Source organism: Proteus mirabilis HI4320, assembly GCF_000069965.1.
Lineage (GTDB): Bacteria > Pseudomonadota > Gammaproteobacteria > Enterobacterales > Enterobacteriaceae > Proteus > Proteus mirabilis.
The window spans coordinates 3,460,283-3,575,625 of record NC_010554.1; the positions used below are offsets into that span (position 1 = coordinate 3,460,283).

104 protein-coding genes, 2 tRNA genes, 4 rRNA genes, 1 pseudogene and 1 riboswitch (2 of these 112 running past the window's edge) are annotated in these 115,343 nt (G+C 39.8%); of the genes and pseudogenes, 56 read left to right on the top strand and 55 right to left on the bottom strand.

Annotated features, from left to right (window positions below; genetic code table 11):
• The 3 genes in view from PMI_RS15545 to mads1 are tightly spaced (at most 60 nt apart) and all read right to left on the bottom strand, a layout consistent with a single transcriptional unit that may run on beyond the window.
• On the bottom strand, positions 1–52 hold the 5' portion of the coding sequence (locus tag PMI_RS15545; RefSeq protein WP_012368644.1) for a DNA methyltransferase. 1,484 nt of this gene lie to the left of the window's left edge; only the first 52 of its 1,536 coding nucleotides appear in the window; its start codon is at positions 50–52; the stop codon falls past the left edge of the window.
• Complete coding sequence (locus PMI_RS15550; RefSeq protein WP_012368645.1) at positions 49–1,305, bottom strand: DNA adenine methylase; 1,257 nt, start codon at positions 1,303–1,305, stop codon at positions 49–51. Before PMI_RS15550 ends, PMI_RS15545 begins: the two co-directional genes overlap by 4 nt.
• A 60-nt stretch (positions 1,306–1,365) precedes the next feature.
• The gene (gene mads1, locus PMI_RS15555) at positions 1,366–1,548 is read right to left on the bottom strand and encodes a methylation-associated defense system helix-turn-helix domain-containing protein MAD1 (protein ID WP_012368646.1); all 183 of its coding nucleotides are present in this window, start codon (positions 1,546–1,548) and stop codon (positions 1,366–1,368) included.
• A 342-nt stretch (positions 1,549–1,890) separates the two neighbouring features.
• Between mads1 and PMI_RS15560 the strand changes: the two genes are divergently transcribed.
• Positions 1,891–2,895 carry an IS481 family transposase gene (locus PMI_RS15560; RefSeq protein WP_012368648.1) on the top strand — a complete coding sequence of 335 codons (1,005 nt, stop codon included), beginning with the start codon at positions 1,891–1,893 and terminating at the stop codon, positions 2,893–2,895.
• Between the two features lie 45 nt (positions 2,896–2,940).
• Positions 2,941–3,105 (top strand): annotated as a pseudogene (locus PMI_RS19120) (ATP-binding protein); the annotation flags it as partial.
• A 2-nt stretch (positions 3,106–3,107) separates the two neighbouring features.
• Here PMI_RS19120 and PMI_RS19505 read toward each other — a convergent pair.
• Positions 3,108–3,329: a hypothetical protein gene (locus tag PMI_RS19505; protein ID WP_192833048.1), complete on the bottom strand. Its 222-nt coding sequence runs from the start codon at positions 3,327–3,329 to the stop codon at positions 3,108–3,110.
• A 293-nt stretch (positions 3,330–3,622) separates the two neighbouring features.
• Positions 3,623–4,486, bottom strand: coding sequence for a YicC/YloC family endoribonuclease (locus tag PMI_RS15575; protein ID WP_004249947.1), 864 nt, complete (start codon positions 4,484–4,486; stop codon positions 3,623–3,625).
• 126 nt (positions 4,487–4,612) lie between these two features.
• Between PMI_RS15575 and rph the strand changes: the two genes are divergently transcribed.
• The gene (rph, locus tag PMI_RS15580) at positions 4,613–5,329 is read left to right on the top strand and encodes a ribonuclease PH (protein ID WP_004249760.1); all 717 of its coding nucleotides are present in this window, start codon (positions 4,613–4,615) and stop codon (positions 5,327–5,329) included.
• A gap of 81 nt (positions 5,330–5,410) precedes the next feature.
• A complete protein-coding gene (pyrE, locus tag PMI_RS15585) occupies positions 5,411–6,055 on the top strand; it encodes an orotate phosphoribosyltransferase (protein WP_004246493.1) in 645 nt (214 codons plus the stop codon).
• 318 nt (positions 6,056–6,373) lie between these two features.
• Here pyrE and slmA read toward each other — a convergent pair whose 3' ends face one another.
• The 3 genes from slmA to coaBC all read right to left on the bottom strand — a co-directional run bounded on the left by slmA (position 6,374) and on the right by coaBC (position 8,749).
• Positions 6,374–6,979 carry a nucleoid occlusion factor SlmA gene (gene slmA, locus PMI_RS15590; protein ID WP_004246491.1) on the bottom strand — a complete coding sequence of 202 codons (606 nt, stop codon included), beginning with the start codon at positions 6,977–6,979 and terminating at the stop codon, positions 6,374–6,376.
• 119 nt (positions 6,980–7,098) lie between these two features.
• A complete protein-coding gene (gene dut, locus PMI_RS15595; RefSeq protein ID WP_004246490.1) occupies positions 7,099–7,557 on the bottom strand; it encodes a dUTP diphosphatase in 459 nt (152 codons plus the stop codon).
• A complete protein-coding gene (gene coaBC / locus PMI_RS15600; RefSeq protein WP_012368650.1) occupies positions 7,541–8,749 on the bottom strand; it encodes a bifunctional phosphopantothenoylcysteine decarboxylase/phosphopantothenate--cysteine ligase CoaBC in 1,209 nt (402 codons plus the stop codon). Before coaBC ends, dut begins: the two co-directional genes overlap by 17 nt.
• 307 nt (positions 8,750–9,056) lie before the next feature.
• Between coaBC and radC the strand changes: the two genes are divergently transcribed.
• From radC to PMI_RS15635, 7 genes are all read left to right on the top strand, one after another.
• Complete coding sequence (gene radC / locus PMI_RS15605) at positions 9,057–9,728, top strand: RadC family protein (RefSeq protein WP_004249942.1); 672 nt, start codon at positions 9,057–9,059, stop codon at positions 9,726–9,728.
• A gap of 247 nt (positions 9,729–9,975) precedes the next feature.
• Complete coding sequence (rpmB, locus tag PMI_RS15610) at positions 9,976–10,212, top strand: 50S ribosomal protein L28 (RefSeq protein ID WP_004246485.1); 237 nt, start codon at positions 9,976–9,978, stop codon at positions 10,210–10,212.
• A gap of 11 nt (positions 10,213–10,223) precedes the next feature.
• The gene (gene rpmG, locus PMI_RS15615; RefSeq protein ID WP_004246483.1) at positions 10,224–10,391 is read left to right on the top strand and encodes a 50S ribosomal protein L33; all 168 of its coding nucleotides are present in this window, start codon (positions 10,224–10,226) and stop codon (positions 10,389–10,391) included.
• Between the two features lie 149 nt (positions 10,392–10,540).
• Complete coding sequence (locus PMI_RS15620; protein ID WP_012368651.1) at positions 10,541–11,668, top strand: glycosyltransferase family 4 protein; 1,128 nt, start codon at positions 10,541–10,543, stop codon at positions 11,666–11,668.
• 138 nt (positions 11,669–11,806) lie between these two features.
• On the top strand, positions 11,807–12,808 hold the full coding sequence (locus PMI_RS15625; protein ID WP_012368652.1) for a glycosyltransferase family 9 protein: 1,002 nt from the start codon (positions 11,807–11,809) through the stop codon (positions 12,806–12,808).
• A 3-nt stretch (positions 12,809–12,811) separates the two neighbouring features.
• Positions 12,812–13,918, top strand: a complete 1,107-nt coding sequence (locus PMI_RS15630; protein ID WP_004246479.1) for a glycosyltransferase family 4 protein — start codon at positions 12,812–12,814, stop codon at positions 13,916–13,918.
• Positions 13,915–15,093, top strand: coding sequence for a glycosyltransferase family 4 protein (locus tag PMI_RS15635; protein ID WP_041707109.1), 1,179 nt, complete (start codon positions 13,915–13,917; stop codon positions 15,091–15,093). The genes PMI_RS15630 and PMI_RS15635 overlap by 4 nt, the downstream gene beginning before the upstream one ends.
• Here PMI_RS15635 and rfaL read toward each other — a convergent pair.
• A complete protein-coding gene (gene rfaL / locus PMI_RS15640) occupies positions 15,086–16,354 on the bottom strand; it encodes an O-antigen ligase RfaL (protein WP_012368654.1) in 1,269 nt (422 codons plus the stop codon). The two genes, PMI_RS15635 and rfaL, sit on opposite strands and share 8 nt — an antisense overlap.
• A 121-nt stretch (positions 16,355–16,475) precedes the next feature.
• On the opposite strand from rfaL, the gene mutM reads away from it, so the two are divergent.
• The gene (mutM, locus tag PMI_RS15645; RefSeq protein WP_004249937.1) at positions 16,476–17,300 is read left to right on the top strand and encodes a bifunctional DNA-formamidopyrimidine glycosylase/DNA-(apurinic or apyrimidinic site) lyase; all 825 of its coding nucleotides are present in this window, start codon (positions 16,476–16,478) and stop codon (positions 17,298–17,300) included.
• Here the strand turns inward: mutM and coaD are convergent.
• From coaD to waaA, 3 genes are read right to left on the bottom strand one after another with little or no spacing between them, the layout of a single operon-like run.
• The gene (gene coaD / locus PMI_RS15650) at positions 17,297–17,782 is read right to left on the bottom strand and encodes a pantetheine-phosphate adenylyltransferase (RefSeq protein WP_004246474.1); all 486 of its coding nucleotides are present in this window, start codon (positions 17,780–17,782) and stop codon (positions 17,297–17,299) included. The genes mutM and coaD overlap by 4 nt on opposite strands.
• On the bottom strand, positions 17,772–18,551 hold the full coding sequence (locus PMI_RS15655; protein ID WP_004249936.1) for a glycosyltransferase family 2 protein: 780 nt from the start codon (positions 18,549–18,551) through the stop codon (positions 17,772–17,774). Before PMI_RS15655 ends, coaD begins: the two co-directional genes overlap by 11 nt.
• The gene (waaA, locus tag PMI_RS15660) at positions 18,551–19,828 is read right to left on the bottom strand and encodes a lipid IV(A) 3-deoxy-D-manno-octulosonic acid transferase (RefSeq protein ID WP_004249935.1); all 1,278 of its coding nucleotides are present in this window, start codon (positions 19,826–19,828) and stop codon (positions 18,551–18,553) included. Before waaA ends, PMI_RS15655 begins: the two co-directional genes overlap by 1 nt.
• A 217-nt stretch (positions 19,829–20,045) precedes the next feature.
• Between waaA and rfaQ the strand changes: the two genes are divergently transcribed.
• Genes rfaQ through PMI_RS15685 form a run of 5 tightly spaced genes read left to right on the top strand, consistent with a single transcriptional unit; the run spans position 20,046 to position 25,393 of the window.
• Positions 20,046–21,110, top strand: coding sequence for a putative lipopolysaccharide heptosyltransferase III (gene rfaQ / locus PMI_RS15665; protein WP_004249934.1), 1,065 nt, complete (start codon positions 20,046–20,048; stop codon positions 21,108–21,110).
• Positions 21,107–22,237 (top strand): glycosyltransferase family 4 protein, encoded by a 1,131-nt coding sequence (locus PMI_RS15670; protein WP_012368655.1) that lies wholly within the window; start codon positions 21,107–21,109, stop codon positions 22,235–22,237. The genes rfaQ and PMI_RS15670 overlap by 4 nt, the downstream gene beginning before the upstream one ends.
• The gene (locus PMI_RS15675) at positions 22,234–23,331 is read left to right on the top strand and encodes a glycosyltransferase (RefSeq protein WP_004249931.1); all 1,098 of its coding nucleotides are present in this window, start codon (positions 22,234–22,236) and stop codon (positions 23,329–23,331) included. The genes PMI_RS15670 and PMI_RS15675 overlap by 4 nt, the downstream gene beginning before the upstream one ends.
• A gap of 36 nt (positions 23,332–23,367) precedes the next feature.
• Positions 23,368–24,330: a polysaccharide deacetylase family protein gene (locus PMI_RS15680; protein ID WP_012368656.1), complete on the top strand. Its 963-nt coding sequence runs from the start codon at positions 23,368–23,370 to the stop codon at positions 24,328–24,330.
• A 1-nt stretch (position 24,331) separates the two neighbouring features.
• The gene (locus PMI_RS15685; protein WP_012368657.1) at positions 24,332–25,393 is read left to right on the top strand and encodes a glycosyltransferase family 9 protein; all 1,062 of its coding nucleotides are present in this window, start codon (positions 24,332–24,334) and stop codon (positions 25,391–25,393) included.
• A gap of 26 nt (positions 25,394–25,419) precedes the next feature.
• Here PMI_RS15685 and PMI_RS15690 read toward each other — a convergent pair whose 3' ends face one another.
• From PMI_RS15690 to rfaD, 4 genes are all read right to left on the bottom strand, one after another.
• Entirely contained in the window at positions 25,420–26,328 is a 909-nt protein-coding gene (locus PMI_RS15690) for a glycosyltransferase family 2 protein (protein ID WP_012368658.1), read from the bottom strand.
• A gap of 63 nt (positions 26,329–26,391) precedes the next feature.
• The gene (gene rfaC, locus PMI_RS15695; protein ID WP_012368659.1) at positions 26,392–27,354 is read right to left on the bottom strand and encodes a lipopolysaccharide heptosyltransferase RfaC; all 963 of its coding nucleotides are present in this window, start codon (positions 27,352–27,354) and stop codon (positions 26,392–26,394) included.
• Positions 27,351–28,403: an ADP-heptose--LPS heptosyltransferase RfaF gene (gene rfaF, locus PMI_RS15700; RefSeq protein WP_012368660.1), complete on the bottom strand. Its 1,053-nt coding sequence runs from the start codon at positions 28,401–28,403 to the stop codon at positions 27,351–27,353. The genes rfaC and rfaF overlap by 4 nt, the downstream gene beginning before the upstream one ends.
• Before the next feature lie 9 nt (positions 28,404–28,412).
• Positions 28,413–29,351 carry an ADP-glyceromanno-heptose 6-epimerase gene (gene rfaD / locus PMI_RS15705; protein WP_012368661.1) on the bottom strand — a complete coding sequence of 313 codons (939 nt, stop codon included), beginning with the start codon at positions 29,349–29,351 and terminating at the stop codon, positions 28,413–28,415.
• Between the two features lie 267 nt (positions 29,352–29,618).
• On the opposite strand from rfaD, the gene PMI_RS15710 reads away from it, so the two are divergent.
• Positions 29,619–30,818 carry a glycine C-acetyltransferase gene (locus PMI_RS15710; protein ID WP_012368662.1) on the top strand — a complete coding sequence of 400 codons (1,200 nt, stop codon included), beginning with the start codon at positions 29,619–29,621 and terminating at the stop codon, positions 30,816–30,818.
• A gap of 9 nt (positions 30,819–30,827) precedes the next feature.
• Entirely contained in the window at positions 30,828–31,853 is a 1,026-nt protein-coding gene (gene tdh, locus PMI_RS15715; RefSeq protein ID WP_004246460.1) for an L-threonine 3-dehydrogenase, read from the top strand.
• Positions 31,854–32,392: 539 nt separating this feature from the next.
• Here tdh and PMI_RS15720 read toward each other — a convergent pair.
• The 4 genes from PMI_RS15720 to PMI_RS19135 form a co-directional block, all read right to left on the bottom strand.
• The gene (locus tag PMI_RS15720; protein ID WP_004249736.1) at positions 32,393–33,358 is read right to left on the bottom strand and encodes a divergent polysaccharide deacetylase family protein; all 966 of its coding nucleotides are present in this window, start codon (positions 33,356–33,358) and stop codon (positions 32,393–32,395) included.
• A gap of 2 nt (positions 33,359–33,360) precedes the next feature.
• Positions 33,361–34,653, bottom strand: coding sequence for a murein hydrolase activator EnvC (gene envC, locus PMI_RS15725; RefSeq protein ID WP_012368663.1), 1,293 nt, complete (start codon positions 34,651–34,653; stop codon positions 33,361–33,363).
• Positions 34,654–34,872: 219 nt separating this feature from the next.
• Positions 34,873–36,204, bottom strand: a complete 1,332-nt coding sequence (gene rimO, locus PMI_RS15730; protein ID WP_004246457.1) for a 30S ribosomal protein S12 methylthiotransferase RimO — start codon at positions 36,202–36,204, stop codon at positions 34,873–34,875.
• A 65-nt stretch (positions 36,205–36,269) separates the two neighbouring features.
• The gene (locus PMI_RS19135) at positions 36,270–36,557 is read right to left on the bottom strand and encodes a hypothetical protein (protein ID WP_071531011.1); all 288 of its coding nucleotides are present in this window, start codon (positions 36,555–36,557) and stop codon (positions 36,270–36,272) included.
• A gap of 3 nt (positions 36,558–36,560) precedes the next feature.
• Here PMI_RS19135 and PMI_RS15735 point away from each other — a divergent pair, with 3 nt between their 5' ends.
• The 5 genes from PMI_RS15735 (at position 36,561) to PMI_RS15755 (ending at position 40,045) form a co-directional block, all read left to right on the top strand.
• On the top strand, positions 36,561–36,998 hold the full coding sequence (locus tag PMI_RS15735) for a rhodanese-like domain-containing protein (RefSeq protein WP_004246455.1): 438 nt from the start codon (positions 36,561–36,563) through the stop codon (positions 36,996–36,998).
• Positions 36,999–37,068: 70 nt separating this feature from the next.
• Positions 37,069–37,542, top strand: a complete 474-nt coding sequence (gene secB, locus PMI_RS15740) for a protein-export chaperone SecB (protein ID WP_004246454.1) — start codon at positions 37,069–37,071, stop codon at positions 37,540–37,542.
• A complete protein-coding gene (gene gpsA / locus PMI_RS15745; protein WP_004246453.1) occupies positions 37,542–38,555 on the top strand; it encodes an NAD(P)H-dependent glycerol-3-phosphate dehydrogenase in 1,014 nt (337 codons plus the stop codon). The genes secB and gpsA overlap by 1 nt, the downstream gene beginning before the upstream one ends.
• 111 nt (positions 38,556–38,666) lie before the next feature.
• Positions 38,667–39,488, top strand: coding sequence for a serine O-acetyltransferase (cysE, locus tag PMI_RS15750; protein WP_004249733.1), 822 nt, complete (start codon positions 38,667–38,669; stop codon positions 39,486–39,488).
• A 2-nt stretch (positions 39,489–39,490) separates the two neighbouring features.
• Positions 39,491–40,045 carry a serine acetyltransferase gene (locus PMI_RS15755; RefSeq protein ID WP_012368664.1) on the top strand — a complete coding sequence of 185 codons (555 nt, stop codon included), beginning with the start codon at positions 39,491–39,493 and terminating at the stop codon, positions 40,043–40,045.
• A gap of 129 nt (positions 40,046–40,174) precedes the next feature.
• Here the strand turns inward: PMI_RS15755 and trmL are convergent, their stop codons facing one another.
• From trmL to PMI_RS15800, 9 genes are read right to left on the bottom strand one after another with little or no spacing between them, the layout of a single operon-like run.
• Positions 40,175–40,678, bottom strand: a complete 504-nt coding sequence (gene trmL, locus PMI_RS15760) for a tRNA (uridine(34)/cytosine(34)/5-carboxymethylaminomethyluridine(34)-2'-O)-methyltransferase TrmL (RefSeq protein ID WP_004246449.1) — start codon at positions 40,676–40,678, stop codon at positions 40,175–40,177.
• Positions 40,679–40,681: 3 nt separating this feature from the next.
• Complete coding sequence (locus PMI_RS15765) at positions 40,682–41,692, bottom strand: NAD-dependent epimerase (protein WP_012368665.1); 1,011 nt, start codon at positions 41,690–41,692, stop codon at positions 40,682–40,684.
• A gap of 25 nt (positions 41,693–41,717) precedes the next feature.
• Positions 41,718–42,884 carry a nucleotide sugar dehydrogenase gene (locus PMI_RS15770; RefSeq protein ID WP_004249909.1) on the bottom strand — a complete coding sequence of 389 codons (1,167 nt, stop codon included), beginning with the start codon at positions 42,882–42,884 and terminating at the stop codon, positions 41,718–41,720.
• Between the two features lie 14 nt (positions 42,885–42,898).
• Entirely contained in the window at positions 42,899–44,011 is a 1,113-nt protein-coding gene (locus tag PMI_RS15775) for a glycosyltransferase family 4 protein (RefSeq protein ID WP_012368666.1), read from the bottom strand.
• Positions 44,012–44,045: 34 nt separating this feature from the next.
• Entirely contained in the window at positions 44,046–45,215 is a 1,170-nt protein-coding gene (locus tag PMI_RS15780; protein ID WP_012368667.1) for a glycosyltransferase, read from the bottom strand.
• On the bottom strand, positions 45,190–46,380 hold the full coding sequence (locus PMI_RS15785) for an O-antigen polymerase (RefSeq protein WP_012368668.1): 1,191 nt from the start codon (positions 46,378–46,380) through the stop codon (positions 45,190–45,192). The genes PMI_RS15780 and PMI_RS15785 overlap by 26 nt, the downstream gene beginning before the upstream one ends.
• Entirely contained in the window at positions 46,374–47,546 is a 1,173-nt protein-coding gene (locus tag PMI_RS15790; RefSeq protein WP_012368669.1) for a prenyltransferase/squalene oxidase repeat-containing protein, read from the bottom strand. Before PMI_RS15790 ends, PMI_RS15785 begins: the two co-directional genes overlap by 7 nt.
• Complete coding sequence (locus tag PMI_RS15795) at positions 47,516–48,736, bottom strand: oligosaccharide flippase family protein (RefSeq protein ID WP_012368670.1); 1,221 nt, start codon at positions 48,734–48,736, stop codon at positions 47,516–47,518. The genes PMI_RS15790 and PMI_RS15795 overlap by 31 nt, the downstream gene beginning before the upstream one ends.
• A complete protein-coding gene (locus PMI_RS15800) occupies positions 48,736–49,518 on the bottom strand; it encodes a glycosyltransferase family 2 protein (protein ID WP_012368671.1) in 783 nt (260 codons plus the stop codon). The genes PMI_RS15795 and PMI_RS15800 overlap by 1 nt, the downstream gene beginning before the upstream one ends.
• A 639-nt stretch (positions 49,519–50,157) precedes the next feature.
• Here PMI_RS15800 and PMI_RS15805 point away from each other — a divergent pair.
• Positions 50,158–51,117, top strand: a complete 960-nt coding sequence (locus PMI_RS15805) for a glycosyltransferase family 2 protein (protein ID WP_232504896.1) — start codon at positions 50,158–50,160, stop codon at positions 51,115–51,117.
• Between the two features lie 11 nt (positions 51,118–51,128).
• Here PMI_RS15805 and PMI_RS15810 read toward each other — a convergent pair whose 3' ends face one another.
• The 3 genes from PMI_RS15810 to cpxR form a co-directional block, all read right to left on the bottom strand.
• Positions 51,129–51,926, bottom strand: a complete 798-nt coding sequence (locus PMI_RS15810; protein WP_223304294.1) for an ATP-grasp fold amidoligase family protein — start codon at positions 51,924–51,926, stop codon at positions 51,129–51,131.
• A 165-nt stretch (positions 51,927–52,091) separates the two neighbouring features.
• Positions 52,092–53,459: an envelope stress sensor histidine kinase CpxA gene (cpxA, locus tag PMI_RS15815; protein WP_004249903.1), complete on the bottom strand. Its 1,368-nt coding sequence runs from the start codon at positions 53,457–53,459 to the stop codon at positions 52,092–52,094.
• A gap of 12 nt (positions 53,460–53,471) precedes the next feature.
• Positions 53,472–54,170: an envelope stress response regulator transcription factor CpxR gene (gene cpxR, locus PMI_RS15820; RefSeq protein WP_004246432.1), complete on the bottom strand. Its 699-nt coding sequence runs from the start codon at positions 54,168–54,170 to the stop codon at positions 53,472–53,474.
• 183 nt (positions 54,171–54,353) lie between these two features.
• Here cpxR and cpxP point away from each other — a divergent pair, with 183 nt between their 5' ends.
• Both cpxP and PMI_RS15830 read left to right on the top strand, forming a co-directional pair.
• Positions 54,354–54,920, top strand: a complete 567-nt coding sequence (cpxP, locus tag PMI_RS15825) for a cell-envelope stress modulator CpxP (protein WP_004249721.1) — start codon at positions 54,354–54,356, stop codon at positions 54,918–54,920.
• Positions 54,921–55,490: 570 nt separating this feature from the next.
• Positions 55,491–55,802, top strand: a complete 312-nt coding sequence (locus PMI_RS15830) for a helix-turn-helix domain-containing protein (RefSeq protein ID WP_012368673.1) — start codon at positions 55,491–55,493, stop codon at positions 55,800–55,802.
• A 145-nt stretch (positions 55,803–55,947) separates the two neighbouring features.
• Here PMI_RS15830 and fabG read toward each other — a convergent pair whose 3' ends face one another.
• Positions 55,948–56,703 (bottom strand): 3-oxoacyl-ACP reductase FabG, encoded by a 756-nt coding sequence (gene fabG / locus PMI_RS15835; protein WP_012368674.1) that lies wholly within the window; start codon positions 56,701–56,703, stop codon positions 55,948–55,950.
• A 533-nt stretch (positions 56,704–57,236) separates the two neighbouring features.
• On the opposite strand from fabG, the gene pfkA reads away from it, so the two are divergent.
• Both pfkA and PMI_RS15845 read left to right on the top strand, forming a co-directional pair.
• A complete protein-coding gene (pfkA, locus tag PMI_RS15840; RefSeq protein ID WP_004246429.1) occupies positions 57,237–58,214 on the top strand; it encodes a 6-phosphofructokinase in 978 nt (325 codons plus the stop codon).
• Positions 58,215–58,508: 294 nt separating this feature from the next.
• Positions 58,509–59,513 (top strand): sulfate ABC transporter substrate-binding protein, encoded by a 1,005-nt coding sequence (locus tag PMI_RS15845; protein ID WP_012368675.1) that lies wholly within the window; start codon positions 58,509–58,511, stop codon positions 59,511–59,513.
• A gap of 95 nt (positions 59,514–59,608) precedes the next feature.
• On the opposite strand, the gene tpiA is transcribed toward PMI_RS15845, so the two are convergent.
• Positions 59,609–60,379, bottom strand: coding sequence for a triose-phosphate isomerase (gene tpiA, locus PMI_RS15850; protein ID WP_004249716.1), 771 nt, complete (start codon positions 60,377–60,379; stop codon positions 59,609–59,611).
• Positions 60,380–60,485: 106 nt separating this feature from the next.
• Positions 60,486–61,121 carry a DUF1454 family protein gene (locus PMI_RS15855; RefSeq protein ID WP_012368676.1) on the bottom strand — a complete coding sequence of 212 codons (636 nt, stop codon included), beginning with the start codon at positions 61,119–61,121 and terminating at the stop codon, positions 60,486–60,488.
• 111 nt (positions 61,122–61,232) lie between these two features.
• Between PMI_RS15855 and PMI_RS15860 the strand changes: the two genes are divergently transcribed.
• The gene (locus PMI_RS15860; protein WP_012368677.1) at positions 61,233–61,661 is read left to right on the top strand and encodes a DUF805 domain-containing protein; all 429 of its coding nucleotides are present in this window, start codon (positions 61,233–61,235) and stop codon (positions 61,659–61,661) included.
• Between the two features lie 60 nt (positions 61,662–61,721).
• Here the strand turns inward: PMI_RS15860 and fpr are convergent, their stop codons facing one another.
• Positions 61,722–62,468 carry a ferredoxin--NADP(+) reductase gene (gene fpr, locus PMI_RS15865; RefSeq protein WP_004249898.1) on the bottom strand — a complete coding sequence of 249 codons (747 nt, stop codon included), beginning with the start codon at positions 62,466–62,468 and terminating at the stop codon, positions 61,722–61,724.
• A 338-nt stretch (positions 62,469–62,806) separates the two neighbouring features.
• Between fpr and emrD the strand changes: the two genes are divergently transcribed.
• Positions 62,807–63,991 (top strand): multidrug efflux MFS transporter EmrD, encoded by a 1,185-nt coding sequence (gene emrD / locus PMI_RS15870; RefSeq protein WP_004246423.1) that lies wholly within the window; start codon positions 62,807–62,809, stop codon positions 63,989–63,991.
• 109 nt (positions 63,992–64,100) lie between these two features.
• Here the strand turns inward: emrD and glpK are convergent, their stop codons facing one another.
• Together glpK and PMI_RS15880 are read right to left on the bottom strand one after the other, a co-directional pair.
• Positions 64,101–65,633, bottom strand: coding sequence for a glycerol kinase GlpK (glpK, locus tag PMI_RS15875; protein ID WP_012368678.1), 1,533 nt, complete (start codon positions 65,631–65,633; stop codon positions 64,101–64,103).
• Between the two features lie 42 nt (positions 65,634–65,675).
• The gene (locus tag PMI_RS15880) at positions 65,676–66,491 is read right to left on the bottom strand and encodes an MIP/aquaporin family protein (RefSeq protein ID WP_004246421.1); all 816 of its coding nucleotides are present in this window, start codon (positions 66,489–66,491) and stop codon (positions 65,676–65,678) included.
• 296 nt (positions 66,492–66,787) lie between these two features.
• Here PMI_RS15880 and zapB point away from each other — a divergent pair, with 296 nt between their 5' ends.
• Positions 66,788–67,030: a cell division protein ZapB gene (gene zapB, locus PMI_RS15885; protein WP_012368679.1), complete on the top strand. Its 243-nt coding sequence runs from the start codon at positions 66,788–66,790 to the stop codon at positions 67,028–67,030.
• A 93-nt stretch (positions 67,031–67,123) separates the two neighbouring features.
• On the opposite strand, the gene rraA is transcribed toward zapB, so the two are convergent.
• The 7 genes from rraA to priA form a co-directional block, all read right to left on the bottom strand.
• Entirely contained in the window at positions 67,124–67,642 is a 519-nt protein-coding gene (rraA, locus tag PMI_RS15890) for a ribonuclease E activity regulator RraA (protein WP_004246419.1), read from the bottom strand.
• A 108-nt stretch (positions 67,643–67,750) separates the two neighbouring features.
• A complete protein-coding gene (locus tag PMI_RS15895; RefSeq protein ID WP_004249712.1) occupies positions 67,751–68,668 on the bottom strand; it encodes a 1,4-dihydroxy-2-naphthoate polyprenyltransferase in 918 nt (305 codons plus the stop codon).
• A 98-nt stretch (positions 68,669–68,766) separates the two neighbouring features.
• Complete coding sequence (gene hslU / locus PMI_RS15900; protein WP_004246417.1) at positions 68,767–70,107, bottom strand: ATP-dependent protease ATPase subunit HslU; 1,341 nt, start codon at positions 70,105–70,107, stop codon at positions 68,767–68,769.
• Positions 70,108–70,119: 12 nt separating this feature from the next.
• Positions 70,120–70,650 carry an ATP-dependent protease subunit HslV gene (hslV, locus tag PMI_RS15905; protein ID WP_004246416.1) on the bottom strand — a complete coding sequence of 177 codons (531 nt, stop codon included), beginning with the start codon at positions 70,648–70,650 and terminating at the stop codon, positions 70,120–70,122.
• Positions 70,651–70,760: 110 nt separating this feature from the next.
• A complete protein-coding gene (gene ftsN / locus PMI_RS15910) occupies positions 70,761–71,555 on the bottom strand; it encodes a cell division protein FtsN (protein ID WP_004246415.1) in 795 nt (264 codons plus the stop codon).
• A 70-nt stretch (positions 71,556–71,625) separates the two neighbouring features.
• Positions 71,626–72,657, bottom strand: coding sequence for a DNA-binding transcriptional regulator CytR (gene cytR / locus PMI_RS15915; protein ID WP_004249710.1), 1,032 nt, complete (start codon positions 72,655–72,657; stop codon positions 71,626–71,628).
• A gap of 252 nt (positions 72,658–72,909) precedes the next feature.
• Positions 72,910–75,111 (bottom strand): primosomal protein N', encoded by a 2,202-nt coding sequence (priA, locus tag PMI_RS15920; RefSeq protein WP_004249709.1) that lies wholly within the window; start codon positions 75,109–75,111, stop codon positions 72,910–72,912.
• A gap of 203 nt (positions 75,112–75,314) precedes the next feature.
• On the opposite strand from priA, the gene rpmE reads away from it, so the two are divergent.
• Positions 75,315–75,527 carry a 50S ribosomal protein L31 gene (rpmE, locus tag PMI_RS15925; RefSeq protein WP_004246411.1) on the top strand — a complete coding sequence of 71 codons (213 nt, stop codon included), beginning with the start codon at positions 75,315–75,317 and terminating at the stop codon, positions 75,525–75,527.
• A 578-nt stretch (positions 75,528–76,105) separates the two neighbouring features.
• Entirely contained in the window at positions 76,106–76,357 is a 252-nt protein-coding gene (locus tag PMI_RS19700) for a hypothetical protein (RefSeq protein ID WP_036895959.1), read from the top strand.
• Positions 76,358–76,490: 133 nt separating this feature from the next.
• Here the strand turns inward: PMI_RS19700 and metJ are convergent, their stop codons facing one another.
• Positions 76,491–76,808: a met regulon transcriptional regulator MetJ gene (gene metJ / locus PMI_RS15935; RefSeq protein WP_004246409.1), complete on the bottom strand. Its 318-nt coding sequence runs from the start codon at positions 76,806–76,808 to the stop codon at positions 76,491–76,493.
• A 285-nt stretch (positions 76,809–77,093) separates the two neighbouring features.
• On the opposite strand from metJ, the gene metB reads away from it, so the two are divergent.
• The 5 genes from metB to ppc all read left to right on the top strand — a co-directional run bounded on the left by metB (position 77,094) and on the right by ppc (position 84,692).
• Complete coding sequence (gene metB / locus PMI_RS15940; RefSeq protein ID WP_004249706.1) at positions 77,094–78,254, top strand: cystathionine gamma-synthase; 1,161 nt, start codon at positions 77,094–77,096, stop codon at positions 78,252–78,254.
• Between the two features lie 9 nt (positions 78,255–78,263).
• A complete protein-coding gene (locus tag PMI_RS15945; protein WP_004249705.1) occupies positions 78,264–80,702 on the top strand; it encodes a bifunctional aspartate kinase/homoserine dehydrogenase II in 2,439 nt (812 codons plus the stop codon).
• Between the two features lie 122 nt (positions 80,703–80,824).
• Positions 80,825–81,343: a TIGR00645 family protein gene (locus PMI_RS15950; protein WP_004246405.1), complete on the top strand. Its 519-nt coding sequence runs from the start codon at positions 80,825–80,827 to the stop codon at positions 81,341–81,343.
• A gap of 78 nt (positions 81,344–81,421) precedes the next feature.
• Positions 81,422–81,583, top strand: coding sequence for a hypothetical protein (locus tag PMI_RS19335; RefSeq protein WP_004246404.1), 162 nt, complete (start codon positions 81,422–81,424; stop codon positions 81,581–81,583).
• Positions 81,584–82,055: 472 nt separating this feature from the next.
• Positions 82,056–84,692, top strand: a complete 2,637-nt coding sequence (ppc, locus tag PMI_RS15955; RefSeq protein ID WP_004246402.1) for a phosphoenolpyruvate carboxylase — start codon at positions 82,056–82,058, stop codon at positions 84,690–84,692.
• A gap of 56 nt (positions 84,693–84,748) precedes the next feature.
• On the opposite strand, the gene PMI_RS15960 is transcribed toward ppc, so the two are convergent.
• The 3 genes from PMI_RS15960 to proP are packed head-to-tail and all read right to left on the bottom strand — an operon-like array spanning position 84,749 to position 88,715.
• Positions 84,749–85,732 carry a glycosyltransferase gene (locus PMI_RS15960; RefSeq protein ID WP_012368680.1) on the bottom strand — a complete coding sequence of 328 codons (984 nt, stop codon included), beginning with the start codon at positions 85,730–85,732 and terminating at the stop codon, positions 84,749–84,751.
• Between the two features lie 39 nt (positions 85,733–85,771).
• The gene (phrB, locus tag PMI_RS15965; protein ID WP_012368681.1) at positions 85,772–87,202 is read right to left on the bottom strand and encodes a deoxyribodipyrimidine photo-lyase; all 1,431 of its coding nucleotides are present in this window, start codon (positions 87,200–87,202) and stop codon (positions 85,772–85,774) included.
• Between the two features lie 10 nt (positions 87,203–87,212).
• Entirely contained in the window at positions 87,213–88,715 is a 1,503-nt protein-coding gene (proP, locus tag PMI_RS15970; protein WP_004246398.1) for a glycine betaine/L-proline transporter ProP, read from the bottom strand.
• 768 nt (positions 88,716–89,483) lie between these two features.
• On the opposite strand from proP, the gene PMI_RS15975 reads away from it, so the two are divergent.
• A complete protein-coding gene (locus PMI_RS15975; protein ID WP_004246397.1) occupies positions 89,484–90,497 on the top strand; it encodes a LysR substrate-binding domain-containing protein in 1,014 nt (337 codons plus the stop codon).
• 75 nt (positions 90,498–90,572) lie between these two features.
• On the opposite strand, the gene PMI_RS15980 is transcribed toward PMI_RS15975, so the two are convergent.
• From PMI_RS15980 to PMI_RS15990, 3 genes are read right to left on the bottom strand one after another with little or no spacing between them, the layout of a single operon-like run.
• A complete protein-coding gene (locus PMI_RS15980; protein ID WP_004246396.1) occupies positions 90,573–91,754 on the bottom strand; it encodes a M20 metallopeptidase family protein in 1,182 nt (393 codons plus the stop codon).
• A complete protein-coding gene (locus tag PMI_RS15985) occupies positions 91,754–92,203 on the bottom strand; it encodes a hypothetical protein (RefSeq protein WP_004246394.1) in 450 nt (149 codons plus the stop codon). Before PMI_RS15985 ends, PMI_RS15980 begins: the two co-directional genes overlap by 1 nt.
• Entirely contained in the window at positions 92,200–93,021 is an 822-nt protein-coding gene (locus tag PMI_RS15990) for a DUF3100 domain-containing protein (RefSeq protein WP_004246392.1), read from the bottom strand. Before PMI_RS15990 ends, PMI_RS15985 begins: the two co-directional genes overlap by 4 nt.
• Positions 93,022–93,585: 564 nt before the next feature.
• On the opposite strand from PMI_RS15990, the gene poxB reads away from it, so the two are divergent.
• Positions 93,586–95,310: a ubiquinone-dependent pyruvate dehydrogenase gene (poxB, locus tag PMI_RS15995; protein WP_004246391.1), complete on the top strand. Its 1,725-nt coding sequence runs from the start codon at positions 93,586–93,588 to the stop codon at positions 95,308–95,310.
• Between the two features lie 91 nt (positions 95,311–95,401).
• Here poxB and argE read toward each other — a convergent pair whose 3' ends face one another.
• The gene (gene argE / locus PMI_RS16000; RefSeq protein WP_004249893.1) at positions 95,402–96,565 is read right to left on the bottom strand and encodes an acetylornithine deacetylase; all 1,164 of its coding nucleotides are present in this window, start codon (positions 96,563–96,565) and stop codon (positions 95,402–95,404) included.
• A gap of 100 nt (positions 96,566–96,665) precedes the next feature.
• On the opposite strand from argE, the gene argC reads away from it, so the two are divergent.
• The 5 genes from argC (at position 96,666) to oxyR (ending at position 102,367) form a co-directional block, all read left to right on the top strand.
• Complete coding sequence (gene argC, locus PMI_RS16005; RefSeq protein ID WP_012368682.1) at positions 96,666–97,670, top strand: N-acetyl-gamma-glutamyl-phosphate reductase; 1,005 nt, start codon at positions 96,666–96,668, stop codon at positions 97,668–97,670.
• Between the two features lie 20 nt (positions 97,671–97,690).
• Complete coding sequence (argB, locus tag PMI_RS16010) at positions 97,691–98,464, top strand: acetylglutamate kinase (protein WP_012368683.1); 774 nt, start codon at positions 97,691–97,693, stop codon at positions 98,462–98,464.
• A 64-nt stretch (positions 98,465–98,528) separates the two neighbouring features.
• The gene (locus PMI_RS16015) at positions 98,529–99,740 is read left to right on the top strand and encodes an argininosuccinate synthase (protein ID WP_004246387.1); all 1,212 of its coding nucleotides are present in this window, start codon (positions 98,529–98,531) and stop codon (positions 99,738–99,740) included.
• Between the two features lie 92 nt (positions 99,741–99,832).
• Entirely contained in the window at positions 99,833–101,215 is a 1,383-nt protein-coding gene (argH, locus tag PMI_RS16020; RefSeq protein WP_004246386.1) for an argininosuccinate lyase, read from the top strand.
• A 234-nt stretch (positions 101,216–101,449) separates the two neighbouring features.
• Positions 101,450–102,367, top strand: coding sequence for a DNA-binding transcriptional regulator OxyR (gene oxyR, locus PMI_RS16025; protein WP_012368684.1), 918 nt, complete (start codon positions 101,450–101,452; stop codon positions 102,365–102,367).
• Here oxyR and sthA read toward each other — a convergent pair.
• Positions 102,359–103,756 (bottom strand): Si-specific NAD(P)(+) transhydrogenase, encoded by a 1,398-nt coding sequence (gene sthA, locus PMI_RS16030; RefSeq protein ID WP_004246384.1) that lies wholly within the window; start codon positions 103,754–103,756, stop codon positions 102,359–102,361. The genes oxyR and sthA overlap by 9 nt on opposite strands.
• Positions 103,757–103,956: 200 nt before the next feature.
• Here sthA and fabR point away from each other — a divergent pair, with 200 nt between their 5' ends.
• Complete coding sequence (gene fabR, locus PMI_RS16035) at positions 103,957–104,637, top strand: HTH-type transcriptional repressor FabR (protein WP_004246383.1); 681 nt, start codon at positions 103,957–103,959, stop codon at positions 104,635–104,637.
• Positions 104,637–105,038: a YijD family membrane protein gene (locus PMI_RS16040; RefSeq protein WP_004249699.1), complete on the top strand. Its 402-nt coding sequence runs from the start codon at positions 104,637–104,639 to the stop codon at positions 105,036–105,038. The genes fabR and PMI_RS16040 overlap by 1 nt, the downstream gene beginning before the upstream one ends.
• A 121-nt stretch (positions 105,039–105,159) precedes the next feature.
• Here the strand turns inward: PMI_RS16040 and trmA are convergent, their stop codons facing one another.
• On the bottom strand, positions 105,160–106,257 hold the full coding sequence (gene trmA / locus PMI_RS16045) for a tRNA (uridine(54)-C5)-methyltransferase TrmA (protein ID WP_004249698.1): 1,098 nt from the start codon (positions 106,255–106,257) through the stop codon (positions 105,160–105,162).
• Between the two features lie 113 nt (positions 106,258–106,370).
• Positions 106,371–106,573, top strand: a riboswitch (cobalamin riboswitch).
• A gap of 69 nt (positions 106,574–106,642) precedes the next feature.
• On the opposite strand from trmA, the gene btuB reads away from it, so the two are divergent.
• From btuB to rrf (PMI_RS16085), 8 genes are all read left to right on the top strand, one after another.
• Complete coding sequence (btuB, locus tag PMI_RS16050; RefSeq protein ID WP_012368685.1) at positions 106,643–108,496, top strand: TonB-dependent vitamin B12 receptor BtuB; 1,854 nt, start codon at positions 106,643–106,645, stop codon at positions 108,494–108,496.
• Complete coding sequence (gene murI / locus PMI_RS16055; RefSeq protein ID WP_012368686.1) at positions 108,441–109,307, top strand: glutamate racemase; 867 nt, start codon at positions 108,441–108,443, stop codon at positions 109,305–109,307. Before btuB ends, murI begins: the two co-directional genes overlap by 56 nt.
• Positions 109,308–109,704: 397 nt before the next feature.
• Positions 109,705–111,247, top strand: a 16S ribosomal RNA gene (locus tag PMI_RS16060).
• An 84-nt stretch (positions 111,248–111,331) separates the two neighbouring features.
• A tRNA-Glu gene (locus tag PMI_RS16065) sits at positions 111,332–111,407 on the top strand.
• A gap of 361 nt (positions 111,408–111,768) precedes the next feature.
• Positions 111,769–114,845: ribosomal RNA gene (locus PMI_RS16070) — 23S ribosomal RNA — on the top strand.
• Between the two features lie 113 nt (positions 114,846–114,958).
• Positions 114,959–115,074, top strand: a 5S ribosomal RNA gene (gene rrf / locus PMI_RS16075).
• 44 nt (positions 115,075–115,118) lie between these two features.
• Positions 115,119–115,194 (top strand) — tRNA-Thr (locus tag PMI_RS16080).
• Positions 115,195–115,243: 49 nt separating this feature from the next.
• A 5S ribosomal RNA gene (rrf, locus tag PMI_RS16085) occupies positions 115,244–115,343 on the top strand; it runs 16 nt beyond the window's last position.
• Together the 16S, 23S and 5S rRNA genes with 2 tRNA genes alongside form the textbook arrangement of a ribosomal RNA operon.

A 115,343-nucleotide genomic window follows, 5' to 3' on the forward strand; every position in this document is an offset into this window, starting at 1 on the left:
GATTTGGCTTAGTCGCCTTCAGTAAATTTTTTAAATCTTTTAAATCTTTCATTTTGATATTAGGAATAAGTATTCTGTTACGTTTTTATGTCTCGCTTGTCCCTGCCCCGTATGCTGAAGAGAAAACTCTTTAACTTCCATTTGTAACCCCTTCTTTTTTGTATACTCAAAGAAAAACTGACTATCAACAATTGACGAGCAAGCATAGCTAATAGCTAACTTAGCGTTTGCATTCATACAGATATCAATGAGTTTTTCAAAGGCTTTTTTAGCTAGAGCTTTTTTACCAAAATCTGAAGTAATACGATCTTCTCTATAACGACCAACTGTTGTTGAACCTATACGCTTATTAAAGGTCAGCATTGGATAGTCATATAAAACAAAAGTATCTAATACGTGGTAGTATCGAGAATAGTGCTCTTTAAAATATGGTGGATCAGCATATACAATTGTTTCGGAATCAAGAGTAATTTCATCTAGAGCACTCTTAAATTCTTGTTGTAAAACTTTAGCTTCTGTCGTCAATAAACTGGAGTCAAGTGCTATTAACCTTTTAATTGTTTCATTAATTATTGAGATAGAACGTTTTTTTATTAAGTTGATTGCAGACTTATAACTATGTGGTTTAAGAAATTGTGCTAGATGGGTTGTACTCGACACGCAATAAGTCATTGCAGATGTTACACAAGCCAATATGTGTTTTTTGTCTTCGGGAGCACAATTTTCAGCAAACTCTCTCAAGAAATCTATCTCCGCACACTGATAAATTCCAAAGTAAGTATTTCGGTAGTAAGCCAGAAATAATGTCCATTTTTCAGAGTTCTTTAGATTCTCGATTGCTTCGGCATCCCCACCACAAAGTAATGCACTATCTACGAACGTTTTATAAGATTCCCAGTTAAATTGCTCATGTTCGATCTGGTTGTAGAAAGAGAGCTCTGTAAAGTATTCAGGAAGATAATTTTCTCGATCACCCGAAAATAGAGACTTATTAGTTACCTTACTTAATTCACTAATTATTGAAGATAAATTACCACTAGTAGGGTTGAGTAGTGAAGAGAGAAGTGTAGCTGAGTAAGGCTGTATATCATTAGCAGTTACTGCATAGCCTCTATGCTGAGCTTCAAACGCTACGACGCCGGAGCCAGCAAACAGGTCTATGAATTTGTTTTGATTAGGAAAGTACCTAACGATTGTATCAAGAATATTATTGACTATTCTTGATTTTCCACCCAAATATTGCATTGTCAAAGGTCTTTGAGCGACTTGATTATGCAACTTAGGGATGTTTTCTTCGGTTAACATAAGATACCTGTATATAAAAACAGTTATTGAGGTTAAGATACATCAGAGGATAGTAGAAATCTATCGATACCCACTATTTTTTTGTTTGGTTATCCAGCTATCAATGTCACTTTTTCTAAAGCGCCAACTACCTCCGACTTTAAATCCTGGTAATTTACCCTCTGCTGTCAACCTGTATGTAGTCTTTTCAGCTAGCTTGAGATAATCAGCCAGCTCTTTAAGTGTGAGTATTTCATCAGACATAGTAACCCCTCAATTTTCTAGGAAGCGAGAATATGAGAAAATTGAGGAGTTAACAAGAAAATAGTTCATATTAGTTGAAACTGAATAACCGGTATGGTGTAGAAAGCACTGGCTATTGAGATGCTTTTAAATCACGTTGTTAATGATCATGCAAAACTCCACCAAATTAGGAAGGAAAGATCGTGTAAAAATGATCCACCTGATAGCTCTGCTACATTTCTTGTTTTTGCAAGGGATAATTTGGAATGCTTCGTATGGAAACCAACCATCACCAAAGTCTATGAAAGTCTGGACTTCGGCTGACAATTAGTTTTTTCTAGTTGTAGCCGGAGGTCAGATATGATGAATATTAAAGCTAAACGAGATATTGCACATAAAACAAAAATCTTAAATCATGCCCGCGAGAGCAAAAATATTGCTAAAACTTGTCGTCATTTTGGGATCAGTAGAGAAACTTTTTATACTTGGAAAAGAGCTTATGAACGAGATGGCGAAAAAGGATTAATCAACAATAAACCCTGTCCTGAAAATCCAACCAGAAGAGTTGCAAAACATATCGAAGAGCTGGTTATTTATCTGCGTAATCTGCGTAATCTGCGTAATCTGCGTAATCTGCGTAATCTGCGTAATCTGCGTAATCTGCGTAATCTGCGTAATCTGCGTAATCTGCGTAATCTGCGTACGACTTACCATTTTGGCCCCCAGCGCATCGCTTGGTATCTTCTGCGGTTTCATAACATCAAAATATCACGCTCTGGCTGCTACTATGTATTACTAAGAAACAAATTAAACCAACTTCCCCAAAATCAGCGAAGTCGCTCTAAACCACTATTTAAACGTTATCAGAAACAAGTGCCCGGGCACCATGTTCAAGTTGATGTGAAGTTCCTATTTTTTAATACGCCAGATGGTCAACGAATTAAACGTTTTCAATATACGGCGATTGATGATGCGACACGGATCAGAGCACTTAAAATTTATGAAAAGCACAATCAGGCTAATGCCATTGATTTTATTAATTATGTTGTAAATAAATTTCCCTTTAGAATCAAAATGATTAGAACGGATAATGGTCACGAATTCCAATCAAAATTTAATTGGCATATTCATGATCTCGGGATGGAGCATGTTTATATCAAGCCTGCAACCCCCAGATTGAATGGAAAGGTAGAGCGTTCTCATTTAACAGATAAACAAGAGTTTTATCAATTAATCGATTATAAGGATGATGTCGATTTACATGAAAAATTAGCTGAATGGGAGGCTTTTTATAATTGTCATCGCCCTCACTCAGCGCATGCTGGTAAAACACCATATGAAGTGTTAAAAAATAAGCTTGGTCTTTAAGACTAAACGTCAGCCGAGGTTCTGAGTGACACAATCAGCTAACCACATGAACAAATGAGTTTAATCATTACAAAGAAGCTAGAATTCTCAGAATGGGTAAAATTATTTACGTATATAAAGATGACAAACGCCTTATTAGATCGATTAGTCCATCACTGCCACATCCTTGAAACGAGTAACGAATCTTATCGTTTTAAATACCGAGATTAAGATTATTTTTTAGATATTAGGCGGTGGATTTTTTGAAGATCATTGACAGATACATCATCAACAGTACGAAATTGAGGTAATTGATTTCGCTTTTTTTCAGCAATAGGGTCAATACCTTTTCTAATACCAGCTCTTAGTTGTAAGGTTTGTAGTTTTGCATCGCTAAGGGGCCGCCCTTCAGGCACTCTTCCATATCTGCCAAGTGTTAGCTCTTCTCTTTCCATTAATGGTATAGCGAAGAACCCGGAAAGCGCTACCTTTCTTGGTTATTCGAAAGTAAAGACCAGTATCTACTTTATACTTTCCAACCTTTCCTTCTCTCAACTTGTCTTTTAATTGTGCATCATTCATAAGCGTAAAAATGGTGACAGATAAGAAGTAACGTATCATTACTTTGTTCGCCTGCCACCATTTAGATGATATCTTGTCACCGTTCTTGAAATCTTATGCAATTTAATTGCTGATAAACCCTCTTTATAAGCAGTAATTTTGAGTTCTTCTAGTGTCTTGTAGAATGTTACTCAATATTCTGGATCTGCTCTCGCATCTGTTCAATTAATACTTTTAATTCAATAGCGGAATTGGTGACATCCGTATTAATTGATTTGGATGCTAGTGTATTGGATTCACGGTTAAACTCCTGCATCATAAAATCAAGGCGACGGCCGACAGCCTCTTTTTTACTGAGAATTTTGCGTGTTTCTTTAACGTGGGCATCTAATCTATCAAGCTCTTCAGCGACATCTAAGCGTTGCGCTAACATCACTAATTCTTGCTCTAAACGATTATTATCAACTTGAACTTGTGCTTCTTCTAATTTGCTGGTTAAGCGCTCACGTTGCCATTGGAGAATTTCTGGCATCTGTGCTCTTACTTTTACGACCTCAGCACTTACGGCATCTAAACGTTGCTCAATCAGCGTTTTGAGTGCTTGGCCTTCAGCTTCTCGACTTGCAATAAAGGCATCGATAGCTACATCAAGCTCTGCTAATAGTTCGCTACCAATGGCATCTAAATCTTGCTCTTGGGCTGAGATAACCCCAGGCCAACGTAAAATATCAAATGGGCTGATAGTACCTTCATGACTTTGGCTTTTTACCCAGTTAGCAGAAACAATCAGTTGCCTTGCTAAATTTTCATCCAAAGTCAGTTCACCTTGTGAGTGAGCATTGAGTTCAAAACGCAAGTTACATTCTATTTTACCGCGTGTTAAGCGATTACGTAGACGTTCACGAATAACAGGCTCTAAACTACGTAATTGCTCAGGTAAACGGATATATGTTTCAAGGTAACGTTGATTAACGGAACGCAGTTCCCATGCGGCGCTACCCCACTCTTTTTTGATATCTCGACGAGCGAAAGCGGTCATACTACGGATCATAATAGGGTCTCAATATTGTAAATGATGTAACGATTATAACCCTAGGTATCAACACAAGGATAGGCATAAGCCGTTTTAGGTCGTATAATGCGCCCCCAATATGTCAGAGAAAGCGGAGATAACACCATGCGTCCAGCAGACAGACAAGCAGACCAAGTACGTCCGATTACCATTACTCGCCACTATACAAAACATGCTGAAGGTTCTGTATTAGTTGAATTTGGTGATACCAAAGTCTTGTGTAATGCCACTGTAGAAGAGGGTGTACCTCGTTTTCTTAAAGGACAAGGGCAAGGCTGGGTGACTGCAGAATATGGTATGCTTCCTCGCGCCACTAACAGTCGTAATGCTCGTGAAGCCGCTCGCGGTAAACAAACTGGCCGCACAATGGAAATCCAACGTTTAATCGCTCGCTCACTACGCGCCGCAGTGGATTTAAAGGCCTTGGGTGAATTTACTATCACGGTTGATTGTGATGTTATTCAAGCCGATGGGGGGACTCGCACCGCCTCTATTTCTGGTGCTTGTGTCGCGTTAGTGGATGCTTTAAATAAAATGGTTACAGAAGGTAAGCTGAAAAAGAGCCCTCTTAAATCAATGGTAGCCGCTGTTTCTGTGGGTATCGTTGATGGTCAACCATTATGCGATTTGGAATATGTTGAAGATTCCGCAGCCGAAACGGATATGAATGTGGTGATGATCGATGATGGCCGTATGATTGAAGTACAGGGTACGGCAGAAGGTGCACCATTTAGTCATGAAGAGTTACTTGCTTTACTCGCCCTTGCGAAAGGGGGATTAGAAAAGATATTTGAAGCGCAAAAAGAGGCGCTAAAGCAATAGATTCTATTTTTTAAGGCGACTGAAAAGTCGCTTTTTTTATGTCTAAAATCTGTCATTAAGCAATCTTAATAGGAGAAAAAAATGAAAGCCTACCAGCGCCACTTTATCGAACTTGCATTAGCAAAAAATGTATTAAAATTTGGTGAGTTTACGCTGAAATCAGGTCGTGTTAGTCCTTATTTTTTTAATGCAGGTTTATTTAATACTGGGCGTGACTTGGCTTTATTGGGACAGTTTTATGCACAAACATTAATAGATAATCATGTGCCTTGTGATGTGCTGTTTGGACCGGCTTATAAAGGTATTCCCATCGCGACAACGACCGCAGTGGCCTTAGTTGAACATCATGATATGGATGTTCCTTACTGCTTTAATCGTAAAGAAGCTAAAGATCATGGTGAAGGAGGGACATTAGTCGGCAGTCCATTAACAGGGAATGTGGTGATTGTTGATGATGTTATTACCGCTGGAACGGCTATTCGTGAATCGATGGAAATAATCAAACAACATGATGCGACGCTGTCAGGGGTATTGCTTAGTTTAGATAGACAAGAAAAAGGGCGTGGTTCGCTTTCTGCAATACAAGAATTAGAGCGCGATTATCAATGCCAAGTTTATTCAATTATTACTTTGGATGATTTAATTAGCTACTTAACTGAAAGTGAGACATTATCGGCACATTTGCCAGCAGTAAAAGCCTATCGTGAACGTTATGGCATTAATTAAAAAAGCAAAAATACAATAAAATCGCTCAATAGCTGTAAAAAAAAGCCCTCGCCCAATAATGGGCGGGGTGAGTAGTACAATGAATTTTCTGCGATAATTATCACAGATATTGAAAGATAAAAAGGACTTTTACAGTAGGGACAAGGCGCGTTGCCACTGTCACAGATTGGGGATCGCTTAGTGCCATTCCCAGTAAATCTATTTAGATACTCTGATATCAATAGAGCGCATGTTAACACAAATAAGAAAAAAACGGCATATATGTCATTTTCAAATTATTGAGTTAAGTCACGAGTCCACTCTTTCATTGTTACTTGCTCACTGTAATTGTGCCTGAATTAATGGCCAACGTGCTTCAAATTCCTGTGTAGGATGATAACGAAATTCCGTACGTACAAAACGTGCTAGCATACCTTCACAAAACGCAAGCAGTTGTGAAGCGAGTAATGCTTCATCATGTAAAAAGGCACTTCCTTCGCGAATTTTACGCTCTTTAATCACTTGGCGAAGTTGTACTTCAATTCGCTCATACAATTGGTTAATGCGCCCTTGTAATCTATCTTGCTCAAACATTAATGCGTGTCCGGTAAGAATGCGAGATAGCCCAGGGTTTTTCTCTGCAAAGCCAAGGATCAAGATAAGAATAAGGCGAATGCGCGCGATAGTTTCTTTCTCATCTTTTAAAATCAGGTTGATACGCGAAACTAAGCTATCTTCGATAAACTCAATTAGGCTATCAAACATCTTTGTTTTACTGGGGAAATGTCGATAAAGTGCTGCTTCAGATACCCCAACGGTAGCCGCTAATTTGGCTGTAGTAATACGTTGACTACCATCACTAGACTCCAACATTTGAGCGAGCGATTGTAGTATTTCATCCCGTCTATTTCTGCGTTTCTTTTTGGTTTCTTTTTCTTCTGCCATGACTGATAAGGCCCCTGCTAAAAGCAAAACAAATCAGTAAACCTTTGCACTAAATAAAAACGTTAGTGCAAAGGGAGTGATATCGTCATTGATATTAAAATAAATGCAAGACGTCGTGCTTATTGGCGACCAGAGTGTCCAAAACCGCCTGTACCACGCTCTGTTGCCGTAAAATCTTCTACAATATTAAATTCTGCTTGAACAACAGGTACGATAACCATCTGGGCAATACGTTCGCCGGGTTCAATAGTGAACGCTTGTTGACCACGATTCCATACCGATACCATCAGTTGACCTTGATAATCAGAGTCAATTAATCCCACTAAGTTACCGAGTACCACCCCATGTTTATGGCCTAGGCCTGAGCGAGGAAGCACCATTGCCGCTAACCCTTCATCAGCAATATGTACAGCAAGACCTGTAGGTAACAGCTCAGTTTGTCCTGGTGCTAATACCAGTGGAGCATCAAGGCAAGCACGTAAATCTAAACCAGCAGAGCCTGTTGTTGCATACGCAGGGAGTGGATACTCTTGTCCAATTCGTGGATCAAGGATTTTAACGTCAATTTTTTTCATCATAATGTTTGGCTATCTCGTCAAGTAGGCGATGACTCAGTTGCGTTTTACTACTATGTGGTAAACGCGTTTCTCCATTTGCCCAGATAAGGTGTAATGCGTTGTTATCACTATTAAAACCAGCATCTTTTAGTGATACATCATTAGCACAGATTAAATCGAGTTGTTTTTGTTCTCGTTTACGGCGGGCATATTCTTCCACATTCTGGGTTTCGGCTGCAAATCCGACAACAAATGGGCGATGCTCAACCATTTTTCCGACACTGGCAACAATATCGGGGTTTTTTATCATAGTTATCGTTACTTCATCACCTTGTTTTTTAATTTTTTCAGGGGCAACCTGTTTGGCTCGATAATCGGCAACGGCAGCACAACCAATAAAAATATCTTGGGATGGCGCAATATTCATCACTTGTTGATACATCTCTTGGGCACTTTCGACGTCGATACGTTTAACACAAGCAGGTGTCGGCAATGTGACAGGGCCGGCAATGAGTGTCACTTCTGCTCCCCGTTGAGCGGCCGCTTGCGCAATAGCAAAGCCCATTTTTCCTGAGCTATGGTTGCTGATAAAGCGTACTGGATCTAAGGCTTCACGTGTTGGGCCTGCGGTAATGGTAATTTTTTTACCTTTAAAATCGTGTTGAATTGCAAATTGTTGCTCTGCTAATGCCACCAATTCAAGAGGATCTAACATTCTACCGGGTCCAACATCACCACAGGCTTGGCTACCAGAGTCAGGCCCCCAGATAAGACAACCTCGTTGTGCCAAAGCCGTTAAATTTTCTTGTGTAATCGTCGCACGATACATTTGTTGATTCATCGCTGGGGCAATCGCAATAGGTGCTGCACTGGCTAAACAGAGTGTGGTTAACAGATCGTTTGCCATCCCCATGCGTAAACGAGCAATTAAATCTGCGGTAGCAGGGGCTAATAAAATCAGATCAGCCCATTTCCCTAGTTCGATATGTCCCATTGCGGCTTCTGCGGCAGGATCAAGCAAATCATCCGCAACAGGGAAGCCTGATACCGCTTGTAGCGATAACGGGGTGACAAAGGCATGTGCTGCAGGCGTCATAACGACGCGCACAATAGCGCCTTTATCACGTAAACGACGGACTAGCTCAGGCGCTTTATAGGCCGCAATACCACCACTGATACCCAGAATAATCTTTTTGTCGTGAAGTGTAGTCATGATGAAATGCCTAATTGCATAAATAAATGTCCATAATTTTACCACAAGCTAAGCCAGAGTTAGGCATTCTATGTAATACGATGTTTTATAAAATAAATTATTGTGTATTACCTCGCACAAATTTTATCTGTGGCTTTTTCATTCAACTTGTACAGTTTATAGTAAGTTAACTGTATATAAAAACAGTTGTTTTGTGATAAATATTGCATGAAAGATAAAATTAAATAATTGAAAGATAAAATAACAACATAGGCCAATTATAACGTATTGATGTTTAAATGCTTGGCGAAAAGGGAGAGCACAAAGAATGGAAAACGCAACCATAGAGACACTCTTACCGAGAGAAAAACTGCTGTTGCATGGTGTAGAATCGTTAACGGATGCAGAGTTATTGGCCATTTTTTTACGTACAGGCACCTATGAAAAATCGGTATTAGAATTAGCCGACTTTTTACTTAGAAAGTGTGGTTCTCTCTATCATGTGATCAATGCGGATTATGAAACATTAGGCTGTTTTAAGGGGATAGGCGTGGGTAAATTTACCCAATTACAAGCCATTAATGAGATGGCTCAACGCTTTATTAAAACAAAGTTTATGCATAAAAATATCCTCTCCTCATCCGCAGAAACCAAAAGTTATTTGCAAAAACGACTTAATTGGCGTGATAGAGAAGTATTTGTCGTGCTATTTTTAGATAACCAAAACCAAATGATCGATTGTGAGGAAATGTTTAAAGGAACGGTGGATCGTGTTGAAGTTCACCCCAGAGAAATTATTCGCCAGTCGATTAAAAAGAACGCAGCATCGATTATTTTAGCCCATAACCATCCTTCAGGTCTGTCTGAGCCAAGTCTTGCCGATAAGCAGATAACAGAAAAAATTTTTACAGCCTGTCAATTAGTCGGTATAAAAGTGCTTGATCACCTTGTGGTAGGGCATGATAACTGTGTTTCTTTTGCTGAACGGGGTTGGTTATAGCCAATATTTTTTAAAATTATTGACAATCTTTATTGTACGGGTCTTGAGCGTTGAGGCCATTGGGCGTATACTACGCCACCTTTGAGGATCTTGGGTTTGGCGAGAAGAGCCTATCTCAGCAAGTTTTTTCTGAGGTGTTTACACAGTTTTTCAATCGTTAAAAGTTGCTGAGATGGGCTCCAAAGCCTGACGAGGCGGTCAAACCTGATACTAAAGCTCGAGCTGATTAGATTTTTGGAGAATAGACATGTCCCGAGTCTGCCAAGTTACCGGCAAGCGTCCTGTGAGTGGAAACAACCGCTCTCACGCATTAAACGCGACTAAACGCCGTTTTCTGCCAAACCTGCACTCTCACCGTTTCTGGGTTGAGTCTGAGAAACGTTTCGTAACTCTGCGTGTATCTGCTAAAGGTATGCGTGTGATCGATAAGAAAGGCATCGAATCTGTATTAGCAGATTTACGTGCCCGTGGTGAGAAGTACTAAGGAGCTGAAAAATGGCTAAAGGTATTCGCGAGAAAATTAAACTCGTTTCTTCTGCTGGTACAGGTCACTTCTATACCACTACGAAGAACAAACGCACTATGCCAGAAAAACTGGAAATGAAAAAATTCGATCCAGTTGTTCGTCAGCATGTGACTTATAAAGAAGCTAAAATTAAATAATTTTAGTTCTCTGAAAAAAAACCCGACCTTAGCGTCGGGTTTTTTGTTATCTGGCTTGCGCTAAGTATAACAAAGTAAAGCTATTATGATCTTTATTGACTCTTTCGTTATACTAGTGCCCTTTTTATCTATCGAGTGAATAGTTGCAGATGAGTAAATCGGTGTTATCTATCTTACATACAGAGTCGTCTTGTGGTTGGGGTGGTCAAGAAATCCGCATTTTGACAGAATCTCAAGGCATGGTGCAAAGAGGGCACCATGTGACACTGGTTTGCTGTCCAAACTCAAAAATTGCCAAAGCAGCCCCTGACTATGGTATTGAGGTTGTCACATTACCGATTGAAAAAAAACGCGGATCTGCACTGATGGCATTGCGTAATTGGTTAAAAGTCCATCGTCAGCAATTTGATGTGATTAATACCCATAGCTCGACAGATGCTTGGTTAGTTGCGCTATCTTGTGCTTCATTACGCCACTCTCCCGCCATAGTACGTACTCGCCATGTATCTACCGATGTATCACGTTCACTGCCCACGCGTTGGCTCTATCTGTCTTCAAGTGCCCATATTGTCACTACTGGTGAAAAATTACGCCAAACCTTACATCAATATAATCGTTTTCCGCTTAGTCAAATGACCTCAGTTCCTACGGGGATCGATTTAGAAAAATTCTCGCCACAAAATAAACAGCAAGCACGAGAAAAAATAGGTGTGCCTAATAAACCTACATTAGGGATTGTGGCAACAATGCGGGTATGGAAAGGACATAAATACCTAATAGAAGCATGGAAAACATTGCATCTGCAATTTCCTGACTGGCAACTACTTCTCGTCGGAGATGGCCCACAACGTAAAAATTTACAACCAATGGTTAAACTTGCAGGGTTAGAAGAGAGCGTCTTTTTCTTAGGCAACCGCAATGATGTACCGGATTGCTTAAATGCAATGGATTTATTTGCCTTACCCTCTTTTGGTAACGAAGGGGTGCCACAAGGTATTATGCAAGCGATGGCTTGCGGATTACCGGTGGTATCAACCACAGTAGGTGCAATTAGTGAAGCGGTGATTGATGGTAAAACTGGTTTTACATTGGCACCTCAAGTACAAGAAACCCTAATCAATTACCTTGCTAAATTAATGGCCTCTGATGAGTTACGTCAACAAATGGGGCAAGCGTCATTAGCCCATGCCAAAGCTCAGTTTGGTTTAGATAACATGCTAGATAAAATGGAAAAAATATTTATTAACGCCATTAGCCTTAAAGATAAATCACGATAATTGATATCCTATAAAGTCGCTAAGGGCTAATTATCCTGTATCTGATGTTATATTTTCATTCTGTTTATGAATATTTGTAATGCTTTTTAGTGTATAGTCTGGAAAGTAAATGTATCATTTAAACTAAATAAAAAGTGTATGGATCCAAAAAACATATTGGTTATCGCAATTGCGCGTTTTGGTGATACGTTACTGATCACGCCGGTGATCCACGCACTAAAAGAGCGTTGGCCGAATGCCCGTATTCATGTATTGGCGCATAAACGCAGTGCCTGCATCTTGCAGCACAATCCTGATATTTTTAGTGTTAAGCCTTTCTCGAAAAAGCGCGCCCGTTGGCGAGGATGGTTACCCCATAAACCTTATGATTTAGCTTTGGTATATGGAAATGATCATTCATTAGTGCAGTATGCCCGCCGTCAATCACAACATGTAGTGGCTTTTGCTGAAAATAACCAAAAGCAATCAGACATAACATGGGTGGCTTACCCTAAAGAGTTAATGGTGGCACAAAAAGAGCGTGCTTTATTAATTAATGCGTTAGGAATTTACCCAACCAATTGGCAATTACGCTACTCTATTAGTTCAGAAGAAAAGCAATTTGCCCAACAGTTTATAGAGAGTAATGCATTAATTAATAAGCACATTATTGGCTTACAATTACAAAGTTTTCCTGCCAAAGCTTACCGAGATTGGCCTATAGAACACTTTTTGCAGTTAGCCAAACAGATAATGACTCATGACGAGCAGGCCTATTTTCTGTTATTAGGTGGGAAAGAGAGCCAACAAGTCGCCATTGAGCTGGCGAAAAAAATAGGTACTGAGCATTGTTTGGCATTAGCAGGGCAAGTCTCTATGCGCGAAAATGCTGCCATTATGGCGCATTTGTCGCTCTATATCGGGGTTGATACAGGGCCGACGCATTTAGCTGGCGCGTTAGGTATTCCGATGGTAGCTATGTATCACAGTTATCATCCCGGATGTTATTTAGCGCCATTACAACATTCATGTTGTCATATTATCCAACATCCTATTGCGTTAGCCGATGCAAGTCGTGAAGATAGTATGTCTGATATTTCTGTCGCCAATGTTTGGCATGCCGTTAGCGATATTTTAAATGGAATAAAGGTGAAACAGTAACTCATGAAGATTGGCTTAATTGATGTCACAATCACAATGTCTTATGGTGGGATCCAAACCGCAGTATGGGAGCTTGCCAAACAGTTACATGATGCGGGACATGAGGTACATCTTTATGGGGGCAATGGTGATGTCAGGCATGAACTAGCAGGCCGACAAATTCATATTCATACCTATCCTTATACACCAAGAGAGAAAGTTATCGATCTCGGTGGTCGTTTTCGTCGTATTGTTGAACGTTATAGTTTTGCTCGCTATGCTAAACAAGATGTTATTCGACAAAATTTTGATTGGGTTATTTTAACTAAGCCGTTTGATTTCTTTTGGCCTGCAATGATGCCCAAATCTTGCTCGACACGTTTTTGTTATATGAGTGGTGGCACCAGCTTTTTTAAAGGCGATCGTAAACTGGCGAAAAAAATCTCTGCCTGGGTTGCGTGTAGCCATTTTAATGCTTGGCAAATTCAGCAACATTTTAAACAATTTCCTGCGGTTATCTATAATGGTGTTGATATGGCAAAGTTTAAGCCTATGACAACATCTTTGCGCCAACAGCTCGGGGTGAGTGATCCTACGTTTTTATTGGCATTTGCGGGGCGTGTAGTCGGTTGGAAAGGCTTAAGTGTTGCTATTGATGCAATAGCCCAATTGCGAGATGAAGACGTTAAGTTACTGATCATCGGCGCGGGTGATGCGCTGGAACAATTAAAAAATAAAGCGATGGTAAAAGGTGTTGCTGAACAAGTTATTTTTCATCAACCTGTTGAGCATGCAATGTTACCTGAGTTTTATGCCGCTTGTGATGCAGGGGTTTTCCCGAGTATCGGCGATGAAGCATTTGGGATCACCATTGCAGAAGCAATGGCATGCGGAAAACCGGTGATTGCCAGCTATATCGGCGGTATTCCTGAGGTGGTAGGCAATGAGCAAAGTGCAGGATTATTGGTAACCCCAGGTGATGTAACCGCGATGGTGAAAGCCATCAACCATCTTCGGGCATTGCCGGATAGAGGTAAAGCAATGGGTGAAAATGCACGCCAACGCATTGCTTCTCACTATACTTGGCAACATTCAGCACAACGATTACTACAGGCATTAAAAACAGAATGATGAAAATCGCCTATCTTGATCCTTATCCCGTTCCCGATTTGCGTGTGGCTTCATTGCAAATATTGCAAAACGTTGATGCGTTTGCCCGTGCCGGTGCACAAGTGACGCTAGTCACCCCCAAAGGACAGTATCGAGATAGCGATATTCTCGGGCGTGATATTCATAGCAATGCGCAGTTAATTGCGCTAAGAGATATCAGACGTAAATGGTATTTTCCCTTTAATTCGCAAAAGCTATTTTCATTACAAATTGCACGTTGGTTAAAACAACACCCTGTTGATGCACTATTTACGCGTAATTTAAAACTGGCCTGCTATCTGGCTGAGAACCATGCAGATATTCCGCTTTTTTTCGAAAGCCATGAGATTTTTGCGCAATCTTTTGCAGAGTCGCACTCTTTTGAAACGAAAAAAAATCGCCTGAAATACCATAAACTGCTAAAAATGGAGAAGTTGGTATACAGTCGCGCAACGGCAGTATTTGTGCTGACCTCGCTGTTAAGGGACGATATTATTTCGCAATATCAAGTAACCACGCCTATTACTATTGTACCCGATGGGGTGGATTTATATGCCGCAGATAGCAACAAAGATAGCCATAGAGATATAACCGCTACGACCAATAATGTAACAGAGGTACTTTATCTAGGTAGTTTGCATAAATGGAAAGGGATCCCCACCATGATGCGAGCGATGAAATATCTGGATAACGCTAGACTGAATATTGCTGGTGGAACGGCTGAGCAAATTAAAGGGCTACAATTGCTTGCTAAGGAGATGGATGTAAAAGAGAAAGTTAACTTTCTTGGTTTTATCGATCCTAAACAACGCTTTCAGGCGATTGCTCGACATGATATTTGTGTGTTGCCTTTAACCTTAACCAGTATCGGTAGTCGCTACACCTCTCCGTTAAAACTGTTTGAATATATGGCGATGAGAAAACCGGTGGTTATTTCAGATTTTCCATCAATTCGTGATGTGGTGGATGAAAAAGCGGTAAGTTTTGCTGATAGTGGTGATGCGCAGAGTTTTGCCCAACAAATTAAATTACTAAGAGAAGAGCCACAACGTACCAGTGAGAAAATCAATCACGCCCGCTCATTAGTTGAAAATTATTACAACTGGGATAAACGGGCAGAGACGATTTTACATACCATCAATAAACTGATTAGCTAACGGATGTATCTTCTTGGGTCGGTGTTGCTGAGGGCTGATTTAATAATGAATAGCGCAATGCTAACATTAACCCTAATAAAATACCCACTTGATTAATATAGGCATTTTCAAATAATCCACGTAGTACATAAACCCCTAAAAACGACATTAATAACACCAGCGCTGCTTGGCGAGTAATCCCCTGATTTTTGCGGATCAATTGAATACCCTGAGCGATAAAAGACGCGCAAAAATAGAGTAGACTTATTAACCCCAAAATACCGCCGGCAAACCAGAAAGCTAAAAATACATTATGGGGACCAATGGATTTTTTAAATACCCAGTTTTTATGCTGTTTTACTTGCTGATTATAAACATTATGGTAAAGCTGATTACCATAACCATAGCCTTTAATAGGTTGTGCTAAGATCAAATCTAAGGCTGAACCTTGGGTACCACCATCAAATCTTAGTCCGCTATTGGTTTGCGATAGTTTATGTTTAAGTTTGGCGTTAATAAATTGGTTATTAGGTAATTGTGTTACACCGAAAAAGAGCGCAACGCAGATACCCATGCTGAGTAAAGTAAATATCCACTGGCGATTAATGATTAAGATAAGTAATGTACTAATCGCTAATGCGACCCAAGCCCCGCGTGCTAATGTCCCTAAAATTGCAAATAAAAATAATAGGCTAACCACACTTAATAAAAGCCAATTAATTATCGAATGATTTTTTTTCAATGCCCATAAGGCCAATATAATAGGAAAGAAAAATAGTAGTGCATAAGAGATTTCTCTATGCGCTAATTGACTTTTTTTTGTAAAAGGCAAAATATTTTGCTGATATTCCAAATAATACTGCGCCAACTCCTTTGCCATAATCACCAATAACCCCATGGCGAATGACACCATCACCATCTTTGCAATTGCCGTAGGTGTTTCTTTATACAATACAATGGGAAACGCAATGGCAAAGAGCAGTAAGCCATTTAAAATCGGCTTATTAATCTCTTTTAGACTCAGTGCGGGCTCTACGGAAATCACGACTGAATAGCCAATGGCGAGCAATAAGAAAAACAGCGCATAGGCGAGATTATTTTTAAAAATCTGACCAATAGTGCGAAAATCACGCACCAGATACCAAAGTGCCGTTGCACCAATCAACCCCATCACTATATTTTTATAGCGAGTGATATCGGGTAAGTAGATCAATATAATGTAAAGTCCAATAATGGATAAATTCCACAAAGATTTTTTACTATCGTCTTTAAACAACATCATAATAAGCTGCCACTGTCCTTTATGTTATATTGCTCTAGCGGTTTGTGGGGATGAATGGCTCATCATACAATAAAAATGATGTTATCGCTGTATTTCTCAAGTGACAATAATGGAGTGACTTGTGCCAGAATTACCAGAAGTTGAAACCAGTCGCCGAGGTATTGAGCCTCATTTAGTGGGCAATATCTTACACTACGCAATAGTGCGTAACAGTAAATTACGTTGGCCTGTTTCTGAAAAAATCAAAACCTTGCTGGATGAACCGATTTTAAGTGTTAAACGGCGCGCTAAATATCTGTTAATTGAATTAAATCAAGGGTGGATCATTGTTCATTTAGGCATGTCCGGCAGTGTACGTATCTTGCCAGAAGAGCAGCCTGAAGAGAAACACGATCATATTGATTTAGTGTTTCGTGATGGCAAGGTACTACGCTATACCGATCCGCGTCGTTTCGGTGCATGGCTATGGTGTGAAGATCTAGCCACCAGCTCCGTATTAGCCCATTTAGGGCCAGAGCCGCTTTCGGCGCAATTTAACGCGCAATATTTATATCAACAAAGCAAAAATAAAAAAATCGCCATCAAACCATGGCTAATGGATAACAAGCTGGTGGTGGGTGTTGGCAATATTTATGCGAACGAAGCACTCTTTTCATCAGGGATCATGCCAGATAGAAAAGCCAGTAGCTTAACCGAGCAAGAGTGTGACGTATTGGTTAATGCCATTAAAACGGTATTAACTCGCTCGATAGAGCAAGGGGGAACCACCTTAAAAGATTTTCTACAATCTGATGGTAAACCAGGTTATTTTGCCCAAGAGCTATTTGTCTACGGGCGCAAAGATAAAGCGTGCTTAATTTGTGGTCATACTATTGAAAGTATTAAGCAGGGGCAACGTAGCACTTTCTTTTGCCGACATTGCCAACATGGTGAAATAACCGATTAACGCTTACCGAGTTTTTGTAGCATTGCTGTAGCAACCACTTCAGGTAAAAAAGTCGATACATCGCCGTCATGACGCGCCACATCTTTGATCAGTGAAGAAGAAACAAAAGAGAGATTTTGTGAAGGTAACAAAAAGACACTATCGAGATCTGGGGCAAAATGACGGTTCATATTCGCCAGTTGCCACTCATATTCAAAATCAGAAACCGAGCGTACGCCACGGATCAAAATGGTCGCTTGCTGTTTTTTAGCAAAATTCGCCATTAGCTCACAAAAGCCGACAACTTCCACATTCGGCAGGTGTTGGGTGACTTCTTTTGCTAAAGCGACACGCTCTTCTAAACTAAACATAGGGTTTTTACGGGCGCTGGCAGCAATGGCTAATAACACCGTGTCAAACATACCCGCAGCACGAGTGAGAATATCAATATGCCCATAGGTGATGGGATCAAAGGTTCCAGGGTAGATAGCTTTATTTTTCATATTCACGGTTTTTCCGGCTAAGTTCCCATAATGAGGCGTATTTATTAAAGGTATACTGTGCATTAACAAATGCCAATATTAATCCCTGTTTTCCATCTAAAATACCCATTCTCAGTAACCAAGTTTTAAAAAACGCCCCCAGTGTATGGCTAATAATAGCGCTATAACGGGTAGTTTTACCCTGCTGATTGCGCTCTTGTGCCCATGCTTTAGCGTATTTTAGCTGTTTTTGTTGGAACTCGATTAAATCACGACAAGTAAGATGCAGCAGATCCCCTGGTAAAGTTTTAATGGTTGCACCTTGGGTTTCTAATGATTCATGAACCAAATTATCATTATATTGATACTGTTCACGAGCATAAAGGCGGGTTACTTTATCGGGATACCAACCACTATGTTTCATAAAACGGCCCATAAACAGGTTACGGCGAGCACAATTATAAACCACACCCGGTTCAGGTTGTTGTAACACGGCTTGAATACTGGCTTTTAACTCAGGGGTAATACGCTCATCACTATCAATCATAAAAATATAATCGCCTGTGGCGTATTGCTGTGCTAATTGTCGCTGTTTACCAAACCCCGGCCATGGAGTATTGCTAAATACTTTAGCCCCTTTTTCACGGGCCAATTGGCAAGTTGCATCGTCGCTCCCTGAGTCTAAAACAATAATTTCATCAGCCCATTGTACCGAGTCTAAACATGCTTCAATAACATCCGCAACGTTTTTACTGATCATCACGACCGAGAGGCGTTTACTTTCACTCATTAGTGACTCCGTGGTGGCAGATAGGGAGAGAGTAAGGTTAATAAGCGCAATAACGCCCCTTGATTCTCATGAAGTACCTCAACGGCATGGTGTCCATAATAGCGGCGATAATCTTCATCATTGAGTAATGAGGCGATTGCCGTCGCCATAGAGTCACTATCAGTGACGGTAATTAGCCCTTCAGCTTGGTCTAACTTGGCACAGATATTTTTAAAATTAAAAGTATAAGGCCCCATTAAGACCGGAATAGCATGAGCTGCGGCTTCTAATGGGTTATGTCCACCGCGCTCGACTAAACTGCCTCCAACAAAGGCCAGATCAGCAATACCATATAGCAACATTAACTCCCCCATAGTATCGCCTATCACCACTTGGGTTTGTGCATCAGGAATAGCATCGCTACTGCGTAGGGTATATTTAAAGCCGGCCTCTTGGGTAAGTTGCTCTGCTTTTGCAAAACGCTCAGGATGGCGGGGAACTAAAATCAGCAACAGTTGAGGAAATTGTGCCAGTAATTTTTTATGGGTATCTAAGACAATCGCCTCTTCCCCTTCATGGGTACTGGTGGCTATCCAGACAGGGCGATGTGCTGCCCACTGGCGGCGTAATGCCACTGCTTTAGCGGCGAGCTCAGGGGTGACCGAGATATCAAACTTTAAGCTACCGGTAATATGCAGATGTGAGCGTTTTAGCCCTAAAGCAATAAAACGTTCGCCATCTTCCTGATTTTGGGCAGCAATTAAGGTAATTTTTCTCAGCATCGTTTTGACAAAACTACCTAGTTTTTGATAACCCACTGCTGAGCGCTCTGATAAGCGAGCATTAGCAATAATCAATGGGATTTTGCGACGATAAAGCTGTGAGATAAGATTTGGCCACAGCTCTGTTTCCATGATGATCACCAATTTAGGATCAACCGTTGTAAGAAAACGATTAACTGAGCCGGGTAAATCATAAGGAAGGTAGACATGGTACACATCGTCACCAAATGCAGAGCGTACGCGCTCTGAGCCTGTTGGTGTCATGGTGGTGACGGTAATAGGTAAATCGGGATAATGGTGGCGTAATGCACGAACAAGAGGTACAGCGGCAAGTGTTTCACCCACTGAAACGGAGTGCAATAAAATGCCATGAGGCGCGACTTTGTCTCGACAAAAGCCATAGCGCTCACCCCACCGTTTGCGATAGGCGGGTGCTTTGCGGCTGCGTAATAAAAGACGTAGCCAAATCAGAGGTTGAATAAGGTAAAGAAGTACCTGATATAAACGCAACAACATGCTATCAAATTCACTTATCTGGACGAAAGCCTATAGTACCACACTGTGTAGGAGAAAGTGTGTAAAAACAAATGATATGATGATAGACCACGTTATTTATCATTTAACGGCTTTTTGGTGTACTAAAAACAGATTATTCAGATTATTTAAGAAATTAGTGAGGAAATTTTTTATAATCAAATAATAGAACGGATCAATAGGGTGCTTTTGGAGCGTTATGAGTAAAAAAATGACATTAATACAACGGGTTCTAATTATAAAACTACGCCATCATGGTGATACGTTGTTAATTACCCCTGTTATTAATACGCTAAAAGCGAATTATCCAAATGTGGAGGTTGATGTTTTAATTAACAAAGAAACCGCACCCATGATTGAGAATTTCTCTGCTATTGAAAATATTTTTTCCTTAGACAAGGCTTGGAAAAAAGAGGGTAAATTAGCTCGGTTTCGCCATGAGTGGCGGTTAGTTAATCAGTTAAGACATCGACAATATGATGTGGTGATTAATTTAGCTGATCAGTGGAATAGTGCGCTTATTACCCGCTTTACAGGCGCAAAAGTCCGTATCGGCTATGATATTTATAAACGACAAAGTCCTGTTTGGAAAAAGTGTTTTAGTGATTTAATCCCATTAGGCTCAGTTGATAATCGACATATTGTTGAACAAAATTTAGCACTACTACAACCGCTGTCATTGCAACAAATAGATACGCAAGTATCCATGACATACAGCCATCAAGACAAACAGGCTGTGATGGAAAAATTAAAAGCTTATGGTGTATTAACCCCTTATATTGTGATCCAGCCGACGTCTCGGTGGTTCTTTAAATGTTGGGATGAGCATAAATGGTCTGAATTAATAGATACTCTACAACAACAGGGACATCAAATTGTTTTAACATCAGGACCAGACTCCCGAGAAAAAGAGATGGTTGATACCATTATTCAAGGATGTAAGACAAATGATAGCGTCTCTTTATCAGGGCAGTTATCTTTACCGCAACTTGGTGCATTGATTGATAATGCTGAGTTATTCATTGGAGTTGATTCAGTACCAATGCATATGGCTTCAGCACTAAAAACGCCACTGGTGGCACTGTTTGGTCCATCAAAATTATTTCATTGGTCGCCATGGCAACATATTGGCGAAGTTTTATGGGCGGGAAATTATGGAGAACTCCCAGATCCTGATGATGTACATACCAACACGCAAACGCGTTATTTAAGTTTAATTCCTGTTAAAGATGTACTTGAAGCCGTAAGGAGACAATTAAAATGAATACATTCCGCTTGGCGATAGTACGTCAAAAATATCGACCAGACGGTGGCGCTGAGCGTTTTGTTTCTCGCGCACTGGAAGCGTTAGATAATCAATCCGTAGAGTTGAATGTGATTACACGCTCTTGGATTGGCGCGGTGCAACCACAATGGCATATTCATATTGTTAACCCTTTTAAATGGGGACGGATTAGCCGTGAAAAAGGGTTTGCACAAGCAGCAAGACACTGTTGGCAACAAGAAAAGTTTGATTTAGTACAAAGCCATGAACGTATTGCTGGTTGTGATATTTACCGCGCAGGAGATGGTGTACATCGCCGTTGGTTACTGCAACGCTCTCGGGTTTTATCACCCTTACGAAGTAAATTACTGCTAAATAGTTGTTATCATCGTTATGTAATGAACGCAGAAAAAGAGATGTATCAATCTCCTGAGCTAAAACGGGTGATTTGCAATTCAGAAATGGTCAAACGTGAGGTGATGGAAGATTTTGGCGTTGAAAGTGAACGTATTAGTGTGATTTATAATGCGATTGATCATCAGCGTTTTTTCCCTGCCACGGCTCTTTATCGGCAACAATTACGTCAGCAATATCATATTCCGGTTGAGGGTAAGTGTTTTATTTATGTCGGCTCAGGGTTTGAACGTAAAGGGTTAAGAGCTGCTATTGAGGCGATTAGTCATACTAATGCTTACCTGATGGTGATTGGTCAAGACAAAGAGTACAAGAAATACCAACAATTAGCTCATCGATTAAACTGTCATCAAAGGATCTTATTTTTAGGTGTACAGAAAGACACCTTACCTTTCTATCAAATGGCTGATGGACTATTGTTACCCACTCTGTATGATCCTTTTCCTAATGTTATTTTAGAAGCTATGGCATGTGGATTACCGGTGATCACCAGTGATACATGTGGTGGAGCAGAATTTATTGAACAAGGTCTAAATGGATTTGTCACAGATGCATTAGATATACCCGCAATGATCGGTGCAATAGAGAGTATTCCGGCCGATAACTTAGGTAATAAGATGTCTAAGGCTGCACGAAATAAGATACTACCCTATACGCCTGAGAATTTGTCTCAACAACTGATCGAGCTTTACCAAAAGGTTCTTAGCCTATGAAGGAACATATACTTTTTATTATTGATGGATTACCGGGTGGTGGCGCTGAAAATGTCACGATCAGGCTTTGTCATGGCTTAAGTCAACGTGGTTATCAAGTTACATTACTCTCATTAGCAGAAAAATGTGACTATGCCATTCCTGCAGATATTGAACTATTAATTGATGCAGATAGTTACCATGGCTTATTTTATCGACAAACAGAATTAAAACGACGTGCCAACTCGATGGATAAGACCCTTCAGGCATTGTTTGCGCGCAAAGGCATTCCTGCGTTAATTGTCTCTAACTTACATAAGACTGACAGAATTGTTGCACTATCAAAACAACTGGCAGATAAGAATGTATGGTATTGTATTCACGGTATTTTTTCACAGTCTTATTTAGGCAATAAAAAAGGTTTTTCCCGCTGGTTAAAACAGAAGAAAATTCAAAAAGTCTATCAGGGTAAAAATATTATTACGGTATCAAATGCGGCAGGACAAGATTTAATAGAGAACATTAAAATTGTCCCTAATCAATTAAAAACAATTTATAACCCATTTGATATTCAAGAAATCAGAACATTGGCATCAGAAAATAATCCCTACCAAAAGCAGGATTATTTATTGCATATTGGTCGTTTTCATCAAGTAAAGCGCCATGACCGCTTATTAGAAGCGTTTGCTTTAGCCAATCTACCTTGTAAATTATTGATTGCAGGACAGGGATCTTCTGAGGTCACCAGCAATATTAAAAATAAAATTGTTGCACTAAATTTAGAAAATAAAGTGAGCTTAATTGGCTTTTTAGCCAATCCATTCCCTGTGATCAAAGATGCTAAAGCGGTGGTATTAAGCTCTGATAGTGAAGGCTTAGGAAATGTTTTAGTCGAATCACTTATTTGTAATACCCCTATAGTAAGTACTAATTGCCTTGGTGGGATCAGTGAAATTATGGAGGGTGAATTAGCAGATTATAAGTCTGAATTAAATTCAGCATCCTTGGCTGAAAAAATGCGTTTAGCTTACTTTAACCCGCCTAAAATTACGCCTAATATGTATCAAAAATTTGATATTGATGAAGTGATCCGTCAGTATATTTCATTAATTTAGCTATCTTATTCTCAAAGAGGACTTAGGTATTTTTCAATGAAAAAACCAGCATTTATTATCACATTAGATACCGAAGGCGATAATCTTTGGGAAAATGAGCATAATATTACTACGCAAAATACGCATTTTTTACCCCGTTTTCAGCAACTTTGCGAACGTTTTCAATTTAAACCCGTTTGGCTAACCAACTATGAAATGGCAATAGATGAAGCCTATATTGAGTTTGCACAAGATGTGATAGCCCGTAACACTGGGGAAATTGGTATGCACCTTCATGCATGGAATAGTCCCCCAATTGTTGCGTTAACGGACAATGATCTCCATTATCAGCCTTATTTAATTGAATACCCCAAATCGCAGATGCGCGATAAAATTGCCTTTATGACTGACTTACTGGAAAATAAACTACAAACAAAAATGTTAAGTCACCGTGCTGGGCGTTGGGCATTTAATGAAACTTATGCGCAGCTATTGATTGAATTTGGTTATCAAGTCGATTGCTCAGTCACACCAAAAGTCGATTGGCGTTTTACTAAAGGTGATCCGGCACAATCAGGCGGTACAGATTACAGTAATTTCCCAAGCCATGCGTACTTTATGGATGTTAATGATATCAGCAAAGCAGGGAATTCAACGTTACTTGAAGTGCCAATGAGTATTCAATATAAACATTCCCCTTTTATGAATAAAATTAAGCGAGGGTACGATAGGCTAAGAGGTAAACGACGCTCACCTTCAGTTAATTGGTTACGCCCTAAAGGGGGAAATGCCCAACAGATGATTGAAGTGGCACAAAAATCTTTAGCCCAAGGTCACTCTCATATTGAATTTATGTTGCACTCTTCAGAGTTTATGCCTGGTGGAAGCCCTACTTTTAGAACAGAACAAGATATTGATGGCTTATATAATGATTTAGAAACACTATTTAATTTCTTACAAGATAAAGTACAGGGAATGACATTGGCTGAGTATTATCAAAATAAAGTGCAGGCAAAATAAGATGAAGTTAAAGAAATTAAAATGGGTGCACTATTTTCTAAATCTCTATAACCCACTCTTTGGTAAGATGAAAAAAACGGCAACATTTTCATCTGATATCAAATTTAACAGTATTGTTATTTTTTCAACCACAGCGCTGGGGGATTTTATGTTTAATACCCCAGCCATCAGAGCAATTCGTGCACATTATCCTGATGCACATATCACACTGGTTTCTAGTGTAAAAAATAAGTTGTTAGTGGAAAACTATGAGCAAATAGATAGTGTGGTGTATTGGGATAATAAGATCAGAAACTTGTTACCGGTGGCTTTACAAGTTAAAAAGTATAAACCTGAGTTAGCGATTATTTTACATTCCCATCTTCCTTATGACGTATTATTTGCCGTGATGGCAGGTTGCCAATATATTTTACGCAATACTTATGATGTTATTCCAGCCTGGTTTAGAAAGTGGCTTGTGGCCGAATATCAGCCGGGGAAAGGACATATCATTCAAACTAAACTTAATCTTATTTATAATTTAGGAATTGATAGTACTGATACTAGAATGGAGCTCCCTTGTAAAATAGAACCATTAGCTCAAAGTAAAAATAACATTGTTGGTTTTCAGATGGGAGCATCAACACAAGAGCGTAGATGGCCTGTTGGATCTTTTGTGGAATTAGCGAAAAAATTAATTGATAGTGCGCCATTATTACAAATAAAGCTAATAGGTTCATCGAGAGAGCTGGAATTGCCAGAAGAATTTTTTGCTTTGTTACCTGAAAGATATCATCAAAATATAGAAAATTTGGTAGGTAAAACCTCACTACCTGATCTGTTAAGCCAAATAAAAACCATGGCGGTATTAATCACGGGAGATACTGGCCCGCTACATTTGGCAATAGCATTACAAGTACCCACAGTGAGTTTATTTGTGACGGCAGACCCAACATGGACAGGGCCTTATCAGGATAAGCATTTACATACGGTAATTAGTAAAAGAGTAAACCTATTAGAATATATTGATATGCCTATGAAAATTATTACAGTTGATGAAGTTTTTGATAAGATAAAAAGATAAGATATTAATACCTTATCTTTTAGAGTTTATTTTATAAATTTGATTCTTAAGTATCTTTTTTTGATGCTTATTTTTATTGATTTATCAAAGATAAAATTAATTAAGTTAATTTTATTAATTTTATCTTTTAATTTATTTACTGTATCAGAACTAAGTTCTGTTTTATATTTATATAAATGAATTATACAATGCGATATATTTAAATTGATATATTTTTCAGGGAATATCTCTTGCATAGAAAGAATAGCCTTAGCCATTAATTCTATTTTTTCTTTACTTAGGTTATTTGAAAGACTACCTTGATGTTTTATATAGTTATATAAAATATTATCAGAATATAAAAACTTATTGGATAAATTTAGATATTTTGGAAAAAAGAAAGCGTCTTCATAACAAAAAACATCAGGGAATTCAATTTTTAACATTATCTCTCGTAAAAAAAATTTACTGCAAAGGTGAGCCTGAAATTTTTTATGAATTAAAAATTCTGATATAATTTCATCTTTACTTTCTGTTCTATATTCTATTTTTCCTTGTTCTTTTATTATTTGTTTTTCATTAAAAACTTCTTGTATTTTAGTTATAAATAGATCTGGTTCTTCTTTATTAAGAATAGTAAAAATATCTAACATATCAAAATCAGAGAAGAAGTCATCACCATCTATAAATGTAATATAATCACCTTTACATAAAGAAATAGCGTGTTTTCTTGCCTTACCAACATTATTAAAGAATACTTTATTATAATGGAATGAAGGATGATGATTTACATATTTTTTTAAAATATTTTCTGTTCTATCTGTTGAGTTGTCATCTATAAGAAGAACTTCATAGTCATTTGGATCACAATTCCTTAAGCTATAAGAAATGGAGTTAACACATTTTTCTACTAAATCCTCTAGATTTTTTATGTTAACTATAATAGATAAAATCATAATGGATCCTAAAATATACTAAAAAATAGGTAATAGTTGCACAAGTAAAAATATATTTTCTTTTTACACATGAGTGAAAGATTTTAGCACATCTAGTGCCTGAATCTCACCAATATCCCCACCTGCTGCTTTTAACGACCTTTGTGCCTTACCATAACCGCCGATTAATCCCGGATCGGTAGGGCCAAAGAGGGTAATATTCGGCTTATCTAAGGCTGCGGTTAAATGGCTTAATCCGGTATCGACAGAAACGACACTTTGCGCTCCGGCAATCACTTGAGCCACTTCTGCGAGTGACATTTTGGGTAATACATCAACATAGTCAAAACCTTGAGCAAGGCGTATTGCACGCTGATGTTCATGCTCTGCGCCCCAAGGTAGTTTGATACGTAAACCTGAATTCGCCAGTAATGCAATTAACTCTCGCCAATGGGTCTCGGGCCAATGTTTCTCATCACGGGTAGTGGCGTGTAAGAAGACTAAATAAGGGCGTTTATCAATAGCGGGTAATGAGAGAAAATGCTGTGCTATACCATAGTCCCCTTGAGTGGTGGGAAGTGGGTAATTAAGGCTAAGGGCAAATAGCTGGCGGATACGCTCTACCGCATGCATTTTTTTACTGACATTGTGGCGAATATCATAGAAAAAACTCGCTAAAGGCTCTCTAGCACTGTGACGAGAATAGCCGTGTTTAGTGCCTTTCGCATAGCGTGTAACTAAAAAAGCGCTTTTTAGTAAACCTTGGGCATCAATCACCGCATCATAATGATGTGCTTGTATCGCGTGACGAAATTGTGCACGTTCAGCGCGAATAGGCGCACTAAACCAGTTTTTACGCCAACGGCGTATTGCGACAGGAATAACGGTATCAACAGCTGGGTGCCAGCTTGGAATTTGCGCAAAACCTTCTTCAACGGCCCAATCAAAACAGATCTCAGGATATGCTGCTCTTGCATCAGTTAATGCCGGTAGGGTATGCAGTACATCCCCCATGGAAGAGGTTTTAACAATCAGTACCCGCTTCATAGCGATGGCTCCGTAGCGAGTAATTGCTCGAGTTCGCTAAAGACTTGTTCCGGTTGAATGTCGATTAAGCTTTGGTGATAACCTTGTTCAGCATCGCCTTTACGCACTTTGTGATAGCCAGTAATTAAACGAATAACACGAGCTTTATCGGATAACGGGGGGGTAAAGTCGGGACTACTTGGGCCATAAAGGGCAACTAATGGACGCTCTAATGCTGCGGCGACATGCATTAAGCCAGAATCGTTACTGACCACGGCTTTACAAGCGGCAATGAGGTTAACGGCTTGCTCAAGAGAAGTCTCACCGGCCAGATTAATACAAGCAGCTTGGGCATCGGGGGTTAAGGCGTGTTTGATCTCTTCCCCTGCAGGCTTATCTTTTTGTGAACCGAATAAGAAAATCTGATAGCCATATTCGCTAATAAGTTTCTGGGCTAATGTCGCGTAGTGGTAATGAGGCCAGCGTTTAGCAGGACCAAATTCCGCCCCCGGACAAAAACCGATAGCAGGGCGCTGTGTAGATAATGAAAAGTGCTTAAGTGTGGTAGTGATATCTTTGTCAGAGACAGCCAGTTTTGGCCATAATAACGGCTTTGGTAAATCAGCGGCTGAATGTACCTGCTGTTTATCGTAAGCAAGCGCAACATAACGCTCTACCATTAATGGAAATGCGGCTTTATCCAATGGGCGTAAATCATTTAATAATCCATAACGCATTTCTCCTCGCCAGCCAGTACGTTTAGGAATAGCGGCAAAGAACGGCACTAAAGCGGATTTAAATGAGTTAGGTAAAACATAAGCATGAGTATAACCTTTGGCTTTTAGTTGTTTACCTAAGCGGCGACGCTCACCAATTGCTAAGGCACCGTGACCTAAAGGCATAGCAATGGCATTATCGACCTCGGGCATTTTCTCTAATAATGGACGACACCAAGCGGGTGCCATCACATCAATAGTTGCCGCAGGATGTAACGCTTTTAATGTACGATATAGGCTTTGGGACATCATCATATCCCCAACCCAAGAAGGCCCTACCACAAAAATTTTCATAAACCGCGATTACTTATCCTGATTTAACCATTGCATATAAAGAGCAACACCTTCTGCGACCGTTTTAAAAGGGGCGCTGTAGCCTGCTTTGCGTAAATTTGTCAGATCAGCTTGTGTAAAGGCTTGATAACGACCTTTGAGTTTCTCAGGGAATTCAATATGCTCAACAGAGAGATCTTTATCGTTATGATAAGCGATAACTGCATCAGCCACGGCTTGGAACGATTCTGCGCGGCCGGTACCACAATTATAAATACCGGAGACATTGTTGCGCCAGAACCATAAATTAACCGCAGCCACATCCCCCACATAAATAAAGTCACGTTGGAAGGTTTCACTACCTTCAAATAATTTGGGATTTTGCCCGTCATTGACTTGTGTATTTAAATGGAAGGCGACACTGGCCATACTGCCTTTATGCCCTTCACGGGGGCCATACACATTGAAATAACGGAAACCACACACCATAGATTGTGCTTCAGGTAAAATTTGGCGCACATATTCATCAAATAAGAATTTAGAGTAGCCATAGACATTAAGTGGGGCTTCATATTTTCTTTCTTCAATAAAATGATCAGTACGGCCACCATAAGTGGCAGCAGAAGAGGCATATAAGAAAGGAATTTGGCGATCGAGGCAATAATGCAGTAACTCTTTAGAATATTGATAGTTATTATCCATCATATATTTGCCATCCCATTCGGTAGTAGAAGAGCATGCTCCTTCATGGAATACGGCATCAATATCACCAAAATCATCACCGGCTACAATACTGGCAATAAAGTCTTCTTTATCCATATAGTCAGCGATATTAAGATCGACAAGATTCACAAATTTTGTGCCATCTTTTAGGTTATCAACCACTAAAATATCGGTATAACCTTCATCATTTAATGCTTTAACAATATTGCTGCCGATAAAACCTGCACCGCCAGTGACGATAATCATATGGCTACCCCTTTATATAAAATCTAAAAATTAGCTCTGCAACTATAATAACACTGAACAGCGTGAACGGTAGCATTCATCATAGAAGAGTAGACTGAAATTCTTGAAAATCGCAGTGATGATTAGTGATCTTAATTACACAAATAACATTATTTATTTACATTTGTCGTTTTTAATCGAACAAAAGCATAAAATAAGAAACAATAATGATTATATTATAGTCAACTCTAGCTCTTATCTCTTTTCGTCTCTGCCTTAGGAGAAAGCATGTCTACTCACTCTTTCTATCAACAAATTAATCAACAACTCGAACAAACACGTCAAGATGGCTTATTTAAAAATGAGCGGATCATCACTTCTTCGCAAAGTGCCGATATTGCGGTTGCTGATGGTAGTCATGTTATTAACTTTTGTGCCAATAACTACTTAGGTTTAGCTAACCACCCACAACTTATTGCAGCGGCGAAAGCGGGAATGGATAGCCACGGTTTTGGTATGGCATCGGTACGTTTTATCTGCGGAACGCAAGATCTACATAAAACATTAGAAAAGAACATCGCTGAATTTTTGGGTATGGAAGATGCCATTTTGTACTCCTCTTGTTTTGATGCCAATGGTGGGTTATTTGAAACACTGATGGGATCTGAAGATGCAATTATTTCTGATGCGCTAAATCACGCATCGATTATTGATGGTGTTCGTTTATGTAAAGCCAAGCGTTATCGCTATGCCAATAACGATATGGCGGTGTTACGTGCCCAACTTGAACAGGCCAAAGCAGATAATGCCCGCCATATTATGATTGCCACCGATGGGGTGTTCTCTATGGATGGGGTGATTGCTGATCTAAAAAGTATCTGTGATTTGGCTGACGAATATGGCGCATTAGTGATGGTCGATGACTCGCATGCGGTGGGTTTTGTCGGCACACAAGGGCGCGGTACTCATGAGTATTGTGATGTATTAGATCGCGTCGATATCATCACAGGAACATTAGGTAAAGCTTTAGGTGGCGCATCGGGTGGTTATACCGCAGCTCGTAAAGAAGTGGTGGAGTGGTTACGTCAACGCTCTCGTCCTTATCTATTCTCAAATTCTTTAGCCCCTGCAATTGTGAGCGCCTCTATTGCAGTTTTAGATATGCTGAAATCAGGGGATGAACTGCGCGCTTGTTTATGGCGTAACGCAGCACTTTTTCGTGAAAAAATGACGGCAGCAGGTTTTACTTTGGCGGGGGCTGATCACGCGATTATTCCTGTGATGTTAGGAGATGCCAAACTAGCGCAACAATTTGCAGCACGTTTACTTGATGAAGGTATTTATGTCACTGGCTTTTTCTACCCAGTAGTACCACAAGGGCAAGCACGTATTCGTACACAAATGTCAGCGGCACACACCCCAGAACAAATTGAACGTGCTATTGCTGCATTTATTAAAATCGGTAAGCAACTTAATGTGATTGCATAAGGTTCTAATATGAAAGCATTGTCAAAATTAAAAGCACAACCCGGTATCTGGATGACCGATGTACCCGTACCTGAGCTTGGTCATAACGATGTGATGATCAAGATCCGTAAAACTGCCATTTGTGGTACAGATGTTCATATTTATAACTGGGATGAGTGGTCACAAAAAACCATACCGGTTCCCATGGTGGTCGGCCATGAATATATTGGTGAGATTGTTGCTATTGGCCAAGAGGTTAAAGGTTTTAATATTGGTGATCGCGTCTCGGGGGAAGGGCATATTACTTGCGGTCATTGTCGTAATTGCCGTGGTGGGCGTACACACTTATGCCGTAATACCATTGGTGTTGGCGTAAATCGTCCCGGTTGTTTTGCGGAATATCTGGTTATTCCCGCTTTTAATGCATTTAAAATTCCTGACAATATTCCAGATGAACTGGCGGCTATTTTTGATCCCTTTGGTAACGCAGTACACACGGCGTTATCTTTTGATTTAGTGGGGGAAGATGTACTGGTTTCAGGTGCGGGACCCATTGGTATTATGGCGGCTGCAATCTGTAAACATGTGGGGGCACGCCATGTGGTGATCACCGATGTTAATGAATACCGCCTTGATCTGGCTAAAAAAATGGGTGTCACCCGTGCAGTCAATGTTAGCAAGGAAAATCTAACAGATGTGATGAAAGAATTAGGTATGACCGAAGGCTTTGATGTTGGATTAGAAATGTCCGGTGCGCCACCGGCTTTTCGTACCATGCTTAGTACGATGAATCATGGTGGTCGTATTGCTTTACTGGGTATTCCTCCTTCAGATATGGCTATTGATTGGGGACAAGTCATTTTTAAAGGATTATTTATTAAAGGTATTTATGGTCGTGAGATGTTTGAAACATGGTATAAGATGGCGGCGCTGATCCAGTCGGGTCTTGATCTCTCACCGATTATTACTCATCAATTTCCTATCGATGAATTCCAAAAAGGCTTTGATATTATGCGTTCAGGTCAATCGGGCAAAGTAATTTTAGATTGGCAGTAGGAGTTATAAAGCGCCCTGAACGGTGAAAGGGCGCTACCTCTTTTAAATAAATACCTATATTAAGGGGAAAATAGGTTTGTATTATATTTGTCGATGAGGCTTTTCTATTATTCCTCTAACAAGATTATTTGAATTTGTAACAACTAGATATTTTATTTTTTTACTTTGAAATATTTTCTTTGCATGAAGAAAACTTTTAGGATCACCAAAAATAGCAATATTCTTTTTAATGTGCTTTTTGTTTTAAGTTAACTATTTCTGTATATGGGTAAGGTTGTTGACTTTCCGCCATGTTTTTCTATAATCCCTTTCAGAGCAGTTTTTTGGCCCCACTGGCAACTTGTGTTGTTATGCGCCCTTAAACAATCTACTTAGAGTCCCGAGGCGAGCTTTAGTTAGCAGACCTTGGGATTTGTCTTTTGGGGATATAATAAACAAAACAATTAGCCTAGTCCTCTCAAAAAATAGAAATTAATATCATCTTCTTTTTCTTCAAGTAACCTAATTTGATCTGAATATTTTCCACTAAATATTTTTATTTATTCGACTTTATCTTTGTTGCTTTCTAAATGCTGGGAAGGGAATTGCTTATCTTGTTCGAAGGTCATTAATTTTTTAGTAAGTACTTTCATAAGAGTACTTTTTTTCATTGAAATAATGGCTTGTTGTGCTGGCTTTAACCATGTTGCAGGTTTTGGCTCTTTAGATTGCTCTGTTGGCGGTATAACAGCGGGTGGCTCTTGCACCATTGGGCTGTCTGGTGAAGGGGTTAACAAACCACTGGGTGCGACTAGCTGAATATCGGCAGGTAGTAGTGGTAACTGCTGTTGTAATGCCCTTACGGTTGAAGGGTGGGGGTGACCAATGGCAATGGCAAAACCATTTTTACGCGCTAAATTAATAGCACGATTAAGCTGTTGTCGGGTTTCTGCTTCTGTTTGCACATTATCTAAAAATACATGCCGGCGTAAAGAAGGAACGCCAGCCGCTTTGGCTGCCGTGGCCGCTTGCGTATTGCCTATAGTGACACTATCAAGAAAATAGAGATCAGAATGATTAAGGGCTTTGATCACTCTATCCATCGCTTGCCTATCCGATGTCATCGCACTCCCCATATGATTATTCATACCCACAGCATAAGGCACACGATTAATTGCATTTTGAATAATACGATTAATTTCAGCCTGATCCATGGAAGGCTTTAAGGTATCTTTTTCTAATGGCTGTTTGCTAATGGGTGCCATTGGCATATGAATAAGAATTTCTCGTCCTTGGGCATGGGCTTTCGTCGCCATCTCTTTACCATGGGGTGAGTTGGGTAATATGGCAATAGAAACGGCTGTTGGCAGTTGTAAGATTTGGTTATCTTCTTTTTTTCGATAACCAAAATCATCAATAACAATAGCCAATTTTGCCGAAAAAGCAGGTGCACTGAATAGAAAACTTAGCAACATTAAACTAAGTGTTAGCGCGATATTTCGTTGTAATGTGCCAAGTAAATGCAAAGCTACCTCCCAAGCCAAGGAACTGGGTTGACTGCTTTTCCTTGGCGTCTAATTTCAAAATAGAGCGCTGAACGCTCTTGTCCACCACTGTTTCCTACCAAGGCGATAGGTTGTCCAGCTTTGACTTGCTGACCAACATTGACTAACGCACTTTGGTTATAGCCATAAAGGCTCATATCCCCTTTGCCGTGCTCGACGACGACCACTAAACCATATCCTTGTAGCCAGTCGGCTAACAGCACCCGACCATCCGCAATCGCTTTTACTTCGGTGCCTTGTGCTGCGGGGATCACAATTCCTTTCCAACGTAATTCACCCGAGCCGGAAATAGACTCACCAAAGCGGTGTAATAAACTGCCTCTAATAGGCCAAATAGCCTGACCTGCAGGTTTACCCAATCCGCCAGTACGGGACATTAAAGAGCGTTCTTCGGCGGTGGGTTTATAGGTCGAACCACGCTGTTGCGCTTCACGTTGCTTGGCGGCAATACGAGCAGCTTCCCGTGCTTCACGCTCAGCTCGCGCTTTGGCTTCACGCTCTGCTTGAGCAATTTTATTTCTTAAGCGTATTTCATTAGCACGCATGGTGGCTAAATTGCGTTGATCTTCTTTTAAGGTTGATTCTAGTTGCGTTAATGTTTTTTGACGTGCAGCTAGCGCATTATCTAGTTTTTGTTTCTCTTGTTGCTGTTTGGTGAGTACCTGCTTTTGCTCGTTCTGTTTCGCTTGTTGGGCGTCTTTTTCTGCCTGTAGCTCTTTGGAAGTTTGCGCCAATTGCTCCATTGACTGTTTACGCGCTTCATTTATATAACTGTAATAGGCTAAGATCCGCTCTTCTCGCTGACCTTCTTCACCGCGAAACAGTAACTCAATACCTTGATGTTTTCCTTGTCGGTAAGCCGCATCGAGTTGGCGTGCTAACAGTGCTTGTTGCTCGTTATATTGCTTTTGCAATCGGGCAATATTTGCGGTGATGGTTTTGATCTCTTTAGCTAAGGTTTGTAAGCGGTTTTGCGTCTCATGCACAGAGCGGCTGGCATTAGCGATTTGTGTCTCTTGTGATTTGAGTTGTCCAAGTAAAGCCGTGCGCTGTTTTTGTTGCTCTTGAACGCGCTTTTCTTTTTCAGCAATGGTGGTTTGTAGATCTTTTAACTGACTACGATTATCCGTTAATGTATTGGCAAAAGCGCTGGTTGCAGAAAACAGAGATGTGCTAATCAGTAGCGTGATTAACGGTAAAGAAAATACACGGTAAGTACGGTGTGTTGTGTTCTGAAGATCCTTTTTCTCTGCCATCTGACCAAAGTACCTTTAATAACAGTTTATAAGATTATTTCATGTCGCTAATCAACTGACCAGTTAACAGGAAATAAAGTCGTAATTTCAGATAATACCTAACAGTTAATCTAATGAACTCAGAGATGATAATAAAGCAATAATAGTCGGAAAGAGGAAAAAAGCAGCACAATGTGTAACAGCGCAATAGAATAGTTATCACGCTGTACACAGGATAAATTATTGTTCGACGATGGTACCCCACAGATCATATTCATCGGCATGCTCAATTAGCACACGTACAATCTGTCCTGGCTCGACATCAAACTGCTCATTAAGGTAAACAGCACCATCAATTTCCGGTGCATCCGCCATACTACGGCCAATAGCACCTTCTTCATCCACTTCATCAATGATAACCGGTAAAACTTTACCTATTTTCTCTTGCAGACGCTCGGTGGAAATTTGTTGCTGTAGTTGCATAAAACGATGGTAACGCTCTTCTTTTACCTCTTCAGGAACTTGATCAGGTAATTCATTCGCTTTCGCACCTTCAACGGGGCTATACTTAAAACAACCCACGCGATCTAAACGAGCTTCGGTTAAGAAATCCAATAGCATTTGGAAATCTTCTTCTGTTTCTCCCGGGAAACCGACAATAAAGGTTGAACGTAACGTTAATTCAGGACAAATTTCTCGCCAACGTTTTACACGCTCTAAAGTACGCTCAACAGAGCCTGGGCGCTTCATTAATTTCAGCACTTTCGGGCTAGCGTGTTGTAGCGGAATATCTAAATAAGGCAAAATTTTGCCTTCTGCCATTAATGGAATAACCTCATCCACATGTGGATAAGGGTAAACATAATGTAAACGTACCCAAATCCCTAATTTTGCCAGTTGTTCACATAAACTGACCATACTGGTTTTAACGGGCATACCATCCCAAAAACCGGTTTGATGTTTGGTATCAACTCCATAAGCGGAAGTATCTTGTGAGATAACCAGTAACTCTTTCACCCCAGCATTGACTAATCTTTTCGCTTCATTTAACACTTCACCAATTGGGCGACTGTCTAAATCACCTCGCATTGAAGGAATAATGCAAAAAGTACAACGGTGATTACAACCTTCAGAAATTTTTAGATAAGCGTAATGACGAGGGGTTAATTTAACGCCCTGCTCGGGAACCAAGCTGGTAAATGGGTTATGGGAAGGTTTGGGAACATAGTGATGAATATGTGATAACACTTGTTCATAACTATGAGGGCCGGTGATTTCCAGCACTTTTGGGTGAACTTCACGGATTTGATTTTCTTTGGCACCTAAACAACCAGTGACGATAACTTTACCGTTTTCATCGAGTGCTTCGCCAATGGCTTCAAGAGATTCTTGTACTGCGCTATCAATAAAGCCACAGGTATTGACGATGACTAAATCAGCATCATCATAGGTAGGAACAACTTGATAACCTTCTGTACGCAGTTCGGTGAGGATACGTTCAGAGTCCACCAAATTTTTAGGACAACCTAAAGAAACGAATCCAATTTTAGGCACTTGATTTGTTTGCGACATGCTCGTGTTCTCAATACTTTTAATAAATAACAAATAGTGGTTGTATCTCAGACAGGTGTGAAATTCTACGTACGAGTGACTATTTTTGTCACAGGCTTTGATGATGAATGCTGATTTCTTAATAGCTTACCTGAAGAGAGATCCGGTAAAGTGAAAAGAGAGACTCTTTTAAACGCTGTTTTACAGGATTTTTCGGCGCTAATGGTACATAAATCCGTCAATAAAAAAAATGATTGTTGAGAAACTTTCCGCAAAAACTGAAAGAGAAACGAAGGAATAGGCTGTAATTGCGCCATGACAAAGGTATACTTTGGCTCTTTAATACTATTTTTAACTAACGAGAGTGATTGCATCCTATGCTGCAAGAAGTAATGCAATTTTTTAGCCGGCACACCCTGTTAAGTTTTATCTGGATTGCGCTGCTGGTGGCGGTCATTGTATTGACCTTTAAAGGCCTTTTTTCTAAAACGAAAAATATTTCCCGTACAGAAGCGATTTCTTTGATAAACAAAGAGAATGCGGTTTGTGTTGATATCCGTAGCCGTGATGAGTTCCGTAAAGGACACATCATCGATTCTATCAATTTAACGCCTTCTGAGATCAAAAGTAACAATATTGCTGAGCTGGAGAAATATAAATCACAGCCGGTAATTGTGGTATCACCATCAGGTATTGAGGGTGCAAAACCTGCTGAAAGCCTTATCAAATTAGGTTTTGAAAAAGTCTTTATTTTAAAAGATGGTCTTTCAGGTTGGAGTGGTGAGAATTTACCACTGGCAAAAGGTAAAAAGTAACGAGCGGGCAGATTGAGTTCTATACTTACTGCTATTCAATTTAATAAGGATATAAAAAGGTAAGATTATTATGTCAGAACAGCAAAACCAAGAGATGACTTTTCAAATTCAACGTATCTACACAAAAGATATCTCTTTCGAAGCGCCAAATGCCCCACAAGTTTTCCAAAAAGAGTGGCAACCAGAAGTTAAATTAGATTTAGATACTTCTTCTAATACGCTAGCTGAAAATGTATATGAAGTTATCTTACGTGTCACTGTTACGGCAACAATGGAAGAAGAAACCGCTTTCCTGTGTGAAGTACAACAAGCAGGTATCTTTACTGTTGAAGGTATCGAAGGTACACAATTAGCACATTGCTTAGGTGCATACTGCCCGAACGTACTATTCCCTTATGCACGTGAATGTATCACCAACTTAGTGGGTCGTGGTACTTTCCCACAATTAAACTTAGCACCTGTTAACTTTGATGCGTTGTTTATGAACTATTTACAGCAACAACAGCAACAGGATGCAGCAAACTCAGGAGTTGAAGAAGCTTAATGAACGCTTCTATGACAGTTATCGGTGCCGGTTCATACGGCACCGCTTTAGCGATTACCTTAGCGCGTAATGGGCACGATGTTGTGCTGTGGGGGCATGATCCCAAGCACGTTGCGGCATTAGAACAAGCGCGCTGTAATCAAGCCTTTCTGCCCGATGTTTCCTTTCCTGATAGTTTATATATGGAAGCTTCTTTGCAAAAAGCGATTGAAGCGAGCCGTAATATTCTTGTGGTGATCCCAAGCCATGTGTTTGGTGAAGTACTGCAACAAATCAAACCCTTTTTACGTCAGGATGCACGTGTTGTTTGGGCGACAAAAGGTCTTGAAGCACATACTGGTCGCTTATTACAAGATGTTGCCCGTGAAGTATTAGGTAATGAAATCCCGCTCGCAGTATTATCTGGCCCTACTTTTGCTAAAGAGCTTGCCGCGGGTTTGCCCACCGCGATTGCAGTGGCCTCGACGGATAATCTCTTTTTAGAGCAGTTACAACAGCTATTTCATTGTGGTAAAAGTTTCCGAGTCTATAAAAACCCTGATTTTATCGGTGTGCAACTGGGTGGCGCTGTTAAAAACGTGATTGCTATTGGTGCGGGTATGTCTGATGGTATGGGATTTGGCGCTAATGCGCGTACCGCACTGATTACCCGAGGTCTAGCCGAAATGAGCCGTTTAGGTAAAGCCTTAGGTGCAGATGCGGCAACTTTTATGGGCATGGCTGGTTTGGGTGATTTGGTTTTAACCTGTACAGACAATCAATCACGTAATCGTCGCTTTGGTATGATGCTAGGTCAAGGTTTAGATGTTGATACAGCCCAAGAGAAAATTGGCCAGGTAGTCGAAGGTTATCGTAACACCAAAGAAGTTCGCGCATTAGCCGAACAAGTGGGTGTAGAAATGCCAATCACCGAACAGATTTACCAAATTTTATATCAACATAAAGATGTAAAAGAGGCTGCATTGGCTTTATTAGGGCGAGCAACCAAAGATGAGATAGACAGTAGCCTGTAGTCAGTTTATTTTAAATAATATTCTTAGGGTATCTGTTTTAACTATCCATTTGTTTGAAAATTCAAAGCCTAAGTATTTACTTAGGCTTTCGTGTAAAAAATGAGAGTGAGTATGTCGCTAGAAGAACTAACAAGAGTCTGGGATCATATTAAAAGCGAAGCGCGTGCATTGGCAGATTGTGAGCCAATGTTAGCCAGTTTCTTTCATGCGACACTTCTCAAACACGAAAATTTAGGTAGTGCATTAAGCTATATGCTGGCCAATAAGCTGGCAACTCAGACTATGCCAGCCATTGCAGTTCGCGAAATTGTTGAAGAGGCTTATAGTCACGATAGCTCAATGATTGAGTCGGCCGCTTGTGATCTCTCCGCGGTACGCCTACGTGATCCCGCGGTGGATAAATATTCTACCCCACTGCTCTATTTAAAAGGGTTTCATGCACTACAAGCCTACCGTATTGCCCATTGGCTATGGCAACAAAATCGCCAAGCGCTAGCTATTTATCTACAAAACCAAATATCAGTCACCTTTGGGGTGGATATCCACCCAGCGGCACGTATTGGACACGGTATTATGCTCGACCATGCGACAGGTATTGTGATTGGTGAAACGGCGGTGGTTGAAAATGATGTCTCTATTTTACAATCTGTGACCTTAGGGGGAACAGGTAAAACAGGAGGTGATCGTCACCCGAAAGTGCGTGAAGGGGTAATGATTGGCGCAGGAGCTAAAATCCTTGGTAATATCGAAATTGGTCGTGGTGCTAAAATTGGTGCTGGCTCGGTAGTATTACATGAAGTACCAGCTCATACTACGGTGGCCGGGGTGCCTGCCCGCATTGTCGGTCGTCCTGATAGTGAAAAACCGTCATTCGATATGGATCAACACTTTAATGGTGTTGTACCCGGCTTTGAGTGTGGTGATGGTATTTAACTATGCATGCTCAAGCTAAGGTTACCCTTGCTGAACTAAAAGATTGCTTACAGGCTGAATATATTGGTGATAAAAAACCCTTTAGTTGGTTAAGACTATTTCATCGAGTATTTTTCTGCCAGCGTTCCCGTTACCTATTTTGGTGGCGGGTAGCACAGTATTTTTATTTCTCTCCCCATCGCTTTTTACATAAATTAGGTATTCGGATCGGTGCTAGCAATAATCGTAAGTACTGTAATGATATCTCGTTAAAAACTCGTATTGGTAAAGGCCTTTCTTTACCACACCCGATTGGCATTGTACTGACTAATTACTGCCAACTGGGGGAATATGTCACTATTATGCAAGGGGTGACTATTGGCGTAAAAGAGAAAGGGGGAAAAGCCAATATCCAAGTAGGAGATCATGTTTATATTGGCTGTAATTCATCCATTATTGGTGGTGAGATTAATATTGGTGATAATGCGATTATTGGCGCCCATGCATTAGTATTAAAGGATGTGGGGGAAGGGTGTCGGTATATCACGAAAGTGATTGCCGATATCAGGCGGGTATAATGCTTGAACAAAGGTTTATAAAAAAGGTGCTGAATAAATATTAGCACCTTTTTTAGTTTATAAATAAAGATAAAATCAAGTAATAAGTATGAATTAAAATAACTTTAATTAACCAAACTAACCACTAAATCAATCTCTTAATAACGCACCCGGATAGCCTAATTGGCGCCATGCCTCAAAAACAACCACGGCAACCGTATTAGAAAGATTCATACTGCGGCTATCCGCTAACATTGGCACACGGATTTTTTGTTGTGTTGGCATATTATCCAACACATAAGGTGGTAAACCTCGTGTCTCAGGGCCAAATAGCAGATAATCCCCATCTTGATAACTTACATTACTATGGGCGGGAGTACCTTTAGTGGTTAATGCAAACAACCGCGCACCTGTCGGGGATTGTGCATTATCAGGGCTTAATCCTTCACTTTCTAAAAAAGCATAATAATCGTGATGCTGTTTGATATCAGCAAACTCACGATAATCAAGCCCTGCACGACGTAGCCGTTTATCATCCCAAGTAAAACCCAATGGTTGGATCAAATGAAGATGAAAGCCTGTGTTGGCACACAGGCGGATAATATTACCCGTATTCGGTGGAATTTCGGGTTCAAATAAGACGATATTGAGCATTATTTATTTTACTTGATAATAGTTTTTATACCAATCAACGAACTGTTTTACACCTTCATCAACGCTTGTTTGAGGTTTATAGCCAGTTGCTTTAAATAAATCCTCAGTATCTGCCCATGTGGTGTACACATCACCGGGTTGCATTGGTAACATATTTTTATCTGCTTTTTTACCTAAATGTATTTCTAATGCACTAATGTAATCCATTAAATTTACCGGAGATCCATTACCAATATTATAAACCTTATAGGGTGCAGAACTATCTGCTGGAGTACCTGTACTTACTTTCCAATCTTGCTGGGCTGTAGGGATCACATCAGCAATACGTGTAACACCTTCTACAATATCTTCAACATAAGTGAAATCACGTTTCATTTCACCATGGTTATAGATATCTATAGGCTGATTGTTAATAATGGCTTTAGTAAATTTAAATAATGCCATATCGGGGCGTCCCCAAGGGCCATAGACTGTGAAAAAACGTAATCCAGTAGTCGGAATACCATATAAATGAGAATAGCTATGCGCCATTAATTCATTAGCTTTTTTAGTGGCTGCATATAAAGAAACAGGATGATTAGCCTGATCATGAGGAGAAAATGGCAATTCATCATTTAAGCCATAGACTGAACTTGATGATGCATAAACAAGATGCTTAACGTTATTGTGTCGGCACCCTTCTAAAATAGTTAGAAAACCAGTTAAATTACTATCAGCGTAAGAAAACGGATTAATTAGTGAATATCTAACACCAGCTTGTGCAGCTAAATGAATAACCCTATCAAATTTCTCAATCTCAAATAATTGAGCAATTTTTTCTCTATCAGCTAAATCAATAAAAGAAAAAGAGAAATTATCTAGTTGATTTAAAAGATTAAGTCTAGCTTCTTTTAAAGCAACATCATAATAATCATTAAGGTTATCAATACCAACAACGGTTTCACCCTGCTGGATCAGTTTTTTTATTAGATGAAAACCAATAAATCCAGCAGCACCTGTGACTAAATATTTCATTACGTAATTAATCCGTTTCTATTAATTAATCGTTACCAAAGAGGTCTCGAGTATAAACTTTTTCTTCAACATCGTTTAGTGCTGAAGCCATTCTATTGGTAATAATGACATCAGACATGGCTTTAAACTCATCTAAATTATGAATTAATTTTGAGTTAAAGAAAGTCTCTTCTTTCATTTCTGGCTCATAAATCACTACTTCAATGCCTTTTGCTTTAATACGCTTCATAATGCCTTGAATTGAAGAGGAGCGGAAATTATCAGAGCCTGATTTCATAATTAAACGGTAAACACCAACAATCTTCGGTGATTTAGCGATAATAGAATCAGCAATAAAGTCTTTACGGGTGCGGTTAGCTTCCACAATGGCGCCAATAATATTATTAGGCACGGATTCGTAATTTGCTAACAGTTGTTTCGTATCTTTTGGTAAGCAGTAGCCACCATAACCAAATGATGGATTGTTATAGTGATTACCAATACGCGGATCTAAACAGACACCTTCAATAATTTGTCTTGCATTTAAATTGTAAGCTTGGGCGTAGCTATCGAGTTCATTAAAATAAGCAACACGCAGTGCGAGATAAGTATTAGCAAATAACTTAATGGCTTCTGCTTCTGTAGAATCAGTAAAAAGAACATCAATATCTTTTTTTAATGCCCCTTGTTGTAAAAGCTCAGCAAATTTCTCTGCTCTTGCAGATTGCTCACCAATCACAATACGAGATGGATAAAGGTTATCGTAAAGGGCACGACCTTCACGTAAGAACTCAGGAGAGAAGATAATATTATCGGTATGATATTTTTCTCTCATCTGTTTAGTAAAACCAACTGGAATGGTTGATTTTATAATCATAGTGGTGTTTGGATTATATTCTAAAACATCACGAATAACCGACTCCACAGAAGAGGTGTTGAAGTAGTTAGTTTTAGGATCATAATCGGTAGGAGTGGCAATGATAACAAATTCAGCATCTTTATAAGCGAATTCTTTATCTAAAGTTGCTGTAAAGTCGAGTTCTTTAGTAGCTAAAAACTCTTCAATTTCTTTATCAGAGATAGGAGAGATTTTTTTGTTTAATAGTTCGACTTTTTCTTTATTGATATCTAATGCAACAACTTTGTTGTGCTGGGAAAGGAGTATCCCGTTAGATAGACCGACATAGCCGGTTCCTGAGATGGTGATTTTCATTTTTTATCCTAAAGTTACATAATTTCTTTTAACGCATCTAAATATTTTTTTATGACTATTCTTTCATCAAATTCAGTTTCGATTTTTTGCCTACTATTTTGACCCATTTTTAGTTTTTTTTCATAGGGCAAGTTAATAAATCTATCCATGGCATCAACTAAGCTTGATACAGACTTAGGTTGACATATATATCCATTAAAACCATGAGTAACTGTTTCTCGACAACCAACATTATCAGTAGTGATTATGGGTTTTCCCATAGCTCCAGCTTCTAGTAATGTTTTTGGCACTCCTTCTCGGTAAAAAGAAGGTAGAACTATACAATCTGCTTGGGCTAATTCATTTTCTACGGTATCAGATGTACCTAAATAATTAATAATTCCCTCTGCTACCCAGTTATTCATTTGTTTATGTGTGATTGCTGAAGGATTATTTACACCAACAAATCCTAAAAGACAAAATTCAACTTTATCGCCATATCTTTCTTTTAAGATACGTGCAGCTTCAACATAAAAAGTAACCCCTTTTTCATAAAGCATTCTTGCCACTAATAGAAATCTAAATTTATGTTTATATTCTGACAATGACAATGTAAAGCGAGATAAATCAACACCTGAACCAGGCAATCTATCAACTTGTACTTTATCGACATATTTTTTTTCTAAAAATAATGAAAGGTCATCGTTATTTTGAAAAAATATTTTATCAGCATATTTTTGGCTATAGCGATATAAATTTCTTGCTAGTTTACAACTAATAGTATCATTTACAAATAATGTACCTAAACCTGCAATATTATTGATGACTTTTATTTTGTTTAATCTTGCTGCTAATGTTCCATAAATATTATTTTTAGGAGTGAAATTAAGTACAGCATTACATCTAAGTTGTTTAAATATTTTATAAAATGAAATCAATGTATAAAGGTCAATCAAAGGATTTTTACTGGCTGAATCAATTTTGATATTTATATGTTCTGCACCTAATTCTTTTAGTTTGTTAGAGTAACTATCAATAGGTGAAACAGTATAAACTTTAAATCCAGCTTCTATTAAAGATATTATAGTATTTTTTCTAAAGTTATATAAATACCAACTGGTGTTTGATGTAATGGCTATAATTTTCATGTTTTAGTCTTTTACTTAAAATTCCAGTATAGAATCATATTTTTTCTAAAGTATGATTTATTTCTTTATAATAATATTCTAGTGAATATTTATTATATTGACTGTGAGAGTAAAAACCAGCTTCATTTTTATACTGCTTATTTATAGTCGTTATCATCTTCTTAATTTCACTAGTAGTAATATTATTTAATAAAATAGAGTTTTTTGATTTTTCTGCTATTTCTTTCATTCCACCATAGTTCATTGTGATAACTTTACATTTAGAAAAAATACCTTCAATTAATGATAGGGGAGCGTTTTCATAGCATAGTGAAGGTAATAATATGTAGTGAGATTTGTTTAATATTTCTTGTATATAATTTTTATCTTTAAACCCATATAATATTATATCAATGTTTTTTTCTTTTAATTTTTCTTTTAATCTAATAATTTTTTCTTTTAATTCTCCTTCGCCGAATATATTTATACTCAGTAATTTCTGAGAAGAAGTATCACAATTACAAATGCATTCAAGAAAATCATAAATACCTTTATCCTTTGTCAATCTACCAGCAAAGGTAATCATAATCTGTGAGTCACATTTTTTTATATTATTGTTGAATGCATTTAAATTATTAATTGGATTATAAATAAGTTTTTTATTTTCAAATGGCAACAAGTTATAAATGAAATTACTAGGACATATATAAGTATCTATAACTTTTCTTAAATCAAATAAAGAGTAATAAATATACCATTGAAGAATTCTAGCTAAGCCATGAATATAGGAACGTCTATCCAGTTTAGATGTTAACAATTTTAAAAAAGAAGGTGGAGTTACAAAAAAAGCTTTTTCTTTTCCTTTATAGTAACTCAAAGAATTGCTTGGTGATATAATATGATAATCATGAACAGTCATAATTATTTTACAATATGTATTTTTCTTCTTGTGTAGATATATAGCTAATAAAATTAAAGGACTAAGTAAGTTGTCATAATTATGTATATGTACAACATCTGGGGTTGTTTTTTCTAAAGTTGTTTTTAATTTTTTATATGCATTTATATTAAAAATATAATTTCTAGGATTGAAATTAAAATAGGTACTACCAAAGAAAGTATATGATTTCCAGCCTCTATCATCGAAACATTTTTTAGTATCATTAGTCACTTGGGCGCTACCGCCTTTGAGACTATTATCATTTATGAATAATATTTTTTTCATTGCTTAACTTTTTAGGGAATTTTTTTAAGAAATAGATGATTATGAGAAATAGTAATGTTAGTTTAAATGATGTAAAAAAATATGTTATTCCATACCATTGTATACGACATTGCATAATGTAAAAAACAATAAATATGTATTTTATATAATTATTTTTATTTTTAAATGTAAATGTAAAGAATAGAAAATATATTATATTAAATAAAATAACACCATAGCTAGAGAATGCAATATAAAATGGAGAATAAAAAAGTCCACCACCGACATTGTGTATATAATTATTTAAGAACCAAGTAATGTTTTCTTCTGAACTAACTCCTCCTCCTCCAGCCAAAGGTATAAAAGATTTAATTATGTTAAATAATGGAGTGAATGAGTTTCCATTATGCTCAACATACCAAATAGAGGAAAGATATACATGAATTACATCAACTACAGTACCTACAGATAATAGGGATTTTGTTATAAATAATGAGATATCTTGAATTTGAATATTAGACCTAGCAGCACCAATAATACTAGCTAAGATAGAGAAAGAAATTAATATAAGGAAAAGCTTTATTATATTAATTTTTCTTTCTGTTATATTACCATTACTATCTTTTTTCAATAAAAATAACAAAATAATAGTGATTATTGTATCTGCTCTTTCACCAGAAAGGAAGCATATTATTAATATAGTATAAGTAAGAATATTTATTACATCATATTTTTTGGATTTACTGAATAAAATAAAGATACTCAATACATTAAATACACCTCCCCATGAACCGAATATCAAATTATATCGTATCGTATCGCTTATTCCCATTGCTTTAGGGTATGCAATAAAAGAAATTAATAAAAACAAAAAAAATAAAATACAGCGAACTGGAATCCCTAAAGAAATAGTTTTTAGGCTAAAAATGGTTTTTCTATAACTTAGTGAAATAATTAGGATAAAAATATAACTAATGACTAGAGGGATGATTGAAGTAATCATATCCTGTTTATTATAGTAATTTAATCCTATCTGTTTAATTATCCTACCTACATCGTAGTTAAAACACATAATAAATATAATGAAAATAGGATAAGCATATATAACTAGGAATAATTTCATTAAATTACTTTTATAAAAAGTAATAGGTAAAAAAAATAAAATTAAAGAAGTTAATATTAACATTTTTTAAAAAAACCTATACCACACTTTTCTCTAATAATATTATTTTTGTTATCAAGTGTTTTTTCTATTAAAGTTAAGGATAAAACCCTAAACCATGTTGAAAAAATGTCGCTATCATCAATATATATTTTATAATCTTTAATCCCACTATAGCACCATGTTAGTTTTTGCTTAAATAGAAGGGAATAAATTATATTTTTATTTTTCATAAAAAAACTATTTTTTGCATCAATGTTTTTTCTTTTTAAAATCAAGCGTAGTGGTATTATATGAATAATGTTTTTCCAGTTAAAGTTACGTCTTTTAGCCCAACAAAAACCACCATCATAATTTTGATTTTTAGTGAGTGAGTTATAAGACTTTAATAGCGATTTTCTTATTTTATTTTTTTCTGCTCCGCTATTAAATAATCTACATAATATATCTATACCATCTAAATCATCACATGAACCTCCACCAGAGGCATATGAATATAACCCGTCATATTCTTGAATTAATAAAGTGCTATTAATTATTTCTTCCTTATGCTGAATATTAATTCCCAAATAATCAAAAAAGAATAAAAAGTGAAAAGCTCCAGCCATTTGGTTATGCAAACTAGATTTATTATTACAATCCCAATATCCAGTGTTATTAGATTGGTTCTTTATGAGCCATTCTATAATCGTTTGTATATAAATTTCATTTTCTAGCTCATAATTCTCTTGTTCATATATGAAAAAATAGAGAATAAACATAATATTGTTAGAAACTAACCATGGATTTTTCCAATTCAAATTTTCTAACCAAGATTTTAAATATGCTTTATCTTTGTATTCTTTTAGAAAAACTAAATTATGAGGTAGTTCTATATTTAACATGTCACATACCATAATTGCATGGTAAGTGATTTGGTGGCTTATATATTTATAATCATGTTGGTTTTTATTATTTTTTTCAATGATAGAATCATAGAATAAGCCATCATTATTTTGATGTTTTAGAATGTATGATACACTATCATCTGTTATTAAATTTTTTTGTTGCAATACTTCTAATGCAAGTAATGCAAAACTCGTTGATAAACAGCTTGCACAGCTACTTTTTTTAGAAAAAGAATATGAACCATTATCATTTTTTAATGAGTTTATAAAAATTAAGGCTTGCTTAGACCAGTTTTTTTCCATTTAAATTTATTTCCAAATAAAATATACTGAGATAATGTATTTAAACTAACAACAATTAAAGTACTATAAAAAATACCTATAAAACCATATAAATATAACAATGAAAAATCTAATATAACATTAATAATGCCAAAAAATAAGGTTGTTGACGCTACTATTTTTGCAAACCCTAAAGGAATGATTAAGGCTTGAGTTTGTAATATGGCAAATATCCTTATTGGGGCACAAGCTATGAGTAAGGGAATAATAGATGAATAAGTAGAATAAGGAATACCTAATAACTGAGTATTATAGTTATTTTTTAAAATATAGGATGATAATAAATATAAAGTAATACTTAACATAATACTTATGCAAAAGGAAATATTAGTTAATTTTTTTATTTTATCAATATTAGTATTAATAACTCTGGGGGCTAAAACTTGAGCTATTAATCCAAAAGGTAAAATGCAATACATCAATAAACGATCAAATATTTCATAGGTAGTAATTTCAGATAAATAATTATATTTACCTAATATTATTATATCTGCCTTTGTGTATAAAAATTGGCCAACAAACCCAATGCCGATAATTATAGAGTAAGATGTAACTTTTAATAAATATTTTTTATCAAAAGAAACTTTAGAAAATATTTTTTTTCTGCAATTGTAAATATATTGTAGTAACAATGATGAATAAAAAATAAGATTTAAAAGTAGCAATCCTGCTATTTTTAAATAGTACACAAGAGGAAATATTAAAAATAGACAAAGTAAAGCTGATAAAAAATTATATTTTGCATTTATTTTAAATTCTAGTTTTCCTCGATGAATACCATCAAAAATAGAACAAATTGGCATTATAGATAATGTTATTCCTAATAGTATTTTAAGATTAAATTCTAAATTTGATAAAACAAAAAAAATGATCCCAGATAGTGAAGTCAATACAAAGAAATAAGGAATAATTGATCTATATATCTTTTCTTCGTTTCCTTTATTTTCTGCTATTTCTTTCATTAGTGTGGTTGATAAGCCAAAATCTAAAAATAAGCTTAATGTAACTATTATTGTTGTAATATATATATATTCACCAAAATTATCAGCTCCTAGGTGTGAGGAACCATAAAATAAAATAATAAGTTGTAATAAGTGTTTAATACCACCCTGACTAAATTTATAAATAATATCATATATTAATTTTTTCATTAAATTATAGACTCACATTGCTTCATAATTCTTAGTGCTTGTTTCTTTAAACCATTATTTTCTTCTATTATATAGTGTGTGCTATATCTATATTTTTCAAGCGATGTTTTTACTGCCTCAATTTGTTCTTTCTTTTTATTTGAGGAAATAGAATTATTGTGAATTCTAAGTTTATATAGTGGTGTTTTTAGTAAAGCCATATTGAATTTTGCATGTTTAACTGCCAGAATAAAATTAAAATCCTGAGCATACTTTATCTCTTCATCGTAATTTATTTTTTCTATAATTTTTTTTCTAAAAAAGAAAGTTCCATGTATATGAGGGTTACCATATTTTAAAATTTTCTTCTTAAACGCGATACTTGAACGAATTTTAGGTATTAATCTAAGATTATTTTGAGCGGAAAATTGTATTGCTTGTGATGTACAGAAATCTATTTTATTTTTTATACAAAACTTTAGTTGTTCTTCTATTCTATTTTCTAAGCTAATGTCATCTGCATCTTGTCTAGCAATCCATGTTCCAGTTGCTAAATGTATTCCTTTATTGAGAGATTTTGTTAATCCTTCATTTTCTTTATCAATGAATATTATTCGGGGATCTCTTTTTTGGAATTCAGTGCATATATGCTTTGTATTGTCTGTAGAACCATCATTAATGACTATTATTTCTAGGTTTTTATGAGTTTGATTTATTATTGATTCTAATGATTCATGAATATATTTTTCTGCATTATAAGCTGAGATTATTATAGATACTTTTGTACTTTCTATATTTTGCATTTTTAGTAAAAACCTAATCTATTGTTTATTATATTATAATCAAAGCTACCGCACTAGGTTTACGGCCCCCAGAGCGCCAAAATTTCTCTTTTAAAACCCTTATCTATCTGTAATATAAGAGTTTTATTTTATAAGTATACTTTATCTGTACACAAACCCCACTGAGATTAGACTCTTCAAACCAGCGGGTCAAGTAATTGATGGGTATTCTAACATTGATTAGGTATATATAAGTATCGGAATATCGGCCGATTTGGCAAGATCATTCTGAATTATGTATAAAAGATAGGTATAAGAAGAATATGCTACCAATTTATTAATAAATGGTAGAGTTTGCTAATATATTAATTTTATTTTTTATTTAAATTGGTTGTTAGTAGGCGTTCTTTGTAACTATGATATCTTGCTGATTTATATAGTTTAAATGTTTTCTGTAGAAGGGGTAAGAACTCAGTGTAAACATTGTTATTTTATGTTATGTCATAGCTATTGATGCTCGATGATTATAATTATTTCAACTACTTTAAATGTTTATTGATATTCACTAATTTTATTTATTAATTTATAGTATATGCAATGTCGACTATAGGAAATAACATTTAATTAAAAATGAAAAATCATCCCAAAGTTAGTGTATTAATGTCAGTATATAATGATGCAGTACACTTAGAAGAAGCGATAAATTCTATTCTTAATCAAACAGTTAAAGATCTTGAATTTATCATTATTGATGATGGTTCTACTGATGTGTCTGTAGATATACTTAGACGATACGAAAAGCAAGATAGTCGAGTTAAAGTATATACTAATGAATCTAATATTGGATTAGCTAAGTCTTTGAATAAAGGTTTTTTACTCTCTTCTGGTGAGTATATTGCTCGTATGGATGCTGATGACTATGCATATCCTATCCGACTTCAAAAACAATTAGAGTTTATGGAGGCGCATAAAAATATCATGGTTTGTGGTACATCAATGGAAATTTATGAAGACCATAATAAGTTTATGGTTCCACCAACTGCACATAATGCCATTGCTGCGGGATTAATTTTTGGAACAAATTTTTATCATCCAACGGTGATGTTTAGAGCGAGTTTTATCGGAGATAATCAAATCACATATCCAGAAGATTACAAATATGCTCAGGATTATGGGTTATGGGTTAAATTATTAAAGTTGGGTAAAAAAGATATTTTTGCTAATTTAGAAGAACCTTTATTAAAATATCGAACCCATCCAGAAAAAAATAGAAAAAAATACTTTAATACACAAACTTCATTTGCTATAAAAACACAAATTAGCGCATTAGAGATATTTAGTATTAATGCAAATGAGAAAGTTTTATATGATTTGAATTTTTCCTCTGAATATCTCACATTAGATAATATAAAAAAATGTAATTCTTTGTTGGAAAAAATAAGAATTAAAAATATACAATCAAAACCTTACTTTTATAAGGAGCTTAAGGTTGCCATCATCAGAAAAAAAGTTTCTTTATTTAGGCGTTGTGAGAAGAAAAGTTTTTATTATCCTTATATGAAGTTGAAAGCTCGATTTATTTATTTAATTAATAGAAAAATAATTAAGTCCATAAACTAAGGGGATTCCCCTTAGTTTAACTTAAGATAGTTGCCAAAAATCATATCAACGTTTTTAACTTCTTCATTATTTAGTTCTTTATCCATTCCTGCTGATGGTATAAATGTTAATTCTCCAAAATGGATAATACCATTGTTTAAATATAAATCTACTCTAACAAAAGGAAATGGCTTAGACAGCTTTTCTGCATATTCAAATAGTTTTTGATAATTTTGAGGTTTCTCTAGTACAGTTGAAACATTTCTATTTTTATAATCAATACCATAGGGTAGTAGCTCCCATTCTTTATTAACAAAATAGAATTTGGGATGGTGAGATTCCCTTTCTGTGCATATCATTACAAATAGTGGTTTACCATGGAAACAAAATAATTTGTAATCGTATGGCAATTCATTATTTTTTGTTTCAATGAATTTTTCACAAATTATTTTTTTAGGTACATCTTTATAAACAAATTCTACAGATAAACGCCAATAATCTTCATTTAACCAAGTTGATAATTTTTGTTTTATTTTATCAGGAGATATACTATTTTTATCTCTACAAATAATATTGTATCCTGCTCCATGGTTGCATTTTAGTACAAATTTATTTGGTAATTCGGAAAAATTAATTTCATGTGGTTCTTCCCATACCTGATGGATTTCATTGAGTATCTCTTGACAGCCACATTCTTTAACATATTCTCTAGCCGCATATTTATCTGCACATTGTGTTACCAGCGGGTTATCTCTATATAAATTTAGTTTTAGCCATTGCAATTTTTCATTGAAAGTTTGCGGATGTCTCAAATCTAATTTTTTATTCATTCTTTCTTTATATATTGATTTTGTTATCAATTTTGGAAAAACATCACAGTACTTATAACGTAATTTATTTCTGATAATTTTTAAGTATTTATTCATTTTAACGATTAATTAAAGTTTAGTATTTTTGTATTTTAAATCTAAAGGCGGCTTTTAGATAGCTTATGTTTATTTTGTTTTCGGCAACCAAATCTCCACTCTTAACCCCCCTAATGGGCTATCGTCAGCTTTAACATGGCCTCGATGTTGACTAATTGCGGTTTCAACAATTGCCAGTCCTAGTCCTGTACCGCCGGATTCTCTATCACGTGCTTCGTCCGTACGATAAAAAGGTCGGAAAATATGCTCGCGATCTTCTGGGCTAACCCCTGGGCCATCATCATCAACAATAATAGTGATACCCTGATTTTGTTCGGTAAAAGCCACTTCAATACGAGAATGTGAATAACGCAAGGCATTGCGAACGATATTTTCAAAGGCACTCGCTAATGAATAAGGATTGCAATAAATCGTCCATGGGCCTGGCGGGGCGGTTACTGTTAGGGTTTTATTGCTTTGTTCTGCCTCAAATTTCGCATTATCTAAAATATCGTTCCAAAGCTCATTCGCTTTTACGGTTTCACGTAATAACTCATTTTTATACTGATTGCGGGAAAGCACTAATAAGTCATTGATCATGCCATCTAGCCGCTGTGTTTCTGTTTCAATACGCTCTAGCTCTTTACTTTCACCGCTACGACGACGTAGTAATGCACTGGCAAGCTGTAAACGAGTTAACGGGGTGCGCAACTCATGGGAGATATCAGAAATCAATCGCTGTTGCGCTTCAACCATACGCTCTAAGGCGCTGATCATCTGATTAAAACTGGTGCCTGCCGCTAAAAATTCTTGCGGGCCGGTTTCCAGTTCAGGGTGAGGGCGCAGATTACCTTTTGCCACATCATCCGCCGCATTTTTGAGTTTTCGGGCCGGTTTTGCCAAGCTCCAAGAGAGCCAAACCAGTAGCGGTGTACTGATAAGCATGGTGAATATCAGTAATAAAAGCGGTTTATCAAATAATAAATTGATAAAATCAGATTGCGGGCTACTTGATGGGCGCACTAAGTAAAGTTGGTAGTGATCTTCACCATCTCTAATGGAAAAGGGGCCTAACATCTCAGAGCGACCGTATTTTTTCTTTTTTGGATGGTCTGCATTATCAGACTGTCCCATAAAGTTTCTGACAACTTGTATTTCATTACGTTGAGCACCAATAATACGACCTTCACTGGTGACAATAATAAGACGTTGACCAGGTGGCGCCCATTTATCAATGGCGCGGATTAATCGCCGCCACCATAGCAGATCGTTAGCCGGATCTTGCGCTAGTTCGGCTTCTATATGTTGCTCTAGCATAACACCTTGACGGTATTCACTTTCAAGTAAAGTGGTAAGCTGGCGCGAGTCCAGCTTGGGTACCATCATAACTAGCACTAGAACTAATGCTAGTGTCAGCCAGAATATGGCGAATATACGCGCTGACAAACTGTTTATCATAAAGATTTTTTATTAAGTTATTGAAACCATAAGATAACCACGGCCACGTAATGTTTTAAACCAAGGCTGCCCGTCTGTTCTTTCCGGTAACTTACGACGTAAGTTGGAAATATGCATATCAATCGCTCTATCAAAAGGTGTTAAGCGTTTACCTAACACTTCTTGGCTGAGATGCTCGCGCGATACCACTTGTCCTAAATGCTGAGCAAGTAGATAAAGTAACGTAAACTCAGTACCTGTTAGCTCTAATGGTTCATTATCAAAGCTGGCCTCTTGTCTACCCGGATTAAGTTGTAACTTATCAACTTGCAATATGGGTGAGGTGTTGCCATCGGTCTGTTTCTGTTCACTCCAGTTGGAACGACGTAAAATAGCCCTAATGCGTGCAACTAGCTCTCTATCGTTAAATGGCTTAGGTAAATAGTCATCTGCTCCCAGCTCTAGGCCAAGTACACGATCAAGATCGCTGCCTCTTGCCGTTAACATAATGACAGGTGTTTGGAAATTTTGGCGTAACTCTTTAAGTGTCTCGATCCCGTTCTTACGTGGCATCATGATATCCAGTAATAACAAGTCAATAGACGCGTCCAGAAGTTTTAAGGCCTGTTCGCCGTCAGTGGCGAGCACAACATTAAAGCCTTCCATTTCAAGTAGTTCTTTCAATAGCGAGGTTAATTCGCGATCGTCATCCACTAATAAGATTTTATGCATTCGTCAATTCCTCCAAGAGAAAAATACGATAATAAATAGCGCGAATCTATGACTTTACGTTCTTTTACACGCTCTGACGCTAGTTTGCAGCCGTAAAGGTATAGTAATCCACATCGAGAACAATTACACATATTTAGGTCAGCATTAATAAGTCGGTATTATAACCGAATGAGGAGTGGGACAATGCGTAAAGTAGCAATGGTTGCACTAGCATCAATGTTTTTAGTAGCTCCGACGGTAGTAATGGCTGAAACATCAAATACAAATAATCAGCCTGCTGGGCAACAACAGTATAATGATAATTACCATTGTGGATACGGTTACGGTATGCATGATGGACGTGATAACCGAGGTCATCGTGGACAACGTGGCCATATGATGGGTAACAATAATTTCGGTGAGTCGCGTATGTTTAATGGTATTACATTAACAGAGCAACAACGCACTCAAATGCGCGATTTAATGCGCCAGCATCATCAAGATCGTTTTAATAACAGTGATTTTCGTCAGCGTCACGAAAATATGCATAAGCTAATTACCGCGGATAAGTTTGATGAAGCAGCGGTAAGAGCGCAAATACAAGATATGGACAAACAAGCAATAGAGCGCCGAGTTGAAATGGCGAAAGTTCATAATCAAATGTATCAGCTATTAACCCCAGAGCAAAAAGCGCAGCTAGAAAAGAATTATCAACAGCGTGTCTCTTCTGTTAGTCAGCAAAACCAGCAAACTCAAGAGAAAGCTAATTAGTGATTAAGTAAAGTCCTTTAGTAATGTAGTAAGAGTGTAGTAAAGCAGTACCTAGTTAGAGAGTAAGTAGCAACAACGAAGTTTTTTCCTTGCCATAGACACCATCCCTGTCTTTTGCAGCCCCTCTGGAGAGGGGCTTTTTTTTGCTCTTTTGTTTACCATTCCTTTTAAAACAAAGAGTTAGATTTCATTTTTAAGGGTAATAAAAGTCTGCTAAAGTCTTTAAAGGTGGACGTTTTTGGCTGTCCGTGGACACTTTGTGGACATTTTAAAGACTTATAAATGCTAGATTTCCTCTTTACTTTTTAGTGGGTTAAATTAGTGGCTTCTTTCCCGTTTCTTGCGACTATACTTCGGTAAAGTAATACCACCTACTTTTTATTTCTGTCTAACCTCTATGAAAAAAGAAAGGATAAAAATGTAATAACGTTTTTTTGTCAGTTTTGTTCTTTGTTTTTAGGTACAAATTCTAAATTTTTATTTACGGTAAAAACATTGCTGATGATTTAACAATAACTCAACGTGAACAGCTGAGAGCAATGTTAGAAATGATTAAAAAAAGGGGGGATCATGACTAAACGTGATATTTTTTCTGAGCTTCAAGAAGGAATGAATGCGTGGAGTGAATTTAATGAAGGGAAAAAAACACTAAAGACTCACCGTATTAATGTTAAGCCTCTTTCTATGACGCCAGCAGAAGTAAAAGCAGTACGTGAAAAATTGAATTTATCTCAAGCTGTTTTTGCTCAGTATTTACATACGGGGGTTACAACATTACAAAACTGGGAGCAAGGGATAGTAAAACCGAATAAACAAGCGGTTTTACTACTTAAAATGGTTGAAAAAAGACCGGATACGTTGATTGAGCTAGCAGGACTTTGATGTCGGTATGTTTAACGATAACTGAATAATTAACCCCTCTGGAGAGGGGCTTTTTTTTGCGTTTTTAATTTTATTATTGATATATTATTTTATCTTCTGGTAGTGAATTATAATCGATTCATTCTTCCTTAATTAATCTAATCAACTACAACAACGCCTCTGGAGATTCAGGTAAAATCTGTCCGCCATCGACAATAATGGTTTGACCGGTAATATATTTTGCTTCATTAGAGGCAAAGAATGCGGCGGCATAGCCGATATCTTCAGGCTCCCCTAAGGTATGGGTTGGGATAGAGGCCTTCATTTGATTAAGATAGGTCTCTCCTTGGGCTTGTAAGCCTTCGGTTAAAATATTGCCGGGCATAACGGCATTAATGGTAATACCGTGGCGTGCATATTCTAGTGCAGCACTGCGCATAAAGCCTAACTGACCTGCTTTGCTTGCTCCGTAATGGCTCCAGCCCGGATAGCCAGTAATGGCGCCTGTAATAGAAGAGGTGATGATCACACGGCCATATTGTTGTTTTTCCATTACCGCAAGGGCTGCTTTTACTAAGAAAAACATTCCTTTTAAATTGACGGTATGCATTTTATCCCAATCAGCTTCGCTCATCTCTTTAATTGTCGCTTGGGGGAAAATACCGGTATTAGAGCAAAGAATATCGAGTTTGCCATACTGTTTAACAATATCATTGACTACTTGTTCACAGGCTGCTTGAGAGGTGACATCAAGGTGCATAAAATCAACACCAAGTGCTTCTTTGGTTGCGTTACCTGCTACATCATCAATATCAGCAATAATAACCTGTGCACCGCTGTTTTTTAATGCGCTAACAATGCCTTTACCAATACCTTTTGCTCCGCCGGAAACTAAAGCAATTTTACCCGTTAAATCAAACATAAAACCTCCTACTGTACTGTTTGTTATACTGTATCAGCCTTATTGTATAAACGGTAAATTAACGCAAAATTTTTGTCATCAGTCACAATTGTGTAGGGTGGGCGCTTCTTCTATTTATGCCGAATGACAAAAAAGTATCGATAACAGCGCGCAAAGTGTTAAGCAAACCGTCAATAAGCCCATTACACTTTATATCTTGATAGTAATATATGGCTAACACACTGTTTTTTGAGATAGATAGCAAAAGGCTGTAAAGTATCTGTATAAAAAGTGTTAACTTATCGGTGTAATACAGAGACGATAGACTAGTATAGTATTTATACAGGCTACTCAATTAATTTAATGCGCATCAAGTTTATAAAAAAAAATGTACGTTGATGATGAAGTGATAAAAAATATGCGTACAATGGGGTTGTTGAATCAATTCAGCATTTGAGATATCGGTGGATTACGTTCGTGAAGCCGGTATTAAGATAACAGTTATTCCAACAATATATTGCAATAATGATATCGAATAAGAATCAGAGGTAATCATGGTTAATGGGATCAAAAGAATTGGGGTTTTAACAAGTGGTGGTGATGCACCGGGTATGAATGCCGCGATCCGTGGTGTTGTCCGTGCAGCACTCAGCGAAGGTTTAGAAGTGTACGGTATTTTTGATGGCTATATGGGCTTATATGAAAACCGTATGAAAAAACTCGATCGCTTTAGTGTGTCAGACATGATCAACCGTGGTGGTACTTTTTTAGGCTCTGCGCGTTTCCCAGAATTCCGCGAAGATAATGTGCGTGCCGTTGCTATTGAAAATATGAAGCAAAATGAGCTAGATGCACTGGTGGTTATCGGGGGAGATGGTTCTTATCTGGGGGCGAAAAAATTAACTGAAGCGGGTTTCCCATGTATTGGTTTACCGGGCACCATTGATAATGACGTTGCGGGTACTGATTACACTATTGGCTATTTCACGGCGTTAGAAACGGCGGTAGAAGCGATTGACCGCTTACGTGATACCTCAACATCCCATAAACGTATCTCTATCGTTGAAGTGATGGGACGTTATTGTGGTGATTTAACCTTATCCGCTGCTATTGCGGGTGGTTGTGAGTTCGTGGTGTTGCCTGAATCCGAATTACCTTTTGATCGTGATGAATTATTAGCAGAAATTAAAGCGGGTATTGAGCGTGGTAAACGTCATGCTATCGTGGCAATTACTGAACATGTGTGTGATGTACATGAGCTGGCACGTTTTATTGAAGCAGAAACCAAACATGAAACACGTGCCACTGTATTAGGCCATATTCAACGTGGCGGCTCTCCGGTTGCTTACGATCGTATTTTAGCCTCTCGTATGGGTGCTTACTCTGTACAACTGCTACTTGAAGGTTATGGTGGTCGTTGTGTAGGGATCCAAAATGAAAAACTGGTTCACCATGATATTATTGATGCGGTTATGAATATGAAACGTGTCTTTAAAGCCGATTGGTATGAAACTGCGAAAAAACTGTATTAAGCCATAGTTTTACTCTATTACCAGAGCCTTTCTGAGTTATATCCTTATTCGTGGACTGTTCTGATGCAATATCAGCTTGTATCAGAACAGCTTCCCGAGTGAAAACATTTCATTCTACGCGCTTTTCTTCTCTTATCTGATGGGTAATGACTGTGTGAGTCCCCCGTTTTCTCAACTATATAGCTGTTACGTATAACAGTCTGTTTTTTATTATTTCATCGTTATAAATCTTTCTGTCAGCCTAGTTAAACAAAACAAATAAACCAACTAGAAATAGGATAGGGGTAGATAACGATGTTAAAACGATGGGGATTATTGACAACGCTAGCGCTGACGGCACTGTTTACACAAAGCATCTGGGCGAAGGATATTCAGTTATTAAATGTCTCTTACGATCCGACTCGAGAGCTTTATCAACAATATAACCACGCATTTAGTCAATATTGGCAACAAAAAACCGGCGATCATGTGACTATTCGTCAATCTCATGGTGGCTCTGGTAAACAGGCAACCGCCGTAATTAATGGTATTGAAGCGGATATTGTCACCCTCGCATTAGCTTATGATATTGATGCCATTGCACAAAGAGGGCGTATAGATAAGCAGTGGATCACCCGCTTACCTGATAACTCAGCACCTTACACCTCAACCATTGTTTTTTTAGTGAGAAAAGGTAATCCCAAACAGATAACCGACTGGGATTCTTTAATTAAACCCGGTGTATCGATTATCACACCTAATCCTAAAACCTCCGGTGGAGCAAGATGGAATTATCTGGCTGCATGGGGATATGGATTAAAGGCCAATCAGCAAGACAGTGAAAAAGCGAAAGCCTTTGTAAAGTCACTGTATCAACAGGTTGAAGTATTAGACTCCGGCGCAAGAGGCGCGACAAATACTTTTGTTGAGCGTGGTATTGGTGATGTGTTAATTGCATGGGAAAATGAAGCGCTACTGGCGATTAATGAGTTAGGTACAGATAAGTTTGAAATAGTCACCCCTTCCGTCTCTATTTTGGCAGAGCCAACCGTCTCTGTGGTGGATAAAGTGGTTGATAAGCGAGGTACGCGGGAAGTGGCAACCGCTTATTTAGAGTATCTTTATTCACCTCAAGGGCAAGAAATTGCTGCTAAAAACTATTATCGTCCAAGAGATAAAAGCATTGCTGAAAAATATCAAAAACGTTTTCCAGCCCTGCAATTATTCACTATTGATGAGCTTTTTGGCGATTGGCAATCAGCACAACAAACTCATTTTGCCACCGGGGGAATATTTGATGAAATCAGCCGACGTGATTAGCGAGTAACGCATAAAAAAATCACCTTCTGTTAAGACACAGTAAGGTGATTTTCGCGATAGTTATTTATCGGTAAGATAACGATTTGCTATCAAAGTTATTTTTTCGCTTTTGCTTCTGCTGCCGCTTTCACGATAACAGCAAAGGCATCCGCTTTCAGTGACGCGCCACCAACCAATGCTCCGTCGATATCAGGTTGGCTAAATAGCTCTGCTGCGTTTTTATCGTTGACTGAACCGCCGTATTGAATAATGACTTGCTCAGCGATAGCCGCATCTTGTTTAGCGATATGATCACGAATAAATTTATGTACCGCTTGTGCTTGTGCAGGCGTTGCTGATTTACCTGTACCGATCGCCCAAATAGGTTCATAAGCGATCACTGCATCTTTGAATGCTTGTGCACCATGTGCATTTAAAATCGCGTCGATTTGACGTGCGCACACTTCTTGTGTTTTACCAGCTTCATTTTCTGCTTCTGTTTCACCGATACATAACACAGGTGTTAAGCCTAACTCTTTTAACACACCAAATTTTTGTGCGATAAATTCATCAGATTCTTTATGGTAAGTACGACGTTCAGAGTGACCGATGATCACGTATTTAACATCAACGTTTTTCAGCATTTCTGGGGAAGTTTCGCCAGTGAAAGCACCAGATAAGTTAACACCGGTATCTTGGGCACCTAACGCAATACGGCTTCCACCGATTTCATGACGAGCTTGGCACAGATAAACTGTTGGTGGTGCAATAGCAACATCACATCCAGCAACACCGCTGATTTCTTTACGTAATGCAGCGATTAATTCATGAACCATATGAATGCTGCCGTTAAGTTTCCAGTTACCCATGACTAATGGATGGCGCATAACTTTTCCTCCAACCGAGTGGTTTAAATTTAATTTATCGATAAACTCAAATTCTGTTGATGCACAACAGTATAGAGAACATTGAATAGAATAGCTTTGTTTTTTATCACGGAATAGCTGAATCGATATTGCTATTGAGTGAAAGCTTAATCGGTTCAATGGCAAAGGTCGTTAGTTGATTGTCCTCGTGGGCAATAATATAGCGAATAGCACCGACATTATGGCTAATATAAGCAGGCACATCTTGTTTAACAGCAAATAAATTGAGCACCTCTTGAATTTGCGTTGCATTAATGGAGGGATCAAACTGTGTCACTAATGCAGTGATATAGCGCATTGCAGTATCTTGATGCTCTTTTTCGATTTGTGGCGTATCAAGTGAATGGATCAGGGTGAGCTGTAGACTCTTAATTTTTTCACTGCCACGCTCTAATACGGCTGATGAGTATAAATAAGGGGTTATTCGTGTCGCGGCCCTGACTAACGGAATAGTAATATCGTTGTTGGTGATAATTTTATATTCATTGAGAAATAACGTCGCATTATTTTGATTGAATTTAGCTCTTATCTCCGGAATGGTGGTTTCAAAAACAGGGGCATCCTGTTTAAGGTAAAGAATATCATCTTTAGTTGGGGGTTGATGAGCAATAGAGGGCGACGCTGCCATAGCAAGGGTTGGCAAAGATAAAGCGATGCTTATTATGATAAGTGCTAACTGAGTAAGCGTGCTTTTTTTTATCATCTGTCCTCCTTGGTCTGTTGTGCGATAGAATATTATAAAATCACTCTGTATTATTTGATGTTAAATGGACAGCTTAATTCACTAAAATAAGTCTATATTGAGAAATTATTAATGACCTTACAACATTGGGCCTTTTCATTCAAAGGGCGAATTGGACGCCGTGACTTTTGGGCGGGTTTTGCACTCTGTTTTGTGCTGTTTTGCGGATTATATACAGTTAATCAGCACTATTCATTGCCTGCTGTGCTGGTGGGGATAATTTCGCTGGCTATTTTATATCCGTTATGTGCCATTTTTACTAAGCGACTTCACGATAGAAATAAACGTGGTGCATGGCTGTTACTATTGTTGCTGGCGGTGATGCTAGGATTGACTGATACCAGTAGTTTAGAGCCCTTTTGGCAATGGGCGATAGGTCGTTTTCTCCCTTCATTTATTATGATGATCATGTTGTTAGATTGTGGGGTGTTTATTGGCACCCAAGGAGAAAACTATTTTGGTGCCACGACTGAAAAGGTTGACTACTCAAGTTTTTGTTAAAGTGTGTAACTGCTAAACAGTCAGGGCTGAATAAAGTGCTATTCAGCCCTGATGTTATCATTACCAATACTGTTCACTGGTGATATGTCCCGGTTTACGGCGTAAATGTTTTCTCATATCACGCTGTGTTTTCAGTAACTGTTGCGTGTCTCTTACCATTTCTGGATTACCACATAGCATAATATGGCTCTCTTCTGGGGAAATGGTTAATCCTACGGTTTTTTCTAATGCACCACTTTCAATTAATGCTGGAATGCGCCCGGTTAGTGAACCTATATGATTTTCACGGCTGACAATAGTTTGGATACGCAGTTTCCCTTGGTAGCGTTCAGCTAACTGCTCCATTAATGGTAGATAGCTTAAATCACGGGCGTAGCGTACTGCATGGACTAAAACAATATTTTCGAAACGGTCGAGATCATCACCAAGTTGTAAAATAGAGAGAAATGGCCCGATCGCCGTACCTGTTGATAACATCCATAAGGTATTCGCGCTAGGTACCTCTTCTAAAACAAAAAAACCACTGGCTTGTTCTGTCACTAAGAGTTCATCACCAACAGTTAACGCTGCTAAGCGTGGGCTGAGTTTACCTTCAGGTACAGTGACTAGATAGAACTCTAAGTTGGGATCTTGCGGGGAGTTAACATAAGAGTAGGCGCGTTGTATACGTTCACCGTCAATTTCGAGTGCCAGTTTGGCAAATTGACCTGCTGTAAACTTATCGATAGGGGCGTGTACAACCAAACTGATTAATGTATCTGTCCAATGCCTAACTTGAATGACTTTTCCAGTAACCCAATTTGCCATAATCTCTTATCTCCTTTTTAGGAAAGCGCTTATGTCGATAATTTATTCTAAAGAGGAAGGGCGTTTTTATTTATCAAGATGATGTGATGGCGATATTAATCTGTAGTTTCGTTAATCGTTAATACAAAATGTACATTTATATTGACAACGATGGTGTTTTTCACTGACATCGTTGACGAGATAAAAATGGCTGACTACTTCGCAAATTTTGCTAGATTTGTTACCTTAGTCTCATTATTTAGCGCAAGTGCATTTTGCAGAGTTTATTTTATCAAAGCTCTGTAGCACTTTCCTGTCCGTTAATCGGTTAATTTTTAATTTCTGAGCAAAGAAAAGAAATGAGAAAGTTAGAACATGCAAATCTGTTATTACTGATTATTGCACTGGTTGCTGTCGGTCAAATGACACAGACGATTTATGTTCCTGTGATTGCTGATATGGCTGTCTATTTTGGTGAGCCAACAGGTGCTGTACAGCAAGTAATGGGCGCATATCTGTTTTCTTATGGTTTTTCACAATTAATTTATGGCCCTATTTCTGACCGAGTAGGGCGTCGTCCGGTTATTTTAGTGGGGATGAGTATTTTCTGTTTAGCGACGATCGTGGCTATTTTTTCACAGAACTTAACTACCTTAGTGATCGCCAGTACCTTACAAGGAATGGGGACTGGGGTCGCAGGGGTAATGACCCGTACTCAGCCTCGTGATCTCTATACCGGTACTGCGTTACGCTATGCCAATAGCTTATTAAATATGGGGGTGTTAGTCAGCCCACTCTTAGCGCCAATGATCGGTGGGGTGGTGGCGCACTTCTTTGGCTGGCATGCCTGTTATATCTTCCTATTATTATTAGGAGGAAGTGTACTCTTTAGTATGTATCACTGGATGCCAGAAACCCGACCTGTACAGGCTGAAAGACGCAGTATGTTGTCATCTTTTTATTTATTGCTGTCCAACAGTACTTTTAGTGCTTTTTTGATCATGTTGATTTGTGCATTATCAGGTATTGCCGTATTTGAAGCTTCCAGCGGTGTGTTGATGGGAGGCGTGTTGGGTTTAAATAGTATTACTATCAGTATTCTATTTATTTTACCTATTCCCGCGGCCTTCTTTGGTGCGTGGTACGCAGGGCGTGAAGGTAAAACCTTTGTGCAATTGATGTGGCACTCCGTATTTTGCTGTGTAGCAGCAGGTATTTTAATGTGGCTTCCCGGCTGGCTGAATATTATTAATATTTGGACTTTACTGGTGCCCGCTGCCCTGTTTTTCTTTGGCGCTGGGATGCTATTTCCGCTGGCAACGACAGGGGCGATGGAGCCATTCCCTTATTTAGCCGGAGCGGCTGGTGCGTTGGTGGGCGGATTGCAAAATGTTGGCTCAGGGATAGCAACGTGGTTCTCTGCACTATTGCCACAGCATAATCAATTTAGCTTAGGAATGATTATGTTTATTATGTCAGTGGCTATTATGTTGTGTTGGATCCCGTTATCACACCGTTTTAGTCATCAGCAGAATACGGTTTAATGACTACCTTTAAGTTTTCGCCAATAAAAATGCCGATAGTGTATACCTACTATCGGCATTTGTTTTATGTCGCCTAGGCGACTTCTCTCTCATAGGGGGTGATTAGCGATTAACCGCGATCTTCCCATTCTTGTGCGCGGGCAACCGCTTTTTTCCAGCCGTTATAACGATAATTACGCTCTGTGGTTTCAATACCTGGGCGGAACTCTTTATCAATCTCGGCTTTATTTTTTACCTCTTCCAGATCAGACCAGAAACCTACCGCAAGGCCTGCAAGGAACGCAGCCCCTAACGCAGTACTTTCACGTACCACAGGACGTTCAACACGGGTACCTAAGATGTCAGATTGGAACTGCATTAAGAAGTTATTGGCAACGGCACCACCATCTACACGTAGTGCTTGTAAGCGTGCTCCAGAGTCTGCTTGCATCGCATCAAGGACATCGCGGGTTTGATAAGCGATAGATTCTAAAGTCGCTCGAATAATATGATTACGGTTAGCACCACGGGTTAAACCGAAGATAGCGCCACGGGCATACGGATCCCAATAAGGTGCACCTAAGCCAGTAAATGCAGGTACGACATAAACACCGTTGGTGTCATTAACTTTAGTGGCAAAGTATTCTGAGTCAGTTGCTTCATCAATTAATTTTAGCTCATCACGTAGCCACTGAATGGAAGCACCACCGACGAAGACTGCACCTTCTAAGGCATAGTTTACTTCACCACGTGGGCCACAGCAGATAGTGGTTAATAGACCGTGGTTAGAGCGCACGGCTTCTTTACCTGTATTCATCAGCAAGAAGCAGCCTGTTCCGTAGGTGTTTTTTGCCATACCGCTTTGTACACAGAGCTGACCATAGAGTGCCGCTTGTTGGTCACCAGCCATACCGGCGATAGGAATACGTGTACCACCTTTACCACCAATGTTGGTTTGACCATAAACTTCAGAAGAAGGCACCACTTTAGGTAGCATATTGCGGGGAATATTCAGCAGATCGAGGATTTTTTGATCCCAATCTAAAGAGTGAATATTAAACAACATAGTACGTGAAGCGTTGGTATAATCTGTTACGTGAACACGACCTTGTGTCATTTTCCAGACTAACCAAGTATCAACGGTACCAAAGAGTAACTCTCCTTTTTCTGCTCGTTCACGAGCGCCTTCAACATTATCGAGGATCCATTTTAATTTGGTGCCTGAAAAATAGGGGTCAACCATAAGCCCAGTATTTTGACGAATGTACTCTTCAACCCCTTCTTGATCTTTTAAGCGAGTACAAAAGTCTGCAGTACGGCGACATTGCCACACGATAGCATTATAGATAGGTTTACCGGTCTCTTTTTCCCAGACGATAGTCGTTTCACGTTGGTTGGTAATACCGATACCGGCAACATGATCAGAAGGGATGTCTTCTTTGGCCAATACTTCAATTAGCGTTGCGCTTTGAGTTGCCCAGATTTCCATTGGATCGTGCTCAACCCAGCCGGGCTTAGGATAAATTTGGGTAAATTCGCGTTGTGAGATGCTAACAATGTTGGAGTCATGATCGATTACGACAGCGCGTGAACTGGTTGTTCCCTGATCCAGAGCAACGATATATTTTTTTTCACTATTCGATTTGTTTGTTTCTGTTGTCATGTTAGTAACCTGTTTTCATAATCAACGATATTGCTTGCATCGTTATTTGTCGTTTTCAATTTTGCAGGTATCACAAGGTAAGTGACGGCCAATAAGTTTACGATAAGCAAGTGCGCCTAAAATACCCCCAATCATTGGAGCAATGAGTGGGACTAAGAAATAAGGAATATCGCGTCCACCTGTTAAAGCAATATCACCCCATCCGGCAAAGAATGCGACTAATTTTGGCCCAAAATCACGGGCAGGGTTTAAGGCGAATCCAGTTAATGGACCAAATGCACCACCGATAACCGCAATCAGAATACCGATAAGTAATGGCGCTAAAGGCCCACGAGGTACACCGTTACCATCATCTGTTAAGGCTAAAATTAAGCCAACGAGAATAACGGCAATAATTACTTCGATAAAAAATGCGTGGATCACAGAGATTTGGGCTGCTGGGTAAGTAGAGAAGACGCCCGCAGTAAAGAGGCTTTCTTGTGATCCTCGTACAATTCCATTGACCTGTTCGTAGTCGATAAATAAATTGTAATACATAAAGTACACAACAGCGGCGGCAAAAAAACCACCTAACATTTGTGCAACAATATAAGGGATAACTTTTTTACGTTCAAAGCACGCAAACAACCAGAATGCGACTGTGACCGCCGGGTTGAGGTGAGCACCAGAGGTACCCGCAGTAAGGTAAACGGCTAAGGCAACACCTAAGCCCCAGATAATACTTATCTCCCAAAGACCGAGTTGAGCGCCTGCGATACGTGCTGCTGCAACACAACCAAGACCAAAGAAGACTAGCAATGCAGTACCGATAAACTCGGAAATGCATTGACCCATAAGAGAGGTTTTCGTCTGGCTCATATATTCTATCCTGAAAGAGGGTGATTTTAATTGTTAGTATTCTTTTCGTATTGAAAAGATAACTGTAAATTTATCGTTAATGAGCGTAAACGAGAATAAGCGAAATTGAATTTTGTGTGTCCCATCATGAAAATGAGTGAAAACGCTCTTAAATAGTGACTTGTACAACACTAGGAGTGTGATCAGACCAGTATTTTTGTTAAATTGAAAAAAGCAGGTAATTCCACGGAAGATGCTAGACAGTTGTTGATAGGCTACTTACAATCGGGAGTATCGATTATATGGGGGATTACAGTATGTCATTTGAAGTTTTTGAAAAATTAGAGTCAAAAGTACAACAAGCACTAGATACCATCACATTATTACAGATGGAAATTGAAGAGCTAAAAGAGAAAAATGATGCACTGAATCAAGAAGTGCAGGGCGCAAGAGAATCAAGAGAAGCCTTGGTTCGTGAAAACGAAGAGCTGAAACAAGAGCAATCAAGCTGGCAAGAGCGTTTACGTGCTCTGCTAGGAAAAATGGAAGACGTACAATAATCGTCCACCGTTTTCACCAGTTAAAAACAAAGCCACTGATAAAGTGGCTTTTGTCGCTTTATGCGTTATCTTTGTTAATAAGAGAATGGTCTATTATTCTTCTAATAAATCATCATCTAAATCGTCATCATCTAAGCCTAAAGGCTCTTCAGATAAGATAATGCCAGTATTATCAGCATAAAGATAATCACCGGAGAAGAAAGTAACACCACCAAAGTTTACGCGGATATCACTGTCGCCGATGCCTTCACTTGGGCAACCTGCAGGAATGGCAGCCATCGCTTGAATGCCTAAATCAAGCTCAGATAAAGCGTCCACTTGGCGTACTGCACCATAAACAACAATACCTTCCCATTCGTTGAGTACCGCCAGTTGCGCCAATTCAGCGTCGACTAGCGCTTTGCGGACAGAGCCTCCGCCATCAACTAATAGAATACGATCTTTACCGTTTTCTTCTAGTAAGTCATAAAGCAGACCATTATCTTCAAAACATTTGACAGTGGTAATTTGTCCACCAAAAGAGCTACGACCACCAAAGTTTGAGAAAAGCGGTTCTACGACATTGATATCTTCTTGATAGATATCACAGAGTTCAGAAGTATCATATTTCATAGGATTTACGTCAGGTTGCCTCAGGAAAGTCCAGTATATCCCTTAACAGGGGGTGTTGGCAAAAGACTCACTGACAATTCAGTGAGTCAAATCAACAATAGCGGTAAATTACTCTAAAACTAAACCTAAAGAAAAAAGAATATTGGTTAACAGCGCCGCTTTGACCATATGTTCAAGCAGTGGTCGCATGGCTTCGCCACTAAGATCAGCATTAACGCGTTTAATATGCAGTAATAGCATGGGAACGGCTAATAAAAATAGCCACGCCGTCCAACGGTGCATATAAATCAGGGTGAACACAATCAAACAGATAATGGCTATGGCAATCACGCAGGTGTGGTAAATCCGTGAGCCAGAAGCCCCCAAACGCACCGCCAAGGTATTTTTACCGGCTTGAATGTCGTTTTCAAGATCACGCATATTGTTAATGTTAAGTACTGCGACCGAGAGCAGTCCGCAGGCGGTGGCAGGCAGTAGTGTCACAATATTAAAAGCATTAGCTTGCAAATAATAAGTGCCAATCACACTTAGCCAGCCAAAGAAAATTAATACCGAAATATCGCCCAATCCCATATAGCCATAAGGGCGTTTCCCTACGGTATAGGTAATGGCAGCCACGATAGCCAATAAGCCCATCACTAAAAAGCCAATAGCATCTTCGGGTTTTTTACAGGCGACAATTATCAAGGCGATACCTGAAATACAGGAGATAATTACATTGATAATTAAGGCTTTTTTCATTTGAGCAGGGGTGATAACCCCTTTTTGCATTCCACGCAGTGGCCCTAATCGCTCTTCAGTATCTGTCCCTTTAACGGCATCACCATAGTCATTCGCTAAGTTAGAGAGAATTTGTAGTGTGCCAGCAGTTAAAATCGCCAGTAATGCAATAGGTAGCTCAAAATGACCCGTCCAATACGCTAAGGCGGAGCCTGTCACAATAGCAATTAACCCTAAAGGTAGGGTTTTGGGTCGTAAACTTTCAAGCCAGGCTTGTGTCCGGCTAATGGAATGTTGAGCGCTCATGCTGAAATTCAATACTCATGTTCGTTGTTATTATAAAAATAAGAATGGGAGGCAAGCCTCCCACGTTAATATTGCTGATTAAGGATCGCATAAGTTGATTATAAAATAAATCGACTCAGATCTTCATCTGCTACAAGCTCATCCAGATGCTGTTTCACATATTCTGCATCAATAAGAATAGTTTCGCCTTGACGTTCACTCGCATCATAGGAAATTTCTTCCATTAAACGCTCTAATACCGTATGTAGACGACGTGCACCGATGTTTTCAGTGGTTTCATTTACACGCCATGCAGATTCGGCAATTTTGCGAATACCGTCTTGGCTAAAGTTAATGCTTACCCCTTCGGTAGCCATTAATGCTTGATACTGTTTTGTTAATGATGCATTTGGCTCAGTAAGGATACGCTCAAAATCTTCTGCAGTCAGTGCTTGTAGTTCAACACGAATAGGCAGACGGCCTTGTAACTCAGGAATTAAGTCAGAAGGACTAGAGACTTGGAATGCGCCTGAGGCAATAAACAGAATATGATCTGTTTTCACCATACCGTGCTTAGTGGATACGGTGCAACCTTCTACCAGTGGTAATAGGTCACGTTGTACACCTTCACGAGAAACATCAGGGCCAGAGCTTTGACCACCACGTTTACAGATTTTATCTACTTCATCAATAAACACGATACCATGTTGCTCAACTGCATCGATGGCTTGTTGTTTTAACTCTTCAGGATTAACCAGTTTAGCGGCTTCTTCTTCGACAATCAGTTTAAACGCTTCTTTGATTTTCATCTTACGCGCTTTTTGCTTTTGTCCCGCTAAATTTTGGAACATGGATTGTAATTGATTAGTCATCTCTTCCATGCCTGGAGGTGCCATAATTTCAACACCCATTGGGGTGGCCGCTAATTCAATTTCAATCTCTTTGTCGTCTAATTGGCCTTCACGGAGTTTCTTACGGAACGCTTGGCGCGCTGCTGAAGGCTCTGAGGATGATGCCGATTCTGTGACTCCCCAGTTATTTTTTGCTGGTGGGATCAGTACATCAAGAATACGCTCTTCTGCCATTTCTTCAGCACGGTAACGATTTTTTTCAATCGCTTGGCTACGTACCATTTTAACAGCAGAATCAGTTAAATCGCGGATAATAGAATCGACTTCTTTACCTACATAACCCACTTCAGTGAATTTTGTGGCTTCGACTTTGATAAAAGGTGCATTGGCTAATTTTGCTAAACGACGTGCAATTTCAGTTTTACCTACCCCTGTAGGTCCAATCATCAAAATATTTTTTGGGGTTACTTCATGACGCAGCGCTTCATCAAGCTGCATGCGACGCCAGCGGTTACGCAGTGCAATAGCAACCGCACGTTTGGCCTTATCTTGACCAATAATAAATCTGTCGAGTTCGCTGGCAATTTCGCGAGGAGTCATTTCGGACATGCTCTCAAATCCTTACTCTTTTGAAGAGATTTCTTCAAAGTTGACATTATGGTTGGTGTAGATGCAGATATCACCGGCAATATTCAGTGCTTTTTCCGCAATTTCGCGTGCACTTAGATCGGTGTTTTCTAACATCGCTCTCGCCGCTGCTTGTGCATAAGGGCCACCAGAACCAATAGCAATCAGATCGTTTTCTGGCTGCACAACATCACCGTTACCAGTGATAATCAAAGATGTTGTTTCGTCTGCCACAGCCAGTAATGCTTCTAGTTTGCGTAACATTCTGTCTGTACGCCAATCTTTCGCAAGTTCAACAGCGGCTTTAGTTAAATGGCCTTGATGGAGCTCTAATTTACGCTCAAAAAGTTCAAAAAGCGTGAAAGCATCAGCAGTGCCGCCGGCAAATCCCGCAATCACTTTGTCGTTATAAAGACGGCGTACTTTGCGAACATTGCCTTTCATGACGGTATTACCCATCGTCGCCTGTCCATCACCACCGATTACGACTTGGCCATTACGGCGAACACTTACGATTGTAGTCATGAGTCAGCCCCTGGTTTATCAATAAAAAGAAGTGGGTTGTGCTTTAATATCAGAAAAAACACAGCCCATTATGTGAATTAGATTTATAGGTGGGGGAGAAATTTTATTTTTCAACCCCCCGCAGTACGAAGAATACAACCTGATACACCTGCGCCTGCAGCTTGACGGCTTAGCGTATTGGCTTGCTCTTTATTAAATGGGCCAGATAAAACGCGGATCCAGCCGTCATTTCCTTTGGTCACACGGCTTTCGATACCGGAAAATGCTAAGGTTGCGCGTACAGATTCGGCTTGTTCATTGGTTTTAAATGAACCGCATTGGACTAAAAAGCGCGCTTCAGTCGTCGCTGGTTTTGGTGTTGTTATCGCAGGTGCAGGCTCCTGTTTTACCGGTGCTGAAGGTTGCGAAGGTTGTACCGAAGGTGCGGTGGTTGTCGGTGGGGTAATGACAACCTGTGAACGTGGTACTTCACCGTTATAAGGCACTTCTGGTAACTCTACCGCCGGTTGACGTTTATCCGCTTCAATTTGTTGTAAAAAACGTAATTGCTCCGGTGAAAGTGTCGCTTTCGGATTAATCTGGCTCCCTGAAGAGGTCGCTGGTGGCTGTAATGGGTTCCCCACCTGTCGATTCTCAAGCTCTTTGATATATTGCCAACGCTCTTGCGGTTTAGGTGGTAAGTTGTTAGTTGGTTGTTGCCCTGCACTTGATGACGTTGGTTCGACAACCTCTTTTTTATTATGGGTAATAAAATAGAGGCCGCCAACAAATAGCGCCACAAGCGCAATTGCTACAATAAGTGTGGTTAAAGGCAACCCACTGGCCGCCTTTTTACCTTTGCCTTTCGTTGTCTTTTTACGACGAGCAGATGACTGTCCTCGTCCCACATAGTCTCGTTGTGCCACAGTTCGATTCGCTGATAATTAAATGAATAGGTATCACAACCGATATGTTACTTAACATAGTGTCTTTTGCCTAGCTTTTAAGCCGACAGACACTTTCTCTTACTATTAACTCACAATCTAATAGGCGAGAGCCGGGTGCAACAGGTCTACCTTGTAACTGATCAAGCAGTAACAACATGGATTGACGACCAATTTGGTAACGTGGCTGTTCCATGGTGGTTAATGCAGGCTCGCTATAGCGCGTAATATCAAGGTTATCGAAGCCAATCACAGAGAGATCGTCAGGTAATTGTAAGCCAAGTTTTTTAGCCTGCCACATCACACCAATCGCCATAATATCGCTATGACAGAATACCGCTGTCGGTGGTTCAGGTAACGAAATTAACTTTTTCAGACTTTCTGCACCGCTTTCGTGGGTAAAATCACCTCTAATAATATAATCTTCGCGTAGAGGGACACCGGTTCTACGCATAGCTTGAATATAACCTTGTAAGCGATAACGACATAGTGGCATATCTTCAGGGCCAGTAATACAGGCAATACGCTTATGTCCCATCTGTTGTAGATAGTGGGTGGCTCTAAAAGAAGCAGTCAAATTATCAATATGAACGGTTGGCAATTCAAGCTCTGGCGCAAATTCATTTGCCATGATCATAGGAGGAAGATTTTTTTGCTCTTCTTTAGAAACATCAAAAGGGATATGAGAGCCAAGCAGTAACATGCCGTCAATCTGCTTAGTAATAATTAAATTAATAAAGGCATTTTCATGTTTTTGTTGGTGTTTACAGTCACCAATTAACACAAGATAGCCGTGTTGAGCTGCGGTTTCTTCAATGCCACATACAACATCTGTAAAAAAGGGATCACTGATGTTAGGGACGATCACGAGGATCGTTTTTGACTCGTTACGTTTCAGGTTTTTTGACAAATTATGTGGGTAATAACCCACGTCAAGAACAGCTTGCTCAACTTTTTGACGGGTTTGTGAGGATACTTTTTCTGGATTCATTAATGTGCGTGACACCGTGGCTGTTGACACGCCAGCAGCAAAAGCAACATCTTTCATTGTTGCTTGTGCGCTCTCTTTATTATTCTGTTGCAAACCCCATACCTCCGTACTGATGGTTTGGTTAAACGATTGCTTTTTTGTTGCAAAAAAACCGTCGTTGTCCAAAATACAAAGATGCGACGGTTTTTTAATTCAAGAAATATTCTAAATTGTTATTTTACCCACTTTTTGAATAGATACTGTTACCTAGTTTGCATAAAAAGTGTGATACCAATCGTTTTTATGAGGTAGTTCGCAAAATTGATAAATAGTTTTGAATTATAAGCGCGCTAAATATCAGTAGGCTTAGCAATCAGTTGGATCAACATCAATATTCCATTTCACTTTTTTACTCTCAGGAAGCGCCACTATCTGAGGATAAGTAACAGACATTAACTTTTGTAAATAACCCCTTGAAGGATGTTGCAATAATAGTTGCCAACGGAAATTTCCTCCTCGTTTTGCCTGAATGGCCGGAATGGGGCCCATCACCCATAAATGACTATCTCTCATCGGATGTTGCTCGAAGAACTGTTTAAGCTGGCGTAAAAACTGGGGGGCTTTTTGGTTATTATGATCTTCAGAGCGGATCATAATATGGCTGGAATAAGGGGGTAAAAAGGTTGCTTGTCGCTCTTGTAACGCCTCTTTAGTAAAAGCATCATAGCCTTTTTCTAACAGCGTTAATAATAGCGGGTGATCGGGTTGGTGAGTTTGTAAATAGACGGCACCTTGTTTCCCAGCTCTTCCTGCACGACCTGATACTTGAGTATAAAGCTGAGCAAAACGTTCAGCAGCACGAAAGTCACTAGAAAATAAAGCACCATCAACATCAAGTAGCGCCACCAGCGTAACGTCTGGGAAGTGGTGACCTTTAGCCAACATCTGTGTGCCAATTAGAATACGTGATCCACCTTGATAGATGTCTTCTAGTTGTTGCTCTAATGCTCCTTTACGACTGGTGGTATCTTTATCAATACGGGTGATCGGGGTATTAGGAAATAACTCGCCAATGCCTTGTTCAAGTTGTTCTGTGCCCAATCCTACTGGCATTAAATTAGTTGAACCACATTGAGGGCATTGTGATGGAATACGACGTTGGCTATCACACTGGTGGCAACGTAGCATGCCGTGTTTTTGATGTAAGGTATAATAGTGATCACAGCGAGGGCATTCGGCAATCCAACCACACTCATGGCAGAGTAACGCAGGCGCAAAGCCACGGCGATTTAAAAACAACATCACTTGGTTACCGGCATTAAGATGCTCTTTTATGGCTTTAATGAGTGTTGGAGAGAGTCCGGTTGTGAGCGGTTGCCCTTTTAGGTCGATTAAATGCTCTGTGGCAGGTTTAGCATTTCCCGCCCGTTGCGTTAACGTCAGTTGTTGATATTTTTTTTGTGCAACGTTATAGCTGGTTTCAATCGATGGGGTGGCAGTGCCCATCACGATAGGAATATTTTCTTGCTTGGCGCGAAAGACCGCTAAATCCCGTGCATGGTAACGCCAGCCATCTTGTTGCTTATAAGAGCCATCATGCTCTTCATCAATAATAATAATCCCTAATTGCTGAAAAGGGGTGAGCAATGCCGAGCGCGTACCGATAATAATGGCATTATCTCCCCGTTTCGCTCGTAGCCATACCGCAAGGCGTTCCGTATCGTTGAGTCCGGAGTGAAGAACATCGACGGGGGCATTAAAACGTGCTTTAAAACGGCGAATGGTTTGTGGGGTCAAACCTATTTCAGGGACTAAGATCAGTGCTTGTTTACCTTGAGCGAGAATAGTTTCAAGTACACTGAGATACACTTCTGTTTTACCAGAGCCTGTGATCCCCAATAATAACCAAGGCGAAAATTGGTCTGCTTGTGCCGTGATAGCACCAACAGCAACCGCCTGTTCGGCATTAAGTTTAAATCGTTCGCCTTGTACGGCAAAAGTGCTTTGCCACTGTATAGGGGCGGGTTGAATAGGACGTAAATCCGCTAATGCTTTCTTTTTTAAGTTATTTAGTGTCGCTGTTGTAATTTCATATTCATCTAACTGGTGGCGATACAAAGGGGCACGGCGTAGTGCCGCCAAAGCTTGTTGTTGCTTTTTAGCGCTTTTTAGACTGTTAAGATCAAGCGCTTCTCCCTCTTGAGTGGCATACCATTGCCATAAGGGCGTAAATTCAGCCGGTTTCCCTTGTCGTAGTAGAATTGGCATCGCATGAAAGAGAACTTCACCTAAAGGATAATGATAATAAGCACTTGCCCAATTAAGCATATCCCATAAGATCCCCGGAAACAGAGTCTCTGTATCAAGTACTTCTTCAATAGGTTTCAGTTTTTCAATGGGAAACTCACTGTGTGAACTAAAACCTTTAACAATACCGATAGAGCGACGCTGTTTGCCAAAGGGAACGACCACGCGACAACCTATTGTTGGCATGGCACAACCTTCTGGAAGCAGGTAGTCAAAGGAAGAAAACAGTGGTACAGGTAATATTACCTGAACTATAGTCATATCAGGGTTTCCGAGTGTTTTAGCGAAAAGATAGTATTAAGAATATCACAAAAAGTGTGCAGATTTCATTGCGCGTTTGGCGGATATTCTGTATGATCCGCCCCCTTTGGTAGATAAAATACCAAACAATTTAATTCAATCAACACGACGTGTGGTGTTCGGCTGAGGGCTGAATAGCGACACGGCCTTAGCAGAGGTTTTCCATGAAAAAAGATATTCATCCTAAATACGAAGAAATTACTGCAACTTGTTCTTGCGGTAACGTTATGAAAATCAACTCCACAGCAGGCCACAACCTGAATCTGGACGTTTGTGATAAATGCCACCCATTCTATACTGGTAAACAACGTGATGTTGCAACCGGTGGTCGTGTTGATCTGTTCAACAAACGTTTCAAAATCCCAGGCAGCAAATAAGATATTTGTTACCACAACTTTTCAGGTAACACTGAAAACGTGTAGGGAAAACGGAATTGAAGAAAGCCCAAAGTATTTGCTTTGGGCTTTTTGTTATTCTTTATCGTCTAAATTATGGTCACTTTGTATCATACTTTAACCGCTTGATTTTTTTATTGATAGTAAGCTTTCCCTATCTCTATTCATCACCTAGCGTGATCTCCCAATGATAAAATAACATATCGAATATACCTCAAAGCGATAGCGCTCTTTTGTATGCGTTTTTTATGTAATATCGTCGCCAATGTTCGCGCTTTTAATAGTGACAAGACAGATCACAGCTATTCATAATCCTATTCACTTATCTATTCATTAACCTATTTATAAGTAGCGAATATCATGACACAACGAGCAGAAGTTATACGAAAAATACTACGTAATGGATCTGAGTCAGCAAGGTAACTAGCTAATATTATGAATATTAGTCAGCTAACCCTGTCTAGAGCATTAAAAATGTTGTCTAATGATATTGTTCAAATTGGCTCGGGTCGTTCTATTCACTTATCTATTCATTAACCTATTTATAAGTAGCGAATATCATGACACAACGAGCAGAAGTTATACGAAAAATACTACGTAATGGATCTGAGTCAGCAAGGCAACTAGCTAATATTATGAATATTAGTCAGCTAACCCTGTCTAGAGTATTAAAAATGTTGTCTAATGATATTGTTCGAATTGGTTCGGGTCGTTCTATTCAATATGCTTTACGTGATGGTTTGCGTGGCTTCAACTCTGTAACTATTTATCGCATAAATGAAGAAGGTAAAATTAAATTGTTGGGTAAATGACACCAGCTTATCCAGCCGGTTTTGTTATGAAGCGAGTTCGCGTATCTCTCGTCTAGAGTAATGCACAAATTGAAGCCCAAAGTGTTGGCTTTGGGCTTCTGGTTATATTTTTGCTATCAAAAATAATTTCTGATCAATATTCCCAAGTCTCGGGATCAACACCCCGCTGGCGCATTATTTCTTTTGCCTCTTCAGGGATTTCATCGTTACGCTCTTTGCGTAAGTCTTCATCATTGGGGAGAGGCTGTCCGGTAAATGCGTGTAAAAATGCTTCACACAATAATTCACTATTGGTGGCATGTTTTAGGTTATTGACCTGACGACGAGTGCGCTCATCTGTCAAAATTTTTAGCACTTTCAATGGGATTGAAACTGTAATTTTTTTGACTTGTTCGCTTTTTTTACCATGCTCAGCGTAAGGGCTGATATATTCACCGTTCCATTCAGCCATGGATTACCTTAATTAATATCATTTAGTTGAAGCCAGTTTAGGGTTGATGCCCTATTCTGACGAGCCATGCCAGTTTATCATGACTTTTCTAAAACCACCGACTGTTACTGGCTAAAGGTGTGAGAAAAAGCAATAGTTACCTGGCGATATCCTTAATATTTATATTATTCCATTTGTTGGTCTATCCGTAAAGGAGTTTAGATGTCTAGATGTATTGACGTCTTGGTGTCTAATTGGATATGCTGTAAGCGACTTTTCCACTTAGCGCTGTAACAAGGTGTCTGTATGACGAAGAAAACCGCAACCATTGCCATTCACAATGGGCTTAATGAAGATAAGCAATATGGCTGTGTTGTACCGCCAATCTATCTTTCTAGCACCTATAATTTCTTAGCATTTAATCAACCTCGTGAACATGATTACTCTCGTCGGGGCAATCCCTCGCGCGATATGGTGCAAAATGCATTAGCAGAGCTTGAAGGTGGGGTGGGAGCGGTTGTTACTAGCAGTGGGATGTCAGCAATTCATTTAATTTGTACGACTTTTTTAAAACCGGGTGATGTCATTGTGGCGCCCCATGATTGTTATGGGGGCAGTTATCGTCTGTTTAATAGTCAGCAGCAACGTGGTGCTTATCGTGTGGTATTTGTTGATCAAAACGATGAGCAAGCGTTACAACAGGCGTTGGCATTAGCACCAAAAATAGTATTTATTGAAACACCCAGTAATCCACTATTGCGCATCACTGATATTGAGAAAATAAGCCAATTAGCTCACCAAGTTGGGGCGTTGGTGGTGGCGGATAACACCTTTATGAGCCCGGTATTGCAAAAGCCATTGGCTTTAGGGGCTGATTTAGTGGTGCATTCTTGCACTAAGTATCTTAATGGGCATTCTGATCTTGTCGCGGGTGTTGTGATTAGTCAGTGTAGGAAACAGCTTGAGGATTTAAGCTGGTGGGCAAATAATATTGGTGTTACTGCTGGGGCGTTTGATAGTTATTTGTTATTACGAGGGATCAGAACCTTAGTACCACGAATTCGATTACAACAAGAAAATACTCAAGCATTGGTGGCTTATCTACAAACACAACCCTTAGTGGATAAAATTTATTACCCAGCACTAGAACATCATGTCGGTCACGCGATAGCGAAAAAACAGCAACAAGGTTTTGGTGCGATGTTAAGTTTTGAGTTAAAAGGGGGGATTGAAGCAATTAAATCCTTTTTATCTCATTTAACACTCTTTACACTGGCAGAGTCTTTAGGTGGTGTAGAAACATTAATTTGTCATCCGGCGACCATGACACACGCAGGAATGTCTGAAGAAGCGAGAAAAACCGCTGGGATCAGTAACGCTTTATTGCGCATTTCCGTGGGGATTGAGGATAGTCTGGATCTCATCAACGATTTACAAAATGCGTTTAATGCAGCAACGAAAAGGTAACCATGGATCATGAGCGTAGTGGCGATTAAACAACAGGCGCAACCAACTTGCCGTCAGTTACATAAATTCGGTGGTAGCAGTCTTGCAGACATAAAATGTTATCAGCGAGTTGTGAATATCATGACAAATTATAGCCAACCTAATGATTTAATGGTGGTTTCTGCAGCAGGCTCGACAACAAATCAGCTGATTAACTGGTTAAAATTGAGTCAAAGTGATCGTATTTCTGCCCATCAAGCTCAGCAAGAATTACGTCGTTATCAGCTATCCTTAATTGAAGGACTATTATCAAAAGAGCATGCACAAGCTCTTTCACAGGCCTTTATTGCTGATTTAGAAAGACTAAGTTACTTACTTGATAAGCCGATAACGGATGCAACTTATGCTGAAGTCGTTGGTCATGGTGAAATTTGGTCAGCGAGATTAATGGCAAGCTTATTAACGGAGCAGGGTTTACCTAGTGTGTGGTTAGATGCGCGAGAGTTTTTATGTGCAGAGCGCGCCGCACAGCCTCAAGTTAATGAAGCCTTATCGCGTCCTTTGTTACAATCATTGCTGGCTAAATATCCTCAATGTCGCTTTGTGGTAACGGGTTTTATTAGTCGTAATCAACAAGGTGAGACGGTGCTATTAGGCCGTAATGGTAGTGACTACTCAGCGACCCAAGTAGGTGCTTTAGCTGATGTGGGTAAAGTGACCATTTGGAGCGATGTTGCAGGGGTTTATAGTGCCGATCCCCGAAAAGTGAAAGATGCCTGTTTGCTACCGTTATTGCGTTTAGATGAGGCGAGCGAGCTGGCAAGATTAGCGGCGCCCGTTTTGCATACACGCACACTACAACCCGTCTCAGGGAGCAATATCGATTTACAATTACGTTGCAGTTACCAACCAGAGCAGGGTTCAACTCGAATTGAACGGGTATTAGCATCAGGCACAGGGGCAAAAATTGTCACTAGCCATGATGATGTTTGTTTAATTGAGCTTCAATTAGCCGCACATCAAAATTTTGAACAAATCGCTAAAGAAGTGGATGCATTACTTCAGCGGGTACAAATTCGTCCACTGGCAACAGGTATTGATAGAGATAGTCAGTTGCTACAGTTGTGTTACACCAGTGAAGTCGCTAATAGTGCGTTAGATGTTCTGCAAGATGCGGCCTTACCGGGTAAATTACATCTGCGAGAGGGCTTTTCTCTCGTTGCTTTAGTTGGCGCCGGGGTATGTAAAAATCCACTCCATTGCCACCGTTTCTACCAACAACTTAAAGATCAACCGGTAGAGTTTATTTGGCACGCGGAAGATAACATCAGTTTAGTTGCGGTATTACGTAACTATACGGCTTCATTATTGCAAGGTTTACATCAAACATTATTTAGGGCAGAAAAACAGATTGGTTTAGTGCTGTTTGGTAAAGGGAATATTGGCTCACGTTGGTTAGAGCTGTTTGCTCGTGAACAAGAGCCATTATCTGCACGTAGTGATTTTGAATTTATTCTGGCGGGGGTGGTAGATAGCCGTCGCAGCCTACTAGATCACCAAGGTATTGATCCTAGTCGCGCACTGGCCTTTTTTGATGATGAAGCAACAGTGCATAGTGAAGAGTCGCTTCATTTATGGATGAGATCGCATCCTTTTGATGATTTAGTGGTGGTCGATATTACCGCTAATGAAGAGCTTGCCGCCTGTTATGAAGATTTTGCCAGCTATGGTTTTCATGTGATTAGTGCAAATAAAATCGCTGGCTCGGCATCAAGTTTACGCTATCGCGCAACTCGTGATGCTTTCTCTAAAACAGGACGCCACTGGTTATATAATGCGACAGTTGGTGCGGGATTACCTATTAATCATACGGTGCGTGATCTACGTGAAAGCGGTGATACGATTTTATCTATCAGTGGTATTTTCTCCGGCACATTGTCATGGCTATTTTTACAATTTGATGGCAGCGTACCTTTTAGTGATTTGGTAGAGCAAGCATGGCAACAAGGGCTAACCGAGCCTGATCCGCGTATCGATTTATCAGGACAAGATGTGATGCGCAAATTGATTATTTTAGCCCGTGAAGCTGGCTATGATATTGAACCTGAGCAAGTCCGTGTTGAATCGCTGGTTCCTGCTCAAGCGCAAAGTGGATCATTAGAAGCCTTCTTTGAAAATAGCAGTGTGATTAATGAACAAATGGCACAACGTTTAGCGGCTGCCAATGAGATGGATATGGTACTGCGTTATATTGCGCGGTTTGACGCTAACGGCAAAGCGAAGGTTGGGGTTGAAGCGGTGAGAAAAGATCATCCTCTGGCATCACTATTACCGGGGGATAACCTATTTGCTATTGAAAGCCGTTGGTATCGTGATAACCCATTAGTCATTAGAGGTCCTGGTGCTGGACGTGATGTGACTGCGGGGGCTATTCAGTCTGATCTCAATCGCCTTTCTCAACTATTGTAAAAGACTATTTTCTTTTTAATCAAAACTATCAGTGATTTTTTTATTGCTGATAGTTTTCTGTGTATTTTTTTCTCTTCTATACTGAAAAAGATGATGATTAATTGTGTAGATAGAGAGGAAATATGAATAGAATTGTTGAAAAATGGATGTATCGCTCTCGTTGGTTATTTGCACCTGTCTATATTGGCTTATCTCTTGGATTGTTGGCATTAACGATTAAGTTTTTTCAGTCAATGTACGAGATCTTACCCAATATATTTGCCTTATCTGAAGCTGATTTAGTTTTACGTTTATTATCGCTAATTGATTTGGCATTAGTGGGGGGGTTATTGATAATGGTTATTTTCTCAGGTTATGAGAATTTTATTACCAATATGGAAATCGAAGGCGCGAAGGATAAACTCTCTTGGTTAGGTAACATGGATGCAGAATCGCTGAAAAATAAAGTTGCTGCTTCTATTGTTGCTATCTCTTCTATTCATTTGTTAGGGGTGTTTATGGACTTAAAAAATATCCCCGATAACAAGTTATTATGGTATGTGGTGCTACATCTGACTTTTGTTTTTTCCGCTTTTGTGATGGGCTATTTAGAGAAGATCTCTAAACGAAGTAAGCGAGCAAATAAAGCCAATCAAGGGTGATAAAATGAGAGCTACAGCACGTCGTTATTTTTAACCTTGGCTATACTTAGATCATCTCTAGTCACAAAGGAGCGATTAATGTCAAAAATTGAAAAACATGTTGATCAGCTAAAAGATAAAGCGACGGAGGTGAAGCATCGGACAGAAGAAAAATTATCTGAAGTTGCCCACGATTTAAAACATGGTGCATCTGATCTTAAAGAAAACGTAGAAAAAAAGATTGATTCATTGAAAAAGTGAATGTGCTATTTGTTAACACAAGGCGCTGCATAGTCAGCGCCTTTTCTATTTAAGGGGTATCGATAGGGTGAAATTGGAGAAAAAACACCAGACAATTTATCAATATTAAAAAAATTCATCTAAATTTTTCGCCAGATAAATTTTTACTTATTTCACCCTTTCTAGTAAAAAACGCTTCTTAGACGATAAGAAACAAAAAAATGTCCTTATTATGGTTAATATTGAGCAAAAACAACGTCGATATTAGCCATTCTTATAACACTAAAGCCGTAATTAAATTTCAGAAAATTCCCCCAAAACGCTTATTTTCTGATATGAATAGTAGGCTATAAGTAAAAAGCAGTGTGGCTTATCACAAAAATCACAATAAAGTCACATAAAAAATGAAAATTAATTACACAACTGGAAGGACATGACTTTTTCTTAGTAAAAAGTATGTTGTTACCGACACAAAGCCAAGGTCAGGAGTCTTATGAATCAACAATATTCTGCTATGCGTAGTAATGTCAGCATGCTTGGCAAACTACTCGGCGACACGATAAAAGAGGCACTCGGTGAAGAAATTTTAGATAAAGTGGAATCTATCCGAAAGTTATCTAAGTCATCACGAGCAGGTAATGAAGTTCAGCGACAAAAGCTACTATTAACCTTACAAAATCTCTCTAATGATGAGTTATTACCTGTTGCTAGAGCATTCAACCAATTCTTAAACCTGACTAATGTGGCAGAGCAATACCATAGCATTTCTCCTCATGGCGAGGCGGCAAGTAATCCTGTGGCATTGGCTAAATTAATTGAACGGCTGAAAGATAAAAACTTTACTAATCAGCAACTCAAACAAGCCGTTGAACAAATTTCGATTGAATTAGTCTTAACGGCTCATCCAACGGAAATTGCTCGCCGCACGCTTATTCATAAGCTAGTGGAAGTCAATACTTGCTTATCTCAGCTTGATCATGATGATCTTGCCGATTATGAACGTACCAATATTATGCGCCGTTTACGCCAATTGGTTGCGCAATCGTGGCATACCGATGAGATCAGAAAAATTCGCCCAACCCCTATTGATGAAGCGAAATGGGGTTTTGCGGTGGTCGAAAATAGCTTATGGGAAGGTGTGCCTGCTTTCTTACGTGAATTTAATGAACAGTTAGAAGAGTCTATTGACTACAATTTACCGGTAGAAGCTTCTCCTATTCGCTTTACTTCATGGATGGGGGGAGATCGTGATGGTAACCCAAATGTTACCGCTGAAATTACCCGTCATGCATTATTACTTAGTCGCTGGAAAGCCGCCGATCTATTTTTAAATGATATTCAGGTGCTCGTTTCTGAGCTGTCTATGACAGAAAGCACACCAGAATTACGCGAATTAGCGGGCGGTGCCGATGTTGCCGAGCCTTATCGTGAAATAGCCAAACAATTGCGCACTCGTTTACAAGTGACTCGTGATTATTTAGAACAACGTATCAAAGGTCAGCAATCATTACCTCCTGAAGGCTTACTGATTGATAATTCAGCACTTTGGGAACCTTTATATGCTTGTTACCAATCACTGCATCAGTGTGGTATGCGCATTATTGCCAATGGACAGTTATTAGATACTTTGCGCCGTATCCGTTGTTTTGGATTACAACTGGTGCGACTCGATATTCGCCAAGAAAGCACTAATCATACCGAAGCGCTGTCTGAATTAACGCAATATTTAGAGCTTGGTGATTATGCTAGTTGGTCTGAAGAGCAAAAACAGACGTTTTTACTGACAGAACTTAACTCTAAACGCCCATTGATCCCTACTCATTGGCAACCGAGTGAAGCAACTAAAGAGGTATTTGAAACCTGTCGGGTAATTGCTGAGTCACCAAAAGATTCTATTGCTTCTTATGTGATTTCCATGGCGAAAGTCCCTTCGGATGTATTAGCCGTTAAACTATTACTAAAAGAAGCAGGGGCAGATATTCGTTTACCGGTAGCACCATTATTTGAAACGTTAGAAGACTTAAATAACGCAGAAAGTGTGATGACCCGTCTGTTTGATATTCCGTGGTATCGCGATTTAATTGATAACAAACAGATGGTAATGATTGGTTATTCTGACTCAGCGAAAGATGCGGGTGTGATGGCGGCATCGTGGGCACAATATCGAGCACAGGATGCTTTAATTAAGTTATGTGAGAAATCTGGCGTGACATTAACGCTATTTCATGGCCGTGGAGGCACTATCGGCCGTGGAGGTGCGCCGGCACATGCTGCATTATTATCACAACCACCGGGGAGTTTAAAAGGTGGGTTGCGGGTGACAGAGCAAGGAGAGATGATCCGCTTTAAATTTGGCTTACCGCAAGTGACTATCAGTAGTTTGGCTCACTATGCTGGTGCGATTTTAGAAGCTAATTTATTGCCTCCTCCAGAGCCAAAAACAGCTTGGATTGAGGTTATGGATGCTTTATCTGATGTATCTTGCGAGATGTATCGTGGCTATGTCAGAGGTGAAAAAGATTTTGTGCCTTATTTCCGAGCAGCGACGCCAGAAGGTGAATTAGGTAAATTACCATTAGGCTCTCGACCTGCTAAACGTCGTCCAACAGGAGGCGTTGAAACATTGCGTGCTATTCCGTGGATCTTCGCTTGGACTCAAAACCGTTTAATGTTACCCGCATGGTTAGGGGCCGGTGCTGCTTTACAGCATGAGATAGATAACGGAAAACAAGCCGTATTGGATGATATGTGTGAGAATTGGCCTTTCTTTAATACTCGTATTGCTATGCTAGAGATGGTGTATGCAAAAGCGGATCTATGGCTTGCGGAGTATTACGATCAGCGTTTAGTCGAAGAAAATTTATGGCCATTAGGGGCGAAATTACGTCAACAACTCTCTGATGATATTAAGAGTGTATTAGCGATTTCCAAAGATGAGCATTTAATGGCGGACTTACCGTGGGTTGCTGAATCTATCGCATTGCGTAATGTTTATACTGATCCACTTAACGTCCTACAGGCAGAGCTATTGCAACGCTCTCGTACTCATAGCGAGTCTGATCCACGTATTGAACAAGCGTTGATGGTGACTATCGCAGGTATTGCAGCGGGTATGCGTAATACCGGTTAGTGGTCGCAATAGGGTTATTTTATTAGTAAAACAGCGCTAAATTTAGCGCTGTTTTTTTATCTTTTTTTCCAACGGTGCCAATAAAGAACGCAATAAACACGGCAAATAAACCAACGTTGATGCCAATTTTGGGCGCCTTTATTAAGGGCTGGAAAAAGGTGATAAGTACTAAATTGCTGTGCAATGATGGCTTGGTTTTTTGTATCACAGCGTTTACGAAAAAGAATAAAGAAACTGCCAAGTTCACGTAGTGCTTGTTGGCGCAACGCGTTGGCTAATAGTGGTTGATGTTGTTTATCTGCAAGCTGCAAGAGTTGTATAACGATTTGCAAATAACTTTGTGCGCGCTTGGCTTCTTTTTGTGGATTAGGTTTACGCGTAATAGAGTTAGGATTAGCGCAATAGTAATAAAGAGGTTGATCATCAAAGGCGATACGTTGAGTGACCAGTGCAAGTTGTGTCGTCCACAAAATATCTTCATGATAAAGGCCATCAATAAAGCGTAGGTGATGTTTTTTGATTATTTCGTGGCGAATAAATTGTAACCAAACAAAATGTGGCCATTGATGTTGCGTAACGGCATGGATCACCCACTCTTGGCCGCTGATCACTTGTTGATAAGGTTGACGTTGGTGGATGGTAGTTTGATGCTTTTGTGGATTATGTACATCATAGCGTTCACCATTGCCTATTAATACATCGATATGTTGTTCGCAGGCTAATTGATGCCAATGTGCCAGTAATTGAGGTTTAATAAAATCATCGCTATCAAAAAAGACTATCCAATCACCTTGAGCATATTTTAAGCCAGTATTTCTCGCGCTAGATAACCCTTGGTTAGTTTGGTGATAAAGGTGAAAACGATTATCTTGTTGGCAATAGAGCATAGCGATGTCAACACTATTATCCGTTGAGCCATCATTTATAATGATCACTTCAAAGTCGTGAAAGGTTTGGCAAAGTAGGCTCTCTAATAATCGCGTAATGCGAGATGCCTCATTAAACATAGGAACGATAACAGAAATAATCGGTGTTTTCACAATAGCCCGCCAAGGATTGAGAGATAATATCGCGCTATTTTACCTTTTTTTGGCCTCTTCATAAGACGCAATTGCAGTTACTCGTGCTTTGGCGTGATCAACAATTGGTTGTGGATAATCGAGGTAGTGACCTGTTTTGATTGCCCATTCAGAAGGAGTATGGATATAGCGATCTGGGACATCAGCAAGCTCTGGTAGCCAGTGGCGGATAAACTCACCATCAGGATCAAACTTACGTCCTTGGGTTGTCGGATTAAAAATACGAAAATAAGGTACAGCATCAGTGCCTGTTGATGCAGCCCATTGCCAGCCACCATTATTTGACGCGAAATCACCATCAATTAATTGTGACATAAAATAATTTTCCCCCCAGCGCCAATCAATTAATAGATCTTTGACTAAAAAACTTGCCGTCAGCATACGTAAGCGATTGTGCATCCAGCCGGTTTGATTCAGTTGTCGCATCGCGGCATCAATAATAGGAAAGCCTGTTAAGCCCTGTGTCCAAGCGGTAAATTCAGTTTGGTCATTACGCCAGCGAATATTTTCTGTCCATGGTTGAAAAGCTATCTGTTTGGATAAACTCGGGTTAGCAACTATTAGATGTTGATAAAACTCGCGCCAAACTAACTCATTAAACCAAACAAATGTACTGGAATGGTTATTTTCTAAGAAATCAGGCTCTGTTTGGTAAAGGCGATTAAAACATTGGCGCACAGACACTAGGCCTATGGCAAGATAAGGGGATAATTGACTGGTTCCATCAATAGCAGGAATATCTCGCCATTTTGCATAATGTATCACCCTTTCATAGCAAAACTGTTTTAAACGCTGTAACGCTGCTTGTTCGCTTGCTGGGAACATCTTGGTTGATGATATTGGTAGTGCAAAAAGTGGTGCACTTAACGGTGAAACGGCTTTTTGGTGTGCTCTTATTTCGGGGGCAGGTAATGAAGCATTATCTTGCGATAGAAATAGCCGTAAAAATGCGGTTCTAAAAGGAGTAAAGACTTTGTACATCTCTCCTTGTTGGGTCACGACATTCCCCGGTGGCACAAAAACGTTATCGTGGTAACAATAAACCGTGGTGTTATGGGCGAGTAATTCCATTACTTTTTTATCACGGTTTTGCTCATTAAGCGCATATTGATGATTAAAAAATAGCGCAGTGACCTGATGTTGCTGACAATAATCCACAATACTTTGTGCCGCATCAGCATATGTATCACTGATGATAAGTGTCAGTGGAATATTTAATTTAGCTAGCGCATGGGAAAGATTAAGCAATGCATCATGAATAAACGCCTGCTGTGATAAAGCCATATGATGGGCTTTCCACTGTGCAGGCGTGACGGTAAAAATGGCATGTACCTGCGCCTGTGTATTTTGGCAAGCATAAAAGAGCGCTTTATTATCGGTCACTCTTAGATCATGACGGAACCAAACTAAATGAACAGGCGCTGAGTGCATGTAACCTCTCTTAATCTAATTTTGGATGTTGATCGATAAGCGCTTGGCGTTTTTTCTGTAATGCTTCAATTTCCGCTTCGATATCTTCAACACGTTGTTCGATATTGTCATAGTGCTCAGATAAAATCTCTTTCGCTTCTGATTTATCTGATGCTGCCGGTGTTGCTCCACGTAATGGTTTGTTGGCTGTTTCAATCATTTTTATACCCGTTATCAAACCGACAACAGCAACTACCATTAGATAATAGGCGGGCATATATAAATTGCCAGTCGCTTCAACTAACCAAGCCGCTGCAGTTGGTGTGGCACCAGCAATTAATACCGAAATATTAAATGCAATAGCTAAGGCACTATAACGAATATGGGTTGGGAAAATAGCCGGTAAAATAGAGGCCATCACCCCAGTAAAACAGTTTAATAAAACCGCAAGAATTAATAATCCTAAGAAAATTAAGCCGATTTCATCACTGTTAATCATCATAAAGGCCGGATATGCCAATATAAACAGTCCAACGCTACCCCCGATAACAAAAGGTTTACGACCAATCTTATCACTCAGTAATCCAATCACAGGCTGAACAAATAGCATCCCTATCATAATCGCGATGATGATCAAGACCCCATGATCGGCGGAATAATTTAAGTTATGGGATAAATAACTTGGCATATAGGTTAGCAACATGTAGTAGGTGACGTTGGTCGCAATCACTAAGCCCACACATACCGTTAAACTTTTCCAATACTTGGAAGCGATTTCTCGTAATGAAACACGTGGCGGATTTTCGATAGATTTACGATCATCGCTGTTCATTTCATCAACATGTTGTTGGAAGGCCGGGGTTTCTTCTAAGGCATGACGTAAATATAAGCCAATCAGACCTAAAGGTAATGCCAAGAAGAATGGAATACGCCATCCCCACTCATGGAATGCAGCTTCACCCATAATGGTTGAGATAAGGACAACAACACCCGCCCCCATAACGAAGCCGGCAATAGAGCCGAAATCTAACCAGCTTCCCATAAAGCCCCGTTTACGGTCTGGTGAATATTCGGCAACGAAAATCGCCGCACCTGAGTACTCACCACCAATTGAGAAGCCTTGGGCTAGTTTTGCTAATAACAGTAAGACGGGTGCCCAAATCCCAATGGTGTCATACCCAGGAATAAGACCGATAGCAAAAGTACTTAATGCCATAATTATGATGGTGACAGATAAGACTTTTTGTCGTCCAAACTTATCCCCCAACATACCAAATACAACCCCACCTAATGGTCTAACAAGGAATGGGACTGAGAATGTCGCAAGTGCTGCGATCATTTGTACGCCAGGTGATGCACCAGGGAAAAACACTTGACCTAATACATAAGCCAAGAAGCCATATACACCAAAATCAAACCACTCCATTGCATTACCTAACGCTGCCGCAGTAATGGCTTTTTTAAGTTTGCTATCATCAATAATGGTTATATCATTGATTCTTAATGGTTTATTTCTTTTTTTCTTCAATTTCATATTAAGTGACCTTTCAATTAAGGTATTAGTAAATTGTTGTTATTCAATTAATAATTAAACGAAATGAAGTGACTATTTTATAGCGAGAAAAGAGAGTGGTAATAATTCACTAAAAAACAGTTTACTTCTACATAGTTAAATAGTGAGGGTGAACTAATAGCTTATGGAACACTTATTAAGTATAGATGAGGTTAAATGAAAGATTAGGGATTTTTTGTCGTTGTTTTGATATAACAAAACGAAGCCTCTAAGTAAAAAATGTGACCTATATCATAGCTGAATATGGCTTTTGTGTAAAATCCATGATGTTAATGGTTGTAAATTTGAATTAAGTTAGATGAAGATGGCGATAAAAAGCTAATAGTAAATATTATTATATAACAATGGGTTATGTTGGTTTTTTATTTTTTGATTAGAAATAATATATTGATAGTCAAATTATGCATAATAAATAGTTAATATCTGCTTTAATGTGGATGAAATCATCTATTATTCGTTGTGCTAAAACACAGAAATAAAAACAGTCATTGCTAGATTTGGTGCAGTCACTTTTCTATTCTAGCAAATAGATAAGGTAAGTCAGTGGATAATTAAGTAGATATCACTATTCTTATTAAGAGAGCAAAAAGAGAGGAGATGTCATAATATCCACTAGGCATAAGAGCAGATAATTTGAGTAATGCATTGTAGTATAAATATTAACAATAATTATTTTTATAAAATCAATAATTAACGGCATGCTTGTGCCAATTAACCCAGGTACTCCTCATGAATATTAATCAACTGAAAAGCTTTGTTGAAGTAGTGCGAAATGACTTTAACATTACGAATGCGGCAGAGAAACTCTATACTTCACAACCAACGATTAGTAAGCAACTTAAGATATTAGAAGACGAACTCAGTGTTTCTTTATTCGTCCGTAAAAATAATAATTTATTAGCACTTAGTCCTATGGGGAAAGAGGTCCATAAAATAGCTAGCGATATTCTTGGACAGGTTGATAAAATTAAAAGTATTGTGGCAGAAGAAGATCGTAATAAAAAAGTAGATTTGCACATTGCCACAACACATACGCAAATACGTTACTCCTTACCCAACGTCATTGATCATTTTCGCCGCTATTACCCTAATATTTCACTCCATTTTCACCAAGGTGCTCCTGCTCAGTTAGCAGAAATGGTAAAAAATGGCGATGTCGATTTTGCCATTGCCACAGAATCGATGCATTTATATGAAGATTTAATTACTTTGCCTTGCTATCGCTGGACTCGCAGTTTATTAGTACCTTATGATCACCCTCTTGCATCATTACCTGATGATCAACAGGTTACCATTGAACAACTTGGCCAATATCCCCTTATTACCTATGTGTTTGGTTTCACTCGAGGCTCTAAACTCGATAAAGTGTTTTATAAAAACCATCTTAAACCTCAAGTGGCATTGACGGCGACAGATACCGAAATTATTAAATATTATGTCAAGCGCCACCTTGGTATTGGTGTGATTGCCACGGTTGCTTATGATGAAATAGAAGATAGCCAAGCATTAAAGTGCATCAATATCGATCACTTAGTACAGCCCAGTTATACACATATATGCCTAAGTAAACATACGCATATGAAAGATTATATGCATGAGTTTATTTCACTCTATGCTCCGCATATTGATAGAAATATTATTCAGATGCCAGAGCAGTGGGAAACCCAGTGGCATAGCAAAGAAGTGTATCAGGGGTTACCTGATCTGATTTCGGTAAATAGCAAAGAGAAAATAATAGAATAAATCTTCAGTTAAGATGAGGGACTAAAAAGCCCGTTTTTGCGGGGGCAAAAAACGGGCTTAGGGCAGAATAAGTAATTATTTGCGAGTTAGCAGATTAACAAAAATCTGTGCACCCACTAATAAGCAATCATCATCAACAAAATAAGGATTAGCATGAAGGTAGTTATTGATACCTTTAGCTTGATTACCACTGCCTAAAAAGAACATTGCGCCAACTTTACCTTTAGTGGCATTCACCATATAGCTAAAGTCTTCACTACCCGTCATTGGTTTACCGTTAGATTCGATATTCTCTTCTGGTAAAAATTGGCGAGTGGCTTCTAGTAAACGCTGATAAGCCGTAGGATGGTTAATAACAGCAGGGTAGCCTGTTGCTGTTAATGTTGTTTTAAATCCACCCGCTGTACTGCGCGCTACGATTTCATTAAAGCTTTCTTTTAATACTTTGTCGGTATTTTCATCCATAGAGCGGATAGTACCACGGGCTTGAACGTGATCTGCTAACGCATTAGGAATAGTACCGCCATTGATCATGCCGCAACCAAATACCGCAGGGCTAAAGGGATCAGTTTTTTTGGCAACCACATAATCCATATAATCAATTAAGCGAGTTGCTTCACGAATAGCATCTAAACCTTTATGCGGTGTAGATCCGTGCGCAGAAACACCATAAACATCTAATGTCCATGCTGAGCCGTAAGATGACATGACACCATCATTAAAACGTACACAACCGGTTTCGATAGCTGCATCATTATGTAGTGCGTAAGTTTCATCAACGCCTTCCATGCAACCTAACTCAACCATTTTGTCAGCACCAGGAACACGCATATCCTCTTCTGCCATTTGGAAAATAAAACGCACATTAGCGCTCATTTCTGCTTGGTTTTCAGCAAGGTATTTAGCGGCCGTTAATGCAATGGTCATATGAGTATCGTGACCACAATTATGTGCACAACCTTGATGGATAGAGCTGTGTTCGTTGTTCGTTAAGTCTGGCATTTCTAATCCATCCATATCTGCACGGATGGCAATCAGTGGAAAATCAGCATTAACAATTAAATCGGCAGTAAATCCAGTATAGCCATCAAAGGTTTTAATTTGATAGCCAAAGCTTTCCATCAATTCACGGCAATACTTTGATGTTTTATATTCTTCACCTGATAACTCAGGAATTTTGTGCAGATCTTGTCGTGTTTTTTTACTAAAGTCATTTAATTGAAAGAGTTTTTCGCTGACATTATAAATATTATTCATTAGATAACTCCCTGGATAGTAAATCCAATTTGTGCGACGATTGATGCGCCGAAGAAACAGCAGGTAGAAACAATCATGAAAATAAGGATCACTTTCCATGACATTTTCTTCAGTTCTTCTAATTGGCCACCAACGGATAAACCAGCAAATGCTAATAAAGGTACACAACAAGATAAGAAAGAGACTTTACCGATAGAACTAATAAAAAACTCTCTTACAGGTGTTTCAGGTAAACAAATAAGTATCCCGATAATAGTTGCATAAGCAAATGTTGGTAGAGATGAAGGTAAATATTGTTTAGCAACGAGTGAAATAAAAACCACTACAGACATAGCAATAAAGCTATCCCACATTGCATAAATAGCAATCCCTGATGTTAACGTTTGAGTAAACATTGCCAGTAAAATAGCAACGAATACTAATTTCATATCTATAATTATATTTTTCATGCAGTTTTGCCTCTGGTGAAAACTTTATAAATTTTTTCTGAAAGAGGTAAACCTAAATAGGTTAATGAGAGTGCGCCAAGTGCAGAAGATAATAAGTTAGATGCAGCCGCAACACTTAATACTTGTTGTGCTAAAGCTTCGTCTAAACCGTTAATTAATGCCCCTGATGCAGCACTTAACATTGAACCTGAACCTACGCCGGAGCCTGCTGCTAGAGCAAGTGGGTGTAAGCCTGTTAATGGTGCAAGACTACCTAATACGCTAAACCATAAAGTCCCGATAACAGAACCACATAAGTAAATAGCTAATACACCAATATATTCTTGTGAGCCAGTCCCAAATCTACCTTGAATAACGGCGATAGAAGGTTCTCGACTAATAGATGAACATGCACCAATTGCACGGCGACCAAAACCAAATTTAATGGCTAATGGTACGGCAATTAATACTGGTAATAAGTTTCCTAGCTCTTGAACAAATAAAGGAATACCGACACTTAAAATCATTTTTATATTTGGGACGATCATGCCAGCATATTGCGTACCTAAAATAAGTAGGCTGAAACCTACCATTTTACCGCAGAAGCCTTCTTCTTTTTCTGTAAATAATTTACCCCAAACTTTAATTTTTTTGCGGGTAAATCCAGCCGACATAAACATACCAATAATAACTGCAAATAACATTGGTAGAATAGGAATGACTGCAATGCCAATCTTAATTTCTTTTTTACCAATCACATATTGTGAAATAAAAATTAAGAAAAGGACTGCCAGAATACTAATAAAGAAAACCTTTATCGGACTTCTACTTTTGTCCATCCGTTAATCTCCGTAGAAAAATAAACAGGCTTTATTCTAGAGGACAAAAAGCAAAAGGTAGCGTGACCAATGTCATGTTTACTTCATACCTCTTTTTCATGGGACATGAAATAAAATAATAGTAATAAATTTATTAACAATTTGAGTTAACTGAAATTATTGAGGAAAGACAGAGAGTAAGGCTGAAATGTGTCAGCTATATTGTTAAATAAAATGATAGTAGAAAAAGAGCAATTAAAAATTAGTTTAATTATTAAAATAATCCTATAAGTTTATTTTGTCTAGCACTTGATGATTTTAATACAATATAAATGAGATAGATTCTTATTTAATGCGAAATGAGTCATAAAAGCGATAAGTGCGTTTATCAATAGTATTATTTTTTATAGTTAATTTCCTTTATTAATTGACCTATCTACCGTGACAATCAATCAAGAGATGTTATTCTTAATATTTGATTTAATAACACGGTATTCTCTATATGATGTGGTAAAAGAGTCGGTTGTTATATCTGGGGCAGCATGTAGAGAGATTACCCACTAAAATAAAAAGGAAATGCGTCACATGAGTAAGCAAACAGTTGCAACCTATATTGCTAAAGTGCTCCATAATGCAGGTGTGAAACGTATTTGGGGGGTGACGGGCGATTCATTGAATGGATTAAGTGATAGCTTGCGCAAAATGGGTACCATTGAATGGATGGGCACACGCCATGAAGAAGTCGCGGCTTTTGCCGCCGGAGCAGAAGCGGCTATCAATGGTGAATTAGCCGTTTGTGCCGGCTCCTGTGGACCAGGTAACTTACACTTAATTAATGGACTTTTTGATTGTCATCGTAATCATGTTCCCGTGTTAGCGATTGCCGCTCATATTCCCTCTGCTGAAATTGGTAGTAATTACTTTCAAGAAACTCATCCTCAAGAGTTGTTTCGTGAATGTAGTCACTATTGTGAATTAGTCTCTAATCCCGATCAGATCCCACAAATTCTGGCTATCGCTATGCGCACCGCTATTTTGAAAAAGGGTGTTGCGGTGGTGGTATTACCCGGTGATGTAGCGTTAAAACCCGCTCCAGAAGATGCCCATGAAAATTGGTATCCACTACAATCACCACTGATTATGCCGAATCGTTTTGAAATCGAAAAACTTTCTGAGGCACTGAATAACGCTAAAAATATCACCTTAATGTGTGGTGCCGGTTGTGCTCAAGCACATGATGAAGTGGTGAAACTAGCACAAACCTTAAAAGCCCCTGTTGTGCATGCACTACGTGGTAAAGAGTATCTTGAGTGGAATAATCCATGTAGCGTGGGAATGACGGGTCTTATCGGTTTTTCATCGGGTTATCACGCAATGGAGAATGCCGATACTTTAGTACTGTTAGGTACTCAATTCCCTTATCGCGCTTTCTATCCTGCCAAAGCTAATATTATTCAAATTGACCTTAATCCAAGTAGCATTGGCTCACATTGCCATGTGGATATGGCTTTTGTTGGAGATGTCAAAGCAACCCTTAATGCATTACAACCGCGATTAAAAGAGAAAACAGATACCGCACATCTTGATGCCTCGTTAAAACATTATGCTAAAGCACGCAAAGATTTAGATGCATTGGCTCAACCTAGTGAGCGTGAGTTGATCCACCCTCAGTATTTAGCACGTCGATTAAGTGAATTAGCCAACGATGATGCGGTATTTACCTGTGATGTTGGCACGCCAACAGTTTGGGCAGCACGTTACGTGAAAATGAATGGTAAACGTCGTTTAATTGGTTCATTTAACCATGGCTCAATGGCGAATGCGATGGCGCAAGCTATTGGTATTCAAGCACTGGACAGAAAACGTCAAGTTGTGGCGATGTGCGGTGACGGTGGTTTTACCATGTTAATGGGTGATTTCATCTCATTGGCTCAAATGAACTTACCGGTGAAAGTGGTGATTTTTAATAACAGCGTATTAGGTTTTGTGGCGATGGAAATGAAAGCGGGGGGCTATTTGACTGATGGCACCGATTTACATAATCCTGATTTTGCCGCTATTGCCAATGCGGCGGGAATTAAAGGTATTCGCGTTGAGAAAGGCGAAGATCTTGATGAAGCATTAAAAACAGCCTTTGAACATGATGGCCCTGTTATTGTGGATGTGGTAACCGCAAAACAAGAGCTTTCCATGCCTCCGGAAATTAAATTTGAGCAGGCCAAAGGTTTTAGCTTGTATATGATGAAAGCGATTATTAATGGTCGTGGCGATGAAATAGTGCAATTAGCGAAAACCAACTGGTTGCGCTAATCATTAAACGCATAATCGTTATATTGCGAGTTGCAGGGGCTAATAGCCTACCTGCAACTTGCATTTCAACATAAGTCGATAGGATTTTTTATTATTTCGCTTTCTCTGCTAAACAAAAGTTTTCAATTAATTGCCCCATTAATTCACGAGTTGGCTCAATAAAAGCCATATCAATAAACTCATCAGGCTGGTGGGCTTGTTCAATGGAGCCAGGACCAAGCACTAGCGTAGGGCATAGCGCTTGAATAAAAGGTGCTTCGGTACAGTAATTAACAGTTTGCGCTTTCTCACCCAGTAGTTTTTCAATCACGGCAACCATTTTATGATCGGTCGGACACTCGTAGCCGGGAATAGGCTCGTGCAATGCTTCGACACTTAAACGTCCCGGCCAGCGCGCTTTTACCGGGGCTAATGTTTCGTGCAGCAGATCATCAAGATCTTGCAGCGTTAATCCCGGTAATGGGCGAATATCCATATGTAATTCACAGCAAGCACAAATTCTATTAGCAGCATCACCACCGTTAATATAACCAAAGTTCATGGTGGGATAGGGAATAACAAACGCCGGATTGTTATAACGGGTTTTTAATCTATCGCGCAGTGTACTGAGATGGGTGATAGATTCATGCATTAACTCAATAGCGTTGACACCTTTTTCCGGATCACTAGAGTGACCGGATTGCCCAGTAATACGGATAGCATTAGATAAATGCCCTTTGTGAGCACGTATTGGTTGTAATGAGGTGGGTTCGCCAATAATAGCAAAATCAGGACGAATAGCGGTATTAGCGGCAAAATAACGTGCACCAGCCATCGACGTTTCTTCATCTGCTGTAGCAAGAATATACAGAGGATGTGTGAGTTGAGAGGTATCTATATCTCGCAATGCATCAATAATAAAGGCAAAAAAGCCTTTCATATCTGCCGTACCTAAACCATATAACTTGCCTTCTTTTTCCGTTAGGGTAAAGGGATCTTGAGTCCAACGCCCTTCATCAAATGGCACCGTATCCGTATGTCCACAGAGTAATAACCCGCCGGTTCCACTGCCAAGGGTAGCAAGTAGGTTAAATTTCCCTCTGGTTTCAGGTACTGGTTGTATTTCAATTGAAAAACCGAGTGTTTCCAACCAATTAGCCAACAGATTAATCAGTGCCTCGTTACTTTGGTCTGTCTTAGCATCTGTTGCACTAATTGAGGGTGTTGCAATTAATTGTCGATAAAGCTCAATAAATGTAGGTAATTTAATATTCACTGTTGACAGCCTTTCTTCATAATAGTATCAATATTCATGCACTTTTTTTGAATAAAAATACATTAATCGGTTTGTGTTCATAGTACAAGGTAAGAATGACATGTTAAATACTCTGATTGTAGGAGCAAGTGGTTACACCGGTGCTGAATTAGCAGCCTATCTTCAGCAGCATCCCCATGTAAATTTGAGCAGACTGATGGTATCCGCTCAAAGTGTAGATGCAGGGAAGTGCTTTTCTGAGCTTTACCCACAATATCGTGGCTTAGTTGATTTGCCACTTGAGCCTATGGTCGATGTTGCTAATGCCGCTGAAAATATCGATATCGTTTTTTTAGCCACCGCACATGAAGTTAGTCATGACATTGCCCCTATTTTTCTCGCTCAGGGGTGTGTGGTGTTCGATTTATCCGGCGCCTACCGAGTACAAAATAAACATTTCTACCAACAATACTATGGATTCGAGCATAAGAATACTGATTGGTTATCACAGGCGGTTTATGGTCTTGCCGAATGGAACGCTGATCAGATTAGTCAGGCTCAACTTATTGCTGTGCCGGGTTGTTATCCCACCGTTTCTCAGCTGTCGTTAAAGCCATTAGTTGAAGCGGGATTATTAGACAGCACTCACTGGCCTGTTATCAATGCCACCAGCGGTGTAAGTGGCGCAGGCAGAAAAGCGTCTTTAACAAACAGCTTTTGTGAAGTGAGTTTACAACCTTACGGTGTTTTTACGCATCGTCACCAACCGGAAATTGCTACTCACCTTGGCATTGATGTCATTTTTACTCCTCATCTTGGTAATTTTGCTAGGGGGATCTTAGCCACTATCACCTGTAAGTTAAAACAAGGTGTCACAGAAAATGAGGTAAGGCAGGCATTTGAAACAGCGTATCAAGGCCAACCGTTGGTACGTGTGTATGACAAAGGTCTACCTGCATTAAAAGCCGTTGTCGGTACCGCCTTTTGTGATATCGGGTTAGCACAACAAGGTGAGCATTTAATTATTGTCGGTGCGGAAGATAACTTATTAAAAGGGGCCGCAGCACAAGCGGTGCAATGTATGAACATTCGGTTCGGTTTTGCACCAACCGAAACACTTATCTAAATAATGAGTAGGGACGTTTTATGGAACCATTAATTATCAAACTAGGCGGTGTACTGCTAGATAACGAAAAAGCGTTAACACGTTTTTTTACAGCACTACAAGAATATCGTACTAGTCATAGTCGTCCATTAGTGATTGTTCATGGTGGTGGCTGTTTGGTTGATTCTCTGATGAAAAAGCTGCAATTGCCCGTTGTTAAAAAACAAGGCCTACGAGTTACCCCCGCCGATCAAATTGACATTATTACTGGCGCGTTGGCAGGAAGTGCCAATAAAACATTGCTGTCATGGGCCACACGCTTTGGTTTAAATGGTGTCGGACTTTGTTTGGGCGATGGCCAATTAGCTAAAGTAACAAAAATTAGTGATGAACTAGGTCATGTAGGAAATGCTGAACCTGGCTCTCCTGAGTTATTAAATCTATTACTGAATGCAGGGTATCTCCCGATTATTAGTTCTATAGGTGTGAGTATCCAAGGTGAACTGATGAATGTTAATGCTGACCAAGCGGCAACAGCGATTGCTGAAACCTTAGGAGCAGATTTGGTGTTGCTCTCAGATGTAAGCGGCATTTTGGATGGCAAAGGACAAAAACTCACAGAAATATCTGCCACAAAAGCGCAAGCATTAATCGACCAAGGCATTATCACCGACGGCATGATTGTTAAAGTTAATGCTGCGTTAGAAGCGGCAAGAACGCTTAGACGTCCTGTTGAAATAGCCAGTTGGCGTCACGCGGAAAAACTGACTGATTTATTTAATGGTATGGTGATCGGGACACGTATTTTAGCTTAAACACAACCACATAACGCTTTGTATATTGGCGAAATAAACACAATTGAGAATAAAGGTTATCACTATGACGAAAGGTATTAAAAAAATTGTACTGGCATATTCAGGTGGTCTAGACACATCGGCTATCATCCCTTGGTTAAAAGAGCATTATGACAATTGCGAGGTGGTTGCGTTTGTTGCTGATGTGGGACAAAGCCGTGAAGATCTGGAAGGTGTAGAGCAAAAAGCATTGGCGTCAGGGGCCAGTGAATGCTATGTGGTTGATTTACGAGAAGAGTTTATTAAAGACTATGTGTATCCAGTATTAAAAACAGGAGCATTATATGAAGGGAGCTATTTGTTAGGCACTTCAATGGCACGTCCTGTGATTGCTAAAGCACAAGTTGAATTGGCATTAAAACTCGGGGCTGATGCCTTGGCGCATGGCGCAACAGGTAAAGGTAATGACCAAGTTCGTTTTGAAAGTACTTATACCGCACTGGCACCGCAACTTAAAGTGGTTGCGCCTTGGAGAGAGTGGGACTTGCGCTCCCGTGAAGCTCTACTGGATTATCTAAAAGTTCGTCATATTCCAACCACGGCGACACTTGAGAAAATTTATAGTCGTGATGAAAACGCATGGCATATCTCAACAGAAGGTGGAGTGTTAGAAAGTCCATGGAATGCTTCTAATGAAGATTGCTGGGCATGGACGGTAGATCCGAAAAAAGCCCCTGATACACCTGAACAGGTTTCTGTAACGGTAAAAGCAGGTGAAGTGGTTGCTATCAATGGCAAAGCTCAATCCCCTTATGAGTGTTTAGCTACATTAAATACGCTAGGCGTAAAACACGGTATTGGTCGTATTGATATTGTGGAAAATCGTCTGGTCGGTATGAAATCTCGCGGTTGCTATGAAACCCCGGGAGGCACCATTATGATGGCGGCACTGCGTGGTGTTGAGCAACTGGTTTTGGATAGAGATGCTTTTAAATGGCGTCAACAGTTGGGTTTAGAGATGTCTTATGTTGTTTATGACGGTCGTTGGTTTACGCCAATTCGGGCTTCATTACAAGCTGCTGCTGACTCGCTGGCAACAGAGGTAAATGGCGAAGTGGTGTTAGAGCTTTATAAAGGCCATGTGAATGCTATTCAGAAAAAATCTGACAACAGCCTCTACTCGGAAGAGTTCGCCACCTTTGGTGAAGATGAAGTCTATGATCACAGCCATGCAGAAGGGTTTATCCGCCTATACTCTTTGCCATCACGTATTCGGGCATTAAGTAAAAAGAAATAAGGTGAGACCAATAAGAGTGATGTGACAAAAGGCATCACTCTATACATTTTTATCAAGCATGACTTTTAACAAAGACAAAATAGGATGTGATTATGGCACTTTGGGGTGGACGTTTTAGTCAGCAAGCTGATCAACGGTTTAAACAATTCAATGATTCACTGCGGTTTGACTATCGACTCGCACAACAAGATATCTTTGGTTCAGTAGCTTGGTCTAAAGCGTTAGTCACAGTAGGTGTCTTATCGCAGGATGAACAAGCTCAACTTGAACAGGCACTTTATGAGCTGTCTGAGGAAGTAACAGCTAATCCCCATTCTATTTTACAAAGTGATGCGGAAGATATTCATAGTTGGGTAGAGAGCAAACTGATTGCCAAAGTGGGTGATTTAGGTAAGAAGTTGCACACTGGACGTAGCCGTAATGATCAGGTCGCGACAGATTTAAAATTGTGGTGTAAAGAAGAAGTCGCCCACTTACGTCAGGCTATTATTGAATTACAAAAGGCGTTAGTGGTAACCGCTGAGCAAAATCAACATGCTGTGATGCCCGGTTATACTCATTTACAACGTGCTCAACCCGTCACTTTTGCGCATTGGTGTTTAGCTTATAAAGAGATGTTAGCAAGAGATGAGAGCCGTTTAGCGGATGCATTAACGCGTTTAGATGTAAGTCCACTGGGTAGTGGCGCTTTGGCGGGTACCGCTTATGATATTGATCGTGAACAATTAGCTCAATGGTTGGGTTTTGCCAGTGCAACAAACAATAGTTTAGATAGCGTATCAGATAGAGATCATGTGTTAGAGCTATTATCTGCGGCCGCTATTGGTATGGTGCATCTTTCTCGTTTTGCTGAAGATTTGATTTTCTTTAATAGTGGGGAAGCAGGTTTTATTGAGCTTTCAGATAAAGTCACTTCTGGCTCTTCATTAATGCCACAGAAGAAAAATCCTGATGCATTAGAACTTATTCGTGGTAAGTGCGGGCGTGTGCAAGGGGCATTAACCGCAATGATGATGACCCTAAAAGGGTTGCCTCTTGCTTATAATAAAGATATGCAAGAAGACAAAGAAGGGCTGTTTGATGCCGTTGATACTTGGTCTGATTGTTTGCATATGGCAACATTAGTGCTTGATGGGTTGCAGGTTCGCCGTCCTCGTTGTGAAGAGGCCGCAAAACAAGGTTATGCCAATGCGACAGAGCTTGCTGATTATTTAGTCGCAAAAGGGGTGCCATTTCGCCAAGCTCACCATATTGTCGGTGAAGTTGTTGTTAGTGCAATTGAGCAAGGTAAAGCGCTTGAAGAGTTGGCGCTATCTGAATTACAGAAGTTTAGTAGCAAAATTACCGTTGAAGTTTACGAGATCCTTTCATTGCAATCTTGTTTAGATAAACGATTAGCAAAAGGTGGGGTATCTCAACAGCAGGTTTCTTATGCCATTACTGAGGCCAAAAAACAGCTTAATATGGATGAGTAGTTTTATCCCATTGTATAACTGACAGATTATTCAAAAAAAGCAGGGTGGCTCATGAACTGCCCTGCTTTTTTATGGACGCTTACCGATAATAATAGTTTAATCAATTGATATATCACCATTTATTGATAAAAGATGAAAAAATCACGTTACAATAACGCACGATTGATAGAAAAATTTATCAGTTGTTATATTATCTATAGCTATTAACTATCAGTAATAAGTATGGGATCTGCAATGAATATCCGTGATTTGGAATATCTGGTGGCTCTAGCTGAGCATAAACATTTTCGCCGTGCGGCAGATTCTTGCCATGTGAGCCAGCCAACATTAAGTGGCCAAATTCGTAAACTTGAGGACGAATTAGGCGTTATGTTACTTGAAAGAACCAGTCGCAAAGTACTGTTTACCCAGCAGGGATTATTGCTAGTAGAGCAAGCGAAAACGGTATTACGTGAAGTGAAAGTGCTACAAGAAATGGCATCACTACAAGGTGAGAGTATGGCAGGGCCGTTACATATTGGGCTTATTCCTACTGTTGGACCTTATTTATTACCGCATATTATTCCCGAATTACATAGAAACTACCCTAAGTTAGAGATGTATCTTCACGAAGCACAAACCAATAGCTTATTAGCTCAGTTAGATAGCGGTAAACTCGACTGTGCTATTTTAGCCATGGTAAAAGAGAGTGCCCCTTTTATAGAAGTGCCTTTGTTTGAAGAGCCGATGAAATTAGCTATTTATGATGAGCATCCATGGCATGATCGCAAATCAGTGCCGATGGGGGACTTAGCAGGCCAACGTTTATTAATGTTAGAAGATGGGCATTGCTTACGTGATCAAGCTTTAGGTTTTTGTTTCCAAGCAGGGGCTAAAGAAGATACCCATTTTAGAGCAACTAGTTTAGAAACATTGCGTAATATGGTCGCTGCAGGAAGTGGTATTACACTTTTACCTGATTTAGCGGTACCTCAAGCACAAAAACGCGATGGCGTTTGCTATTTAGATTGTACTTCACCTAATCCATCACGTTCTATTATTTTGGCTTATCGCCCCGGATCGCCTTTGCGTAATCGTTATGAACAATTAGCAGAGACAATCCGTGATCATATGACCGCATTTTATGAGGCTAAGAAAGCAACATCAAAATAAGCGATTTAAACCATTTAAAGCAGCAACGCGATAGGCTTCCGCCATGGTTGGATAGTTGAAGGTGGTATTAACGAAGTATTCGATAGTATTGCCTTCTCCTTTCTGCTCCATAATTGCTTGTCCGATATGAATTATTTCAGCAGCGCGCTCGCCAAAGCAGTGAATACCTAAAATTTGCTTGGTTTCACGGTGAAAAAGAATTTTTAAGCTACCGACATTCATACCCGCAATTTGGGCTCTAGCAAGATGCTTAAATTGTGAACGACCGACCTCATAGGGGATCTTCATTGCGGTGAGTTGCTGTTCCGTTTTACCCACAGAGCTGATTTCTGGAATGGTATAGATACCCGTTGGAATATCTTCAATTAAATGCGTTTCCGAGGTGCCTGTGGTAAGCGCAAGTGCCGCAATGCGCCCTTGATCATAAGCCGCAGAGGCTAAGCTTGGATAGCCAATCACATCACCTACTGCATAGATATGTTCACAACTGGTTTGATAATGCGCATTAACTGCCACTTGTCCACGGCTATCGGTTTTGATCCCAACATTTTCTAAACCAAGCGTATCGGTATTACCCGTTCTACCATTAGCATAAAGCAGACAATCGGCTTTGACTTTCTTACCGGATTTTAGATGAACAATAACGCCATCATCAACGCCTTCGATGGTGTCGTACTCTTCATTGTGTCGAATAACAATACCGTTATTCCAAAAATGGTAAGAGAGTGCATCTGACATTTCTTGATCAAGGAATGACAGTAGATGATCACGAGTATTAATTAAATCAACTTTTACTCTTAGACCTCTAAAAATAGAAGCGTATTCACAACCAATGACCCCAGCACCATAAATAATGACATGGCGAGGTTCATGCTCAAGGTCGAGTATGGTATCGCTGTTATAAATACGAGAGTGTGAGAAATCAACATCCGGTGGGCAATAAGGGCGAGAGCCTGTGGCAATAATAAAATTATCTGCACTGAGAATATCACAAGTACCATCAGGATAACGTACGCTAATTCTATGATCATCAATAAAAGCAGCTTCGCCTGAATACATCGTACAATGATTACGCTCGTAGAAGCCTTGACGCATTTTAGTCTGTTGACTGATTACCGTGCTGGCTTGGCGTAGTATTTGAGAAAAAGAGGAGTTGATCAGGCGAGATTGGTCGCTATAGAGCGGGTTTTGATTAAACTCGATAATACGACTGACCGCGTGGCGTAGAGCTTTTGAAGGGATAGTTCCCCAGTGAGTACAACCACCACCGACTTGATCATAACGTTCAATGACGGCGACGCGTTTTCCTTGTTTAACCAGCCCCATGGCCGCGCCTTCACCACCAGGACCTGAACCGATTACAATTGCATCGAAATGAGAATGTTGCATAGGAAGAGACCTGTTTTATACAAAACGACAACGACATATTAACATTAGAATGAATAATAGCCCAATTGACATTAGGGGCATTAGTCACACTTTATTTAGTTTTTTATCTGAATGTGTCGTTATGGATAACGGTACGTACTTATTTTCTGTAAAAATTTGATATATTGGTTATAAACCACATTTGGATTATCAGGATTGCTGTGAGTAATAATATTGGCATCAGAGCGAAACAAAAAGAAAAAACCCGCCGTTCTTTGATTGAAGCAGCTTTTAGCCAACTCAGTGCAGAACGTAGTTTTACTAGCCTAAGCTTACGAGAAGTGGCGCGAGAAGCGGGTATTGCACCTACCTCATTTTATCGTCATTTTAAAGATGTTGATGAGTTGGGGTTAACTATGGTCGATGAAAGTGGACTGATGCTACGTCAATTGATGCGACAAGCACGACAGCGTATTGCTAAAGGTGGAAGTGTGATCCGTACATCGGTTTCTACCTTTATGGAATTTATTGGTAATAATCCGAATGCTTTTCGATTATTGTTACGTGAACGCTCTGGCACATCTGCTGAATTTCGTGCCGCTGTCGCACGAGAGATCCAACATTTTATTGCAGAACTGGCAGACTACCTTGAGCAAGAAAGTAATATGCCACGTTATTTTACTGAAATGCAGGCTGAAGCGATGGTGACTATCGTATTTAGTGCAGGGGCAGAAGCATTAGATATTGATATTGAAAAACGCCAACAATTAGAAGAAAGATTAGTAATACAACTACGGATGATTGCCAAAGGCGCTTACTATTGGTATCGACGTGATTTAGAAACACCTCTACAAAATAACCCCGAAATAAAGAAAAAAATGCATCAGAAAGGAGATAAATGATGGAACAAAATCGCTGTGAAAAAAGCACACTATTACTTTCCGTAGTTATCGGTGTTGCTTTACATGGTAGTTACTCAACTTTATTTAACCCACTTACTGGACCTTGGTCTATTTTTCCACTGATTAGTTTAGTTCTAGCTGTTTACTGCTTATACCAACGTTATTTAAATCAACCAATGACTGATGGTATGCCTAAGTTAATTTTCTCATTCTTTTTATTAGGGCTATTTGGTTACAATGCTTATTTAAAAACCTCTAACCCTGAAATGGGCTCTAACTTCTTCTCTTCTGTATGTATTGTGATTATTGCTCTATGGATCTATCGTCAAATTAAACAGCGTAAACGTCTACGTGAACAGGAAGAAGACGCTGAGAAAGCATCGCAAGCAGAGCAATATTAATTGTTATCAGCTTTTGGTTGTAAACACAGCGAGATTTTGACACCAGTAAGTGCACTTACTGGTGTTTTGTTTTTATTGGGGTTTTAGTGGTAATTTCTACTATAACTTCTAAAACTAAAAGTTATCTTTTCTCCAATAGCACACCACATTCCATATGATGGGTGTAAGGGAATTGGTCAAAAAGTGCTAACTTGCTGATTTTGTGAGTTTTGATCAGCGTTTCTAAATTCTGGCACAGAGTCTGCGGATTACAAGAGATATATAAAATGCGCGAGTAATTCTTAACCAACTCAACAGTTTTCTCATCCAAACCACTGCGTGGTGGGTCAACAAAAATAGTTTCACATTGGTAATCTTGTAGATTAATCCCTTCTAAGCGTTTAAATTCCCTTACGCCATTCATTGCTTGAGTAAAATCTTCCGCTGACATACGAATAATTTTAACATTATCAATATGGTTCATCGCGATATTATATTGCGCTGCATGCACTGAAGGCTTCGCTATCTCAGTGGCCAGCACTCGCTTAAAATTACGTGCAAGGGCGAGAGAGAAATTGCCGTTACCACAATAAAGCTCTAACAGATCACCGGTTGAGTTTTCAGTGACTGATAGTGCCCATTCCAACATCTTAATATTGACCTGTGCATTAGGTTGGGTAAAGCTATTTTCTACTTGACGATAGATCATCTGTTGACCAGCAACAGGTAATACTTCATCGACAAAATCATTATCGAGCATAATTTTAGTTTTATATGCACGGCCAATTAATTGCACATCAAACCCCTGAGCAATCAATGTTTGGCGTAATGCTGTCGCTTCTTGTTGCCAAGTCTCATCAATTTTTTTGTGATATAACAACGATACAATGATTTTATTGCTTAAGGTTGAAAGATAATCAATTTGAAATAATTTATGGCGCAGTGTTGGTTTATCTTTTATTTCTGCCAATAAAGCTACCATCATCTGATTAATCAGTTGACTCGCCACTGGAAATTGGTCAACGCGGATACGCTGCTTAGTCTCTTGATCAAACATAATATGATACAGAGCGTCCTGCTCATGCCAGATGCGAAATTCTGCACGCATACGATAATGTTGTTCTGGTGATGAAAAAACTTCCACATTAGGCGCATTAAAAGGTGCCATCATCTTTTGTAGGCGTTCGGTCTTTTCATTCAGTTGAGACTGGTATGTTTGCGTTGGTAATGAATTTTGCATGGTATCTCGCCTTGTTTTTGGCAGTAATAAAGTTAAGCGAGCGAAATTGTAGAGATCCTCATGAAGATGTCCAGTATTCTTCATGTTCAATTTCTGGACTCAGTGAAGTTGGCATCGTAGCATAGCGATTCGGTCTCCGATATGGAGTGAAAAGGGAATCTGGTGCAAAGCCAGAACTGACGCGCAGCGGTAATAGGATCAAGGATAATAAAAGACACTGCAATGCACCAAAATCAGTGCTGTGGGAAGTCATTATCTTAAATGCTCAGAGTATTTAACCTAGAGTCCGAAGACCTGCCGAACATTTGTCGCATGTAAAATTAAGTACGCGTTTTATTTAATTTTGGCGGCATCCTGCTACTTATTTCTGTTGGATGCAGATTTCATGAATAATAAAAAAGTATTTTTTCTTTCAAGTGTTGCTTTAAGTGTTATGACGAGCAGTTTCAACCTATTTGCACAGGCTGATAATACATTGAGTGTGACTGCTAATCGTTTTCAACAACCTACCTCCTCTATTTTAGCGCCAGTGACTATTGTTGATCGTGAACAGATCGATCGCTGGCAGAGCAATAGTGTGCTTGATGTATTGCGTAGAATGCCAGGGATTGATGTAGCACAAAGTGGTGGTATAGGGCAGATGAGTTCAGTCTTTGTGCGAGGAACTGACTCAAGACATGTATTAATATTAATTGATGGTGTACGTACTAACCAAGCAGGGATTTCTGGCTCTTACGATATGAGTCAACTGCCTCTTTCTTTAGTACAACGTATTGAATATATAAGAGGCCCTCGTTCGGCTGTTTATGGCTCCGATGCGATTGGTGGGGTCATTAATTTTATAACGAAACGCCAAAATGATGGTTTAACGTTAAATGCAGGAATAGGAAGCCATGGATATCAAAATTACAATGGTTCAATACAACAAAAGGTAGGTGAGAGAACCACATTATCTGCGGCAGGTGGATATACTTATACTAAGGGAATACATGCAACGGATGATTCTGTCCCTGTTGCCGCCCCTTTTCATGACAGACATGGATTTATGAGTAAATCCTATTGGTTTGGTATCGACCATATTTTTAATGATAACTTTCAAGGCTATATGAAAGGGTATGGTTATGATAATCGTACTACTTATGTTGCATCTTATCCCGGTAATACAGATCAAAGTAAAACTTATAATCGTAATTATGAAGCGGGTATTAAGTTCAGTGGTGATTCCTATTTTAGTCAATTAATTACGGTGTATAGCCAAACTAAAGACTATAACTACATTTCAACAAATGGCCGTGATGGTAAGGGCTCTTCTGTAGATAATTCTAAACAATATAATGTTCAATGGGGGAACACCTTTTTAATTCCAAGTGGCATGATCAGCGCAGGAATGGATTGGCAAAGACAAACGATTGAAGCGAATTCAGCATCAGTACCTCATCAAAGAACAATTGATAATACAGGGCTATATCTCACATCTCAAAAACAACTTAGTTCAGTTATCGTCGAAGGCGCTATTCGTTCTGATCACCACGATGAATTTAACTGGCATACTACATGGCAAACCAGTGCAAGTTGGGAGTTCGTCGATAACTATCGAGTAATTGCTTCTTATGGTACGGCATTTAAGGCTCCTACATTGGGGCAACTTTATGCGGATAATCCTGCATGGAACACAAAAGGTAATCCCAACTTAAAACCAGAGAAAAGTAAGCAGTGGGAAGTGGGCGTTGAAGGGTTAACTCAAGGGATTGATTGGCGTTTATCTCTATATCAAAATGATATTGATAATCTGATTGCTTTTAGAGATAACACTTACATTAATTACAATAAAGCTAAAATAAAAGGTGCTGAATGGGTTGGTGAGATGGATACTGGATTATTACATCATCAATTAACATTGCAGTACCTTGATGCTAGAGATAGTGATAATAAACTATTAAGCAGAAGAGCAAAGCAACAGCTTAAGTATCAAGTAGATTGGAATATCGCAGATATAGATATTGGAATTAATTATCAATATATAGGAAAGCGCTATGATACGGACTTTAACCAATATCCTACGAAAAGAATAAAACTAGGTGGGGTAAGTCTTTGGGATTTAACTGCGTCATATCCTATTACATCTCATCTCTCAATTCGTGGTAGAATAGCCAACCTGTTTGATAAAGATTATGAGACAGCTTATGGCTATCGCACGCCAGGACGTGAATATTTCCTCACCGGAAGCTACAACTTCTGATGCACAATCTACCGCTAATCCCACTGTCTTAGTTTTTGACTCAGGGGTTGGCGGTTTATCTATTTATCGAGAGATCCGTGAAAAACTGCCGGATGCTCACTATATCTATGTTTTCGATAATGAAGCATTTCCTTATGGTGAGAAACCTCAAGAGTTTATTATTGAGCGTGTCGTTCGTATCGTCAGTGCTGTCGCGCAACAGCATGAGTTAGCAGCGATTGTGATCGCTTGTAATACCGCAAGTACAGTAAGTCTGCCTGCTTTACGTGCTAAATTTACTGATATCCCCATTGTTGGTGTTGTTCCTGCGATTAAACCTGCAGCAAAACTTACCTGTAATGGTGTGGTCGGTCTATTAGCCACAAGAGCAACGGTTAAGCGACCTTATACCCATGAACTTATCGAACGCTTTGCGACGGAGTGTAAAGTGCATCTATTAGGTTCAGCAGAGCTGGTGGAGTTGGCTGAAAAAAAACTGCATGGCGAAAAGGTGTCATGCGATGAGCTACGTAGAATTTTAGCCCCTTGGCTTAAAATGAAAGAGCCACCAGATACGGTAGTATTAGGGTGTACCCATTTCCCTCTATTAGAAGAAGAGTTACTTTCTGTTTTGCCTGATGGTACTCGAATTATTGATTCTGGTGGTGCAATTGCAAGAAGAACTGCGTGGTTAGTTGTAAATCAAGATAAAATCAGAGGTTCAAAAGAAATTAGTTTTGCTTACTGTCTTAAAGAAGATGAGTATAGTGAATTATTAAAACCGGTTTTAGCCGATTTTGGCTTTAAAATGCTCAGAAAATTGGCGCTTTAAGTTAAATTTGTTGGAAAATTAAACGGTCGGTAAAAAAATCAAAAAAAAGTGTTGCCAGCTTCACAAAACTCCCTATAATGCGCCCTCGTTGTCACGGCACAGGGCGCTAAGCGAACCGGCTGAGAGAACAAAAGAAAAAGTGAAAAGCCTGATAAATTAGCGCTTGACACTGAATGAGGAAGATGTAGAATGCACCTCCTCGCAACAACGCAGAAGACCGGAAACGGCAGCGATAGTTGCACTGCTCTTTAACAAATTATCAGACAATCTGTGTGGGCACTCGCAGAGACGATATCTTCTAAAAAATTAGATGTATCAAGTCTTGAAGAGTGACTAACAAGTTAATTCATATAATGAATAAGCTAAGTTTTCGATTTCTTTGAGCATCAAACACTTTTAATTGAAGAGTTTGATCATGGCTCAGATTGAACGCTGGCGGCAGGCCTAACACATGCAAGTCGAGCGGTAACAGGAGAAAGCTTGCTTTCTTGCTGACGAGCGGCGGACGGGTGAGTAATGTATGGGGATCTGCCCGATAGAGGGGGATAACTACTGGAAACGGTGGCTAATACCGCATAATGTCTACGGACCAAAGCAGGGGCTCTTCGGACCTTGCACTATCGGATGAACCCATATGGGATTAGCTAGTAGGTGGGGTAAAGGCTCACCTAGGCGACGATCTCTAGCTGGTCTGAGAGGATGATCAGCCACACTGGGACTGAGACACGGCCCAGACTCCTACGGGAGGCAGCAGTGGGGAATATTGCACAATGGGCGCAAGCCTGATGCAGCCATGCCGCGTGTATGAAGAAGGCCTTAGGGTTGTAAAGTACTTTCAGCGGGGAGGAAGGTGATAAGGTTAATACCCTTGTCAATTGACGTTACCCGCAGAAGAAGCACCGGCTAACTCCGTGCCAGCAGCCGCGGTAATACGGAGGGTGCAAGCGTTAATCGGAATTACTGGGCGTAAAGCGCACGCAGGCGGTCAATTAAGTCAGATGTGAAAGCCCCGAGCTTAACTTGGGAATTGCATCTGAAACTGGTTGGCTAGAGTCTTGTAGAGGGGGGTAGAATTCCATGTGTAGCGGTGAAATGCGTAGAGATGTGGAGGAATACCGGTGGCGAAGGCGGCCCCCTGGACAAAGACTGACGCTCAGGTGCGAAAGCGTGGGGAGCAAACAGGATTAGATACCCTGGTAGTCCACGCTGTAAACGATGTCGATTTAGAGGTTGTGGTCTTGAACCGTGGCTTCTGGAGCTAACGCGTTAAATCGACCGCCTGGGGAGTACGGCCGCAAGGTTAAAACTCAAATGAATTGACGGGGGCCCGCACAAGCGGTGGAGCATGTGGTTTAATTCGATGCAACGCGAAGAACCTTACCTACTCTTGACATCCAGCGAATCCTTTAGAGATAGAGGAGTGCCTTCGGGAACGCTGAGACAGGTGCTGCATGGCTGTCGTCAGCTCGTGTTGTGAAATGTTGGGTTAAGTCCCGCAACGAGCGCAACCCTTATCCTTTGTTGCCAGCACGTGATGGTGGGAACTCAAAGGAGACTGCCGGTGATAAACCGGAGGAAGGTGGGGATGACGTCAAGTCATCATGGCCCTTACGAGTAGGGCTACACACGTGCTACAATGGCAGATACAAAGAGAAGCGACCTCGCGAGAGCAAGCGGAACTCATAAAGTCTGTCGTAGTCCGGATTGGAGTCTGCAACTCGACTCCATGAAGTCGGAATCGCTAGTAATCGTAGATCAGAATGCTACGGTGAATACGTTCCCGGGCCTTGTACACACCGCCCGTCACACCATGGGAGTGGGTTGCAAAAGAAGTAGGTAGCTTAACCTTCGGGAGGGCGCTTACCACTTTGTGATTCATGACTGGGGTGAAGTCGTAACAAGGTAACCGTAGGGGAACCTGCGGTTGGATCACCTCCTTACCTAAGAGATACGTGTTATGTGCAGTGCTCACACAGATTGTCTGATGAAGAACGAGCAAAAGCGCGTCTGCGAAGCTGACAGAAGTCCCCTTCGTCTAGAGGCCTAGGACACCGCCCTTTCACGGCGGTAACAGGGGTTCGAATCCCCTAGGGGACGCCAATGCGCGGTATGAGTGAAAGGCGTACCACTTATCTGACGAGAGTCAGAGAATAACTAAGCTAATTCAAACGAGTTATCTTACTTATTATGCTCTTTAACAATCTGGAACAAGCTGAAAAATTGAAAACAAATCAATATATCAACGAGGTATATTGGTGAGTCTCTCAAAATCTCAAACTTTGAATGTGTTTTGACATCAAAGTGGGATGAGCGAGCAATTTACAGTTCGAGGCGGACAGCGCACAGCAAGCGCAGCATACTTAAGTATGTGAGCATTGCGAGCACTGCCCAACGAAGAAATGTAATCTGCGCAGCCATCACCACCCAGATAGTCTTTGAAAGAGACACTTTCGGGTTGTGAGGTTAAGCGAATAAGCGTACACGGTGGATGCCTAGGCAATCAGAGGCGATGAAGGACGTGCTAATCTGCGAAAAGCGTCGGTAAGGTGATATGAACCGTTATACCCGACGATATCCGAATGGGGAAACCCAGTATCCAATGGATACTATCATTAACTGAATCCATAGGTTAATGAGGCGAACCGGGAGAACTGAAACATCTCAGTACCCCGAGGAAAAGAAATCAACCGAGATTCCCCTAGTAGCGGCGAGCGAACGGGGAGCAGCCCAGAGTCTTAATCAATAGCAGTGTCAGGAGAACGGTCTGGAAAGTCCGGCAGTAAAGGGTGATAGCCCCGTATCTGAAGATGCTGTTATTGTGAACTCGACGAGTAGGGCGGGACACGTGTTATCCTGTCTGAATATGGGGGGACCATCCTCCAAGGCTAAATACTCCTGATTGACCGATAGTGAACCAGTACCGTGAGGGAAAGGCGAAAAGAACCCCGGCGAGGGGAGTGAAAAAGAACCTGAAACCGTGTACGTACAAGCAGTAGGAGCCCCATCACTCAAGTGCCTCGCACTGAGTGATGCAAGAACATCACCGAAAATAGCGCCGAATTTGCTAACAAGGTTGGTCGATTTTTTCAAGCCGTCGCGCAGTGTACCTAGAAGTACACGAGCAACGGAAGTTAAAAAATCGGGCAAGATTGAACGCAAAGGCAAGCGGGACATTTGAGGATGGGGTGACTGCGTACCTTTTGTATAATGGGTCAGCGACTTATATTCTGTAGCAAGGTTAACCGTATAGGGGAGCCGTAGGGAAACCGAGTCTTAACTGGGCGAATGAGTTGCAGGGTATAGACCCGAAACCCGGTGATCTATCCATGGGCAGGTTGAAGGTTGGGTAACACTAACTGGAGGACCGAACCGACTAATGTTGAAAAATTAGCGGATGACTTGTGGATGGGGGTGAAAGGCCAATCAAACCGGGAGATAGCTGGTTCTCCCCGAAAGCTATTTAGGTAGCGCCTCGTGAACTCATCTTCGGGGGTAGAGCACTGTTTCGACTAGGGGGTCATCCCGACTTACCAACTCGATGCAAACTGCGAATACCGAAGAATGTTATCACGGGAGACACACGGCGGGTGCTAACGTCCGTCGTGAAGAGGGAAACAACCCAGACCGCCAGCTAAGGTCCCAAAGTCATGGTTAAGTGGGAAACGAAGTGGGAAGGCTCAGACAGCCAGGATGTTGGCTTAGAAGCAGCCATCATTTAAAGAAAGCGTAATAGCTCACTGGTCGAGTCGGCCCGCGCGGAAGATGTAACGGGGCTAAACCATGCACCGAAGCTGCGGCAGCGACACAAAGTGTTGTTGGGTAGGGGAGCGTTCTGTAAGCCTGCGAAGGTATACTGTGAGGTATGCTGGAGGTATCAGAAGTGCGAATGCTGACATAAGTAACGATAATGCGGGTGAAAAACCCGCACGCCGGAAGACCAAGGGTTCCTGTCCAACGTTAATCGGGGCAGGGTGAGTCGACCCCTAAGGCGAGGCTGAAAAGCGTAGTCGATGGGAAACGGGTTAATATTCCCGTACTGGTGGTAACTGCGATGGGGGAACGGAGAAGGCTAGGTTGTCCGGGCGACGGTCGTCCCGGTTCAAGCAGGTAGGCAGAGTGATTAGGCAAATCCGGTCACTTAATGCTGAGATGTGATGACGAACCACCAAGGTGGTGAAGCAATTGATGCCCCGCTTCCAGGAAAAGCCTCTAAGCTTCAGGTTACCAACAATCGTACCCCAAACCGACACAGGTGGTCAGGTAGAGAATACTCAGGCGCTTGAGAGAACTCGGGTGAAGGAACTAGGCAAAATGGTGCCGTAACTTCGGGAGAAGGCACGCTGGCGGTAGGTAAAGTCCCTTGCGGACGGCGCTGAAGCCAGTCGAAGATACCAGCTGGCTGCAACTGTTTATTAAAAACACAGCACTGTGCAAACACGAAAGTGGACGTATACGGTGTGACGCCTGCCCGGTGCTGGAAGGTTAATTGATGGGGTCAGCCGTAAGGCGAAGCTCCTGATCGAAGCCCCAGTAAACGGCGGCCGTAACTATAACGGTCCTAAGGTAGCGAAATTCCTTGTCGGGTAAGTTCCGACCTGCACGAATGGCGTAATGATGGCCAGGCTGTCTCCACCCGAGACTCAGTGAAATTGAACTCGCTGTGAAGATGCAGTGTACCCGCGGCAAGACGGAAAGACCCCGTGAACCTTTACTATAGCTTGACACTGAACATTGAGCCTTGATGTGTAGGATAGGTGGGAGGCTTTGAAGTGTGGACGCCAGTCTGCATGGAGCCAACCTTGAAATACCACCCTTTAACGTTTGATGTTCTAACCTAGGCCCATAAACTGGGTCGGGGACCGTGTCTGGTGGGTAGTTTGACTGGGGCGGTCTCCTCCTAAAGAGTAACGGAGGAGCACGAAGGTTGGCTAAGCATGGTCGGACATCATGCGGTTAGTGCAAAGGCATAAGCCAGCTTGACTGCGAGAGTGACGGCTCGAGCAGGTACGAAAGTAGGTCTTAGTGATCCGGTGGTTCTGAATGGAAGGGCCATCGCTCAACGGATAAAAGGTACTCCGGGGATAACAGGCTGATACCGCCCAAGAGTTCATATCGACGGCGGTGTTTGGCACCTCGATGTCGGCTCATCACATCCTGGGGCTGAAGTAGGTCCCAAGGGTATGGCTGTTCGCCATTTAAAGTGGTACGCGAGCTGGGTTTAGAACGTCGTGAGACAGTTCGGTCCCTATCTGCCGTGGGCGTTGGAAGATTGAGAGGGGTTGCTCCTAGTACGAGAGGACCGGAGTGAACGCACCACTGGTGTTCGGGTTGTCATGCCAATGGCATTGCCCGGTAGCTAAGTGCGGAAGAGATAACCGCTGAAAGCATCTAAGCGGGAAACTTGCCTCGAGATGAGTCTTCCCTGTCACTTTAAGTGACCTAAAGGAACGTTTAAGACTAAGACGTTGATAGGCTGGGTGTGTAAGCGTAGCGATACGTTGAGCTAACCAGTACTAATGAACCGTGAGGCTTAACCTGACAACACCGAAAGTGTTTTGTCAGAGAGACGAAACGATGAAGTCAGCTTGTTTAAGATTGAATTACTGGCGACTTACCGAAAGGAAAGAAGCGAGTGATTAAAACCGAATTTGCTTGGCGGCCATAGCGCGGTGGTCCCACCTGATCCCATGCCGAACTCAGAAGTGAAACGCCGTAGCGCCGATGGTAGTGTGGGGTCTCCCCATGTGAGAGTAGGGAACTGCCAAGCATCAATATTTAGGCTGTGTCAGCCGGTGACAATAAGCCACTAGTGCTGATATGGCTCAGTTGGTAGAGCACACCCTTGGTAAGGGTGAGGTCCCCAGTTCGAATCTGGGTATCAGCACCATAAAAAATTATTGATAACTACATAAACAGATAGTTATATACAGAATTTGCTTAGCGGCCATAGCGCGGTGGTCCCACCTGATCCCATGCCGAACTCAGAAGTGAAACGCCGTAGCGCCGATGGTAGTGTGGGGTCTCCCCATGTGAGAG

Excerpts from the sequence above, each read along its gene's own strand:
- PMI_RS15550 (WP_012368645.1), bottom strand. The coding sequence starts at position 1,305 with ATGTTAACCGAAGAAAACATCCCTAAGTTGCATAATCAAGTCGCTCAA.
- mads1 (WP_012368646.1), bottom strand. The coding sequence starts at position 1,548 with ATGTCTGATGAAATACTCACACTTAAAGAGCTGGCTGATTATCTCAAG.
- PMI_RS15560 (WP_012368648.1), top strand. The coding sequence starts at position 1,891 with ATGAATATTAAAGCTAAACGAGATATTGCACATAAAACAAAAATCTTA.
- PMI_RS19505 (WP_192833048.1), bottom strand. The coding sequence starts at position 3,329 with ATGGAAAGAGAAGAGCTAACACTTGGCAGATATGGAAGAGTGCCTGAA.
- PMI_RS15575 (WP_004249947.1), bottom strand. The coding sequence starts at position 4,486 with ATGATCCGTAGTATGACCGCTTTCGCTCGTCGAGATATCAAAAAAGAG.
- rph (WP_004249760.1), top strand. The coding sequence starts at position 4,613 with ATGCGTCCAGCAGACAGACAAGCAGACCAAGTACGTCCGATTACCATT.
- pyrE (WP_004246493.1), top strand. The coding sequence starts at position 5,411 with ATGAAAGCCTACCAGCGCCACTTTATCGAACTTGCATTAGCAAAAAAT.
- slmA (WP_004246491.1), bottom strand. The coding sequence starts at position 6,979 with ATGGCAGAAGAAAAAGAAACCAAAAAGAAACGCAGAAATAGACGGGAT.
- dut (WP_004246490.1), bottom strand. The coding sequence starts at position 7,557 with ATGATGAAAAAAATTGACGTTAAAATCCTTGATCCACGAATTGGACAA.
- coaBC (WP_012368650.1), bottom strand. The coding sequence starts at position 8,749 with ATGACTACACTTCACGACAAAAAGATTATTCTGGGTATCAGTGGTGGT.
- radC (WP_004249942.1), top strand. The coding sequence starts at position 9,057 with ATGGAAAACGCAACCATAGAGACACTCTTACCGAGAGAAAAACTGCTG.
- rpmB (WP_004246485.1), top strand. The coding sequence starts at position 9,976 with ATGTCCCGAGTCTGCCAAGTTACCGGCAAGCGTCCTGTGAGTGGAAAC.
- rpmG (WP_004246483.1), top strand. The coding sequence starts at position 10,224 with ATGGCTAAAGGTATTCGCGAGAAAATTAAACTCGTTTCTTCTGCTGGT.
- PMI_RS15620 (WP_012368651.1), top strand. The coding sequence starts at position 10,541 with ATGAGTAAATCGGTGTTATCTATCTTACATACAGAGTCGTCTTGTGGT.
- PMI_RS15625 (WP_012368652.1), top strand. The coding sequence starts at position 11,807 with ATGGATCCAAAAAACATATTGGTTATCGCAATTGCGCGTTTTGGTGAT.
- PMI_RS15630 (WP_004246479.1), top strand. The coding sequence starts at position 12,812 with ATGAAGATTGGCTTAATTGATGTCACAATCACAATGTCTTATGGTGGG.
- PMI_RS15635 (WP_041707109.1), top strand. The coding sequence starts at position 13,915 with ATGATGAAAATCGCCTATCTTGATCCTTATCCCGTTCCCGATTTGCGT.
- rfaL (WP_012368654.1), bottom strand. The coding sequence starts at position 16,354 with ATGATGTTGTTTAAAGACGATAGTAAAAAATCTTTGTGGAATTTATCC.
- coaD (WP_004246474.1), bottom strand. The coding sequence starts at position 17,782 with ATGAAAAATAAAGCTATCTACCCTGGAACCTTTGATCCCATCACCTAT.
- PMI_RS15655 (WP_004249936.1), bottom strand. The coding sequence starts at position 18,551 with ATGAGTGAAAGTAAACGCCTCTCGGTCGTGATGATCAGTAAAAACGTT.
- waaA (WP_004249935.1), bottom strand. The coding sequence starts at position 19,828 with ATGTTGTTGCGTTTATATCAGGTACTTCTTTACCTTATTCAACCTCTG.
- rfaQ (WP_004249934.1), top strand. The coding sequence starts at position 20,046 with ATGAGTAAAAAAATGACATTAATACAACGGGTTCTAATTATAAAACTA.
- PMI_RS15670 (WP_012368655.1), top strand. The coding sequence starts at position 21,107 with ATGAATACATTCCGCTTGGCGATAGTACGTCAAAAATATCGACCAGAC.
- PMI_RS15675 (WP_004249931.1), top strand. The coding sequence starts at position 22,234 with ATGAAGGAACATATACTTTTTATTATTGATGGATTACCGGGTGGTGGC.
- PMI_RS15680 (WP_012368656.1), top strand. The coding sequence starts at position 23,368 with ATGAAAAAACCAGCATTTATTATCACATTAGATACCGAAGGCGATAAT.
- PMI_RS15685 (WP_012368657.1), top strand. The coding sequence starts at position 24,332 with ATGAAGTTAAAGAAATTAAAATGGGTGCACTATTTTCTAAATCTCTAT.
- PMI_RS15690 (WP_012368658.1), bottom strand. The coding sequence starts at position 26,328 with ATGATTTTATCTATTATAGTTAACATAAAAAATCTAGAGGATTTAGTA.
- rfaC (WP_012368659.1), bottom strand. The coding sequence starts at position 27,354 with ATGAAGCGGGTACTGATTGTTAAAACCTCTTCCATGGGGGATGTACTG.
- rfaF (WP_012368660.1), bottom strand. The coding sequence starts at position 28,403 with ATGAAAATTTTTGTGGTAGGGCCTTCTTGGGTTGGGGATATGATGATG.
- rfaD (WP_012368661.1), bottom strand. The coding sequence starts at position 29,351 with ATGATTATCGTCACTGGCGGTGCAGGTTTTATCGGCAGCAATATTGTT.
- PMI_RS15710 (WP_012368662.1), top strand. The coding sequence starts at position 29,619 with ATGTCTACTCACTCTTTCTATCAACAAATTAATCAACAACTCGAACAA.
- tdh (WP_004246460.1), top strand. The coding sequence starts at position 30,828 with ATGAAAGCATTGTCAAAATTAAAAGCACAACCCGGTATCTGGATGACC.
- envC (WP_012368663.1), bottom strand. The coding sequence starts at position 34,653 with ATGGCAGAGAAAAAGGATCTTCAGAACACAACACACCGTACTTACCGT.
- rimO (WP_004246457.1), bottom strand. The coding sequence starts at position 36,204 with ATGTCGCAAACAAATCAAGTGCCTAAAATTGGATTCGTTTCTTTAGGT.
- PMI_RS19135 (WP_071531011.1), bottom strand. The coding sequence starts at position 36,557 with ATGCAATCACTCTCGTTAGTTAAAAATAGTATTAAAGAGCCAAAGTAT.
- PMI_RS15735 (WP_004246455.1), top strand. The coding sequence starts at position 36,561 with ATGCTGCAAGAAGTAATGCAATTTTTTAGCCGGCACACCCTGTTAAGT.
- secB (WP_004246454.1), top strand. The coding sequence starts at position 37,069 with ATGTCAGAACAGCAAAACCAAGAGATGACTTTTCAAATTCAACGTATC.
- gpsA (WP_004246453.1), top strand. The coding sequence starts at position 37,542 with ATGAACGCTTCTATGACAGTTATCGGTGCCGGTTCATACGGCACCGCT.
- cysE (WP_004249733.1), top strand. The coding sequence starts at position 38,667 with ATGTCGCTAGAAGAACTAACAAGAGTCTGGGATCATATTAAAAGCGAA.
- PMI_RS15755 (WP_012368664.1), top strand. The coding sequence starts at position 39,491 with ATGCATGCTCAAGCTAAGGTTACCCTTGCTGAACTAAAAGATTGCTTA.
- trmL (WP_004246449.1), bottom strand. The coding sequence starts at position 40,678 with ATGCTCAATATCGTCTTATTTGAACCCGAAATTCCACCGAATACGGGT.
- PMI_RS15765 (WP_012368665.1), bottom strand. The coding sequence starts at position 41,692 with ATGAAATATTTAGTCACAGGTGCTGCTGGATTTATTGGTTTTCATCTA.
- PMI_RS15770 (WP_004249909.1), bottom strand. The coding sequence starts at position 42,884 with ATGAAAATCACCATCTCAGGAACCGGCTATGTCGGTCTATCTAACGGG.
- PMI_RS15775 (WP_012368666.1), bottom strand. The coding sequence starts at position 44,011 with ATGAAAATTATAGCCATTACATCAAACACCAGTTGGTATTTATATAAC.
- PMI_RS15780 (WP_012368667.1), bottom strand. The coding sequence starts at position 45,215 with ATGAAAAAAATATTATTCATAAATGATAATAGTCTCAAAGGCGGTAGC.
- PMI_RS15785 (WP_012368668.1), bottom strand. The coding sequence starts at position 46,380 with ATGTTAATATTAACTTCTTTAATTTTATTTTTTTTACCTATTACTTTT.
- PMI_RS15790 (WP_012368669.1), bottom strand. The coding sequence starts at position 47,546 with ATGGAAAAAAACTGGTCTAAGCAAGCCTTAATTTTTATAAACTCATTA.
- PMI_RS15795 (WP_012368670.1), bottom strand. The coding sequence starts at position 48,736 with ATGAAAAAATTAATATATGATATTATTTATAAATTTAGTCAGGGTGGT.
- PMI_RS15800 (WP_012368671.1), bottom strand. The coding sequence starts at position 49,518 with ATGCAAAATATAGAAAGTACAAAAGTATCTATAATAATCTCAGCTTAT.
- PMI_RS15805 (WP_232504896.1), top strand. The coding sequence starts at position 50,158 with ATGTCAGTATATAATGATGCAGTACACTTAGAAGAAGCGATAAATTCT.
- PMI_RS15810 (WP_223304294.1), bottom strand. The coding sequence starts at position 51,926 with ATGAATAAAAAATTAGATTTGAGACATCCGCAAACTTTCAATGAAAAA.
- cpxA (WP_004249903.1), bottom strand. The coding sequence starts at position 53,459 with ATGATAAACAGTTTGTCAGCGCGTATATTCGCCATATTCTGGCTGACA.
- cpxR (WP_004246432.1), bottom strand. The coding sequence starts at position 54,170 with ATGCATAAAATCTTATTAGTGGATGACGATCGCGAATTAACCTCGCTA.
- cpxP (WP_004249721.1), top strand. The coding sequence starts at position 54,354 with ATGCGTAAAGTAGCAATGGTTGCACTAGCATCAATGTTTTTAGTAGCT.
- PMI_RS15830 (WP_012368673.1), top strand. The coding sequence starts at position 55,491 with ATGACTAAACGTGATATTTTTTCTGAGCTTCAAGAAGGAATGAATGCG.
- fabG (WP_012368674.1), bottom strand. The coding sequence starts at position 56,703 with ATGTTTGATTTAACGGGTAAAATTGCTTTAGTTTCCGGCGGAGCAAAA.
- pfkA (WP_004246429.1), top strand. The coding sequence starts at position 57,237 with ATGGTTAATGGGATCAAAAGAATTGGGGTTTTAACAAGTGGTGGTGAT.
- PMI_RS15845 (WP_012368675.1), top strand. The coding sequence starts at position 58,509 with ATGTTAAAACGATGGGGATTATTGACAACGCTAGCGCTGACGGCACTG.
- tpiA (WP_004249716.1), bottom strand. The coding sequence starts at position 60,379 with ATGCGCCATCCATTAGTCATGGGTAACTGGAAACTTAACGGCAGCATT.
- PMI_RS15855 (WP_012368676.1), bottom strand. The coding sequence starts at position 61,121 with ATGATAAAAAAAAGCACGCTTACTCAGTTAGCACTTATCATAATAAGC.
- PMI_RS15860 (WP_012368677.1), top strand. The coding sequence starts at position 61,233 with ATGACCTTACAACATTGGGCCTTTTCATTCAAAGGGCGAATTGGACGC.
- fpr (WP_004249898.1), bottom strand. The coding sequence starts at position 62,468 with ATGGCAAATTGGGTTACTGGAAAAGTCATTCAAGTTAGGCATTGGACA.
- emrD (WP_004246423.1), top strand. The coding sequence starts at position 62,807 with ATGAGAAAGTTAGAACATGCAAATCTGTTATTACTGATTATTGCACTG.
- glpK (WP_012368678.1), bottom strand. The coding sequence starts at position 65,633 with ATGACAACAGAAACAAACAAATCGAATAGTGAAAAAAAATATATCGTT.
- PMI_RS15880 (WP_004246421.1), bottom strand. The coding sequence starts at position 66,491 with ATGAGCCAGACGAAAACCTCTCTTATGGGTCAATGCATTTCCGAGTTT.
- zapB (WP_012368679.1), top strand. The coding sequence starts at position 66,788 with ATGTCATTTGAAGTTTTTGAAAAATTAGAGTCAAAAGTACAACAAGCA.
- rraA (WP_004246419.1), bottom strand. The coding sequence starts at position 67,642 with ATGAAATATGATACTTCTGAACTCTGTGATATCTATCAAGAAGATATC.
- PMI_RS15895 (WP_004249712.1), bottom strand. The coding sequence starts at position 68,668 with ATGAGCGCTCAACATTCCATTAGCCGGACACAAGCCTGGCTTGAAAGT.
- hslU (WP_004246417.1), bottom strand. The coding sequence starts at position 70,107 with ATGTCCGAAATGACTCCTCGCGAAATTGCCAGCGAACTCGACAGATTT.
- hslV (WP_004246416.1), bottom strand. The coding sequence starts at position 70,650 with ATGACTACAATCGTAAGTGTTCGCCGTAATGGCCAAGTCGTAATCGGT.
- priA (WP_004249709.1), bottom strand. The coding sequence starts at position 75,111 with ATGACTATAGTTCAGGTAATATTACCTGTACCACTGTTTTCTTCCTTT.
- rpmE (WP_004246411.1), top strand. The coding sequence starts at position 75,315 with ATGAAAAAAGATATTCATCCTAAATACGAAGAAATTACTGCAACTTGT.
- PMI_RS19700 (WP_036895959.1), top strand. The coding sequence starts at position 76,106 with ATGACACAACGAGCAGAAGTTATACGAAAAATACTACGTAATGGATCT.
- metJ (WP_004246409.1), bottom strand. The coding sequence starts at position 76,808 with ATGGCTGAATGGAACGGTGAATATATCAGCCCTTACGCTGAGCATGGT.
- metB (WP_004249706.1), top strand. The coding sequence starts at position 77,094 with ATGACGAAGAAAACCGCAACCATTGCCATTCACAATGGGCTTAATGAA.
- PMI_RS15945 (WP_004249705.1), top strand. The coding sequence starts at position 78,264 with ATGAGCGTAGTGGCGATTAAACAACAGGCGCAACCAACTTGCCGTCAG.
- PMI_RS15950 (WP_004246405.1), top strand. The coding sequence starts at position 80,825 with ATGAATAGAATTGTTGAAAAATGGATGTATCGCTCTCGTTGGTTATTT.
- PMI_RS19335 (WP_004246404.1), top strand. The coding sequence starts at position 81,422 with ATGTCAAAAATTGAAAAACATGTTGATCAGCTAAAAGATAAAGCGACG.
- ppc (WP_004246402.1), top strand. The coding sequence starts at position 82,056 with ATGAATCAACAATATTCTGCTATGCGTAGTAATGTCAGCATGCTTGGC.
- phrB (WP_012368681.1), bottom strand. The coding sequence starts at position 87,202 with ATGCACTCAGCGCCTGTTCATTTAGTTTGGTTCCGTCATGATCTAAGA.
- proP (WP_004246398.1), bottom strand. The coding sequence starts at position 88,715 with ATGAAATTGAAGAAAAAAAGAAATAAACCATTAAGAATCAATGATATA.
- PMI_RS15975 (WP_004246397.1), top strand. The coding sequence starts at position 89,484 with ATGAATATTAATCAACTGAAAAGCTTTGTTGAAGTAGTGCGAAATGAC.
- PMI_RS15980 (WP_004246396.1), bottom strand. The coding sequence starts at position 91,754 with ATGAATAATATTTATAATGTCAGCGAAAAACTCTTTCAATTAAATGAC.
- PMI_RS15985 (WP_004246394.1), bottom strand. The coding sequence starts at position 92,203 with ATGAAAAATATAATTATAGATATGAAATTAGTATTCGTTGCTATTTTA.
- PMI_RS15990 (WP_004246392.1), bottom strand. The coding sequence starts at position 93,021 with ATGGACAAAAGTAGAAGTCCGATAAAGGTTTTCTTTATTAGTATTCTG.
- poxB (WP_004246391.1), top strand. The coding sequence starts at position 93,586 with ATGAGTAAGCAAACAGTTGCAACCTATATTGCTAAAGTGCTCCATAAT.
- argC (WP_012368682.1), top strand. The coding sequence starts at position 96,666 with ATGTTAAATACTCTGATTGTAGGAGCAAGTGGTTACACCGGTGCTGAA.
- argB (WP_012368683.1), top strand. The coding sequence starts at position 97,691 with ATGGAACCATTAATTATCAAACTAGGCGGTGTACTGCTAGATAACGAA.
- PMI_RS16015 (WP_004246387.1), top strand. The coding sequence starts at position 98,529 with ATGACGAAAGGTATTAAAAAAATTGTACTGGCATATTCAGGTGGTCTA.
- argH (WP_004246386.1), top strand. The coding sequence starts at position 99,833 with ATGGCACTTTGGGGTGGACGTTTTAGTCAGCAAGCTGATCAACGGTTT.
- oxyR (WP_012368684.1), top strand. The coding sequence starts at position 101,450 with ATGAATATCCGTGATTTGGAATATCTGGTGGCTCTAGCTGAGCATAAA.
- sthA (WP_004246384.1), bottom strand. The coding sequence starts at position 103,756 with ATGCAACATTCTCATTTCGATGCAATTGTAATCGGTTCAGGTCCTGGT.
- PMI_RS16040 (WP_004249699.1), top strand. The coding sequence starts at position 104,637 with ATGGAACAAAATCGCTGTGAAAAAAGCACACTATTACTTTCCGTAGTT.
- trmA (WP_004249698.1), bottom strand. The coding sequence starts at position 106,257 with ATGCAAAATTCATTACCAACGCAAACATACCAGTCTCAACTGAATGAA.
- btuB (WP_012368685.1), top strand. The coding sequence starts at position 106,643 with ATGAATAATAAAAAAGTATTTTTTCTTTCAAGTGTTGCTTTAAGTGTT.
- murI (WP_012368686.1), top strand. The coding sequence starts at position 108,441 with ATGGCTATCGCACGCCAGGACGTGAATATTTCCTCACCGGAAGCTACA.